Origin of the sequence: Georgenia sp. EYE_87 (genome assembly GCF_023148685.1) — a bacterium.
Taxonomy (GTDB): domain Bacteria; phylum Actinomycetota; class Actinomycetes; order Actinomycetales; family Actinomycetaceae; genus Georgenia.
On record NZ_JAHXNL010000002.1, the window covers coordinates 55806 to 170739 of the forward strand.

Here is a 114934-nt window from a genome sequence, read left to right on the forward strand (position 1 = left end):
GGCAGACGTCCAGATGCGCTCCTCCGGGACGGCGAAGCCGGAGGCGGCGAGGCGGGCGGAGAGGTCGCGCGGGGTGAAGATCGAGTTGTTGGTGAGCACCAGGTAGGGGCGCTCGAGCTCGGTGAGCCGCGCGATGAAGTCGGCGGCACCGGGCAGGGCGACCCCCTCGTGGACGAGCACCCCGTCCATGTCCGTCAGCCAGTTCTCGATCTGCCCGCTCATCGCATCTCCCGGTCCGCTCGGCCCGGGCGTCGCGCCCGGGCCTTCACGGTTCGACCTTACCGAGGATGGCGGCGACGACCGCCGGGGCGGCGCCCAGGGCTCCGCAGACCGGTGGCGCCGAGGGTGAGGTATCCCATTCAGCCCGGCGGGCGGCTGGTCTCCGCGGCACCGTGCCGATTTCCACGCCGCGGGCCGGCCCCGCGCGCTACCGTTCACCGGACCGCCGAGGGAGGAAATCATGAGTGGTGCCGGAACGCCGGAGCCGACGGCGCAGGCCCCGTCCGGCAACGGGCAGGATTCGTCCGGCTACGGGGCGTACGTCCCCGGTCGCAGCGGCCGGCCCGAGGGGACCCCCGGCCCGGCCACGCCGTACGGACCCGCCGGGCACACCCTCCCGGGAGCGGCCCCCAGGTACGCGGCTCAGCAGCATCCCTACGGGTACGCCGGGCAGCAGTTTCCCGGCGCCGGGCCGTTCGCGGGCGCCGGCCGCGGGCAGCAGGTGACGCAGCTGCGGCGCGGACCGGACGGCACAGCCGTGCTGCGGCCGAGCCGGAGCCAGCTGTGGCGCTCGGCCGGTGCGATCTCGCCGGTGTTCCTGGTCGCGGCCGCGTTCTCGGTCCTCCGCCGTGGACTGCCCGGGCTCGCGATCGCGGGCGTCGTCCTGGCGGTGTGCGTGGTGCTCCTGGCCCTCCACCTGCGACGGTCACGGATCGTCGTGACACCGCTGCGCGTCGAACGCACGCGCCTCCTGGGCACGACGTCCTTTGCCCTCGCGGACGTCGGTCAGGTGCTGCTCTTCCCGTTCCGGCCGCCGGGCGGCGCGGACCGCGGCACCTACCTCACCACGCTGGTCCGCGACCGTGCCGGCCGCCGGCTCCTGATGATCCGCTCCGACATGTGGGACCCGCAGGACGTTGTCGCCCTCGCCGGCTCCCTCGGCGTGACCCCGGCCCGGACGGAGCGGGCCCTGTCGCCGCGTGAGGTCGAGGCCGCCTTCCCCGGCACGATCCCGTTCGCCCAGCGCCACCCCGTGCCGGCCGCCTTCCTCCTCACGGTCGCCATCGTGATCGTGGCCGGCGCCGCCGTCGTCCTGATGAACCTGTGACCGGCGCGAGCGCCGACGACGGGGGCGAGGTCGGCGTCGGGCCATGGCCGGGCGGCCCCGCGGCGTGGCCCGACGACCCGCGGTACGACCCCGAGCTCCTGCGCGACGGCGACCGCCGCAACGTGGTGGACCGCTACCGGTACTGGACCGTCGAGGCGATCGTCGCGGACATCGACACGCGACGGCACCCCTTGCACGTCGCGGTCGAGAACTTCGCGCACGACATGAACATCGGCTCCGTGGTGCGCACGGCCAACGCCTTCGCCGTCGCCGAGGTGCACATCGTCGGGCGGCGCCGCTGGAACCGTCGCGGCGCCATGGTCACCGACCGGTACCAGCACCTGCGCCACCACGGCGACGTCGCCTCCCTGCTCGCCTGGGCCGCCGAGCGCGGGCTGCCGGTGCTCGGCATCGACAACGTCCCCGGCTCCGTCCCGATCGAGGGGCGCGCGCTGCCCCGCGAGGCGCTCATGGTGTTCGGGTCGGAGTCCACGGGCCTGTCCGCCGAGGCGCGGGCGGGCTGCGACGCGATCCTCCACATCAGCCAGCACGGCTCCACCCGCTCCATCAACGCCGGCGCGGCGGCCGCCGTCGCCATGCACGCCTGGATGCTCCAGCACGCCCGGCCCACCGACGAGGCCGGGAACCCGCTCTGAGTCCACGGTGTGAGGCCCCTCACCCGGGACGACGGGCTTAGGCAACGGCCCGGGGAGATGGAATGATCGAGCACGTACCGATTCGTCGAGCACAGGAGACCTGACGTGCCCATCGCAACCCCCGAGTCCTACGCCGAGATGATCGACCGCGCGAAGGCCGGCCGCTTCGCGTACCCCGCCATCAACGTCACCTCGTCGCAGACGATCACCGCGGCGCTGCGCGGCTTCGCCGAGGCCGAGAGCGACGGCATCCTCCAGGTCTCCGTCGGCGGCGGCGAGTACGCCTCCGGCTCCACCGTGAAGGACCGCGTCGCGGGCACCCGCGCGCTGGCGGCCTACGCCAAGGAGGTCGCGAACGGCTACGGCATCACCGTCGCGCTCCACACCGACCACTGCGTCAAGGAGAACCTCGACTCCTGGGTGAAGCCGCTGCTCGCCCTTGAGGCCGAGGAGGTCGCCGCCGGCCAGCTCCCCACCTTCCAGTCGCACATGTTCGACGGCTCCACCGTGCCGCTTGACGAGAACCTCGTCATCGCCGAGGAGCTCCTCGAACTCTCCCAGAAGGCCCGCACCATCCTCGAGATCGAGATCGGCGTCGTCGGCGGCGAGGAGGACGGTCACGAGGCCGAGATCAACGAGAAGCTCTACACCACCGCCGAGGACGGCCTCGCCACCGTGCGGGCCCTCGGCACCGGCGAGAAGGGCCGCTACCTCACCGCCCTGACCTTCGGCAACGTCCACGGCGTCTACAAGCCCGGCGCGGTCAAGCTGCGTCCGGAGCTGCTGGGCCAGATCCAGGAGGCCGTCGGCAAGGAGGTCGGCAAGGACAGCCCGTTCGACCTCGTCTTCCACGGCGGCTCGGGCTCGACCGCCGAGGAGATCGCCCTCGCGGTCGACAACGGCGTCATCAAGATGAACATCGACACCGACACCCAGTACGCCTTCACCCGCCCCGTCGTGGACCACATGTTCAAGAACTACGACGGCGTGCTGAAGATCGACGGCGAGGTCGGCAACAAGAAGCAGTACGACCCGCGCGCCTGGGGCAAGGCCGCCGAGGCCGGCATGGCCCAGCGCGTCGTCGAGGCGTGCCAGCAGCTGCGCTCGGCCGGCCAGAAGATGGCCTGACCGGCACCGCCCGAGCACGAGGGCCCGGCCTCCCCGAGGGGAGCCGGGCCCTTTCCTCGTGCTCGTGAGCAGGGGCTGTCGGGGACTCCGCCGCCTGACGACGGCGGGTGCAGGTCAGGCGGCGGGGTCGGGCTCCGGGGTCGACTCGGCCGGGAAGCCCGGGTCGGAGTCGAGGACGTCGACGACCTCGCCGATCCGGGTCACCTCGAGCAGGAACCGCACGACGTCGGGCGGCTGGATGAGCGTCAGGCGCCCGGGCGTGCGGTGGGCGAGGCGGGCCAGCATCGAGACCCCGGAGGAGTCCATGAACGTCACGTGCCGTGCGTCGATCTCCACCGGCAGGCCGACGCGCTCCGCGTCGGTCACGGCCTCCGTCAGCTCGGCGCCGAGCGTCGCGTCGACCTCTCCCGAGAGGACGAGTCGCGTCCGTTCCCGTGAGACCATCACGTGGACCGACCCGGTCTCGGACGTCACCGGGGTGGTGCCGGCACCCTTCTCCGGGCGGGGTGGTTCCTGCGTCACCTCGTGCACCGCTCATCCTCTCGCCGCATGACGGTCAACATATGCGTCCCGCCGGTTCGCGGGGCATCGTAGGGAACGCTAGACGATCGGAGACGCTGATGGGCAATTCCGCCCCACCCACCGCGGGTGTCGGAGAGGACGACGCGCTCGTCCTGCCGGCCCCCGAGCCCACGGGCGACCTGCTGGCGGCCAACGCCGCCCTGACCGTGCTGCGCCAGCTCCCGGACGGTGTGATCGTGGTCGCCCAGCATGCGGACGGGGCGTGGCGGGTACTGATGGCGAACGACGCCGCCGTGGAGCTGTCGGGCATCAGCCGCACCCGCCTGCTCCAGGGGGGCTCGGAGCTGCTCCGGCTCACCGGCATCGACGAGAAGGGCGCCCGTGAGCTCGCCGAGGCGTTCGCCGGCGGGCGGGCGACGAGGGTGACGGCTCTGGTGGGCCGGACCGACGGCAGGCGGCTGTGGGCGGAGCTGGACCTGAGCCCGCTCGACGTGCCGGCCTCCGACTGGAAGCTGTGGGCCGCGGTCGTCCGGGACGTCTCCGCCCAGGTCGAGAATGCCAAGCTCGAGCAGGTCCGCCTCGACATCGAGCGCCGGGCACGCCTGGCCCTGAGCATCGTCGCCCGCGTCTCCGACCTCCTCCAGGAGCCCGACTCCGCCGACGTGCTGCGCGCCATCGCCGACCTCGTGACCCGCCAGGTGGTGGCGTGGAGCGGGTTCTTCGTGCTCGGTCGCGAGCTCGAGGAGGTCGACGCGATCGTCGACCACCCCGACGTCCGCCGTCGCCGCGTCTCCGCCGAGGATCTCGCCCAGGACCCGGTGCTCGACCTGCTCGAGGGCACCACGATGCGCACGGTGCGTCTCGAGCCCGGCGAGACCGGGGTGGAAGGCACCGTCACCGCCGAGCTGCTGGAGCGGCTGCGCCCCCGGCTGGACGAGATGGCCAGCGCCGAGGGCAGCGTCCTGGTGCTGCCGGTTCTCGGGCGTCAGCGCACGCTGGCCCTGTTCGTCGCCCTCCCGCACCGCGGGCCGACGGCGGCGCGGATCTCCGGCGTGCCGGACCTCGGGGTGGGCGAGGAGGCGATCGCGATCCTGCCCGACGAGGTCGGGACCGTGCTGGAGCTCGTGGCGCGCCGGGTCGGCATGGCCATGGACAACGCACAGCTGTACGTGCGCGAGCACACGCTCGCCGAGACGCTGCAGCGCTCGATGCTGCCCGAGCAGGCGGACGTACCGGGCCTGGACGTGTGGACGTACTACGCGCCCAACGTCGAGCACGCCCAGGTGGGCGGTGACTGGTACGACGTGGTGCACCTCGACGAGGAGACCGTCGCGGTGGTCATCGGCGACGTGGTGGGTCACGACGTGGAGGCGGCCGCCGCGATGGGTCAGCTCCGCTCCGTCGTGCGCGCCTACGCCCAGGAGCTCGTGGACCCGGGCACCGTGCTGGGCCGGGTGGACAGCCTGGTCACGGGCATGCGCATCCCACGCACCGCCTCCCTGGTCTACGCCACTCTGTCGCGGCGGGGCGAGGACGCCTGGGACCTGGCCTACTCCAGGGCGGGCCACCTGCCCGCACTGCTGGTCCGCGGCGAGGAGGTCACCACGCTCGACGGCGCGGGCGGACCGCTCATCGGCTTCGGCGGCACCGGCCGGGCCACCGCCCGGGCGGAGGTCCTGCCGGGCGACGTGCTCGTGTTCTACACCGACGGTCTGGTCGAGCGCCGCGACCGCGGCATGCGCGAGGGGCTCGAGGCGCTGGTCGAGCTCTCCTCCGCCGTGCAGGCCCCCGACGCCGCCGGTGTCGGCGAGGAGCTCCTCCAGCTCGCCGACGCCCCCGAGGACGACGTCGCCGTCGTCGTCATCCGCGTCCCGGGCGGCCAGGACGAGAGCCACGACGGCGCGGCCCCCCGCCGTCGTCGCTGGCAGCTCCCGGCCGACGCCGCCTCGATCGGCCGCGCCCGCCACGCGGTGCGCCGGGCGTGCGAGGCATGGGGCATCACCGACATCGGGGCGGCAGAGCTCGTCATCTCCGAGCTCATGGCCAACGCCGTCATGCACGGCTGGGGCCGGATCGGCCTGCGGCTGCAGGCCACCGGCGACGGTCTGCGCATGGAGGTCGAGGACGCCAACCCCGCGCCGCCGGTGACCCGGGAGCACCACGCCTCCAGGGTCGGAGGGTTCGGCATGCACATCGTCGACCGGCTGGCGGACTGGGGGTGGCGGCCCGCCGGTGGCGGGAAGGTGGTGTGGGCGCGACTGCGCACGGAGCCCGCCAAGGCCGAGAGCGGCAAGGAGGCAGAGATCGCCCTCAGCGAGCCCGGCAGGGAGGAGGCTGCCGGCAAGGACCCGGCGGGGGACTGACCCGGCGGGGACCCAGCCAGGGGACCGACCGCCCGGGACTGATCCAGCGGTGGGCTGACCGCCCGGGACCGACCCGCTGCGGATCGGCCCTCTCGGGCTCAGGCGGAGAGCTGGTTCCGCTCGACGTTGCACCGGTGCTGGTCGTCGATCCGGAACATGTCCAGCGCCCCGCACACCTCGAGCACGAACAGCTCGCGCTCGCTCGCCCCGCGCAGCACCGTCGCCCCGCCGCGGCGGGCGGACGCGTCGGCCAGCGCCATGAGGAAGGCCGCACCGGTGGAGTCCATGAAGGTCACCCGGCAGAGGTCCAGCACGAGGAGCTGACGGCGGAGGCCGCTGACCCGGGCGGTGACCTCGGGGAACCGCTCCCGCTCCGCGAGGTCGAGGTCTCCCTCGATCGTCACGGCCGCCGAGGTTGCGGATGCCGAGATCTCGATCATGCGTGTCTTCCTCCGGGGGTGCCGCGGCGCTTCGGACGGGCGGCTTCGGACGTGATCGACGGTAACCCGCGACGTCCGGGAGTGCACCTCGGCGTCACAATCCAGACATATCGGGACACCGGGCGGCGGGCACGGGCCGACGCTGGCGCGGACGGCGGCGCGCGCGGGCGCCGTCGCGGACGGAAAGGCCGGGCGCGCGGGGGCGCTGTAGCCTCTTGGGGGCGCCGACCGGCGTCGGGAGCAGCGAGAGGATTCAGCGAGATGCCAGCCGTGGTGGTCGTCGGGGCGCAGTGGGGCGACGAGGGCAAGGGCAAGGCGACCGACCAGCTCAGCTCACGCGTCGACTACGTCGTGAAGTTCAACGGCGGCAACAACGCCGGTCACACGGTGGTGGTCGGGGACGAGAAGTACGCGCTGCACCTGCTGCCCTCCGGGATCCTGTCACCCGGGTGCGTGCCCGTGATCGGCAACGGCGTCGTCGTCGACCTCGAGGTCCTCTTCCAGGAGATCGACGGCCTCGAGGCTCGCGGGGTGGACACCTCCAAGCTGCTCGTCTCCGCCAACGCGCACATCATCCCGTCCTACAACCGCACGCTCGACAAGGTCACCGAGCGCTTCCTCGGCAAGCGGCAGATCGGCACCACCGGCCGCGGGATCGGCCCGACCTACGCGGACAAGATGAGCCGCGTGGGCCTGCGCATCCAGGACCTCTTCGACGCCTCGATCCTGCGCCAGAAGGTCGAGGGCGCCCTGGCGCAGAAGAACCAGCTGCTCGTGAAGGTCTTCAACCGCCGCGCCGTCGACGTCGACGAGATCACGGAGGAGCTGCTCTCCTACGCCGAGCGCGTGCGCCCGATGGTCGCCGACTCGTCCCTCGTGCTCAACCGCGCCCTCGACCAGGGGCAGACCATCGTCTTCGAGGCCGGCCAGGCCACCATGCTCGACGTCGACCACGGCACCTACCCGTTCGTCACCTCGTCCTCCGCGACGGCGGCCGGCGCCTGCACTGGCTCCGGCATCGGCCCCACGCGCATCGACCGGGTGGTCGGCGTGCTCAAGGCCTACACCACCCGCGTGGGCGAGGGGCCGTTCCCCACGGAGCTGCACGACGACATGGGCGAGCGGCTGCGCTCGGTGGGTGGGGAGTACGGCACCACGACCGGCCGGCCGCGCCGCACGGGCTGGTACGACGCCGTCGTCGCCCGCTACGCCTCCCGCGTCAACGGGCTCACCGACCTGGTCATGACGAAGCTCGACGTCCTCACCGGCCTCGAGCGGATCCCGGTCTGCGTGGCCTACGACGTCGACGGTGTCCGCCACGACGAGATGCCGGCGGACCAGTCCTCGTTCCACCACGCGGTGCCGATCTACGAGGAGCTCGAGGGCTGGACCGAGGACATCAGCGGCGCCCGTGCCTTCGAGGACCTGCCGCCGAGCGCCCAGCGCTACGTGCTCGCGATCGAGGAGATGAGCGGGTGCCGCATCTCCTCGGTCGGCGTCGGGCCCGACCGGGACGCCACCATCGTCCGTCACGACCTGCTCGACTGATTTGTCGCCTGTCTGCGCACGGTGAGGCGCCGCCCGGCTGACTGCCTGGCGGCGCCCTGTCGGTGATGCGGGGCGGGCTGCCCGGCGTCGCGTCGTCGGCGATGCCGCGCGGGCTGCGGGAACGGGGCAGCGAGGTGCCTCGGTCCCGTGGCGGGCGACGGTGCCCGTCGCCGCGATCAGCCGGTGACGCCGTCGCCGTCCGGGAACTCGTCGTGCAGCTCCACGACCTCGCTCAGGTGCGTGAGCTCGAGCAGGAACCGCACCGACTCGGACGCGCCGATCACCCGGACGGGCTCGTTGAGCCGCTGCGTCAGGCGGGCGAGGACGGCGAGCACGGACGAGTCCATGAAGGTCACGTTCCGGACGTCGACGTCGAGGGGCCCGTTCAGGCGGGTGATCTCGGTGGTGCACGTCGCCAGCTCGTCGTTCATGCTCGCGTCGACCTCGCCGGCGAGGACCAGACGGGTGCGCTCGCCCGCGGTGAGGACGGCGGCGGAGCCGGACCAGGCGTGCTGCTCCTCGCCGGGCGCGAGGACGACGGTCGGCTCGAGCGACATGCCGTCCGGCGGTGTCAGGCCACGGGGCACCGCCTCGGCGAACGACGTCGCCCTCGGTGCGCGGGCGGCCGAGGACGCACGGTCAGAACCGACGCTGGGGGTTCGGTCGTCCATGGGTCACTCCCGGAGGATTCACACCGAGTGGCTCGATGTCGCGCGGTGGTCGCACTGTTTACAGTGTAAGGGCTTGGATGTGCCCGGCGGAACGGGGTAAACGTCACTGCTGCGCGGTGGGCGGTGCCCGGCCACCGGCCGGGCACCGGGAACGGGAACGCCACTGCCTGCGCGCGGGACGGGCCCGGCGATCGGCTGGGCCGGCACCGGCCACCGGGCGGGGGCCGGGGGCGCCGCCTAGACTGGCGGCCCGGGCACGCTCCCAACAGAGACGACATCACCCATGACGGACACGGCGGCCACCGACCAGGGCTTCCGGCCACGGCTGAGCCGCGAACGCATCGTCCTCGAGGCGTTGCGGGTGGTCGACGACGAGGGCCTGCAGGCGCTGAGCATGCGCCGCCTGGGATCGCTGCTCGGGGTCGAGGCGATGTCTCTGTACCGCTACGTGGACGGCCGGGAGGACCTCCTCGAGGCGATGGTCGAGCACCTCACCGACGGCCTGCACCTCACGCCGGAGACGCCGGTGTCGGCAGAGGACGGCTGGCAGGCCTACCTGCAGTGGCTCGCGCACGAGGTTCGCCGCGTCGCGCACGCCCACCCACAGATCTTCCCGCTCATCGCCACCCGGCACCCGGCCGCGCCCTGGCTGCGTCCGCCCTTGCGCAGCCTGGACGTGGTGGAGGACTTCCTCGCAGTCCTCACCCGGCAGGGCTTCGGCGACGAGGCGGCCGCGGCGGCGTACCGGGCGTTCTCCAGCTTCCTCGTCGGTCATCTCCTGCTCGAGGCGAGCCAGCTCGGAGGCACGACCGTGCCCGACGAGCCGCTCGACGAGGGGGACCCGAATGCCGGCAGCTCCGGCCTGGCGCTCGCGGAGTACCCGACCATCAGGCGGCTCGAGCCGGAACTGTCGCAGGACCGCTCCGACGAGGAGTTCGAGAGCGCGCTCGAGGAGCTGCTGGACCGGATCGCCCGCACGGAGCGCAGCTGACCTCTCATTCCGCCGTCGGCGCGTGGCGCTCCAGGAAGTCGTAGAGCTCGACGTCGTCCACCCCGGGGAACGTCCCGGCGGGCAGGGGGCTCAGCACGTGGGCGTGCATGGCGGCGCTGGGCCACGACCTGTCCTGCCAGCGCGCGGCCACGGACTCCGCAGGGCGCCGGCAGCACGACTCGTCCGGGCACGAGGAGGCCGCCCGGCGGGTCGTCTCCCGGCCCCGGAACCACTTCGCGTGCGCGAAGGGCACGCCGAGGGTGATGGAGAACTCGCTGTCCCGCCCCGTCCCGGTCTGCGTGCTGCACCAGTAGGTGCCGGCGGGGGTGTCGGTGTACTGGAAGTACTCCGTGGACCGGTTGCGCCGCGCGAACGCCGAGCGGGCGGCCCATCGCCGGCACAGGGGCTGGCCCTCGATCGCGCCCGTGGCGTCGGCCGGCAGGGGAACTCCGTCGTTGGCGTAGCCGCGGTACATGGCGCCGTCGTCGTTGGCCCGGATGAAGTGGGTCGGGATGCCCATCAGCGCGGTGGCGAGGTTCGTGAAGCGCTGCGCCGCCGAGTGGTGGGTGATGCCGAACGCGTCGCGGAAGTCCTCCATCGCCAGATCCTTCTCCGCCTTCTTGGCCTCGAGGAAGGTCTGGGCCGCGAACCGCGGGACGAGGCAGCAGGCGGTGAAGTAGGCGATCTGCTGGCGCTGACGCAGGAAGTCGCCGTACGAGGCGGGACGCTGGTGGCCGAAGAGCCGGTGGGCCATCGCCTGGAGCGCGAGTGAGCGCAGGCCGTACCCGCCGGGGATCGACGCGGGCGGCAGGTAGATCCGTCCGTTCTCCAGGTCGGTGACGGTGCGGGTGGAGTGCGGCAGGTCGTCGACGTGGATGATCGTGAACCCGAGCCGCTCCGCCATCTGCGCGACCATGTGGTGGGTCAGCGCCCCGCCGGTGTACCCGACCGCGCGGACCTGCTCCTCCGCGAGGGTCTCGATCTCGGGCACGTAGTTGTCGTGCTCCTGCATCTCCAGGCGTAGCTCGGTGTTGATCCGTCGCGCCTCCTCAGGCGTCGCGATCGTCGCCCGCGCCCGGCGTTCGAGCTCCCCGTGCAGCGCCACCAGGGACTCCAGCGCGTCAAGCGGCAGGCGACGGCCCGGGCGCACCGAGGGCACGCCGAGAGAGGCGAAGAGCGGGCTCCGCTGGGCCTGCTCGAGGGCGATCTCCAGCGCGGCCCGGCGGTCGGGTGGCGGGGCCGGGGTCAGCAGGTCGCCGGCCGTGGTGCCGAGAGTGTCGGCGATCGCGGTCAGGAGGGAGAGCCGGGGCTCCCGCCGCCCGTTCTCCACCAGCGACAGCTGGCTGGTGGTGGAGCCGACGGCGGCCGCGAGCTCGCGCAACGTCAGGCCGCGGGCAGTGCGGGCGTGACGGATGCGGCGGCCGAGAACGAGCGGATCGGCTGCTGGTCTGGTTGTCTGGTCAGAGTTCTCGAGCGGCATGGGTTGACGGTAGCGAAACTTTCGCACTTTTTATATCGGTCGTGGCTTGAGAGGAGTACTCCGGTGGGCGCAGAGTGGAAACAGGGCGTGGAGCAGCGCCCGCAGGACACCTCGGAGGACAGCAGGATGACGATGACGGACACCGCGCGCGACGCCACTGTGGAGATCGACGGTCTGGAGATCAGGGACCCTGGCCTGTACGGCTGGGTCCAGGAGATCGCCGCACTCACCAAGCCGGACCGCATCTACGTCTGCGACGGGTCGCAGGAGGAGTACGACCGCGTCGCCGCCGAGCTCGTCGAGGCCGGCACGTTCATCAAGCTGAACGAGGAGAAGCGGCCGAACAGCTACCTCGCCCGCTCCGAGCCCTCCGACGTCGCGCGCGTGGAGTCCCGCACGTTCATCTGCTCGGAGAAGGAGATCGACGCCGGCCCGACGAACAACTGGGCCGAGCCGGGCGCCATGCGCGCAGAGCTGCGCGGGGTCTTCGACGGCTCCATGCGCGGCCGCACCATGTACGTCGTGCCGTTCTCGATGGGCCCGGTGGGCGGTCCGATCTCCCGCGTCGGAGTGGAGCTGACCGACTCCCCGTACGTCGTCGTCTCCATGCGCATCATGACTCGCATGGGCGCCGACGCCCTCGCCCAGATCGACCGCGGCGCCGACTGGGTGCCGGCCGTGCACTCGGTGGGCTACCCCCTCGTCGACGCCGAGGGCAACGCCCGCGACGACGTCGCCTGGCCGTGCAACGACGAGAAGTACATCGTGCACTTCCCCGAGACCCGTGAGATCTGGTCCTACGGCTCGGGCTACGGCGGCAACGCCCTGCTCGGCAAGAAGTGCTACGCCCTGCGCATCGCCTCCGTCCTGGGGCGGGACGAGGGCTGGATGGCCGAGCACATGCTGATCCTGAAGCTGACCGGCCCGGACGAGCGGGTCTACCACCTCGCCGCAGCGTTCCCCTCCGCCTGCGGCAAGACGAACCTCGCCATGCTCCGCCCGACCATCCCGGGCTGGAAGGTCGAGACCATCGGCGACGACATCGCGTGGATGCGTCCCGGCCCCGACGGACGCCTCTACGCGATCAACCCCGAGGCGGGCTTCTTCGGCGTGGCCCCGGGGACCGGCGAGTCCACCAACCCGACGGCGATCGCGGCCCTGGGCCACGACGTCATCTTCACCAACGTCGCCCTCACCGACGACGGCGACGTCTGGTGGGAGGGCCTGACCGACGAGGTGCCCGACCACCTCGTCGACTGGCGCGGCAACGACTGGACGCCGGCGAGCGAGAGCCCGGCCGCCCACCCGAACTCCCGGTTCACCGTCGGGGCTGACCAGGCGCCCTCCATCGCCCCGGAGTGGGAGGAGCTCGGCGGGGTGCCGATCGACGTCATCCTCTTCGGCGGGCGCCGCGCGTCGAACGTTCCGCTGGTCTCCGAGGCCTACGACTGGGAGCACGGCGTCTTCATCGGCGCCACGGTGTCCTCGGAGCAGACCGCCGCGGCCGAGGGCGCCGTCGGCTCGCTCCGGCGCGACCCGTTCGCGATGCTGCCGTTCTGCGGCTACAACATGGCCGACTACTGGGGACACTGGCTCGAGATGGGCGAGAAGCTCGGCGACAAGGCGCCGCGCATCTTCCAGGTGAACTGGTTCCGCAAGGGGTCCGACGGCTCGTACCTCTGGCCCGGGTTCGGCGAGAACTCGCGCGTGCTGGAGTGGGCGCTGCGCCGCGTCAACGGTGAGATCGAGGCCGTCGACGCCGCGACCGGCCGCCTGCCCCGTGCCGAGGACCTCAACCTCGACGGGCTCGACGTCACCGACACCCAGCTGCGGGAGCTGTTCGCCGTCGACCCGGAGAGCTGGTCCGCCGAGGCCGACCTCACCGAGGAGTACTTCGCCCAGTTCGGCTCGCGCCTGCCCGACGCGATGACCGACCAGCTCGCCGCGCTGCGCGAGCGACTGCGGAAGTAGGCGCTGACGGGCGTGCCCCGGGTGTGAGGACCCGAGTGCGCAACGAGATCGAGGAAATGGTCGCTGTCCGCGCCATTTCCTCGATCTCGTTCGTGGGCGGCGTCGGCCGGGAGTCCCGAAGTTCCGCCGCCGCACCGAAGCCTGGCCGCCGCGCCGACCGGTGCGCCGAAGCGGGACCGCCGCACCGAAGCCCGGCCGCCGCGCCGACCCGCGGGCCGAAGTCTGACCGTTGCGGTCGAGGTCTTCAGCTCAACCCTCTTACCTCGGGCCCGAACGTCAGACATCGAGGCGTCCAGCCCGGGCAGCGGGTGCCGGAGGTGTGAAGGCGGAGGCGCGGCGACGACGTCGGCGCCGGCCCCGCCGGTTCGTGGGGCCGGGGCCCGTCGGTCAGCGCCGGGTGAGCCGCAGCGTCCAGGACTCCGGGCCGCTCTCCAGGTAGCGCACGTCGAACGCGCCGGGCTCGCGCTGCTCGATCTGGGCCAGCAGCGGCTTGGGGTCGTGCGGGGCGACGAGGTCGAGCGCGAAGCCCGGGGCGATGGCGCCGAGGGCGCCGAAGACGGTGGCGTGACGGATCGCGTGCGGCACGGCGCGCACGTCCAGCGCCGGGACGGAGTCGTCGTGCCCGCACCCGCAGGCGCAGCCGCCGGTCGCGCTCTCGTTCTTGCTGCTGATCGTGACGTCCTCGACGGCCATGGTGGTGCCCTTCGTTCGGTGGGGTGCTCCACCACGAGAATAGTCGAGGACAATTCCGTGAAAAACCTCCGGGCGAGCCGCTGCGGAGAAGGGCCGCACGGCGCCGAGTCGGGCCTTGCCTTTCAGCCTCGGTCGCCCGGCGGGTCTCGGTCGCCCGGCGGGACTTTGTCGCAGCTGGTTCGGCAGGGTGTCGGCCCGAGTCGCCCGGCGGGGCGCCGGGCCTCCGCTGCCCGGCGGGTGGTCGGGGCGCAGGGAGCGGCCCGCAGATGGTTACCCTCGTGCGCGTGAGGATCCTGCTGATCGGCTCCGGCGCGCGCGAGCACGCCCTGGCCCGCGCCCTGACCCTGGACCCCGCGACCGAGCTGGTGGTGGCCCCGGGCAACCCGGGCACTGCGCAGCTGGGGCGCACGCTGCCGCTCGACGTCCTCGACGGCGCGGCGGTCGCGGCCGCGGCCCGCGACATGGGCGCCGACCTCGTCGTCGTCGGGCCGGAGGCGCCGCTCGTCGCCGGCGTGGTGGACGCCGTGCGCGACGCCGGGATCCCCTGCTTCGGGCCCACCCGTGCGGCGGCGCGGCTCGAGGGGTCGAAGGCCTTCGCGAAGGAGGTCATGGCCGCGGCCGAGGTGCCGACGGCGCTGGCCCACGTCTGCACGACGATCGAGGAGGTCGCCGCCGCGGTGGACGCCTTCGGGCCGCCCTACGTCATCAAGGACGACGGCCTGGCTGCCGGCAAGGGCGTCGTCGTCACCGACGACCGTGACGCCGCCCTCGCCCACGCCCGCGCATGTCTCACCAAGGACGGCGGCGACCCGGTCACGGACGGCGCCCCGGCCGTCGTCGTCGAGGAGTTCCTCGACGGCCCCGAGATCTCGCTCTTCTGCCTGTCCGACGGGACCGACGTGCTTCCGCTCGAGCCGGCGCAGGACTTCAAGCGACTGGCTGACGGCGACGCAGGACCCAACACCGGCGGGATGGGCGCGTACTCACCGCTGCCGTGGGCGCCCCAGGACCTGACGGAGCAGGTGCTCGAGCGCGTGGCCCGCCCCGTCGTGCACGAGATGGCGCGGCTGGGCACGCCGTTCACCGGAGTGCTCTACTGCGGGCTCGCGCTCACGTCGCGCGGGCTGCGCGTCATCGAGTTCAACGCCCGGTTCGGCGACCCCGAGACCCAGGTGGTCCTGGCCCGGCTCGCGTCCCCGCTCGGCGAGCTCCTGCACGCCGCCGCCACCGGCCGGCTCGGCGAGGTCGAGCCGCCGCGGTGGAGCCCGGACGCCGCGGTCACCGTGGTCGTCGCGGCCCACGGCTACCCCGGGCAGGTCCGCAAGGGCGACTCCGTCTCCGGCATCGACGCGGCCGAGGAGCTCCCCGGCGTCCACGTGCTACACGCCGGCACCGCGCTGGACGGCGTGGGGAACCTGGTCAGCTCGGGCGGCCGCGTGCTGAGCGTCGTGGGCGTGGGGGCCGACCTCGCCGCCGCCCGCGCCGCGGCGTACGCGGGTGTGGGGCGCATCGACCTGCCGGGCTCCCAGCACCGCACGGACATCGCCGCGGGTCGCTGACGCCCGCGACGGGGGCGGCCGGCCACCCGCGAGGCTGACCCGACACCACGACGGCGGCCGGCCACCCGCGAGGCTGACCCGACACCACGACGGCGGCCGGCCACCCGCGAGGGTGAGCGGCCGCCGTCGTGCGCCGGCGCTACGGCCCAGGCGGTGGAGCTGGTGTCAGGACTGCTTCTCCTCCGAGCGGTCCCCGGACCACAGGGTGTGGAAGACGCCCTCGGCGTCCACGCGCTGGTAGGTGTGCGCGCCGAAGAAGTCGCGCTGGCCCTGGATGAGCGCGGCGGGCAGGCGCTCGGCCCGGATCCCGTCGTAGTAGCTCAGGGACGAGGCGAACACCGGCGTCGGGACGCCGTTGAGCGCGGCCTGAGAGACGATGCGCCGCCAGGCGGCGACGCCCTTGTCCATCACGTCGGTGAAGAACTCGTCGGCGAGCAGCAGCGGCAGGTCCGGCGTGCGCTCGTAGGCCTCGGTGATCCGGTTGAGGAAGCGGGCGCGGATGATGCAGCCGCCGCGCCAGATGCGGGCCATCGCGCCGCGGTCGATGCCCCAGCCGTTCTCCTCGCTCGCCGCGGTGATCTGGTCGAACCCCTGCGAGTAGGCCACCACCTTCGAGGCGTAGAGGGCCTGACGCACGTCCTCGACGAAGGCGTCGCGGTCCGTGACGTCCCAGCTGCCGGCGTGGGCGGGCAGGACGCCCCGGGCGGCCTCGCGCTGCGGGACGGAGCCCGAGAGAGCGCGTGCGAACGTGGCCTCGGCGATGCCCGTGACCGGGACGCCCAGGTCGAGGGCGTTCTGCACGGTCCAGCGGCCGGTGCCCTTCTGCTCGGCGCGGTCGAGCACGATGTCGACGAAGGCCTTGCCGGTCTGCGGGTCCGTGTGCTTGAGCACGTCGGCGGAGATCTCGATGAGGAAGGACTCGAGGTCGCCCTTGTTCCACTCGGCGAAGATCTCGCCGATCTCCGCGGCGGAGGCGCCCAGTCCCTGCCGGAGCAGGTCGTACGCCTCGGCGATGAGCTGCATGTCCGCGTACTCGATGCCGTTGTGGACCATCTTGACGAAGTGGCCGGCGCCGTCGGGCCCGACGTACGTGCAGCACGGCACGCCGTCGACCTTCGCGGAGATGTCCTCGAGCATGGGGCCGAGGCGGTCGTAGGACTCCTTGGTGCCGCCGGGCATGATGGACGGCCCGTTCAAGGCGCCCTCCTCGCCGCCGGAGACACCGGAGCCGACGAAGTGCAGTCCCCGCTCGCGCAGCGCGTTCTCGCGCCGGATGGTGTCCGGGAAGTGCGCGTTGCCGGCGTCGACGATGATGTCGCCCGGCTCCATGTGCTCGGCGAGCTGGTCGATGACGGCGTCGGTACCCGGGCCGGCCTTGACCATGATGACTGCGACCCGCGGCTTCGAGAGGGACGCGACGAAGTCCTCGACCGACTCCGAGGGGACGAACACCCCGTCGTCGCCGTGCTCGGTGACGAGCTTCTCGGTCTTGGCGTAGGAGCGGTTGTGGACGGCCACCTTGTAACCGTGGCGGGCGAAGTTACGAGCCAGGTTCGAGCCCATGACCGCCAGGCCGGTCACGCCGATGTCGGCGGTGCCGACGGGCTTCTCGCTTGCCATGCTTTCTTCCTCCAGTAGCCGGGGGGCGCGGTTCTGTGACGCCTGGAACGGTACGCGCTCGTGCCCGGCTGTGGCTTCCCCGTGCCACCAGTTGCCGCGCCTACGCCGGCCCGGCGTGCACCACGAACGGTGGCTCCACCAGCCGGTCCTGCGGGTCCAGGGACGTCATCAGGTGCGGCGTGCCGTCCGGGAGGAGGGCGGCGATCGGCGTGAGCCGTGCCTCGGCGCCGTCGATGTCGACCAGCACCAGGTGCGCCTGCGCGGCCCACGCGGTGGTGCCGGCGCCCTCGAAGTCGCCGGGCACCCCCTCGCGGAGCTGCCCGCCTGCCCCGGAGATCACGTACGTACGGCCGTCCCTCTCGCTCACCTGGAAGTTGTGCTCGTGGCCGGCCAGCACCAGCCGCACGCCGGCGGCGTCGAAATACGGAAGCAGGTCGCGGCGCATCTCCTCGTCGTTCGAGTGGGACGGTCCGGCGCAGTACACCGGGTGGTGCGAGAACGGCACCACCCACCGCCGGCGTTCGCCAGCGAAGGCGTTGCGGAGGAACTCCGCGTGGCTGGCCGCCTGGAAGAACCGGTGCACGTCCGGGTCGTCGCTGTCGAGCGAGGTGTCCAGGCACACCAGCTCGAGGTCCCGGCCGTACCGCAGCCGGTAGAACAGGCCCGGCCCCACGGACGACCGGCCGGGCTCGTCGTCCCGGAACCGCTCGTGCACGTGGAAGTTGTCCTCCATCTGCCGGCGGTCGTCGCTGCTCTCCGTGTCGGCGGTGTCGTGGTTGCCGATCGCAGGGAAGACGGGGACCCGCGCGATCGCGTAGCGGTAGGGCTGGAAGAAGCTGGAGTACCACTCGTCGTCCTCCCCGCCGCCCTCCTCGTCAACCTGCCCCTGCTCACCGCGGTAGATGTTGTCGCCGAGCGAGACGACGAAGCGGACGTCGTGGCTCTCGACGAGCCGGTCGAGGACCTCCGCCACCCGCCGCTGCCGGCGGCTGGACTCGGAGTCCGAGCGGATGCCGACCCCGAAGTCGCCGATGGCGGCGAAGCGGACCGGCGGCGTCTCCGCGTCCGGGTGCGGCCAGGTGCGGAAGCGCAGGTCGTAGCGGCGGCCGGCCGGTGCGAGGTCGTAACCGCCGCGGCTGCTGGGCACCCAGTCCCGGCGCTCGCCGGCGGCCCACTCCCGCCCGTCGACCTCGACGCGGTAGCGGTACTCGGTGTCAGGCGCCAGGCCCGTCAGCCACACCCACGTCCGGTCCGCCGTCGAGGCCTCGGCGACGACGGCGCCGCCGGCCAGCACCTGGACCGTGGCAGCCCCGAACGGCTCCGCGCCGCTGCCGATCGAGCTGCGCCGCCCCACCAGCGCGGGAAGCTCCTCGTCGTCGGCGATCCGCCAGCGGCCGCCCTCCGGGCGGCGGAAGGTGAAGCCGCCCCAGGCGACGAGCACGCGGTCGTGGGACAGGTCGACCAGGTGGACGAACTCCTCGACGTGCAGCTCCTCGGCCATGGCGCACATCATGTACCGCCCGGTGGGACGGCACTCACCGACCGGCCGCGGCTCCTGCCAGGATGGGCGCCATGAGCACCCACGACGGCTCGGCCCCCTACCTCGCGGGCTGGACGCACACCTACTCCGGCAAGGTTCGTGACCTCTACGTGCCCGCGGACGCCACGGCCGCCGCGGACGGCGACGTCGTCCTCGTCGTGGCCTCCGACCGCATCAGCGCCTACGACCACGTGCTCCCCACGACCATCCCCGACAAGGGAAAGATCCTCACGGCCATGAGCCTGTGGTGGTTCGACCAGCTCGCCGACATCGTCCCCAACCACGTGGTGTCCACCGACGTCCCGGCCGAGGTGGCCGGCCGGGCGATGGTCTGCCGCCAGCTGCGCATGTACCCGATCGAGTGCGTGGTCCGCGGCTACCTCACCGGATCGGGGCTCCAGGAGTACCGCGCGACCTCCGCCGTCGCCGGCCAGCCGCTGCCCCCGGGTCTGCGCGACGGAGACCGCCTGCCCGAGCCGCTGTTCACGCCGGCGGCGAAGGCCGAGGTGGGCGAGCACGACGAGAACATCACGTTCGAGGAGATGGCCTCCCGGGTGGGCGCCGGCCTCGCCGCCCAGCTGCGGGACCGCACGCTGGCGGTCTACGCGAGGGCGACTTCGATCGCGGCCGAGCGCGGCATCATCCTCGCCGACACCAAGCTCGAGTTCGGCGCCTCGCCGCTGCCGGGGGAGCCGGCCGTGGTCCTCGGCGACGAGGTCCTCACGCCGGACTCGTCCCGGTTCTGGCCCGCGGACGACTGGGAGCCGGGCCGCGCCCAGGTCAGCTTCGACAAGCAGTTCGTGCGCGACTGGCTGACCTCGCCCGAGTCGGGCTGGGACCGGCAGGCGGACGCCCCGCCGCCCCCGCTGCCCGACGAGGTGGTCCGGCGCACCCGGGAGCGGTACGTCGAGGCATACGAGCAGCTCACGGGGAGCTCCTTCGACGCCTGAGCACGGCCCGTCCGGGGGCGCCGCCGACGCGCCGACGACGGCGACACACCGGCGGAACGTTGAGCAACCTACGAAACCGTAGGTTCTGGGTGTCGCACTCACGGCATCCGTGCCACACTGACGAACGGTGGCCACGTCAGGTCGCCAGTACGGCCCCCGGTCGTGCCCCCTCCAGAACCCAGGTGGCGGCCATGAGCCAGACCCTTGACCACTCCTCGCCCACTCCCGGACCGGCGCTGCACCCGGCCGGCGAGCGCCCGGACGGCGACGGCCCCCGCCGTCGCCCCGGCGCCGCCCGCGAGCGGCAGCTCAGCGACTTCACGGCGCTGACCGCGATCGTCCAGCAGGCCGGCCTGATGCGCCGCCGCTACGGCTACTACTGGTCCAAGCTCATCGGACTCACCGTCGCCGGGCTGGCCCTGGCGGCAGTGTTCGTCTGGGTCGGGGACACCTGGTGGCAGATGGTCACCGCCGTCGTCCTCGCGCTCCTGATGACCCAGATCGCCTTCCTCGGCCACGACGCCGCTCACCGGCAGATCTTCGTGTCCGGGAAGTGGAACGAGTGGGTATCCCTCATCGTCATCAACCTCTTCGCCGGCATGGGGCACGGTTGGTGGAACCGCAAGCACAACAAGCACCACGCGGCTCCCAACAAGCTCGACGCCGACCCCGACATCGCGCCGGGCGTCCTCGCGTTCACCCCGCAGGCCGCGCAGGCCCGGACCAACCGGGTGACCCGTTGGCTGGCCAACAAGCAGGGGTACTTCTTCTACCCGCTGCTGTTGCTGGAGGGCGTCAACCTCCATGTCCAGGGCGTCAAGCGCGTGGTCTCCCGCGGGGAGGTCAAGCGCCGCTGGGTGGAGCTGTCCTTCATCACCGTGCGCCTGGTCAGCTACTTCGCGCTGGTCTTCCTGGTGCTCTCCCCGGGCAAGGCGGCCGCGTTCATCGGCATCCAGCTGGCCGTGTTCGGTCTGTACATGGGCCTGTCCTTCGCGCCGAACCACATCGGCATGCCGATCGTCCCGCCTGACGTCAAGATCGACTTCCTGCGCCGCCAGGTGCTGATGAGCCGCAACGTCACCGGCGGCCGCTGGGTCGACACCTTCATGGGCGGCCTCAACTTCCAGGTGGAGCACCACCTCTTCCCCTCCATGGCGCGCCCGCACCTGCGCGAGGTGGCCCCCATCGTCCGCGAGTACTGCGAGAAGCTCGGGGTCCGCTACACCGAGACGTCCATCGGGCAGTCGTACGTGGCCGTCACGAAGTACATCAACAACGTCGGCCGCGCGGGCCTCGACGTCTGGGCCTGCCCGCTGGCCACGCAGTACCGCGTCTGACCGACAGAGGCGGGCGGCCTCGCCGCCGCCCGCCTGGCCCGCCGCCCGCCTGGCCGCCGCCGGATCTCCGCGCTGACGGCGCCGCCGGCCGAGTCGCGGCCGCCTCTGAGGTCAGTGCCCTCCGCGGTAGCGTCGGACAGGTGAGGACCGACGACGCAGGCCCGCCCTGGCTGGTCGTGATCGACCCCCAGCACATCTTCGCCGAGCCGCCGAGCCCCTGGGCCGCCCCGGACTTCGACGCGATCCTCGACCCGGTCCGCCGGCTCGCCGCGGCGCACGCGGGCCGGGTGGTGGTCACCCGGATCGTCGCCCCCGCACGACCCGCCGGCTCGTGGGTGCCCTACTACCGGCTCTGGCCCTTCGCCCTCGTCCCCGACGACGACCCGCTCTACGAGGTGGTGCCCGCGCTGCGTGACCTGCCGGCCGCCGTCGTGACCGAACCGACCTTCGGCAAGTGGACCGCCGCCCTGCGCGCGGTCACCGGCCCCACGCCCCGCCTGCTGCTCGCCGGCGCCGCGACCGACTGCTGCGTGCTCTCGACCGCCCTCGCGGCGGCCGACGGCGGCGCCGAGGTCGAGGTGGTGACGGACGCCTGCGCCGGGTCGAGCGCGGAGAACCACCGCCGGGCGCTGGGGGCGATGTCGCTCTACGCCCCGCAGATCCGGCTCACCACGACCGACGAGGTGCTGGCATGACCCCGGCCCCCGCGTCGCGGGCCGGCGGTCCCGGGGCGCCGGTGCGCGTGCTCCTCGACGTCGACCCCGGCCACGACGACGCCCTCGCCATCCTGGTCGCCGCTGGCCTGCCCGGGCTCGAGATCGCCGCGATCACCACGGTCGGCGGCAACCAGACGCTGGAGAAGGTCACACGCAACGCGCTCGCCGTCGCCACCGTCGCCGGCCTCGAGACCGTCGTGGCCGCCGGCTGCGACCGGCCGCTGGTGACCGGCGCCGTGCTGACGGACCCCGAGACCCACGGGGCCAGCGGCCTCGACGGGCCTGAGCTGCCCGAGCCGACGGTGCGGCTCGACCCCCGGCACGGCGTCGACGTGATCGTCGAGACGGTCATGGCGGCCGAGCCCGGCACGGTGACCCTGGTGCCCACGGGGCCGCTGACCAACATCGCCACCGCGCTGCGGCGCCAGCCGGCCATCGCGGACCGCGTGGCGGAGGTGGTGCTCATGGGTGGCGGGTACAGCAAGGGCAACGTCACGCCGGCCGCCGAGTTCAACATCTACACCGACCCCGAGGCCGCGCACATCGTGTTCTCGGCCCCGTGGCGCGTGACCATGGTCGGCCTCGACCTGACCCACCAGGCGCTCGCCACCCCCGACGTCCACCAGCGGTTCCGGGCCATGGGCACGAGGGCCGGACGGTTCGTCGTCGACATGCTCGACTTCTTCGGGCCCGCGTACCGCGCCAAGCAGGGCTTCGACTCCCCGCCCGTCCACGACGTCTGCGCCCTGGTGCGGGCCGTCGCCCCCGACATCGTCACGGTCCGGCCCGGCCACGTCGACGTCGAGCTGCACGGGCAGCACACCCGGGGCATGACGGTGACCGACCTGCGCGGGCGCGAGGGCCGTGATCTCGACCACCTCGTGGCCACCGAGCTCGACGTTCCCCGGTTCTGGGACCTCGTCACCGGCGCGGTCGCCCGCCTGCCCTGACGCCGGAGAGCGGCGTCGCCGGGACGGGGACAGGGCCGCGTGCTCACGCCCGGGCGGCGGACGCCCCCGGCGGGACGGCACGCGCAGCGGCTACCCTGGCATCGCCGTCGTCCACCCCAAGGAGTTCAGACATGGGACGCATCGTCGTCGAGGTCATGCCCAAGCCGGAGATCCTCGACCCCCAGGGCAAGGCCGTGGCCGGGGCGTTGCCCCGTCTCGGCCTCGACCAGTTCACCGGGGTGCGCCAGGGCAAGCGCTTCGAGCTGAGCGTCGAGGGCGAGGTCACCGACGAGCTGCTCGCCGCGGCCCGGCAGGCGGCCGAGACCGCCCTGTCGAACCCGATCATCGAGGACGTCGTGGGCGTCTACGACGCGGACGGGGCGCGCTGATGGCCGCCGCCGGCGCCCGGATCGGCGTCGTCACCTTCCCCGGCACGCTCGACGACCGCGACGCGGCCCGCGCGGTGCGCCTCGCAGGAGCCGAGCCGGTCTCGCTCTGGCACGCGGACGCGGACCTGCGCGGGGTCGACGCGGTCATCCTCCCCGGCGGGTTCTCCTACGGCGACTACCTGCGCTGCGGGGCCATCGCCCGCTTCGCACCCGTGATGACCGAGGTGGTCGAGGCGGCCCGCGGCGGCCTGCCGGTGCTCGGCATCTGCAACGGGTTCCAGATCCTGTGCGAGGCGCACCTGCTGCCCGGCGCGCTGATCCGCAACGACCATCAGCGCTTCATCTGCCGCGACCAGCAGCTGCGCGTGGTCAACGCCTCCACGGCGTGGACCTCCGACCTCGAGGCCGGCCAGGTCATCACCGTCCCGCTCAAGAACGGCGAGGGCGGCTTCGTCGCCGACGACGCCACCCTCGACCGGCTCGAGGGCGAGGGGCAGGTCGTCTTCCGCTACGAGGGGTCCAACCCCAACGGCTCCCTGCGGGACATCGCCGGCGTGAGCAACGAGCGCGGCAACGTCGTCGGCCTCATGCCGCACCCGGAGCACGCCGTGGAGCCGGGCTTCGGTCCCGACATGGGTGGTGCACCCCGCGCGGGGACCGACGGCCTCAAGCTGTTCACCTCGGTGATCGGGTCCCTCGTCAACGCCTGACCGGGAGCTCCTGCCCGCGGGCCGCCGGGCCGGTCAGGCGGACCGCTGACCGGAGTTCGTGGCGACGGGCGGCCGGTCGAGCACCTCCGCCAGCGGCGTCGCGCCCAGCCCGTGCGCCGCGGCGACCGGTGCGCACACGACCGCGCCGTCGTGGGTGTTCAGCCCCCTGGCGAGCGCCGCGTCGGCGCGCATCGCCTCGCGCCACCCCCGGCCCGCGAGCTCGAGGGCGTAGGGCACCGTGACGTTGGTCAGGGCGTAGGTCGACGTGTGCGGCACGGCGCCCGGCATGTTGGCGACGCAGTAGTACACGACGTCGTGCACCCGGTACGTGGGGTCGCTGTGCGTGGTCGGCCGCGCCCCCTCGAAGCACCCGCCCTGGTCGATGGCGATGTCGACGACCACGGCCCCCGGCTTCATCCGGCTCACCTGCTCGTCCGTGACCAGCTTCGGCGCCCGCGCCCCGCGGACGAGGACGGCCCCGATGACGAGGTCGGCGTCCGCGATCGCCCGGTCGATCTCGTAGGCGTTCGACGCGACGGTCTGGCAGTGGCCCTGGTAGATGGCGTCGGCGTGGCGGAGCTTGGCCAGGTCCTTGTCCAGGAGCAGCACCTCGGCCTGCATGCCCAGCGCGATCGCGGCCGCGTTCATCCCCGCGACCCCGGCGCCGATCACGACGACCTTCGCGGCGTAGACGCCCGAGACGCCGCCCAGGAGCACCCCGCGGCCGCCCTCCGAGCTGAGCAGGGTGTGGGCGCCCACCATGGGCGCCAGCCGGCCGGCCACCTCGCTCATGGGTGCGAGCAGCGGCAGGGTGCCGTCGGGCAGCTCGACCGTCTCGTAGGCGATCGCCGTGACCTTCCGGGTGAGCAGCTCTTCCGTCAGGCGCCGGTCCGCGGCCAGGTGGAGGAACGTGAAGAGGGTCTGCCCCTCCCTCATGCGGTGGTACTCCTCCGGCACCGGCTCCTTGACCTTCAGGACCAGGTCCGCGGCCGCCCACGTCTCGTCCGGGCCCGGCAGAACCGTGGCGCCCGCGGCGGAGTAGTCGTCGTCGGTGATCGCGGACCCCGTGCCGGCACCCGTCTCGACGTAGACGTCGTGCCCCGCCCGGACCAGCTGGTCGACGCCCGAGGGGGTGATGGCGACGCGCAGCTCGGTGTTCTTGACCTCGCGGGGAACGGAGATCCGCATGGTGGCCACGTCCTTGTGGTGGTGGGCAGCGACCCCGAGGTCGCCCTGCGCACGGCAGTCTACGGTCGCCAACCGTCCTTCGTCGGCCGCATCTGCGTGCAAGAATTCCCGCAGACGGGCGTCTCGGCCCCGAGAAGGAGCAACGATGACCGACCTCGACGAGTCCCTCAGCGGTGACTGGGTCTTCGACCCCAGCCACACCCGGATCGGCTTCTCCGCGCGGCACGCGATGGTGACCAAGGTGCGCGGCGCGTTCAACGACGTCGACGGCCGCATCCACGTCGAGCCGGGGCCGCCCTCGAAGTCGTCCGTCGTGGTGACCGTGAAGGCCGCCAGCGTCGACACCCGCAACGCCCAGCGTGACGAGCACCTGCGCAGCCCGGACTTCTTCGACGTCGAGCGGTTCCCGGACATCGTCTTCCGCAGCACTACGATCGACGAGGTCGAGGACAACGCCTACATGGTCGTCGGGGACCTGACGATCCGCGACGTGACCAAGCAGGTCGCCATCCCGCTGGAGGCCACGGGGGTCCACCGCGACGCCGACGGCAGGCTGCGAGCGGGCTTCGAGGGCACCCGGCGAGTCAACCGGCGGGACTGGGGCCTGGAGTGGCAGGTCGCGCTCGACACCGGCGGCGTGCTCGTCTCCGAGAAGATCAACCTCGAGTTCGAGATCTCCGCCGTGAAGGTCGAGGACTGAACCCGAGCACCGCGGCCGCGGCAGGCAGGGTCACAGCGACAGCTCGGTGAGCTGCCCGTCGGCCAGCTCCCAGCGGCGCGTCGCGCGCACCCCGGCGAGCATGCGCCGGTCGTGGGTCACGAGCAGGACGGTGCCGGGGAAGGACTCGATCGCCTGCTCCAGCTGGAGGATCGCGGGCAGGTCGAGGTGGTTCGTCGGCTCGTCGAGCACGAGCAGGTTCGTGCCGCGCGCCTGCAGCAGCGCCAGCGCCGCCCGCGTCCGCTCGCCGGGGGAGAGGGACGCTGCCGGACGTACGGCGTGCTCGCCCCCGAGCCCGAACTTCGCGAGCAGCGTGCGCACGTCCGCCTCGCTCCAGTCCGGCAGCAGCCGGCCGAAGGTCGCCGCCACCGGTGCCGGCTCGTCGAACATCGCTCGCGCCTGGTCGACCTCGCCGACGGCGACCCCGGCTCCCAGCGCCGCGCGCCCCTCGTCGGGCGCGAGCCGTTCCAGCAGCAGCGCGAGCAGCGTGGACTTGCCCGAGCCGTTGGCACCGGTGACCACCACCCGGTCCCCGTAGCCGACCTGCGTGGTGACCGGCCCCAGAGTGAAGCCGCCGCGGCGCACGACGGCGCCGTCGAGCACCGCCACCACCGCGCCCGAGCGGGGCGCCGAGGCGATCGACATCTGCAGCTCCCACTCCTTGCGCGGCTCCTCGACCTGGTCCTTCTCGAGGCGCTCGATGGCCCGCCGGGACTGGCTGACCTTGGCGGCCTGCTTCTCCGAGACGGCCACGGCGTGGGCCTTGATGTGCTTGTCCGGCTCCCGGGCGGCCTTCTTGCGGGCGTTGCGCACGCCCTTCTCGACCCAGGACTTCTGGGTCTGCACGCGGTCCTTGAGGCCCGCGACCTTGCCCGCGTACTCCTCGTAGGCCTCCCGGGCGCGCTGCCGGGCGAGCTCGCGCTCGGCGAGGTAGGCGTCGTACCCGCCGTCGTAGACGCTGACCTGCTGCTGGGCGAGGTCGAGCTCGATGATCCCGGTGACCGTGCGGGCGAGGAACTCCCGGTCGTGGCTGACGACGACGAGCGGCGCGCGGGTCCCGGCCACGAACCGCTCGAGCCGGTCCAGCCCGGCGAGATCGAGGTCGTTGGTCGGCTCGTCGAGCAGGAGCACGTCGTACCGGGAGAGCACGAGCGCGGCCAGCCCGACGCGGGCGGCCTCCCCGCCCGAGAGCGAGGTGGTCGCTGCGTCGAGCGGGACGCGGAGCCCGACGTCCGCGGCCGCGGCCGCCGCCCGGTCGTCCAGGTCGGCGCCGCCGAGGGCCAGCCACCGCTCGAGGGCGACGGCGTAGGCGTCGGCCACCGCGGCGTCGTCGTGCCGCTCGGCCATCGCCGCCGCGGCGCGGTCCAGCTCCGCCGTCGCCGCGGCGACCCCGGTGCGGCGGTGCAGCAGCTCGAGCACGGTCTCCCCGGGGCGGCGTTCGGGCTCCTGCGCGAGGTACCCGATCGTCGCGTGCGGGGGCGCGAGCGTGGCGCTGCCCCCGACCTCGGCCCGCGAGGGCAGACCGGCGAGCGCGGTGAGCAGGGTGGACTTGCCGGCGCCGTTCGCGCCGACGAGCCCCCACACGTCACCGGGGACGATGGTCACGGTGAGGTCGGAGAAGAGCCGGCGCACCCCGTGGGACGCGCCGAACCCCGAGACGTGGAGGGAGGCCGGCATGGAGCGAGCGTACGTTCCTGCCGGGCCTCGCCGTTCCCCCGGCGCCGCGCGCTACAGGTGGCGGTCGGCGTAGACCCGGAGCGCGTCACGCACGAACGCCGCGCCCTCGGGACCGCCGTAGTTCGCGCCGAAGCGCGGGTCGGCGACGTACATCTCCCCGAGCCCGACGACGTACTCCTTCGCCGGTGCGCCGGAACCGCCGCGTGGCGTGCCCGGGATGCCGGCGAGCCACTCGACGTGGCGCCGTGCGAGGGCCTGCGCCTCGTCGCCGTCGGCCGCCGGACCACGGACGGCGGCGGCCGTCCAGTCGGCGCCCAGCCTCGCGGCCCGGTCCTGCCACGCCGTGCGCTCGTCCGCGCTCAGCCCCCGCCACCAGCGGTCGCCCGCCGCGTACGCGTCCGTGCCCCAGCGCTCCTCGACCTCGGCCTTGTACCGGGTGTGGTCGAAACCGTCGAACATCTCCTCCGCCATGAGCGGCTCACCTCTCTCCTTCTTCTCGATGGTTCCCCGGACGGAGGCGATCTGGCGCTCCACCCGGTCCCGCTGCTGCTCGAGCAGCGCCAGGTGGGTGCGCAGGGCGTCGACGACGCCCTGCCCGCCGGCGAGCACCTCGGCGATGGCGGGCAGGCCGAGCCCGAGCTCGCGCAGCAGGAGGATCCGCTGCAGCCGCACGAGCGCGTCCTCGTCGTAGTACCGCAGACCGCCGTGACCGGTCCGGGAGGGCTCCAGCAGCCCGATCTGCCCGTAGTGGCGCAGCGTGCGGCTGGTCGTGCCGGTGATCCTGGTGATCTGGTGGATCGACCACTCCACGGTCTCCTCCGTCCGTCGCGGGCAGGACCAGCGTGGCAGTTGACGCAGCGTCAAGCGCAAGCCCCCGTGGAGCCGCTCTTTCCAGCCGGCCGTCAGCGGCGCCGGCCTACCGCACGGCTGTCGGCTCGGGTGCCGGCACGCTACCGCTCGGCGGCGATCCGCAGGAGGCGCCGGGCGACCAGCACCGCGAAGACGGCCCACGGCACCAACGACGCCAGTGCGAACACCAGCCCGACGACGCCGACGTTCGACGGCACGGCCATGAGGGCGGCCGCCACCAGGCCCCAGACCGCGGTGGCACGGGTGAACACCGCGCTGCGGTACATCAGCACGGCCAGGACGAGCAGCGTGACGAGGTTGAAGAGGTAGTAGACGTCGAACGCGGTGCCCATCCACGTGGCGACCATGCCGTCGCCCGTGGCGAGGAGGGCCACCCGCTCGGCCGGGCCGGCGCTCGGGTAGGCCTGCGCGAGGGACAGCATCTCCACCGGGCGCGGGGAGGCCATGTACGCCGCCATGCCGAGCGTGCCGAACGCCAGCGCCACGACGACGGCCGACCTGCTCACCCGCCACAGCGCGACGGCGAGCGCCAGGTAGATCAGGAAGGCGAGGAGGTTGCTCACGATGTACAGCGCGTCGAGCGAGAGCAGCCCCAGGACGGGGGCGTCGACGAGCAGCTCGAAGAAGCCCAGGGTCGTCTCGGGCGGCGGCCACAGCACGTAGATGACGATCTGCACCACGATCAGGGCCACGCTCGCCAGCGCCGCCCAGGCGCCGGTGACGACGAGGCCGTGCCACTGCCTGACGTCGTCCTGGACGATCCGCTTGTCGACGACGGCGGTCATGGCTCCTCCGTCCGCTCCCGCGCGGCGCTTCCTCGCTCTGGAGATCATCGTCACGCGAGCCGGGCAGCCGCTCCCAGGTACCAAGGTCCCGGAGCGGGCTCCGTCCACAGGTGTATCGGCGCAGGTGTGCGTATGTGCACAAGCCTGTGGGTAATGCCGGTGGAAAACATCCGGTGACACCACGGCTAAACGGCGCCGACCGCGCCGTGAACGCAGCGCGCACGGCGCGGCCGGTTCGGACCGGGGGCCTCGGCCGCCGGGCCTCGAGGTCAGCGGGCGACGACGGTGCCCGTGAGGTGGACGGCTCCCGAGCGGGGACTCCACACCGCGAAGGTCGTGCCCGTGCCCGTGCCCGTGCCCGTGCCCGTGCCGGTGCCGGTGCCCGTGTCCGTGCCGGTGCCCGTGCCCGTGCGCGCGTCGTCGGGCGAGACCGCGAACGCGACGGTGGCCGGGAGGAGCACCGGCTTGGCGAAGTCCACCGACCAGGTGTAAGGCGCCCGGCGCAGCGCGGGCGGCGTGGCGGCCAGCGCCCGCGCGGCCGTGTACATCCCGTGCGCGATCGGCCGGGGGAAGCCGAAGAGCCGGGCCCCCAGGCGCGAGACGTGTATGGGGTTGCGGTCCCCGGACACCTCCGCGTAGCGCACGCCGGCGTCGGCACCGAGGCGCCAGACCGCCGTCGGGACCGCCGGCGCCTCGGGGCGGTCGGTGCGCTCGGGGGCGGGCGCCACCGCCAGCCCGCGCGGCGGACGTCCCTTGGCCAGGTAGGTCGACACGCCTCGCCACGCTGGCCGCCCGGACGCGTCGGTCACCTCGACCACGAGGTCGACCGTCGTCCCTCGCGCGTGCTCGCGAGCGTCCTGCGCCCACGCGCGGACCGTGAGGGTGTCGTCGAGGGTGAGCTGCCGGTGGCTGTCCACCCGGTTGGCGACGTGGACCAGGCCCAGCACCGCGAGCGGGAAGTCCTCGCGCACCATCACCGCCATCGCCAGCGGGAAGGCGAGCACATGGACGTACCCGGCCGGCAGCGCGTCCGTGCCGGGCTCGCCCACGAGGTGCTGGTACTCGGACAGCGCGGCCGGGTCGCCCCGGACCCCGTCGACCCGCAGGACCACCGGCGGCAGCCCCTGCGCGACCGGCCGCGCGAGCACCGTCGTGCGCAGGCGACCCAGCGCCTTCGCGTAGAGCCGCCGGAGGGACGGCATCGCGCGCAGGACCTCCTCACGGTAGCCGGCCGGCGGACCGCCGGCGGGCGGCTCCGCGGACGCGTGCCCGGACGGAGCCGCGCGCCCCAGGTCGTCGGCCGGCTCGCCGCGCGCCCCGTCGACGCCGGCCTGGCGGACGATCGGTGCCCCCTTGCGCAGGCCAGTCATCACTGACCCACCAGCATCTGGCCGCACACGCGCAGGGTCTGGCCGTTGATGCCGCCCGCCTGCGGGGAGGCGAGGAAAGCGATCGCCTCGGCGACGTCCACGGGCTTCCCGCCCTGCTGCAGCGAGCTGCCCCAGCGGGCGATCTGCCGCGTGACCGGCGGAATGGTCGCCGTCATGTCGGTCTCGATGAAGCCGGGCGCCACGGCGTTGACGGTGCCCCCGACCCGGCCGACGGGCCCGGCGAGCGCCCGGGTCATACCGACGATGCCGGCCTTGGCGGCGGCGTAGTTGGTCTGGCCGCGGTTGCCCGCGAGGGCCGGGGCCGACGCGAGCGAGACGATCCGCGGGGCTGTCCCGGCCCCGCCCAGGACGCCCGGCTCGGCGAACGTCTCGTTCATCCGCAGCGGGGCAGCGATGTTGACGGCGAGCAGGTCGTCGAAGCGGTCCGCCGTCATGTTGACGAGCAGCTTGTCCCGCAGGATCCCGGCGTTGTGGACCACGACGTCGAGGTGCCCGTAGCGGGTGCGCGCCACGGCGAGGATGCGCTCGGCGGCGTCGTCGGCGGTGATGTCCAGCTGCAGGGCCACGCCGGCCACCTCGTTCATGACCGCGCTGAGAGCGTCCCCGGCGGCCGGGACGTCCACGCCGACGACGTGGGCGCCGTCGCGGGCCAGCACCCGCGCGACGGCCGCCCCGATGCCGCGGGCGGCGCCCGTGACGACGGCGACCGCCCCGTCCAGCGGGCGCGCCCAGTCGGCGGGCTCGCTGCCTCCGTCGGTGCCGACCTGCAGGAGCTGGCCGTCGACGAACGCCGAGCGGGCGGAGAGCAGGAACCGCAGCCCCCCGCGCACGGACGGCGCCCCGACGCCCACGCCGTCGGCCAGGACGAGGCCGTTGGCGGTGGCGCCCGCCCGGAGCTCCTTGGCCACGGACCGGAGGAAGCCGTCCACGCCCAGCCGCGCGGCGGCGAGCGCGGGCGGCATCTCGTCGGCGACGGCGACCGGAGTCGCGACGGCGGCCGGTGCAGCGCGGGAGAGGGTGACGACGCGGCCGCCCGGGGCGAGGCCGCGCAGCACCGAGGCGAGCTCGAGGGCCGGTGCCGAGAGGTCGGTCGGGTGCGTGACGCCGGTGAGCACGAGGACCACGGCGCCCCACCGCTCGTGGTCGCTCAGGCGCGGGGCGCGCCGCACGTCCAGGTCCCACGCGAGCAGGTCCTGGGCGACGGTGTCCGCCTCGGCGGCGGCGTGGGTGTCAGAGAGGACCAGGACCGGTCCGGGCGTCAGGGGACGGTCCACGGAGGAGGCGTCGGTCCGCCGCAGGCGCGCCGGCCGCGGCAGGCCGAGCTTCTTGGCGACCGTGGCGGGCAGCCCGCCGTTGACCAGCTCGAGGTAGGTGTCGCTCACGCTGCCTCCAGGATCATCGTGACGGCCTGGCCGCCCGCCGCGCAGACGGAGATGAGGCCGCGGGCCTTCTGCCCTGGCCGGACCTCGGACTCGCCGCGCTCGCAGAGCAGCTTGGCCAGCGTGCCGGCGATGCGGCCGCCGGTGGCGGCGAACGGGTGGCCCGCGGCGAGCGAGGAGCCCGTCACGTTGAGGCGGGCGCGGTCCACGCTGCCGAAGGCGCCGTCCAGGCCGAGCCGGCTGCGGCAGAAGTCCTCGTCCTCGAGGGCGGCCAGCGTCGCGAGCACCGTGGCCGCGAAGGCCTCGTGGATCTCGACGAGGTCGAAGTCGGCCAGTGTCATGCCGTTGCGCCCCAGGAGCGTGGGAATCGCGTAGGCGCCGGCCATGAGCAGGCCCTCCTGGCCGCCGACGAAGTCGGTCGCCGCCACCTGGGCGTCGACGACGTGCGCGAGGACCGGCAGCCCGCGCTCGGCGGCCCACTCGTCCGAGGCGAGGAGCACCGCGGACGCGCCGTCGGACAGCGGGGTGGAGTTCCCCGCGGTCATCGAGGGTGCCGGGCCGCCGGGGGCGGCGTTCTTGCCGAAGACGGGCTTGAGCTTGGCGAGCTTCTCGAGGGAGGTGTCGGCGCGCAGCGACTCGTCGCGGGTCAGGCGCCGGTACGGCGTCAGGAGGTCCTCGAAGAAGCCGCGCTCGTAGGCGGCGGCGAGGTTCTGGTGGGAGGCGAGCGCCAGCGCGTCCTGATCCTCCCGGGTGATGCCCCAGCGCGCGGTGGTCAGCGCCTGGTGCTCGCCCATGCTCAGCCCGGTGCGCGGCTCGGCCACGTCGGGCGCCACGGGCGCGAGGTCGCGCGGGCGCAGCGAGGCGAACGCCCTGACCCGGTCCGGCAGGGTCTTGGCCCGGCTCGCCGTGAGCAGCGCCTTGCGCAGCCGCTCGGAGACGACGATCGGCGCGTCCGACGTCGAGTCCACCCCGCCGCCCACGCCGACCTGGGCCTGGCCGAGCGCGATCTTGTTGGCGACGCCGATGATCGCCTCGAGGCCGGTGCCGCAGGCCCGCTGGACGTCGTAGGCGGGGGTGCGGGGGTCGAGGGAGGAGCCCAGGACGCTCTCGCGCGTGAGGTTGAAGTCCCGCGAGTGCTTCAGCACCGCCCCGGCCGCGACCTCGTCGAGCCGCTCGCCGGCCAGGCCGAACCGCGCCACGAGGCCCTCGAGCGCGGCGGTGAGCATGTCCTTGTTGGAGGCGCCCGCGTAGGCGCTGCCGGCCCGGGCGAACGGGATCCTGTTGGACCCGATGATCGCGGCCCGGGTGCCGGGGGTGATGGGGGTGGAGGTCACGTCGTCGTCCTCTTCCTGCTGGGCGGAAGGATGTCTGCCGGCCCGTCCGGGACCAAGGTCTCTGGGCGGATCGGTCATTGCGATACTCAGAGTACCTGATACCGTCGGTATCGTGATGTCAGTCACCTCTCCCGGCGAAATGCCCGACGTCGACGCCGCCCCGGACGGCCGTGCCACGCGGTGGGCGGACCACCGTGCCGCGCGCCGTGACGAGCTCGTCCGCGCCGCCCGGCGCGCGGTGCACCATCGCGGGCCCGACCTGTCGATGGACGACATCGCCACCGAGATCGGCACCTCGAAGTCGATCCTCTACCGGTACTTCGCCGACAAGACCGGCCTTCAGGTGGCGGTCGGGCAGGCGGTGCTCGGCCGCATGCGCGACGCGCTCGAGGAGGCCGCGGCGCAGGCCGGCGGACCGCGGGAGCGGATCTCCGCCATGGTCGGCGTCTACCTCGAGATGGTCGACGCCTCCCCGCACGTGTACGCCTTCGTCACCCGGCCGGAGGCCACCGCGGGCGAGGTGCGCGGCTTCGTCGCCGAGGTCGCCGACCTCGTCACCGAGGCCGTCCTGCCCGCCCTCCGGGGCGACGGTCCCCACGGCGGCACCGAGGTGGAGGAGTCGACCCTGGTCGCGGCCCGTCTCTGGGCGGCCGGCGTGGTGGGCCTGGTCCGCGGCGCGGTCGACCTCTGGCTCGGGAACCGCCTGGCCCAGACCGACGCCCCCGACGTGGGGCGCGTGCCCCGCCAGGCGCTCGCCATGCACCTGTCCGACTGGCTCTGGGACGGCGCCGTCGGCGTCCTGCGCAGGGCCCGGCAGAGCCGGGGCGGCTGACCCCGCGACCCGGCCGCCCACCCGCACCCGCCCGACCACCACGAACTGAGCACGACGACGTGAGACGGAGACCCCGATGACCACGACCTCGCCCGCCCGCCGACCCGGCCCCGTCACCCCAGCGGCGCCGACGACGCCGCTGCCGCCCAGTCCGGGCGCCGCCCGCACCCCCGAGGAGCGGCTCGACGTCAACGCGCTCGGCCGCCTGCTCGACGGGCGCTGGTGGGAGCTGCGCCGTCGGGCCCGCGACCTCGCCCTCGACCCCGAGCTGCAGAAGATCGAGGGACTGCCGACGGCGGAGCACCGAGAGCGCGTGCTCCGCCAGCTCCACCGGCTCGTCGAGACGGGCGAGGTGCTGCGCGCCTTCCCGACCGAGCTCGGCGGTCAGGACGACCCGGGCGGGAACATCGCGGGCTTCGAGGAGCTCGCGGTGGCGGACCCGTCTCTGCAGATCAAGGGCGGGGTCCAGTGGGGGCTCTTCGGCTCCGCCGTGCTGCACCTCGGCAGCGAGGAGCACCACCGCCGCTTCCTGCCCGGGATCATGGACCTGTCCGTGCCCGGCTGCTTCGCGATGACGGAGATCGGCCACGGCTCGGACGTCTCCTCGATCGCCACCACGGCCACGTACGACGCGCAGACCGAGGAGTTCGTGATCCACACGCCGATCACGGCCGCGCGCAAGGAGTACATCGGCAACGCGGCCCTGCACGGGCGCGCCGCCGTCGTCTTCGCCCAGCTGGTCACCCGCGGCGTCAACCACGGCGTGCACGCCTTCTACGTCCCGCTGCGCGAGGACGACGGCGAGGGCGGGCTGCGCTTCCTGCCCGGCGTGGCGGGGGAGGACGACGGCCACAAGGGCGGGCTCAACGGCGTGGACAACGGCCGCCTGTGGTTCGAGCACGTGCGGGTGCCGCGGACCAACCTGCTCAACCGGTACGGCGACGTCGCCCCGGACGGCACCTACTCCTCCCCGATCGAGAGCCCCGGCCGGCGGTTCTTCACCATGCTCGGCACGCTCGTCCAGGGCCGGGTGTCGCTGTCCGGCGCCGCCGTCGGCGTCTCGAAGATGGCGCTCGCGATCGCAATCCGCTACGGCGACGAGCGCCGCCAGTTCACCGGCGCCGACGAGCACGCCGAGGTGGTGCTGCTCGACTACCAGCAGCACCAGCGCCGACTCCTGCCGCTGCTCGCACGGACCTACGCCGCCACCTTCGCCCAGGCCGAGCTCCTCGAGCGCTTCCACGGCATCTTCGCCGGGCACCACGACACCGACGAGGACCGGCAGGACCTCGAGACGCTCGCGGCGGCCGCCAAGCCGCTGACCACCTGGCTCGCGCTCGAGACGCTCCAGGAGGCGCGCGAGGCCTGCGGCGGAGCGGGGTTCATGGCCGAGAACCGCCTCGTGGGCCTGCGCCAGGACATGGACGTCTACGTCACGTTCGAGGGCGACAACAACGTGCTGCTCCAGCTCGTCGGCAAGCGGCTGCTCACCGACTACGGCAAGGAGCTGGCGAAGGTCGACATCGCCGGCGCGGCCCGGTACGTCGCCGCCCGCGCCGCGGACATGACGCTGCACCGCACGCCGCTGCGCCGGGCCGCGCAGTCCATCAGGGACACCGGCTCCCGGGCCCGCTCGGCCGGGCACCTGCGCGCGGCCGACACCCAGCGCGAGCTGCTCGAGGACCGTGTCGAGGCGATGGTCGAGGAGATCGCCGGCGCGCTGCGGCCGGCCCGCAAGGCCTCGCCCGTGGAGGCGGCGGCCCTGTTCAACGCACACCAGCACGAGCTCATCGAGGCCGCGCGCGCCCACGCCGAGCTGCTGCAGTGGGAGGCCTTCACCGCCGCCCTGCCGCGCGTGCGCGACGAGCGGACCCGCGAGGTGCTCACCACCCTGCGCGACCTGTTCGGCCTCACGCTCATCGAGAAGAACCTCGCCTGGTACCTGATGAACGGGCGCATCTCGGCGCAGCGGGCCAGGACGGTCACGAGCTACGTCGACCGGCTGCTGGTGCGGCTGCGCCCGCACGCGGTGGACCTCGTGGACGCCTTCGGGTACTCAGCCGGGCACCTGCGCGCGACCATCGCGACCGGTGTGGAGAAGGAGCGGCAGGACGAGGCCCGGGAGTACTTCCGGCGGCGCCGCGCGGTCGGGCAGGAGCCCATCAACGAGAAGGTCCTGCACGCCTCGCAGCAGCGAGCGGGGCTCGCGGAGGCGTCCTCGGCGGACTGAGGTCCCAGCGGGCCTGCCGTCTGACGTCGGTGTTCTGTGCGCCGTCGGTCTGCCGTCCGCTGTCGGTGCTCCGCGTGCCGTCGGACCCGTCGCGCGCCGTCGGACCGGCCGCGCGCCCTCGGACCCCCACTGCCGCTGACCATGAAGTGCTCCTGAGCAGGTGAAGTCGGCTCAGGACGACTTCATCTGCGCAAGACGACTTAGCAGTCGATCGTCGGGCGGCGGACGTGCCGGGCGGCGGACGTGCCGGGCGGCGGACGTGCCGGGCGGCGGACGTGCCGGGCGGCGGACGTGCCGGGCGGCGGACGTGCCGGGCGGCGGACGTGCCGGGCGGCGGACGTGCCGGGCGGCGGTCGTGCCGGGCCGCGCGGGAGGATGGGCGCATGGAACCGGCGGTGGTCGACGTGTGGCTGCTTCCGCGGCCCACGGCGCTGCCGCCGCTCACCTGGCTCGATGACGCCGAACGGCGCCGGGCAGCCGCGCTCCCGCCCGATCGGGCGGTCGAGTTCGTCGCGGCACGCCGGCTGCTGCGGGCCGTGCTCGGTCGGCGGTTCCATGCGCCGCCCGGCCAGGTGCGCCTCATCGCTAGGTGCTCCCGGTGCGGCGGCCCGCACGGGCAGGTCCGAGTGGTGCCGGGCCCGAAGGCGGAGGGCAGGCCCGGACCGGACCTGGCGGCCGCAGGCGTGGTGCTTCAGTGCCATGTCAGCATCAGCAGGGCGGGGCCGCTGATCGCGGTGGCGACGGCGGAGCTGCCGGTCGGCGTCGACGTCGAGTCGGTGGACGCCGTCAGCGCCGCGCCGGTGGCCGACGTCGCGCTTTCCGCCGCTGAGCGGGATCGCCACTCGCTGCTGCCCCGGAAGGACAGGCCGACCGACCTCGCCCGGACGTGGGCGCGGAAGGAGGCCGTGCTCAAGGTGCTCGGCACAGGGCTCGAGCTCGACCCGTCGTCGTTCACCGTGACGTGCCCGGTCACCGCTGTGGACGCGCCCGGTGGTGCCCTGGCCGTCGCCGTCGCCGACCTGGCGCCAGGGAGTGGAGGCGACGCCGCGAGCCTCGGCGCCGGCCTGCCTCGGGAGAGCGCCGCTGACGGGGAAGTCGCCGGGGGTGACGTCCGTGAGGCGCCCGACGCGCGGGGGGCGGGGTACGCGTGGGACGCCGAGAACGTGGTGGGCGCGGTGGCGGTCGTCGGCGCGGCCCGGCCCTCGGTCCGTGTCCACGACGGCGGGGCCGTGCTCGCCCGGGCCAGCTGGACCGCGGCACGCACCCCGCGGACGTTGCCCCCTTGCACGTGAGCCCGCACCGGGAGTCGTTGGCCCCGGGTCGTGAGGCGCACCGAGGGTCGTCGGCCCCGGGGCTTGAGGCCGTGCCGGGGGTCGTCGGCCCCGGGTCGTGAGGCCGCACCGAGGGACGTTGGCCCCTGGCCCTGAGCCCGCACCGCACGCACCATGGTGCGGGGAGGTGGTGCCCATGGCCGGGCAGGTCGCGCGAGAGATCGCCCCGGGCGTCCACATGCTCACCCTCGGACGCGGCGTCGCGGCCTCGAACGCCTACCTCGTGCGCTCGGCCGACGGAACCTGCGTGCTGATCGACGCAGGGTGGCGCGGCAGCGCCCGGGCCATCGACGCGGCGGCCCGGCAGCTGCTCGGAACGGGCACGCGGCCGGCGGCGATCCTCCTCACCCACATCCACCCGGACCACTCCGGAGCGGCCGGGGCACTCGCCCGCGGGTGGGGGGTGCCGGTCTACGCCCACGCCGACGAGGTCGTGATGGCGGCGGGACGGTACCTGCCCGAGCGCTCGATGCCGCTCGACAGGTGGCTGGTGGTCCCGCTGATGAACCTGCTGCCCGCGCGGCGGCGCGCGGCCGTCGAGGCGGCCGGCGACATCACCGACGTCGTTCGCCCGCTGGACCCCTCCGGCGCCGTGCCGGGGCTGCCGGACTGGGAGTACGTCCCCACGCCCGGCCACACCCCGGGCCACGTCGCGTACCTGCGCCGGGCCGACGGCGTCCTGGTCTCTGGCGATGCGGTCCTCACCGTGGACCTGAACTCCCTGGTCGGGGCCGTCTCCGGCCGCCGGCGGCTCGCGGGCCCGCCCCGCGTGACCACGTGGGACCGTGCGGCGGCCCAGCGGTCTGTCGAGTCGGTCGCGGCCCTGAACCCCCGGGTGCTCGCACCGGGGCACGGACCCCCGCTCGCCCTCGGGACCGCCCGCGCCCTGCACGCGTTGGCCCGACGGCCATGGGCGGCGTCCCGGACGGTGCGCGGGACCGTCCGGCCGGCGCCCGGGCGAGGCGTCCCCGGACTGCTCCGGTCGCCCGGGGCGCTGCGGCCGGCCCGGCCGGAGGGGCGTTGCTGCTGACCTACAGGGCGGGCAGCTCGGCCGAGTCGAGCCAGCGCGTCAGCAGGGCGGCCGAGCGGGACGCGAGCGGCTCCCCGCCGGCGCGGGCGGCGTGCTCCTCCACCAGGTCCCGGAAGTCGTCGGTGTCCACGGCGCCGTAGCGGTGCCGCGCGGTCCAGTCCCGCACGAGGTCGAAGAAGACCTCGTCGCCGAGCACGGAGCGCAAGGCGTGCAGCGTGAGTGCGCCGCGCTTGTACACGCGGTCGTCGAAGATGTTCTCCGGGCCCGGGTCGGCCAGCACGAGGTCCTGCTCGAGCACGGCCAGCCGGGCGTGCCAGTTGCGGGCGAGGTCGGCGGCGCTGGCGTCGCCGGCGGCCTCGGACCACAACCACTCGGCGTAGCAGGCGAACCCCTCGTTGAGCCAGATGTGCTGCCAGGAGCTCACCGAGACGGAGTTGCCGAACCACTGGTGGGCCAGCTCGTGCGGGACGAGGCGCTCGCCGTCGTCGTCCGTGAGGTGGTTCGCCCCGAAGATGGAGACGCCCTGCGCCTCCACCGGGATCTCCAGGTCGTCGGCGGTGACCACGAGCGCGTAGCCCGCGAACGGGTACGGGCCGAACAGCCTCGTGAAGGTCCGCATGATCTTCCCGTGGTGCGCCAGCTGCCGCCGCGCGAGCTTCTTCAGCGACGGCGGCAGCACCGCGCGCTGCGGCACCGGGGAGGTTCCGAGCGACAGCTCCTCGTACGGGCCGATCTGCACCGTGGCCAGGTAGGCCGAGGTGGGGTGACGCTCCTCGTAGACCCACGTGGTCGTCGCGGCCCGGACCCGCCGGCCGGTCAGCTCGCCGTGGGCGAGCACGAAGTAGGGGGAGTCGACCGTGAGCGAGGTGCGGTAGGTCGCCTTGTCGGCCGGGTGGTCGTTGCACGGGAACCACGACGACGCGCCGGTGGGCTGGCTGGCGACCAGCGCGCCGTCCTCGAGCTCCTCCCAGCCGAGCGGGCCCCACGGGCTGGGCACCGGCCTGGGGTTGCCGGCGTAGCGGACGCTCACGTGCAGCTCCGACCCGGCGGCGGCGTCGTCGGCCAGCTTGATCACGAGCTTGCGGGCGCGGTGCCGGTACCGGCCGAGCCGGGCGCCGGTGACGGACACGTTCTCCACCGTGAAGCCGTTGAGGTCGAGGGAGATCTCGGAGAGCTGCTCGAGGGCGCGCAGCCGCAGGGTCGCGGTGCCGGCGAGCCGGTTCGCGGCCACCCGGTAGGTCAGGTCGAGGTCGTAGTGCTCGACCTGAAACGCGTCGCTGCCGTGCGCGGGCCGGTACGGGTCGCGCGCCCTCACGAGGCAGCCCCGCCGTCGGCGGAGACCACGCGCGCCGCGCTGGAACCAGCGCGCGCCCCGGCGGAACTGGCAGCTGCCGCGGCGGGCTCGCGCCACGGGGAGATCGGGTTGCCGACCCACCGGGTGCCGGCCGGCACGGCCTCCCCGCGCATGACGAGCGAGGACGGCCCGACGACGCTGTCCTCGCCGAGCGAGGCCGCGGGGAGGATCACCCCGTGCGGGCCGAGCGTGGCGCCCGCCCCGAGGGTGACGGTGTCCAGGCTCATGATGCGGTCGTGGAAGAGGTGCGTCTGGACCACGCAGCCCGGTCCGACGGAGGCGCCGTCGCCCAGCCGGACGAGATCGGCCTCGGGCAGCCAGTACGTCTGGCACCACACGCCGCGCCCGACGCGCGCCCCCATGCCCCGCAGCCACCACACCAGGGCGACGGTACCGGCGACGGCGTCGGCCAGCAGCGGGGCCGCGACGTACTCGGTGAAGGTGTCGGCGAGCTCGCCGCGCCACACGAACGAGCTCCACAGCGGGTGCTCGCCCGCCCGGATGCGACCGACGAGCAGCCACTTCGCCGCGATGGTGACGATCCCGGCGACGGCCCCGGTGACCAGCAGCACCACCCCGCCCAGCGCCGCCGCGGGGCCCCAGCCGAGCGCGAGCACGAGCGCCTGCAGGGCCAGGAACGTCCCCAGCGCGAGGGTGCCGAGCACGAGCACCGGCACCACCCGGCAGGCCTCGACGAACGCCCGCGCCCGGCGCAGCCGCGCCGGCGGGGAGTAGGTGCGCTCGCCGTCGTCCAGGGTGGCGGCCCGCGGCAGCAGGACGGGCGGGCTGCCGATGTAGCTCGACCCCGCCCGCACCTTGTGCGGGGCGGCGGAGAGGACGGCGACGAGGCCGTTCTTGGGCACGGTGCGGCCCGGTGCGGTCATGCCGGAGTTGCCGAGGAAGGCCCGGCGCCCGACCTTCGCGCGCGCCACCCGCAGCCACCCGCCGCCGAGCTCGTAGCCTCCGACCATGGTGTCGTCGGCGAGGAACGCCCCGTCCTTGATCCGCATCATCTTCGGGATCCCGACGACGGTGGAGGCCTCGACGTCCCGGCCCACCTCGGCACCGAGCAGGCGGAGCCAGGCAGGTGTGAGCACCGAGGAGTAGATCGGGAAGAGCACGGTGCGGGCCGAGTCCATGACGCGCTCGGTGCACCAGGCCTGCCAGCCGACGCGCGAGTGCACGGGGTGGTAGCCGTCGCGCAGCCCGAGGCCGAGCAGCCGGACCACCACGACGACCACCGCGGCGTACCCGCCGAACGCGAGCACCGTGGCCGCCAGCCCCGCGGCCAGCGCCGGCCCGACGGCGGAGCCGAAGGTCGGCGCCTCCCGCACGGCAAGGCCCACCACGACCATGGCGGCGGCGACGACGAGCACCGGCAGCGCGCCCGTCACGGCTCCGGCGACGCCGAAGGCGAAGGTCCAGCGCCCCGGCCGGGCGGGCCGCTCGACGGGCCACGGGTGGCGGGCCGCGTGCACGCGCCGGGCGGGCGAGCCGGCCCAGTAGGCGTCCGCGTCGGTGCGGCCGTGGACCGCGGAGCCCGCCGCCACGTCCGTGCCGGCACCGACCCGGGCGCCGGGGTGGAGGACGCTGCGCGCGCCGACCGTCGCGCCGGGGCCCACCGTGACGCGGCCGACGTGGAGGACGTCGCCGTCGACCCAGTGGCCGGTGAGGTCGACCTCCGGCTCGACGGCGCACCCGCGGCCGAGCGTGAGCATCCCGGTGACCGGCGGGGCGGCGTGCAGCTCGACCTCGCGGCCCACCTTCGCCCCCAGCGCCCGGGCGTACAGGCCGATGTACGGTGCGGTCGCGGGCGTCACGGCGCCGAAGCCGTCGGCGAACCGTTCGGCCGCCCACAGCCGCAGGTGCACGGCGCCCCCGCGGGGGTAGCTGCCCGGCTGCAGCCCGGCGAGCAGCACCCGGGCGACGAGGGCGCTGACGCCCGTCCGGCCCACCGGCGAGACGGTGAGCACCCAGCCCGCGAGCACCCACCACCAGCACACCGGGGCCGCCCACGGCACCTCCCACGCGGCCGCGAGGACGTTGTTGACCGCGGCCAGCGCCGTCAGCCAGCGCAGGGCGACGGCGGTGCGCAGCGGCACGAGGGCGAGCAGCTGCACGAGCTGGCTCCCGACCGGGACCGGCCGGACGATGCGCCCGGCGGCACCGGCCGCACCGGTTCGGGCCGCCGCGCCGGCGGCGCCGCCGGAGCCCACGCCGCCGGAGCCCACGCCGCCGGAGCTCACACCGCCGGAGCTCACACCGCCGGCGGCGCCCCCGCTGGAGCCCCCGCCGTCGGGGCCCGGGCCGTCCCCGCCGTCGTCGCCCGCCGCGCGCGCTCGAGCGACGTCCGGCCAGCGCTCGTCGAGGTAGGCGGCGAGCGCCCCGACGGTGGGGTGACCGTAGACCTGCGCGACGGTGACCTCGGGGTAGAGCGAGCGCACCGCCGAGACCAGCTGCGCCGCCGTCAGGGAGCTGCCGCCGCGGGCGAAGAAGTCGTCGTCGGCGTCGGTGGGGCGCACCCCGATGACCCGCTGCCACTGCTCGCCCACCCAGGCCGCGGTCCCCGTCAGCGTGGACTCCTGCTCCTGCAGGCCCGGCAGCGGCCAGGGCAGCGCGTCACGGTCGACCTTGCCGGAGGTCCGGGTGGGGATGTGGTCGACGACGGCAAGGAGCGGGACCATCGACTCCGGCAGCGCCTCGCGCAGGGCGTCCGCCAGCGCGGTGGTGTCGGCCCCGTCGGGGTCCGTGGGAACGACGTAGCCGACCAGGAGCGTGCTGCCCGACTCGGTGCGCCGGACCGCGGCCGCCGCCGCCGCCACCCCGTCGAGACCCAGCAGCGCCGCGTCGACCTCGCCGAGCTCGATGCGCCGCCCGTTGACCTTGACCTGGTCGTCGGCGCGCCCGACGAACAGCAGCCCCGCCTCGTCGCGCACCACGAGGTCGCCGGAGCGGTACGCGCGCTCCCAGCCGAGCGTGGCCATCGGCGCGAACTTCGTGGCGTCGAGCTCCGGGTCGAGGTACCGGGCCAGGCCCACGCCGCCGATGATGAGTTCGCCGGTGGCGCCCTCGGACACCTCCCGGCCGTCCGGGCCGACGACGGCGAGGTCCCAGCCGTCGATGGGCAGCCCGATCCGCACCGGCTCGCCGGGGAGGAGCTGGGCGCCGCACGCGATGACGGTCGCCTCGGTCGGCCCGTAGGTGTTCCACAGTTCCCGCCCCGGGCGCCACAGCCGGGCGGCGAGCTCGGGAGGGACGGCCTCGCCGCCGAAGATCAGCAGCCGCACCGAGTCGAGGGTCTCCACGGGCCACATGCCGGCCAGCGTCGGCACGGTCGAGACGACCGTGAGGTCCCGCTCCACCAGCCACGGGCCGAGATCGGTGCCGGAGCGGACGAGGGCACGCGGCGCGGGGACGAGGGTGGCGCCGGTGCGCCAGGCGAGCCACATCTCCTCGCAGGAGGCGTCGAACGCGACGGACAGGCCGGCGAGGACCCGGTCGTCGGGGCCGAGCGGGGCCTCCTGGAGGAAGAGCCGGTGCTCGGCGTCGACCAGGGCGGCGGCGCTGCGGTGGGAGACGGCCACGCCCTTGGGCCTGCCCGTGGAGCCGGAGGTGAAGATGACCCACGCGTCGTCGTCGAGACCGGGCCCGGGCGGCGACTGGGCCGGGAAGGGACCCTGCGGGTTCGCCGGGGTGCCGCCGGGGGCGGTGAGGACGCCGTCGTCGCCGACGACGAGGCGGACGCCCGCCTCGCCGAACACCAGGTCGGCGCGCTCGTCCGGGTCGTCGGCGTCGACCGGCACGTAGGCCGCGCCGGCGTGCAGGACGGCGAGGATCGACAGGTACAGGTCGACCGTGCCCGAGGTGACGCGCACGCCCACCCGGTCCCCGCGGCCCACCCCGGCGGCGGCGAGGCGCGCCGCCCGCGCGTGCACCGCCTGCGAGAGGGCGGCGTAGGTGAGCTCCTCGTCGCCGTCGTCCATCGCGATCGCGTCCGGGTGCGCCGCCACGGTGGCCGCGAAGACGTCCACCAGGGTCCTCGGGTCGGGAGCTCGGTCCGCCCGGCGCAGGGGGTTCACGGTGAGGGTCTCGTACGGCACAGCGGTCCTAGCGTCAGGGGGCTCCGGGCCGCCGCCGCGCGGTGTGCGCCGGGCGCGGCCCGGGGGGATCGTCTCACGCCGGTCGCGGCGGACCCGGGCCGCCGGGGCGCTGCCGGCACGGTTTGCGGCGAGCATCACGCGACGCGAGGCTCACCCCATGGCAACCACGCAGGAGACGGACGTCGTCGTGATCGGCGGCGGGGCCACCGGGGAGAACGTCGCCGACTACGCGCACCGCGGCGGGCTGGAGGTGGTGCTCGTCGAGTCAGGACTGGTGGGCGGGGAGTGCTCCTACTACGCCTGCATGCCCTCCAAGGCGCTGCTGCGCCCGGGGCAGGCGCTCGCCGCCGCCCGCCGCGTCGACGGGGCGGCGCAGGCGGTGACCGGCACCCTTGACGCCGCCGCGGTCCTACGCCGGCGGACCGCCTTCACGCACGGCTGGGACGACTCGAGCCAGGTGGAGTGGGCGGCCGGCGCCGGGCTGGAGCTGGTCCGGGGCGCCGGCCGGATCACGGGGGAACGGCAGGTCACGGTCGCCCTCGACGACGGCGGCGAGCGGGTCCTCACGGCTCGTCACGGCGTGGTCGTCGCCACCGGCTCGGAGCCGGCGACCCCGCCCGTGGAGGGACTCGCTGCCGCCCGGCACTGGACCACACGCGACGCGACGAGCGCCCGAGAGGTGCCCGGCCGGCTCATCGTGCTCGGCGCCGGCGTCGCCGGCTCGGAGCTGTCCCAGGCGTACGCGCGCCTCGGCGCCCAGGTCGTGCTGCTGGCCCGCAGCCGGGTCCTCGGCGCGTTCCCCGAGCCGGTCGCCGAGCTCGTCGGTGCGGGGCTGGCCGCCGCCGGCGTGAATGTCCGCAGCGGCGTGAGCGCGGTCTCCGTGGACCGGCCGGACGGGCCCGACGGGGAGGTGCGGGTCCGGCTCGACGACGGCTCCACCCTCGCCGCCGACGAGCTCCTCGTCGCCACCGGTCGCCGGCCGCGGACCGCCGGCCTGGGGCTGACCACCCTCGGGGTCGCCGACGGCGAGGCGCTCGAGGTCGACGACTCGGGCCGCGTCCTCGCCGTCGCCGGGGGCTGGCTCTACGCCGCCGGGGACGTCACGGGGCGTGCCCCGCTCACGCACCAGGGCAAGTACGCGGGCCGGGTGGTCGGCGACGCCCTCGCCGCCCGGGCCGCCGGCCACCTGCCAGGTCCGGCGGAGCCGTGGAGCCGCTACGCCGCGACGGCGGACCACGTGGCCGTCCCGCAGGTGGTCTTCACCGACCCCCAGGTGGCGCAGGTGGGGCTGCGGGCCGACCAGGCCCGCGACCGGGGCAGGCCTGTGCGCACCGTGCACCAGGACCTCGGCGAGGTGGCGGGGGCCTCCCTGCTCGCCGACGACTACGCCGGGTGGGCGGAGCTGGTTGTCGACGACGAGCGCGACGTGGTCCTCGGTGCCACGTTCGTGGGCCAGGGCGTGGCGGAGCTGCTCCACGCCGCCACGATCGCCGTCGTCGGCCAGGTCCCGCTCGCGCGGCTGTGGCACGCGGTGCCCGCCTACCCGACGACGAGCGAGGTCTGGCTGCGCCTGCTCGAGACGGACCGCGCCCGCTGACCGTCCCCTTGTCGGTGAGACGTCACTTCCTCGGTGAGATCTGACGGAGGAGTTGACGTCTCACCCGATGGGTGGGGGGCCGTCTCAGCGCCTCCTGGTGACGGAGGGGCCGCGGCGGTGACAGGCCGGCACCGCGGCGGGGATGCTCTGGTAGCTGCCGCGCCGCGGTACCGGGTGCGGGGACGACTCAGTCGTCGAGGGTGAAGCGGAGCACCTCGCCCACGTTCGCCATGGCGGACATGTTCGTCACGTACACGTGGTCGCCGTCGACGGCGACGCCGCCGGGCAGCGTGAGCTCGGTGGTGAGGACCTTTCGGTCGTCGGTGTCGTCGCCGTCGACCCAGTGCAGCGCGCCCTTCGGGTCGCCGGAGAGCAGACCGTTCGTGGAGATCTCGAGGACCAGCAGGTCGTCGTCGTCCGTGAACGCCAGGTCGATGACGTTGGTGAAGCCGTCGGCGAAGACCTCCGGGGCCTCCCCGCGCTCGAAGCGCCAGACCGTCGCGGTCCCCTTGACGAACGGGAAGCCGGTGAGCTGGCTGACGTAGTAGGCGTCGTCGGGGCCCTTGACCACCGTGGTGGGCACGGCGTCGGGGCTGATGCGACCCATCGGCGAGTCGACCGCGGCCTCCTTCGGGAAGACGAAGATGGTGGAGACGTCCCCGTCGCGGTCCACGTGCAGCAACGAGTTCCCGCCCGCGTCGGCCACCACGTGCCCGCGGCGGTCGGAGACGAGCGAGTTCGGGTTGGTGTCGAAGTCGTCCTTCTCCGGGTTCGCGGTCGCCTCGTACTCGCCGATGTCGGCGACCTCCGTCGCGGTGTCGCGCTTGAGGTCGAACTTGTGCACGGTGGCGAGCTTGCTCGCGAGGTCGCGGTAGGTGGCCGGCACCTGGTCGCGCACGGCCGGGTCCGCGCCGAGCCCGATGGTGGCGAAGAGGCGGTTCCGGTGGAAGTCGACGTCGGAGGGGCCGATGCCGCCGCTGCCGTCGGCCTTGGCCGCGACGGACGGGAGGCCCGTGACCTCGTCGGTGACGACCCGCAGCCGCCCGCTGCGGCCGTGCATGTGAAGCTCGGAGATCTTCCCCGTCGCGCCGAGGCAGACGTCGTCGCCCTCCGGGCCGGGGAAGCAAGGGGCGCTCGCGTCCGTGCCACGGCCCTCGCCGGCCTGGGCGACGAAGACGTTGCCGCCGCGGTCGACGGTGAGGCCCCGGGGGTTGTCGAGGTTCTTCACCAGGACGGTGCGGTCCTCGAGCGTGACCTCGTCGTCGTGGTCGTCGTCGCCGTCGCGGCCGTCCGCGACGCTCGGGCCGACGCCGACGAGGGGCACGATGAGCAGTGCAGCGGCGGCGCCGGGCAGCGCCAGTCGGGTGGGTCTCACGGGTGTGCACCTCCGACCGCGGGTCGACCCGGGCTGGCGCGCCGGGCGGGTCGGGAGGGAAAGGGAGGCGCGCGTCGTCGCGGCCTGCGGCGAATCGAGTATCCGAGCGCCGCCAGGACAGGGTCAAGAGGTGCCGCTCGAGCCCGGGCACCAGAGGGGGATTCGCCGGGAGGAAAGGGGGAGTCACCCAACGGAGTGCGCGAACCCCCAACGAGGCGCGCGCGAACCCCCATGGAGCGCGCGAACGCCCGGAGCGCGGTACCCCACGTGGCCCCGCTCACGTCCACGGTGGGCGCCTGCGGCGCGGACACCCGGCCGGCGTCTACCCTGCGCGGGTCCACGCCCCTCCGCCTGCTGGAGCCCGCATGTCTCCCCGCCCCGCCGCCGCGCCCACGACCACCCGACGGATCGCCGTCGTCGGATCCTCGGGCGGGAACCTCTACAGCCACGGCGGCGACGACCCGGTCGCCCTCGTCGAGCAGGTGCGGCGCCAGGCGGCCGCCGCCGGCATGGAGGTGACGGCGGTCCAGCTCGTCGCGGCCGACACCTCGATGGACGGCGCGGGCGAGGACACCCCGGCCCGCCTCTACACGCTCGTGGACGGCACCGTCACCGTCACAGCCACCGGCAGCCTCGCCGAGGTCAACGAGGCGGCCCGAGCCCTCGACGCCGAGGTCGCACGCACCGTCGCGGACGGCGGCCTCGACGCGCTGGTCCTCGTCAGCGCCGACCCCCAGGGTGTCAACGCCGCGGTCACCCGGGCCGCGGTCGAGGCCGGGGTCCCCGCCGCGGGGACCGGCGGCACCTCCATCGCCGCCGCGCAGGCGCTGGGGCTGCGCCTCGTCGCCGCGTCCGGCACGACCGGGTCGACGAGCACCACCCGGGCGGTCTCCTACGTGGCCGGCCTCGCCCGTCACTGGGGCGTGCGCTACCGCCCCGTGCTCGGCACGGCCGAGGCGTCCGACGACGGCGGCTCGCCCTGGCGGCGCATCTCGCTGCGCGGCATCATGGTCGGCTCCCTGCCCGCCTTCATCGCGCTGGCGCTCCTGCTCGCCGTCGGCAAGATCCCCGGACTGGACGCCCTGGGTCCCGTCTTCGACGCCCTGATCGCGGGCCTGCCGGTCGTCGTGGCCGCCGTGGCCGCCCGCCGGGTCTCCGGGCTGGGCGAGGTGGGGCTGGTCGCCGGTGCCGTCGCCGGCGTGCTGTCCACGGAGGGCGGCATCGTCGGCGGGCTCGTCGGCGGCATCCTGGCCGGTGTGGTCGTGGCGTACCTGCTGCGCTGGACGCTCGCGCACCGCTTCCCGGTCACGACGGCGAACATCGTGGCCGGCGGCGTCTCGGGCCTGGTCGGCGGGCTGGTCGTGTTCCTGCTGCTCGCCCCGGTCACCAACGCCGTCGGGGAGGGCGTCAAGGGCGGCATCGAGACGCTCGTGGCCCTCAACCCGCTGCTCGCCGGCGCGGTGGCCGGGCTGGTGATGTGGCCGGCCCTCATGGGCGGGGTGTACCACGCGGCGATCCTCCCGCTCGTGCTCCTGGAGATGGGGGAGAAGGGGCACAGCTTTTTCGGCGCCGTGGACATGGTGTCCCTGGTGATGGTCAGCCTCGGGATCACGCTCGCCAACGTCGTCCGCCCGCGCACCTCAGGAGAGCGGGCGCTCGCGGCGTCCGGGGCCGCGGTCAACTTCGGCTTCGGCACCTTCGTGGAGGCGTCCTACCCGTTCATCTTCGCGGACCGGAAGGTCTTCGCCGTCGCGCTCGGCTCGTCCGCGCTCGGCGGGCTCGTCGTGGGTGCCACCGGCGCGGAGGCCACCGCGTACCTGCCGGCCGTCGTCGCCCCGTTCGTGGCCACCGACACGGTCGGCATGGTGCTCTCGATGCTCGTCGGCTGCGTCGTGCCGTTCGTGTCCGTCCTCGCCCTCAACGAGCGGGCCCGGCGCGCGGAGCGCGCGCCCCGCACGGCGGCCCCCACGGCCGGGGCGACCGCGGCCTGACCGAGCGGCAGCTCCCGCGGCCTGCGGTTCAGCCGAGCAGGTCCGCCAGCAGGTCGCCCCAGTCGAGGAGGTGCCGGTCGGACAGGCCCTCGCGGCGCACCCGGTCGTGGGCCTCGGCACCGAGCTGCTCGGCGAAGGCGGGTTCGGCGAGGAGCCGCGAGACGTGCCGCATCAGCCCCTCCAGGTCGGTCGGTTCGGGCACGAGAAGGCCGTTCTCCTCGTGGACGATCTGGTCCTGGATGCCGCCGACCGCCGTCGCCACCACCGGGCGGCCCTTCCACAGCGCCTCGGCGACGCTGAGGCCGAAACCCTCGGCCAGGCTCTTCTGCACCACGACCGTGGCCCGGCGTTGCACGGCGTTGACCAGCAGCGCGTCGTCGGGGCGGCTCGTGGGCAGGCAGGCGAGATGGGTCCGGCGGCGCACCTCCTCGCCGAGGCCGCGCCAGATCTCCAGGCAGTCGCTCAGGACCTCCGCACCCTCGGCGTCGCGCTCGTCCACCTCGGCCCCGGCCAGCAGGAGGTGGACGTCCTCTGGCAGGTCCTCGAACGCCTCGTCGAAGGCCACGAGCACCCCGTTCATGTCCTTGAGCCGGTCCCAGCGGGAGAGCTGAAGGATCACCCGGGCCGCCGCGGGCACGGGCCCGCCGGCGAGCATGACGTCATCCGCCCCTGCGCCGGCCCGCCCGTCGTCCGCCTGGATCCCGCGGCTCCGGAGGAGCTCGTCGACCTCCTGGCGGTCGAGGTCACGGTTCTTGGGCGAGAGCGGGTCGACGGACGGTGAGATGACGCGGACCCCGTCCGGCGCCAGGAACCCGGGCCGGTACACCCCGCGCGTCAGCACCACCCGTTCGGCCTGGTCGAGGTAGGGCTCGACGAAGGCCCAGGCCCGTTCGGAGATGTCGCCGGGCACGTCCGCGCCCACGTGGCACCGCCACACCACGTGCACGCCGTGGCGCCGCAGCTCGGGGGCCAGGCCCGCGGTGGCCGGGTCGTGCAGGACGACGACGTCGCCCGGCCGGAGCTGGTCCGCCACCTCGGCGAGGTTCCGGTCGAGGCACCGCTCGTACGCGCCGCGCTCCTCGGGGCCGATCCCGTCGCCGTGGCGGGCGCGTCCGTGCAGCGCGTGGCCGAGCCGGGTAGACAGTGCGAAGAAGTCGGCGTCGCCGTCGAGGGTGAACCAGCCGACCCGCACCCGGGCGCCGGCGGCGTAGGGGAGCAGGCCGTGGAGCAGCTCGCCGACCCCGCCGGTGTCCGTGGCGGAGACGTTCCACACCGTGCGCTCGCCCAGGACCCGCCGGGCGCGTTGCGCTCCCGCCTCCAGGCGTCGCGCGGACACCTCGTCCAGGGCGGCGGCGAGCCTGGCGAGCGGGTTCGGAACGACGTCGACCGTCCTCATGCCCCGATCAAACTCCGCCCGGGCACGCGGCGAAAGCCCAACCGTGACCTGGCCGGGGGACGGCGCCCGGTCACCAGCGGTTGACGACGTCCTCGGCGAAGCCGACGAGGCCGTCGACGCTCCGGCGGGCGCCGCCGTCGTCCACCACCCAGCCGGACCACGTCCCGAAGGACTGGTGGGTCTGGGAGGAGATCACGCCCAGGCGCATGCTCGACACCCGCTCGTGGAACGGCTGGAGCCGGACCTGGACCCGCGGCCCGGTGACGAACCACGGGGCCGTCCGGTCGCTGACGTCGTACGCCCACGAGAGGTCCTCGCCGAGGTAGTGCACGCGGCCGTCGAGGGTGAGCGCGTTCTCCGTCGCCCCGGTGCCGTCGGTCCACTTGCCGCCGAGCTGGAGACCCGTCACGACGCCGTCGACGACGCCGGAGCCCGTGCCCCAGTTCCACGTCACGTGGTAGGGCCAGCGCCCGCGCCCGAAGTCCTGCACCGCCCAGGATGGGGCGTCGGCCTCGACCGTGATCTCGACGTCGTCGACCCAGAGCGTGCCGGAGACCGGCAGGGCGACGTCCTTGACCGTGTACTGGAACTGGCGCTCGTTCCAGGGGACCACGACGGCGAGGCACTCGTGCTCGGGCGGGGCGTCGACGGTGAGGTCGAACCGCACCCGCGGGGTGACGCCCCGGAGCCGGGCGCCGGGGCGCCCGCCGTCCCCGGCCACCGGGTCGAGGGCGACGGCGATCCGGCCCGCCCGGGCGCGGACCGGGCCGCCCCCGCAGGTGCTCGGCATGCGCACGTCACGCCCCAGCGGGGCGGTGGCCCAGCAGTCGACCTCCTCGCCGGTGGCGCGGTCGAGCACCCACACCTGGTGCACGCCCGCGTAGTTGAGGGACGAGACGTTCACGCTGACGAGGTGGCTGGGCGTGATGACGCACCAGTACTCCCAGCGTTTGGTGCGGCTCCACATCGTCGCCCGCCCCAGCGGGTCCCCGAGCATGCCGCGCTGGTCCGCCCGCACCCGCAGGTTGGCCCGGTGCAGGGGCCGCCGCGACCAGCCCACGGCCGCGGGGTTGAGCGCCCCGGACGGCAGGCACAGGTCGACCGGCGCGGTGATCTCGGGCAGCACCTGCCCAACGTAACCCGGGACCAGGTGCGGGTCGGGGGGATACGTTGGTCACATTTCGATGCCGGGCGGGATCGTTGCTGTCGGCGCCGGAGGGCGGCGAGCCCGTGCGCCGAACCCGGCCCGTGCACCGGGTCGCCGCTGCCGAGCAAGCGGTCCTGTGCCCAGCAATATGGTTCAAACACGGTTGCCCGGCACGGTTGCTCTTGCTCGGACCGACCAGCGAGGGTGCGCTCCCGCGTCCGGCCGGAAACCCACCGGTGCGGAGTGTTCCCCGTCTGGACGCCGGAGGGGCCGTGCGCGCGACGTAGGTAGCCTGTGCGGGCAGGAAGTGGGACGAGAAATCGCGGAGGAGACATGACTGACGTGGCCGAGCACCTGCCGGACACCGTCGAGCACGCCGCATCGACACCGGACGTCGCGCTGCCCTTCCGCGAGCTCGGGCTCAAGCCCGACGAGTACCGGCGCATCGTCGACCTTCTCGGCCGGCGCCCGACCGCGGCCGAGCTGGCGATGTACTCGGTGATGTGGTCGGAGCACTGCTCGTACAAGTCCTCCAAGACCCACCTGCGGCAGTTCGGCGAGAAGACCACCGAGGCCATGCGCGAGCACCTGCTCGTCGGCATCGGCGAGAACGCCGGCGTCGTCGACATCGGTCAGGGCTGGGCCGTGACGTTCAAGGTGGAGTCCCACAACCACCCCAGCTACGTCGAGCCGTACCAGGGTGCGGCGACCGGCGTCGGCGGCATCGTCCGCGACATCATCTCCATGGGCGCCCGCCCGGTCGCGGTCATGGACCAGCTGCGCTTCGGCGCCGTCGACCACCCGGACACGGCCCGCGTGGTGCACGGCGTGGTCGCCGGCGTCGGCGGCTACGGCAACTGCCTGGGTCTGCCGAACATCGGCGGCGAGCTCGACTTCGACCCGTCCTACCAGGGCAACCCGCTCGTCAACGCGCTGTGCCTCGGCGTGCTGCGCCACGAGGACATCCACCTCGCCAACGCCTCCGGCGCCGGCAACCAGGTGGTGCTCTTCGGCGCCCGCACGGGCGGCGACGGCATCGGCGGCGCCTCGATCCTCGCGTCGGAGACCTTCGAGGGCGGGATGCCGAGCAAGCGCCCCAGCGTGCAGGTGGGCGACCCCTTCATGGAGAAGGTCCTCATCGAGTGCTGCCTCGAGCTCTACGCGGCCGACGTGGTCGAGGGCATCCAGGACCTGGGGGCCGCCGGCATCTCCTGCGCCACCTCGGAGCTGGCCTCCAACGGCGACGGCGGCATGCACGTCGACCTCGAGAAGGTGCTGCTGCGCGATCCCACCCTGACCGCCGGCGAGATCCTCATGAGCGAGTCGCAGGAGCGGATGATGGCCGTCGTCGCCCCCGACAAGCTCGACCGGTTCCTCGAGATCACCGCGAAGTGGGACGTCGAGACCGCCGTGATCGGAGAGGTCACCGGCACCGGCCGGCTGACGATCGACCACCACGGCCACCGCATCGTCGACGTCGACCCGCGCACGGTCGCCCACGAGGGCCCGGTCTACGACCGCCCGTACGCCCGCCCCGCCTGGCAGGACGAGCTCAACGCCGACGCCGCCTCGGCCCGCCACCTGCCCCGGTCCTCCGACGGCTCGACGCTGCGCGAGCAGGTCCTGCAGCTCGTCTCCTCCCCGAACCTCGCCTCGAAGTCCTGGGTGACCGACCAGTACGACCGGTACGTGCAGGGCAACACCGCGCTGGCGCAGCCGGACGACGCCGGGGTGGTCCGCGTCGACGAGACCACCGGTCTCGGCGTCGCGCTGGCCACCGACGCCAACGGCCGCTTCACCAAGCTCGACCCGCGCACCGGCGCGAAGCAGGCGCTCGCGGAGGCGTACCGCAACGTCGCCACCGTCGGCGCCCGGCCGCTCGCCGTGACCGACTGCCTCAACTTCGGCTCGCCCGAGGACCCCGACTCGATGTGGCAGCTCGTCGAGGCGATCACCGGTCTGGCCGACGCCTGCCAGGAGCTTGGCGTCCCGGTGACCGGCGGCAACGTCTCGCTGTACAACGGCACGGGCGAGCCCGGACGGATCGACTCCTCCATCAACCCCACCCCCGTGGTTGGCGTCCTCGGCGTCCTCGACGACGTCTCCCGCGCCACGCCGTCGGGCTGGACCGAGGGAGGGCTTGCCGTCTACCTCCTCGGCACGACGGCGCTCGAGCTGGACGGCTCGGCCTGGGCGGACGTCGTGCACCAGCACCTCGGCGGCCTGCCGCCGCGGGTGGACCTCGACGCCGAGCGTGCGCTGGCCGAGGTGCTCGTCGCCGCCGCGGACGGCACCGCTCGCGCCGCGCACGACCTGTCCACCGGGGGCCTGGCCCAGACCCTCGTCGACGCCGTCACCCGCTTCGGCGTCGGCGCCGACCTGGACCTGTCCGAGGTGGCCGAGCGCGACGGCGTCGACCTGGCCACCCTGCTGTTCGCCGAGTCCGGGGCCCGGGCCGTCGTCGCCGTCGCCCCCGAGGACGCCGCACGCCTGGAGGCGCTCGCCGCCGACCACGGTGTCCCCGCGGCCCGGATCGGCACCACCGGCTCGGCCGCACTCGCGATCGCCGACGCCTTCACCCTGCCCGTGGACGAGCTCCGGCAGGCCTCGTCCGCAACCCTGCCCGCCTACTTCGGCTGACCGCCGGGCCCTCACGAGAGAGAGCACCATGCTGTCTGAGCTTCAGGATGTCTACGACCGGGTCATCCGCCGCAACCACGGCGAGCCGGAGTTCCACCAGGCCGTCCGCGAGGTCTTCGAGTCGCTCGACCCCGCCATCGAGAAGCACCCCGAGTACCGCGAGCACGCGATCATCAGCCGGATCGTGGAGCCCGAGCGCCAGATCATGTTCCGGGTGCCCTGGGTCGACGACTCCGGCAGCGTCCAGGTCAATCGCGGCTTCCGGGTGCAGTTCAACTCCGCGCTCGGGCCGTACAAGGGTGGGCTGCGCTTCCACCCGAGCGTGAACCTCGGGATCATCAAGTTCCTCGGCTTCGAGCAGATCTTCAAGAACTCGCTCACCGGCCGCGGCATCGGCGGCGGCAAGGGCGGCTCCGACTTCGACCCCCACGGGCGCAGCGACGGCGAGATCATGCGGTTCTGCCAGGCGTTCATGACCGAGCTGCACCGCCACATCGGTGAGCACACCGACGTCCCCGCCGGGGACATCGGCGTCGGCGGCCGCGAGATCGGCTACCTCTACGGCCAGTACAAGCGCCTGACCAACCGCGCCGAGATGGGCGTCCTCACCGGCAAGGGCGTGCCGTGGGGCGGCTCCCGCGGGCGTACCGAGGCCACCGGGTACGGCGTCGTCATCTTCGCCGACCGCATGCTGCAGACCGCCGGTCAGGCGATGGAGGGGCAGCGCGTCGTCGTCTCCGGGAGCGGCAACGTGGCGATCTACGCGGTCGAGAAGGCGCAGGAGCTCGGCGCCACCGTCGTGACGGTCTCGGACTCCTCCGGCTACGTCGTCGACGAGGCGGGCATCGACCTCGAGCTGCTCAAGCAGGTCAAGGAGGTCGAGCGCGGCCGCGTCTCCGACTACGTCGAGCGCCGCCCGGGCGCCCGCCTGGTGCAGGGCGGGCGCGTGTGGGACGTGCCGTGCACCGTGGCGCTCCCGTGCGCCACCCAGAACGAGCTCGACCACCACGGCGCCGAGGCCCTCGTGAAGAACGGGGTCGCCGTCGTCGCCGAGGGGGCGAACATGCCCTCCACCCCCGACGCGGTCGAGATCTTCCAGTCCTCGCACGTGCTGTTCGGGCCCGGCAAGGCCGCGAACGCCGGCGGTGTGGCGACCTCCGCGCTGGAGATGGCGCAGAACGCCTCTCGGGAGCCGCTGACCTTCTCCGAGGTGACCAGCAAGCTCGAGGGCATCATGGAGCGCATCCACTTCAAGTGCGCCACGACGGCGGAGGAGTACGGCCGCCCGGGCGACTACGTGCTCGGCGCCAACATCGCCGGCTTCCGGAAGGTCGCGGACGCGATGCTCGAGCAGGGCGTGGTCTGACGCCTCAGGCCTCGGGGTTCTCCTCGGGCTCGAACGTGTTCGGCTCACCGGCGCCGAGCCCGACGCCGGTCTCCGGGTTCGGGGCGCCACCCTCCTCGGTCCGCTGACCGCTGCTTCCGGGCTCCTCAGGCTCGTCGGTCATGCCCAGCGCCTCGTCCGGGTTCGGGGTGCTCATGCTGATCAGCCCTCCAGGTGGGGTTCGGACGTGATGAGTGTGTGCGCGGCCGGCGGGTGCGGCAACCGCACGTGGCACGGACGGTGCCTTGCCCTCTCCGGCCGCCCCGGCCGGGTCGGGCGGCGGCACGCGCACAAGTCCCCCGGGGGCGGGTGCGGGTGGCGGGCGCTAGAGTCCCGGACGGACCGGGACAAGAACGTCCCGGCCGAATTCAAGGGGGAATTCATGCGCCTTTCCTTACCGTCCCGCGCGGGCGTGACGCTGGCGGCCTCGGCCGCCCTGCTCGCCTCCACCGTGGCCCTCGCCCAGGCGGCCCCGGCCGCTGAGGAGCCGACGTCGACCTACGTCCCGATCGACGTGTCCGACGGTCGCCTCATGAGCTACGCCGTCAACCTCAGGACCGCCAACCCGGGCCAGACGCGCCTGGTCGAGCGGGCGGTCGAGGAGGCCGGTGGCGTGGTCGTGCAGTCCTGGCCGCAGATCGGCGTGGTCATCGCTCACTCGACCAGCGCGAGCTTCCTGGCCGAGCTGCCCGCCGGCCCCGGCTCCCCGATCGAGTCGGCCGGCCCGACCCGCACCGCCGAGGTGTCCGAGGGCACCCCGGGGGTCGAGCGGGAGACGGTGCCCGGCGACCGCGGCGCCGCTCCGTACAAACGCCAACCGCGGGTGCACGGCCTCGACGCCGGGGACGTCACCAGCGCCGAGGGCGCGACCGAGGTGCGCGAGGGCAATCTGTGGAACCTCGACATGATCGACGCCTACGCGGCGCACGAGATCAGCGAGGGCAGCGACGGCGTGCTGGTCGGCGTGCTCGACTCCGGCATCGACGCCGCCCACCCGGACCTGGCCGCGACGGTCGACGCGTCGACGTCGGTCGGCTGCACCGCCGCGGGGCAGCCGGACACCTCCCCGGAGGCGTGGGGCGTGACGACCAGCGGGCACGGGACGCACGTGGCCGGGACGATCGCGGCGGCGCGCAACGGCGCCGGTGTCGTCGGGGTGGCGCCCAACGTGCGGATGGCCTCCGTCAAGGTGGTCAACGACGACGGGTACATCTACCCCGAGTACGCCATCTGCGGCTTCGTCTGGGCGGCCGACCGGGGCATGGACGTGACCAACAACAGCTACTACATCGACCCGTTCGAGTTCTGGTGCGGCGACCAGCCGCTGCAGGCACCGGCGATGGAGGCCGTCCGCCGTGCGGTGGACTACGCCACTGGGCGTGGTGTGGTCCACGCGGCCGCCGCCGGCAACTCGGCGTACGACCTGGCGAACAAGACCACCAACGCCTCCAGCCCCAACGACGGCATCGCGATCGACCGCCAGATCAACGGCACGTGCAAGGACATGCCCACCGAGCTCGACGGCGTGGTGACGGTCTCGGCCCTCGGCCGGGACGGCAGCAAGGCCGGGTTCTCGAACTTCGGCACCGGTGTCATCGACGTGTCGGCACCGGGCGCCGGTATCACCTCCACCTTCCCGGGCGCCCGCTACGCGACCGCCAGCGGCACCTCGATGGCGTCCCCGCACGTGGCCGGGGTGCTCGCGCTGCTGAAGTCGACGCACCCGGGTGCGACCCCGGCGGAGCTCATCGCCCTGCTCGAGGCGCAGGCCGACGACACCGCCTGCCCGGCAGGCGTGGCGCTGTGCGTCGGGACCGCGGAGGACAACGGTTTCTACGGCGAGGGCATCGTCAACGCCCTCGACGCGGTCACCTCCGGCATCAGGGAGTGACCGAGGGGCAGCTGCACGAACCGCCCGGACCGCACGGGGCGGGCGGATGAGGGGGCGGCGCGGGGAGACCCGCGCCGCCCTCTCGCGTGCTCGCACGCGCCGATCCTCGCCGGCGCCCAGTCAGGCGTCCGTCCTCGCCCGCCGTCGGTCCGTCGCGCCCGCTGTCGGCCCTGATCGCCCGCAGCCGGCCCTCCTCGCCCGCCGCCGGCCCTCCTCGCCCGGCGTCGGCTATCCCGCCCGACGACCGGGCGCGCCGGTGCGCGCGGCGGCGCCGCGTGAGCGACGATGGCCACGATGAGACTCGAGATCACGGTGCAGGACGTCGACGGCGTGCGCGCCGCGCAGGCCGGGGGAGCGGACCGCGCCGAGCTGTGCCAGGCGCTCGCGCTCGGCGGGCTGACCCCCAGCTCCGGCACGGCGCAGCTGGCGGCACTGGTCGGCCCGGAGGTCCACGTCCTGATCAGACCCCGCGAGGGTGGGTTCGCGTACACGGCCACCGAGGTCTCGGTCATGGTGCGCGACGTCGAGGCGCTCCTCGACGCCGGGGCCGCCGGCGTCGTCGTCGGCGCCCTGACGGCGGACGGCGACGCGCTGGACCGGCACGCGATGAAGGCCCTCGTCCGCGCCGCGGAGGGGCACCCGGTGACGGTGCACCGGTGCGTCGACGTCCTGCTCGGGGTCTACCGGCGCGACCCCGCCGCGCTGGTCGACGAGCTCGCCGGGCTCGGTGTGAGCCGCATGCTCACCTCCGGCGGGGCGCCGCGCGCGCTCGAGGGCCTCCCCGTGCTCGCGGCGCTCGCCGAGGCGGCCGAGGGCACGATCGAGATCACCGCCGGGGGCGGCGTCCGGCCCGAGCACGTCCCGGCCCTCGCCGGGGGCGGCGTCGGCGCGATCCACCTGTCGGCGCGGGCCCTCGCCACGGATGCCGGGCCCGCGGGCCCCGGCGGCGGACCGGACGGCTACGCGACCACGGACCCGCACCTGGTGGCGGCCGCGCGCTCCGCCGTCGACGCCCTCGGTCAGCCGCAGGCGCGCCCCGCCGGCAGTGCGGACGAGACACGCGGGTCCGGTGCAGGACGGCGGCCGTCCTAGGCTGGGCACATGCTCTTCGCCTTCTCCGTCGCCCCCACGACCGCCGACACCCCCGACGGCTCGGTGAGCGCCGCCGTCGCGGAGGCGGTGCGGATCGTGCGCGAGTCGGGGCTGCCGAACGAGACCACGGCCATGTTCACCACGCTCGAGGGCGAGTGGGACGAGTGCATGGACGTCATCAGGCGCGCCACCGAGGCCGTCGCGGCCACGAGCCCGCGGGTGAGCCTTGTGATCAAGGCCGACATCAGGCCCGGCTACACCGGCCAGCTCACCGAGAAGGTCAGGCGGGTGGAGGACCGGCTGCGCTGACGGGACCGTGACGCCGGCGCAGCGCGTCGAGGAGCGCCACGACGAACGCCACGGCCAGCAGCCCGAGGGTCACGCGCAGCCCCACGCTGAGCGCCGGCCCGTACCCGCCCGCGAGGCCGCCGCGGCTGCGCCCCAGGGTCGCGAAGAAGACCGAGGCGATGACGGCGACCCCGACCGCAGCGCCGATGCGCTGCGTCGTCTGCAGGACCCCGCCCGCGGTGCCGCCCTGGGCCACCGGGACCTCGGCGAGCGTGAGCGTCTGGTTGGGGGAGATCACGACGCCGTTGCCCAGCCCCGCGAGAGCCAGCCAGCCTGCCATCGCCACCGCGGCGCCGTTGCCCTCCGTGGAGCCGACCGTCACGTCGACCCCCACGATCCCGGCCGCCATCACGCCGATGCCGGCCACCACCGTCCAGCGGCCGAACCGCTGCACCAGGTAGCCGCTGCGCGCCGCCGAGACCGCCCCCACCAGGGCGAACGGGGTCTGCACGACGCCGGCCAGCAGGGGAGTGAGCCCCAGCCCGGTCTGCAGGTAGAGCGTGCCGACCAGGAAGATGCCGGTGAACCCGGCGAAGTAGGCCGTGCCGACGACGGCGCCGAGGCTGAACGACGGGGTGCGCACGAGCGACGACGGGACCACCGGGGACCGACCTGCGCGCTCGGTCCACCGCTCCCACAGCACCAGGAGCCCCACGATCGCGAGCCCGACGAGGACGAGCCACCACGGGCTGGCGTCCGGTCCCTCGGCGGCGACGATGAACGGCAGCATCACGCAGACCACGCTCGCGGCGATGAGGACGAGCCCGACGACGTCGACACCCATCCCGCCCGACCGCTGCCGCTCCGCCCGGGGCAGGTAGCGCAGCGCCAGCGGGACGAGCACGGCGCCGATGGGGACGTTGACCAGGAAGACCGACCGCCAACCCTCCGCCTCGCCGAAGAGTGCGATCAGCGTCCCGCCGAGCAGCGGGCCGGTGGCGGTGGAGATGCCGATGGCCGCGCCGTAGAAGCCGAAAGCCCGGCCCCGTTCGTGCCCCTGGAAGAGGTGCTGGATGAGGCCGATCACCTGGGGGTTGAGGACGCCGGCGCTGAGTCCCTGCAGCAGGCGCATGACCGCCAGCATCTCGGCCGAGGTCGCGAGGCCGCACGCGGCGGAGAAGGCGACGAAGCCCAACAGCCCCGCGACGAAGGCGCCCCGACGGCCCAGCACGTCCCCGAGCCTCCCGGCTGGGATGAGCGCCAGCCCGAACGCGAGCGTGTAGCCCGCCACGATCCACTGCAGCTCGCTCGGGCCGGCGCCGAGGGAGGCCTCGATCGACGGCAGCGCGACGTTGACGATCGAGACGTCCAGCAGCGTCATGAACCCCGCGCCGAGGCAGACGGCGAAGGCGCGCCACCGGGCTCGGTCGGCGTCGGGCCCGGACGTGCCCGGTCGCGAGGTCACCGGGACAGGTGTAGCAGCCGTCGATCGGGGCGGGAAGTTTGTGGCGCTTTGCCGGGGAATCGGACGTCATTTGCGGGCGTCGTCCGTGAACGTCCCGTGAACAGAGTCATTTGACGTCCGAAACCACGGAGTTCGCGGACTTCGGTGCACTATGGTCTGGGTCACACAATCCATCTCTCACGTTCGGGGTCCACAACATGACTCGTACGAGTGCGCCTTCGCGCGCGCGTGGTTTGACCCGGCCGGCAGCGACCGTAGGTGTCGCATCGCTCGCCGTTCTCGGCATCACCGCCGTCCCCGCCGCCGCTGACGTCGACCCGGACAGCGGCAACGTCATCGTCGACGTCCTGGCGTTCAACGACTTCCACGGCCGGATCGAGGCGAACCAGCAGTCCGCAGGTGCGGCAGTGCTCGCCGGGGCCGTCGACCAGCTCCGTGGGGAGAACGAGGACACCGTCCTGGTCTCCGCGGGCGACAACATCGGGGCCTCCACGTTCACGTCGTTCGTCCAGGACGACGAGCCCACCCTCGAGGCGCTCAACGGAATGGGCCTGTTCGCCTCCGCCGTCGGCAACCATGAGTTCGACCAGGGCGCGGACGACCTCACCGGGCGCGTGAGCGACCTGGCGGACTTCCCCTACCTGGTCGCCAACGTCGAGGGTGACCTGCCGAACATCGACGAGTACGCGATCTACACCGCTCAGGAAGGCACGGAGGAGGAGGTGACGATCGGCTTCGTCGGCGTCGTCACCCCCGAGGTGCCGTCCCTCGTCACGCCCGCGGGCATCGAGGGCCTCACGTTCGGCAGCATGCTGGAGAACGCCAACCGGGTTGCCCGGCAGCTCTCGGACGGCGACGAGACCAACGGCGAGGCCGACGTCGTCGTCGTCCTCGCCCACGACGGCGCCGCGACCGCCGACCTCTCGGCCGCCACCGGATCCACTGACTTCGGTGCGCTCGTCAACGGCGCGAGCGACGACATCGACGCGATCGTCTCCGGGCACACGCACGTGCTGTACGACCACGACGTGGACGGCATGGCCGTCACGCAGGCGAGCCAGTACGGCGAGTACCTCACCAAGCTCTCCCTCACCGTGGACCCCGAGAGCGGCGACGTGGCTTCGACCGAGGTCGCGCAGCTCGACCTCGTGGACTCCGTCCGGAACGCCGACGGAACGACCACCTACACGCCCAACTACGACGCCGACCCGGACATCGAGGCTCTCGTCCAGAAGGCCAAGGAGGTGGCCGAGGTCGAGGGCGCCGTCGAGCTCGGGACGATCGAGGCCGACCTCAACCGGGCGCAGCAGGCGAACGGTGACGAGAACCGCGGCGGCGAGTCCACGCTCGGCAACTTCGTGGCCGACGTGCACCTCTGGGCCACCCAGGAGCTCGGCGCGGAGATCGCCTTCATGAACCCCGGCGGTCTCCGGAAGGACCTCACCTACGGCGACGACGGCGTCGTCACCTACAAGGAGGCCGCGGAGGTGCAGCCCTTCGCGAACACCCTGGTCACGAAGGATCTCACCGGCGAGCAGATCTACCAGGTGCTCGAGGAGCAGTGGCAGCCCGCCGGCGCCTCCCGGCCGTTCCTCAAGCTCGGCGTCTCGGCGGGCTTCGAGTACCTCTACGACCCCACGGCCCCGGCCGGTGAGCGGATCCTCGGCGCGACGCTGAACGACGAGCCGATCGTCTGGGACGCCACCTACAAGGTGGTCATGAACTCGTTCCTGGCGTCCGGCGGCGACAACTTCACCACCTTCGCCGAGGGTACGAACTCGGCCGACTCCGGCCGCGTGGACCTGCAGGCCACCGTCGACTACTTCGCCGCCCAGGAGGGAACCCCGGTGACGCCGGACCTCGCGCAGCGGGCGGTCGGCATCACCGTCAGTGGCGACGTGGTACCCGGCGCGAGGGTCACCTTCGGCCTGTCCTCCCTCGACTTCAGCACCACCGAGGAGGACGCGACCGAGGTCCAGCTCTTCATGGGTGACCAGCTGCTCGGCACGGCGCCGATCGACGGGACCGTCGTGGACACCACCGACGAGGTGGGTCGCGCGACCATCCAGGCGACGATCCCGTCGGCCCCGGGCGTGTACGAGCTCGCGGTCGTCACCGACGTCGGCACGGATGTCGCCTTCCCCATCGAGCTCGAGGGAGGTACCGGTGACCCCGGCCAGCAGTTCGGGTTCTTCCTGAACGACTCGTGGACGACGAAGGCGAACCACACGTTCATGTACGGCCGGTTCTCCGACGAGGTCCTGATCGGTGACTGGGACGGCGACGGGACGGACTCGATCACCGTGCGCCGCGGGAACGTGTTCTACGTGTCCAACGAACCGCGTGGCGGCGAGGCCGAGCACGTGTTCGTCTACGGGCGTCCCGGGGACACGGTGCTGGTCGGTGACTGGGACGGCGACGGCGTCGACACCCTGGCGGTGCGTCGCGGCGCGGCGTACCACGTCAAGAACGACCTGGCGGGCGGTCCTGCGGACAAGGTCGTGGTCTACGGCCGCGCCGGGGACCAGGTCGTGGTCGGTGACTGGGACGCTGACGGTGCGGACACCTTCGCGGTGCGCCGCGGTGCGGAGTACTTCGTGAAGAACTCCATCGCCGCCGGCAACGCCGACCAGGTGGTCGTCTACGGCAAGCCCGGCGACGTGACCCTGGCGGGTGACTGGGACGGCGACGGGGACGACACGTTCGCGGTGCGGCGTGGTGCGACGTACTACGTCAAGAACACCATCGCACCCGGAAATGCCGACATCGTGCTCGTCTACGGACGTGCGAACGACGAGGTCTACGTCGGCGACTGGAACGGTGACGGCACCGACACCCTCGGGGTCCGCCGCCTGCCCTGATCTACCGCACGGGGTGACGAGATCCGTCACCCCTTCCGGCGAGGCCCGCACCCCGATCGGGGGGCGGGCCTCGCCCACGTCAGGGGGACGAGCGCCGACCTCCTCGGCGTTACGGTGGATGCGTGCCCCCTCGCCGACGAATCGATCCCTCCGAAGGCATGAGTGCCCTCACCGTCTGGATGCGGGCGCAGGACGACAACAGTGCCCACCTGGCGGCAGGTGTGGTCCGGACCGCCGTGCGCTTCACCCTCGAGGAGCTTGCCGTCAGCTCGCCCGGAAACTCCGTCGAGGTGCGCGTCCCGCCCGCCGGCGCCGTCCAGGCCATCGCCGGGCCGCGGCACACCCGCGGCACCCCCCCGAACGTCGTCGAGACGGACCCCGTGACGTGGCTCGCCCTGGCCACCGGACGACTGGCGTGGGACGACGCCGTCGCCACGGGCAAGGTGGCCGCGTCCGGGACCCGGGCCGATCTCAGCCCGGTTCTCCCGCTCATCACGCGGGCAGGTAGGTTCACGTCGTGACCGGCTCACCCCTCGACGACCCCCGCCCCGCCCGCACGCCCGACTCCGCCGCCGAGCGGCCGGCCGCGGAGCCCGTTCCCGCGGCCGCATCCGCCGACCCCGCGCCGGTGGGCACCGCGCCGGCTGTTCCTGGCGTGTCCGCTCCACCCGAGCCCGAGCCCGAGCCCGAGCCCGAGCCCCAGCCCGAGCCCGAGCCCGGTCCCGAGCCCGAGCCCGGTCCCGAACCTCGGCCCGAGCGCAATCCCGAGAACGGGCCGCCCGAGCCCGAGCCGGGGGTCCGCGTCGCTGACGTCGTCGACCGGAGGACGGTCCGCCAGGCCCCCAGGTTCGGCCGGTTCATCCTGGCCGGCGTGGCGCTTGGCGCCGTCCTCGCGCTTCTCCTCGCGTTCCTGACCCCGCCGAGCCAGTACGCACGGTCGGATCTTTTCTGGATCCTGTTTCTCGGGATCGGCTTCATCTGCGGGATCGCCGCTGCCGGGCTGGCGGTCGTGCTCGACCGCCGCTCGCTCGCGCGACGCGAGGCACGCACCGCTGCACGCCGGACGCCGCCAGCAGCCTGAACCAGTTCCGTCCGCGCGCCCCTTCGACCGGTCAGGGTCGGAAGGCCGTTCTCCTCGTGGGCGATGGAGTGGCCGATGGAGTGGCCGTCGCCCCAGGGGGCGACACGTGGAGGCCGATTGCCGCAGCAGGGCCTCCGATTCCGGCGTGCGACTTCGGCAGGGACTCCGGACCAGCGGGGTCGTGAAGCGCGACGAGCCGTGCACTCAGCCGCTGCGGCCGTCGGTGGCACGGCATAGGGTGCAGCCGTGCTCAGCCGATACCTCGCCCTCGACACCGCCGCGCCCGACGAGGTCCACGTCGCCCTCGAGCGGCTGCGGGCCGAGCTGGAGATCGAGCCGGAATTCCCGCCCGCGGCGCTGGCCGAGGCACAGGCTTCCGTCGACACCCCGCTGCCGCAGCGTGACGCCACCGGCATCCCGTTCGTGACGATCGACCCGCCCGGCTCCCGAGACCTCGACCAGGCTCTGCACATCGAGCGGGACGGCGAGGGCTTCCTCGTGCGTTACGCCATCGCCTCGCTCGCGACCTTCGTCCAGCCGGGCGGCGCACTCGACCAGGAGGTCCACCAGCGTGGCGTGACGGTCTACGGCCCCACCGGGTCCTTCCCGCTGCACCCGCCGACGCTGAGCGCCGGGGCGGCGAGCCTGCTCCCCGAGGAGGACCGGCCGGCGTGCCTCTGGGAACTGCGTCTCGACGGCTCCGGCGAGCTGCTCGAGACGCGGGTCGAGCGTGCGGTCGTGCGCTCGCGAGCTCAGCTCACCTACCAGCAGGTCCAGACCGCGGCCGACGGCGGACCAGCCCTCCCGGACGGGGTCCCGACGGACCTCCCCGAGCTGCTGCGGACTGTCGGCGACCTGCGTCAGAACCTCGAGCGGCAGCGCGGCGGCGTCTCGCTGGAGATCCCCGAGCAGCACATCGAGCGCAACGAGCACGGCTACGTGCTCGCCTTCCGAGCCACCCTGCCGGTGGAGGGGTGGAACGCGCAGATCTCCCTTCTCACGGGGATCGCGGCGGCCGGACTCATGCGCGAGGCGGGCGTCGGGATCCTCCGCACCCTGCCCGACCCGGATCCCCGCGACGTCCGACGCCTGCGCCGTGCCGGGGCCGCTCTCGGCGTCGACTGGCCCGAAGGCACCACCTACGGCGAGCTCCTGCGGACCCTCGACTCCGCCGTCCCGGCGCACGCGGCGTTCCTCAACGAGGCCACGATGCTCTTCCGGGGAGCGGGGTACCTCGCCCTGGGCGTCGGCGGCGTCGCGGACGGCGACCGGCCCACCACCCGCCATGCCGCCATCGCCGCGGAGTACGCCCACGTGACCGCCCCGCTGCGGCGGCTCGTCGACCGCTACGGCCTCGAGATCTGCCTCGCGCACTGCGCGGGCGAGCAGGTGCCCGCCTGGGTCATCGACGCCCTGCCCGGCCTCCCGTCGACCATGGGCCGGACCACCCAGCGCGCCAACGCCTACGAGCGCGGCGCCGTCGACGCGCTGGAGGCGCTCGTGCTGGAGGGCCGGGTCGGCGAGGTCTTCGAGGGCGTGATCGTCGAGAGCGACGACGGCGGCAAGATCGGCGGCACCGAGCGCGGCACGGTCGTGGTCGGCTCTCCGGCGGTCGAGGGGCGCGTCGAGGGGGCCGACCTGCCGGTGGGGGAGCGGATCGAGGTCCGTCTCGTCGAGGTCGACGTCCCGGAGCGGCTGGTGCGGTTCGAGCTGGCCTAGCGGCCGGCGTGGTCGCCGTCGCCGTCCGGCGTCCGGGACGGTTCGCCTGCCCCGCGGACGGCCGGTGGAGCAGGGGCCGCGGTGTGCGACCATGGGGCCGTGGCGCGCGGAGACGGACGGCTTTCCCATGACCTTCTCCCGGGCGAGAAGGGGCCGCAGGACGAGTGCGGCGTCTTCGGCGTCTGGGCCCCCGGTGAGGATGTCGCCAGGCTGACCTACTTCGGCATCTACGCGCTCCAGCACCGTGGCCAGGAGTCGGCGGGGATCGCCACCTCCAACGGCGAGCAGATCCTCGTGTACAAGGACATGGGCCTCGTCTCCCAGGTCTTCGACGACCAGGCGCTCGAGCCGCTGAAGGGCCACATCGCCGTCGGGCACACGCGTTACTCGACGACCGGCTCCTCGGAGTGGCAGAACGCCCAGCCGACCCTCGGCCCCACCGCCTCGGGCACGGTGGCGCTCGGCCACAACGGCAACCTCACGAACACCCGTGAGCTGATGGACCTCGTGCGCGAGCGCTTCGGCAAGGACCTGCGCGGCGAGCTGGGCCGCGGATCCTCCACCGACACCGCCGTCGTCACGGCGCTCCTCGGCGGCACCAGCGAGAACGGCGAGCGACTCGAGGACGTCGCCATGGACGTCCTGCCCCTGCTCGAGGGTGCCTTCTCCCTGGCCTTCATGGACGAGCACACCCTCTACGCGGCCCGCGACGCCCACGGCGTCCGGCCCCTCGTCCTCGGCCGGCTGGAGCGGGGCTGGGCCGTCGCCTCCGAGACCGCGGCCCTCGACATCGTCGGCGCCTCCTTCGTGCGCGAGGTCGAGCCCGGCGAGCTGCTGATCATCGACGCCGACGGGCTGCGCTCGCGCCGCTTCGCCGAGGCCACCCCGCACGGCTGCGTCTTCGAGTACGTCTACCTCGCCCGGCCGGACACCCGGATCGCCGGCGTGTCCGTCAACGCGGCGCGCTCGGAGATGGGCCGGGTCCTCGCCCGCGAGTGCGCCGTCGACGCCGACCTGGTCATCCCCACCCCCGAGTCGGGCACCCCCGCCGCGATCGGCTACGCCCAGGAGTCGGGCATCCCGTTCGCGCAGGGCCTGGTCAAGAACTCCTACGTGGGGCGCACCTTCATCCAGCCGACGGACACGATCCGCCAGCTCGGGATCCGGCTCAAGCTCAACCCGCTCCGTGAGGTCATCGCCGGCAAGCGGCTCGTGGTGGTGGACGACTCCATCGTCCGCGGGAACACCCAGCGCGCCCTCGTGCGGATGCTCCGCGAGGCCGGCGCCGCCGAGGTGCACGTGCGCATCTCCTCCCCGCCGGTGAAGTGGCCGTGCTTCTACGGCATCGACTTCGCCACGCGGGCCGAGCTCATCGCCAACGGCCTGAGCACCGAAGAGATCCGTGACAACCTCGGCGCCGACTCGCTCGGGTACATCTCCCTCGAGGGCATGGTCGCGGCCACGACGCGCCCGCGCGAACGTCTGTGCACGGCGTGCTTCACCGGCGAGTACCCGATCCGGATCCACGGCGGCGCCACCGTCTCCGGCGCGGACGCGCCGACCATCCCCGACGCCGGCGACTCCCCCGTGGCCGGACTCGAGACCCCCGGGGTGCCGGCCGAGCTCGCCCCGACCGACGCCGCCACCGCCTCGCAGCCAGGAGCCCTGCAGTGACCGAGACCCCGCACCAGCCGATCACCTACGCGGCCGCCGGCGTGGACACCGAGGCCGGTGACAAGGCGGTCGAGCTGATGAAGGAGGCCGTGCGCGGCACGCACACCTCCGCCGTCGTCGGCGGGGTCGGCGGGTTCGCCGGTCTGGTGGACGTCAGCGCGCTGAAGAGCTACCGGCGCCCGCTGCTGGCCACCTCGACCGACGGCGTCGGCACCAAGGTCGCCATCGCGCAGGCCATGGACATGCACGACACGATCGGCCACGACCTCGTCGGCATGGTGGTCGACGACATCGTGGTCGTCGGCGCGCGCCCGCTGCTGATGACGGACTACATCGCCACCGGCAAGGTCGTCCCCGAGCGCGTCGCGGACATCGTGCGCGGCATCGCCGAGGCCTGCGCGATCGTCGGCACGCCGCTGCTCGGCGGGGAGACCGCCGAGCACCCCGGCCTGCTCGGCGAGGACGAGTACGACGTCGCGGGCGCCGCCACCGGAGTGGTCGAGGCCGACGACGTCCTGGGCGCGGAGCGCGTCCGCCCCGGCGACGTCCTGATCGCCATGGCGGCCTCCGGCCTCCACTCCAACGGCTACTCGCTCGTGCGGCGGGTCATCGACGTCGCGGGCTGGGCCCTGGACCGGCACGTGCCCGAGCTGGGCCGCACCGTGGGGGAGGAGCTGCTCGAGCCGACCCGCCTGTACACGCCCGCCTGCCTCGACCTCGTCGGGGCGCCGGGGGTGGAGGTCCACGCGTTCAGCCACGTCACCGGCGGTGGCCTCGCCGCCAACCTCGCGCGCGTGCTGCCGAAGGGGCTCGTGGCCGACGTCGACCGCGCCAGCTGGGTGGTCCCGCCCGTCTTCGAGATGGTGCGGACCCTCGGCCAGGTGCCCTGGGGTGACCTGCAGGCGACCCTCAATCTCGGGGTGGGCATGGTCGCCGTCGTCCCGGCCGACTCGGCGGACGCCGCGGTCGCGGCGGTCAGGGCGCGCGGCATCGACGCCTGGCTGCTGGGACGGGTCGCCGAGGACGACGGCGAGCCCGGGGCCGACGGCGAGGTCGTCCGCGGGACGAAGGGTGTCGACGGCGGAGCCGTCCGCCTGGTCGGCACGTACCGGACGTCCTGAGCGCTTCGCTGTAGCGGCGTCGCCCGGCTGTCGGGGCGTTTCGACGGCGGCGGCGCGTCCTGGCCGGCGTCACCGGCCGAGCGCGCGTCGCTCCGCCGCACCGTCAGCGTGTGACGGCACGGCGGAGCGAGGTGCACCCGGCGGAAATGACACGGACCTCCCACCGGTCCCGGGACCGGTGCGACGGATCAGCGGGTCGAGCGGATGTCGCCCCAGTCGTCCGTGGCAGGAGGGATCTGGTCGTCGTAGTCGTCCCCGTCTACGTCGTCAGTCCGCGACGTGAGCTCTCGCTCGAGAGCCCGATAGTCGGTCTCGGGGCTGAAGTACTTCAGCTTGCGAGCGACCTTCGTCTGCTTGGCCTTTTGACGGCCGCGCCCCATGGCGTCGACCCCCTCCAATAGAACCGGGGCAGGCACCCTGCGGTGCGGCCCCGTGTATGTGGTCATCTGTGTCGTGGGGCCACGGTACATGGTCGAGGCACCCCACAGCCATTCCGTCAGGCGTCCGGCGCTGTGTGAAGAGTCTCCAGATGGAGGCACCATAAGCCGCTTACGTCCAGATTGTCGGGACCATCGGCCCGGGTTCCGGGCCCCGGAGGATGGAAGTCTTGCCTGAACGACGCCGCAGAGCGCGCCGCGCCGGTTTGCTGCATCTCGAGGAGGACTCATGGCGATGACGGAAGGGACCACCGAACAGCTGCTGACGCCGTCGGAGGTGGCGGCGAAGTTCCGCGTCGACCCCAAGACGGTCACCCGCTGGGCGAACGCCGGCAAGCTCTCGTCGATCCGGACGCTCGGCGGCCACCGCCGGTTCCGGCGCGAGGAGGTCGAGGAGCTGCTCGCGGCGAGCGGGATGCCCGCGCACGACGAGCACGACAGGCACGTGGCGGCGAGCTAGCGAGTGCCGCGCCGCTGACCGGCGCCATTGCGGCGCGGCCGGGGTCGACGACGACACATCAGACGGCTCGGCCGCCCGCACCTGAGGTGCGGGCGGCCGAGCCGCTACGTCGTGGCTACGGGTCGTCGTTGTCGGCGGCGCGTGCGGCGTCCCGGGAGGCCTGCGCCGTCCGCGCGCACGGCGCCGCGCGGCGTCAGCGCCGGCGCAGCTTGATGAGGATCGCGACCCCGGCGGCCGCGATCCCGGCGACGAGGACGCCGAGGGACCTCGGGTCCCCGGCCGCGACGTCGTCCTTGAACTCCTTGGCGCGGTCGCCGGCCTCCTTGGCCGCCGTCCGGGCACCTTCCTTGGCCGCCGTGACCTGAGCGCGCGGGTCAAGCCGGTCGCTCAGCTCGTTGACCGTGTTCGTCAGGTCCAGCCGGGTGCGGGCGAGGTCGGCCTCGATCTCGGCCTGCGAGCGCTTCCGCGCAGCGTCGTTCTGCGGCGTCGCTTCATAGCTCACTTCTGGATCCCTCTCTTCACGGCGTCCACGTCCTCCTTGAACCCTTCCTGGGGCTTCGGCTGGAACTCCTTGGAGGCGTCGATCTTCTTCTTGCCGACGAGCGCCGCGATGCCGGCGACGATCAGCAGCACCACACCGACGATCAGCGCGGACAGCCACGCGGGCAGCACGGTGGCAAGGCCGAGGATCGCGGCGGCCAGCAGCACCCCGAACGCGTAGAGGCCCAGGACGGCGGCGCCGCCGAGGAAGCCGGCGCCCGTGCCGAGCCGCTTGCCCTTCTCGGCGAGCTGGACCTGGGCCAGCTGCAGCTCGTCGCGCACCAGCGTCGAGAACTGCTCGGACAGCGAGGCCACGAGCTCGCCGATGGTGCGCCTCTCCGGGCCGGGGACCTTGGTCGTCTCGACGACCGGCGTCGTCGCGCTCTCGGCGGAATAGCTCACCGCGCTCGCCTCCTCACAGCGCCTCGGGCGCCTCGACTTGTACCGGGCAGCGCCCGGGATCGGCACCATGATCGCGGTCCTCACCCTGACGTGCACCTTCAGGCCCAAGAGTGCCACGTCCGGAAGCCGCCCGGGCGCAGGCGGAGGCGACAGCCGGCCGGGAACCGCATGGACGGTGAACGGCCGGTGAACGCCTGCGTGGCCCTTCCGCGTGTGGGAGTGTCCTGTGATGATGGGCACCGCCGGACGACGACGTCCGGCGGAAACTGCCGTCCGGTGATCCCGGGGCGGCGACGCGAGGATCTATCCAGGAGGTTCGCTGTGAGCTCGGCACCCCGTCGTACAAGAACCAGGAAGGCGGAGGTGGCGGCCGCGGCCGTCGGCGCCGTCGTGCTGGCCCCCCTGGTCGGCCTCGCGCCGGCGAGCGCCGCGCCGGACGGCAGCGGCGTCATCATCAACGAGTTCTACGGACGCGGCGGCAGTGCCAATGCCCCGTACACCCACAAGTTCGTCGAGCTGTACAACCCGACGGACCAGGCGATCTCCCTGTCCGGCATGTCGGTCCAGTACCGGAGCGCTGCGGGGCCGCGCGCATCCAGCAGCGCCAACCTCGCTGGTCAGATCGAGCCCGGCGGCTACTTCCTGGTCCAGCTGAACTCGAACGGCGCGACCGGTAGCCCCCTCCCCACGCCCGACCAGGTCGCCACGAACGTGTCCCCGAGCGGGACCACCGGCGTGGTGTTCCTGGCGGACACCACCGAGCTCCTCAGCATCCCCGCGGGAGATGTCAACGGCGGCCCCCTCGAGGACGTGGTGATCGACCTCCTCGGGTTCGGCGGCGCCAACGCGTACGAGGGTGCGGCCGCTGCGAACCAGGGCGCCAACGCCACCCCGCTGTCGTGGCAGCGCACGGCCTTCGTCGACACGGACAACAACCTCGCCGACTTCACGATGGCCCCGCCCACGCCGCAGAACAGCGCGCCCGGCGATCCGGAGGATCCGGTCGACACCTGCGGTGACCCTGACAACGCCGTTGCCCTCGTCTCGGACATCCAGGGGTCAGGCGCGACCTTCGACCCCGCCTGCTCGGGCGAGCAGACCGTGGAGGCGGTGGTCACCGCCGTGACGCCCGGCCTGTCCGGCTTCTACGTCCAGGAGGAGCTCGCGGACAGCGACGGCGACGACACCAGCTCCGAGGGCATCTTCGTCTTCTCCCGCTCGATCCCCGAGGGGGTCGAGGTCGGTCAGCTCGTCCGCGTGACCGGCACGGTGGGGGAGTACACGACCTCGGGGAGCTCGCAGACGCAGCTCACCGGTCCGAGCGTGGAGGTCGTCGGTGACGCGGAGGCGATCGCACCGACCGCCGTCACGTTCCCGGTCGACGCGCCGGAGACGCTCGAGCAGTACGAGGGCATGCTCGTCGAGCTGACCGACACCCTGGTCATCAGCGAGTACTTCAACTACGACCGCTTCGGCGAGGTCGTGCTGGCCAAGCCGCTCGAGGGGCAGGACCGGCTGCACACGCCGACCGCCGTCGTCGACCCCGGACCCGCGACCGTGGAACTCCTGGAGGAGTACGACCGGCGCGTCATCACGCTCGACGACGCCGTCAGCGCGCAGAACCCCGGCACGGTTCCGCACCCGGGCAACGGCGAGCCGTTCAGCGCGGAGAACACCTTCCGCGGCGGCGACACGGTCACCGGCGTGCAGGGCGTCATCGACAACACCCACGGCGTGTACCGGGTGCAGCCGACGGCGTACGGCGAGTACACCGCGGCGAACCCGCGGCCGGAGGAGGCGCCGGAGGTCGACGGCCGCGTCCGGGTCGCGAGCTTCAACGTGCTCAACTACTTCCTCACCCTCGACGAGGGCCCGGCGGTCTGCGGCCCCGAGCTGAACATGGACTGCCGCGGCGCGAACTCGGCCGAGGAGCTGGAGCGTCAGCGAGAGAAGACCGTGGACGCGATCGCCGAGCTGGACGCCCACGTGGTGGGCCTCATGGAGATGGAGAACACCCCCGGCGTGGAGCCGGCGGCGGACCTGGCGGCCGGGCTGAACGACCTGCTCGGCAAGGGGACGTACGACTTCATCGACACCGGCGTGGTGGGGACCGACGCGATCCGGCTCGGGTTCCTGTACCAGCCCAGGGAGGTGCAGCCCGTCGGTGACTTCGCCGTGCTGGACTCCTCGGTGGACCCGGCGTTCGACGACACCAAGAACCGCCCGATGCTCACCCAGACCTTCCGGGAGATCGGGACCGGAGAGGTGTTCACCGTGTCCGTCAACCACCTCAAGTCCAAGGGCTCGGCCTGCGCCGGGGACCCGGACACCGGCGACGGCCAGGGCAACTGCAACCTCACCCGCACGGCGGCCGCCGAGGCCATCGCCGACTTCCTCGCCGAGGACCCCACCGGCAGCGGCGACCCCGACCACCTGGTGATCGGCGACCTCAACTCCTACGACCACGAGGACCCGATCCGGGTGCTCGAGGCTGCCGGCTACACCGACCTGGTGAAGAAGTTCGGCGGCGAGGAGGCCTACGGGTACGTCTTCGACGGCATGGTCGGTTACCTCGACCACGCCGTGTCGAACGAGTCCCTCACCCCCCAGGTGACCGGCGCGGCCGAGTGGCACATTAACGCCGACGAGCCTGACATCCTCGACTACAACCTGGACTTCGGGCGGCCGGCGGACTACTGGACGGGTGACGCCTACCGCTCCTCCGACCACGACCCGGTCCTCGTGGGCCTGGACCTGTCCGGCAAGCCGGGCAGCCGCACGGACCACTCCTACGAGCGGGGGCGTCCTGCGCACGCCGGGCGCTGACCCGACCACCGGCCCGCGCTGACCGGTCCGGGCAGCAGTACCGTCAACGGTGAGGATCCGATGGCCTCAGGGCGTCGAATCCTCACCGTTGGCGTCTTCTCAGCCGTGCCTCTCGCTGTTGTCAGGGCTACTCGTGGGTGACGGCGTCCAGGACCGGCAGGTAGGCCGCCCGCGTCGCCGGCCACAGGGCCGCCAGCACGCCGACGACGCCGGAGAGCAGCACCATCCCGCTCAGCAGGTCCCAGGGCACCGCGAGCTCGGTGAGTCCCTGCTCCGCGAAGACGGAGGGCAGCGCGGACGCGAGCCCCACCCCGACCGCCACGCCGAGCAGCGTGCCGAACACGGCGGTGAGCACCGACTCGACGGTGATCGTTGCCGCGAGCTGGAGCCTGCCCAGCCCGACCGCGCGCATGAGGCCGATCTCGCGGGTCCGCTCGATGACCGCGAGAGCCAGCGTGTTGACGATGCCGAGCACCGCGATGATCACGCTCAGCCCGAGCAGCGCGTAGAGGATGACCATCGCCTGGTCGACCTGCTCGGCCAGCGCCCCGGTGAGCTCCTCGGCGTCCTGGACCGTCAGCACCACGAACGGCTCGACGACGGCGTCCAGCGCCGCGCGCAGATCCTCCACCTCGACGCCCGGCGCCGCATCGACCAGGACGGCCAGCACGGAGGTCTGCCCGTCGGGGACGGCGTCCGCGAAGGCGTCGGCGTCCATGATCACCGGGGCCGACAGCAACTGCGACGCGACGACCGCGCCGATCCGGGCCGCCCGCGGGCCGTCCGGCCCCGCGACGGTCACCTCCTCGCCCACCGACCAGCCCTCCTCGACGGCGGACGTCCGGCTCACGGCGACCTCGCCGTCGGCCAGCGGTTCCAGCGAGCCGGAGACCACCTCGACCTCGAGGGTCTGCCCGAACGCCTCGGCCGGCACGCCGATCACGCGGTAGGTGTCCTCCGTACCGTCGGGGGCGGTCACAGCGGTGCGGCCGACGGTGATCGTGTCCACCCGCCCGGCCTCGGAGAGCCCCTCGATCTGGGTGACGACGCCGGGCGGGACCGTGCGGGTGGCGGACTGGACCCAGAAGTCGGCCCGGGACTCCGACTCGACGATCGAGCTCGTGGAGGCCTGCGCCGACTCGGCGAGCACCGCGCAAGCGCCGACGAGCGCCATGCCGATCATCAGCGCGCCGGAGGTGTTGGCGGTGCGCCGCGGGTTGCGCATCACGTTCCCCCGGGCGAGCCGGCCGACGGGGCGGAGCAGGACGACGAAGGGCCAGGCGAGCACCCTGACGACCGCCCGCGCGATCACCGGTGAGACCGCGAGGGCGCCCAGGAGCACCGCCCCCGCGCCCAACCCCAGCCAGGTGCCCGCACGCTCGGTGCCCTCCTGGACCGAGTTGACGACCGCGGCGACGCCGCCGATCAGGAGCACGGCCCCGACGGCCGCGCGCAGGTGCAGCGACCGCTCGACGACGACCACGTCGTCGCGCATGGCCTCGACCGGCGGCGTGGTGGCCGCGCGGCGGGCGGGGATCGCGGCGGCGACCAGGGAGATGCCCGTCCCGAGCGCCACTGCCGCGGCGGCCTGGACGGGCGCGATCACCACCTGCCCGCCCAGCTCCATGTCCATCCGCGCGAGCCACGCCCGCACGACGGCGATGAGACCGATCCCGCCCGCGATGCCACCGGCGGACCCCACCAGGCCGACCACGGTGGCCTGCCCGAGCACCGTGACCATGACCTGGCCGGGCGAGGCGCCCACGGCGCGCAGCAGCGCGAACTCGCGCTGGCGCTGACGCACGGACATCGCGAACGTGTTGCTGATGATGAACGCCCCGACGAACAGGGAGATCAGCGCGAACACCAGCAGGAACGTGCCCAGGAAGCCGAGCAGCTGGTTGATCGCCTTGTTGGCCTCGTCCCGGACCTCCTCGCCGGTGACGACGGCGACGTCCTCGTGGTCCGCGACGGCCGCGGCGATCGCGTCCGCCACCGCGTCCCGGTCGGCGTCCTCCTCGAGGAAGACCGCGATGGAGGGCACCTCGCCGTTCGGGGCGAAGGACGACTCCCCGGTCGCCGCGTCGACCAGGACGAGGGTGGTGCCCACCATCGGATTGCCGTAGGTGACCTCGCCGACCACCGTCACCTCGGTCAGCGACCCGGCGCCGATCACTACCTGGGTGACGTCCCCGATGTCGAGACCGGACGTCTGCATCGCGGTCGTCTCCAGGGCGATCTCGCCCGCGTCCCGGGGCTCGCGGCCGCGCACCAGGGTGCCGGACGGGTCGTTCGCTCGCAGCGCGCTTCCCAGCGAGGGGGCCTGCCCGTTGACCACCGCCTGCCCGTCCGCGCCGATGAGCACCACCGTGCCGAGGAGGTCCGGCACAGCCTGGTCCACGCCGTCGACGGCGGCGACGTCGTCGACCAGGTCGAGCGGCACCGGCCTGCGCTGGGGGCCCAGGGTCTCGACCCGGGTGCCCTCGGACTCCTCCGGCGGCGGGGACGACGGCACCTCCGTCGGAGCACCGGTGGGGGAGTCACCCGGGGAGGTCGCCACCTCCGGCGGGACGCCGCCGGCGAGGTCGGCCGGTGTGCCCGTCGCGGCGTCGTCCGGTGTGCGCGTCGGGGCGGTGCCGTCCGGGGCGACAGGTGCGGACGGGGCTGCCGCCGCCGCCGGCTCCTCGGCCACCCCTGCGGCGGCTGTGGTGACGGGGCCGCGCAGGTACAGGTCCCCCTGGGTGGTCGAGGCGATGATCGAGCTGAAGGTGTCCGACAGCAGCGCGCGGAGCGAGAAGGTGCCCGTCACGAAGGCGATGCCCAGCGTCACGGCGAGCACGCTGAGGACGAAGCGCACCAGGTGCGCGCGGATCTCCCGCAGGGCGACCCGGATCATCGGCGGGCGGCGACAGGCATGCGGTCACCGAGGCCCTCGCGCGCAGCCCCGAGCTCGCGGAGCGCGTCGAGGATGGAGTCGGCGTCGGGCTCGCGGAGCTCGGCCTCCAGCCGACCGTCGGCGAGGAAGAGGGCCCGGTGGGCGTACGCGGCCGCCGTCGGCTCGTGGGTGACCATGACCACGGACTGGCCGAGCTCGTCCACGCTCGTGCGCAGGAACCCGAGCACCTCGGCGGCGGCGGTGGAGTCGAGGTTGCCCGTCGGCTCGTCGGCGAACACCACCGACGGGGCGGCGATCAGCGCCCGCGCGCACGCGACACGCTGCTGCTGGCCGCCCGAGAGCTCGGTGGGGCGGTGGTGGAGCCGGTCCGTCAGTTCGAGGGTGCGCACGATGGTGTCGAAGCGCTCGCGGTCGACCGGACGGCGGGCGATGTCGAGCGGGAGCGTGATGTTCTCGGCCGCGGTCAGGGTCGGGACGAGGTTGTAGGCCTGGAAGACGAACCCGATCCGGGTGCGGCGCAGCTTCGTGAGCTGCCGCTGGCCCATCCGCGAGATCTCCACGCCGTCGACCTCGATGGTGCCCTCGGTGGGCGAGTCCAGCCCGGCGAGGCAGTGCATGAGCGTCGACTTCCCGGACCCCGAGGGCCCCATGATCGCCGTCAGCTCACCGCGCGCGAGGTCGACGTCGACGCCGTCCAGCGCCCGCACGCGGGTGTTCCCGGCGCCGTAGACCTTGGTCAGGCACCGAGCCTGGACGATCGGGTCGTGGACCGGCGCGAAGTCCGCGGGGCCGACCAGGCCTGAGCCGGGTGCCGCCTCGTGCGTCGTGCTGTGCCTTCCCATGGCCCGATTGTGACTCACCTCGCGACGCGGGGCAGACCGGTGCGGTCGCTGAGGCGGGGACGACGAAGGCCCCGCACCCTGGGGTGCGGGGCCTTCTGCCGTGGCTCCGACCGGCGTCGATCCGGTGACCTTTCGATTTTCAGTCGAACGCTCTACCAACTGAGCTACAGAGCCCTGACACGAACGCCCGGCCATACGGCCGGGCGTCCGTACCGGCGACCCCGACGGGACTTGAACCCGCGACCTCCGCCGTGACAGGGCGGCGCGCTAACCAACTGCGCTACGGGGCCTCGTGAGAGGCGTGGAGCCTGGTACCTCTGTTCTGCATGTCCTGCTGGTGCTGCTCCTGCTGGTGGTGCGTACCCCCAACGGGATTCGAACCCGTGCTACCGCCGTGAAAGGGCGGGGTCCTAGGCCGCTAGACGATGGGGGCCCGTTACTGCTGTGGACAACCCGTGACGCCGGAGCGCCCCAAGACCTCGGACAGCATACGGTGAGAAAGGCCCGCGGAGCAAAATCGGATCCGTGTGCCGCTCGTCACGCCGGCAGCGCGCCGTAGAACCTCACCTGCCGCAGCCCCGGGTGTGCCGCCCGGCCGCCGGCCGGGGCACGATGGTGCGGTGGTGGACATGACGCGCGAGGCCTTCGAGGAGGCCGTCTCCGAGGCTCTCGACCTCATCCCGCAGGAGCTGGCGGACCGGATGGACAACGTGGTGGTGCTCGTCGAGGACGAGCCCACCGCCGAGCAGCTGGCGGGGGAGGAGGACCTGCTGGGCATCTACGAGGGCACACCGTTGACCGAGCGCGACTCCTGGTGGGCGGCCGGGTCGCTGCCGGACCGGATCACGATCTTCCGGGGCCCCACGCTGCGCATGTGCGAGAGCGAGGACGAGGTGGTCGAGGAGGTCGCCGTCACCGTCGTCCACGAGGTCGCGCACCACTTCGGCATCGACGACGACCGGCTGCACGAGCTCGGCTGGGCCTGAGAGGCCCGGCCGGACCGGGCGCCCGCGCGCCGTCGGGCGGACCGCCGCGCGTCCTCAGGCGGGAGCGTCGCGCGTCCTCAGACGGGAGCGTCGCCGTCGTCGTCCACGATCTCGCCGGTCGGACGGTCCGAGCCCGTCGACATCACCGTCCCCGTCGAGACCTCCACCAGCGCCTCGCCCTCGTGCCCCGCGGCGGTGGACTGGGTGCCGTCGATGCGGGGCAGGGTCACCCCGGAGTCGTCGTCGACGGGCGCCCGGAGCATGGTGAGCGTCGCCCACCCGCGCGCGAGGAGGTAGTGGTCCGTCCCCGGCTCGTCCTCGGCCTCCACGCCGGTGTACGTCAGCTGCACGTACCCGGTGCCCAGCTCCTTCACCCGCGCCTGCACGGCACCGAAGCTGGCCAGCGTCGCCGGGCGGATGCCCCGCAGGCGGTCGGGGGCGATGTCCGGCACGTTGACGTTGAGCACCCGCTCGTCCACCGGCTGGTCCAGCAGCCAGGCGAGGGCCTGGTCGGTGACGTAGCGGGCGGTCTCCCAGTGCTGCGGGTCGCCGGAGGCGATGGAGACCGCCATGCCGCGGATCCCGTGCGCGGACGCGGAGAGGGCGGCGCCGACGGTGCCCGAGTGGAGGGTCGCCCGGCCGGTGTTGGCGCCGAGGTTGATCCCGCTCATCACGACGTCGGGCTTGTCCCCGAAGGCCCCGAAGGCCGCGACGAACCCGATCAGGCCGGGCGCCGCCTTGACCCCGAACGCCCGCACCTCTGCGGGCAGCCCCGGCGGGCGCTTGTCCACGAACACCAGCTGCCCGTTCTCCTCCTGCGCGGTCAGAGCGGCGCTGGCACCGGAGTACTGCCGGTGCGGCGCCGCCACCACGACCTCGTGCCCGGCGTCGAGCGCCGCCTCGGCGAGGATCGTCAGTCCGGGCGACTCGATGCCGTCGTCGTTGGTCACTAGTACCCGCACGGTCAGTCCATCTCCTCGATGCTGATGCGCTCGGCGAAACGTTCGATCTGGTGGCGCCGCCCGGTCCCGAGACCGCGCCGCGTGACGTTGAGGGCGCCGGCCGCGGCGCCGAGGCGGACCGCGTCGGCCACGTCCAGGCCGCGGCCCAGCCCGACGGCGATCCCGGCGGTCATGGAGTCGCCCGCCCCGCGGTGGTCGAGCGGGGTGACGACGGGCCCCACGGCCCGGCTGGTGCCGTCGGGCGTGACGAGCAGCGCGGGCGCCTCCGCCCGCGAGACCACCATGGCACCCACGCCGTCGGCCACCAGCCGCTCGGCGGCCGCCCGCAACGAGTCGGTGTCGTCGTGCTCGGCGAGCCCGGCGGCGACGAGCTCCTCGTGGCTCATCTTCAGCACGTTGGGGCGCTCCCGGGCGGCGGCCCGCGCGGCTCCGGCGGACAGGTCTGCCACCACGGGCTTGCCCGCGGAACGCAGGTCGCGCACGATCCGGCCGAAGAACGTCGAGGGCACCACGCTCGCCGGCTCGGCGCCGGTGACGACGAGAACGTCGGACTCGAGGGCGTCGACCAGCACGGTGCCGTACAGGTCGTCGAGCTCGTGCCGGTTCAGGGCGGGCGGGGGCATGTGGGCGACCGTCTCGCGGTCCTCGCCGCGCAGGTCGAAGACGTACCCGCCGTTGCCGCCGCTGTACGTCACGGCGTGGATCGTGAGCTGGTCCGTGCTGAGCATCTGCGCGATGGCGAACCCGAGCTCGCCGCCGAAAGGGGCGCAGACGGTGACGTCGGCGCCGAGCGAGACCGCCATGCGCGCCACCCAGAGGCCCTGCCCGCCCGGGTGGAGGTGGATGTCCGCGTGGTCGGTAGGGCGCCCGGACTCCTCGTGCCCGCCCGCGATCTCCACGACGAGAAGCGGGGTGGGGGCGACGACGCAGATTCGTGGCCGGACCGGGGCGCCGCCCGTCACGACGTCGGGGACGGCGTTCGAGACCGGCCCGGCGTCGACGGGTGCCGGGTCGGCACCCTGCGGCAGAGCGCCGACGGCGGCGGTCACGTCCATGGCGCGAGCCTAGGTGGCACGGTGTCCGCGCGCGAGAGGTCGCCGTCGCCGTCGCGTCGGTGCGGCGGGGCCGTCCCCCGGGCTCTGCGCGGCCGGGGTCTGGCAGGAAGACGGCACCCGGTGCACCATGTGGGGATGACGAGCGAGTCGAGCACCCGGGCGCCCGGCCGGCCGGTCCGCATCATCGAGGGCCAGGCGGCCAGCGAGCGGGCGACGCGCGCCCTCGCGGCCTACTTCGCCGAGCTCGACGAGCGGATCGAGGGCGGCGTCGTGACAGAGCTGCTCCAGGTGCTCCCGCCGGAGGAGGTGACGCCGCCGCGCGGGGACTTCCTGCTGATGACCGAGCTCGGGACGGGCAACGTGCTGGGCTGCGGCGGGGTGCGCGTGCTCGGTGAGGGCACCGTCGAGCTGCGGCGCATGTGGCTCGTCCCCGACGTCCGCGGCCGGGGGCTCGGCCGCTTCCTCCTGCGGGCGCTGGAGAACCGGGCGCGCGCCCTGGGCGGCCGCCGCGTGGTGCTCAGCCTGAACAGCGCGCTCACCGAGGCGCTGGCGCTGTACGAGTCGGCCGGCTACACGCCGGTGGAGCCCTTCGAGGACAACCCGTACGTGGACCTCTACCTGGGCAAGGATCTGTAGCCGGTCCTCGCGTCGGGTGGGTCCTGAGGACACCGCTCGTCCGTCGCTGCCCCAGCTCGAGCCCCTACGGCCCGCGACCCGGCCGATTTAGGAACCGTCCAGGCGACGAACGTAGCCTTGGTCGGATGGACGAGAACGCGGTCGAGGACACGGTCGAGAACACGGTGGAGATCCTCGAGGTGGTCCTGTGGGTGGGCGGCGGCATCGTCGCCGGTCTGCTCGTGGCCATCCTCGTCGCCGCGATCACGCGCGTCGTCGCGCGCGGTCGACCGATCGCCGGCTTCATCCGCAACCGCTGCCGGCGTCCGTTCCAGCTCATGCTGGCCGTCCTGGGTGCCTGGATCGGCCTGGTGATCGCCTACCCCGTGGCGGAGGGCGCCGACGCCGGCGCACCGCTGTGGCGGCGGGTGGCGGAGCACGGGCTGCTGATGCTCGAGATCGCCGCCGTCACCTGGTTCGTGGTCGGTCTCGTCCGGGTCGCGGAGGACATGGTGCTCGGCCGGGTGGCCGACGGCGCCACCAGCGCCCGGGCGCGCCGCATCCAGACGCAGTCTCAGGTCCTGCGCCGGGTGGGGGTGGCCGTCGTCGCCATCCTCGGCATCTCGGCGATCCTGCTGACCTTCCCGGGCGCGCGGGCCGCGGGCGCCTCGATCCTCGCGTCGGCCGGCATCATCTCCGTCGTCGCCGGCCTGGCGGCCCAGACGACCCTCGGGAACGTCTTCGCAGGGCTCCAGCTGGCGTTCACCGACGCGATCCGGGTGGACGACATCGTCATCGTCCAGGGCGAGTTCGGCTACATCGAGGAGATCACCATGACCTACGTGGTGGTCCGCCTGTGGGACGACCGGCGCATGATCATGCCCTCCACCTACTTCACCGAGAACCCCTTCGAGAACTGGACCCGACATGCCCCCGCCCTGCTCGGCGGGGTAGAGCTGGACCTGGACTGGCGCGTCCCGGTGCCAGCCATGCGGGCCGAGTTGGAGCGGCTCCTCGCCGCCACCGACCTCTGGGACGGGCGCGTGGGCATCCTGCAGGTGCTTGACGCGACGAACGGCATGATCCGCATGCGCGCGCTCGTCTCCGGCAAGGACGCACCCACCCTCACGGACCTGAAGTACTACCTCCGCGAGGCCCTCGTCGACTGGGTGCAGACCAACGCGCCGTACGCGCTGCCCCGGAACCGGTACGAGCAGGACTTCGTGGAGATGCTGGACAACCGGGCCGAGCTGGACCACGGGGAGCTGGCGAGCGAGGTCGCCGAGATGGCCGCCCTCGACGGCGCCGGTCACCTCCCGCAGGACGACACGATGCTGGTCCCGCGCGTCGACGAGGACACCGACGTCCGCCGGAGCCGGGAGTCGACCGCCCGTCGCGCCCGCCGCCGGGCGGCCCGCGAGGACCGCCGTCGGGCCCGCGACCACGGCGGGCGTGTGCCGGTGGACAGGCGCCCGCGGCCCTCGGCGGACGCCACGCAGGTCATGGACCTCGCAGCCCTGGAGGCGGCCGTCACGGACGGCCGGGTCGCCGGGCCGGACGGCGCGGAGGAGCCCGAGCAGGTCCGGCCCACGCGCCGCACCTCCCTGCGTGACCGCACCGGCGTGGCGGTGACCTCGAACGGCGAGGGGACGACGGCGACCACCGCCGGGCACGAGTCGTCCCTGTTCACCGGCTCCCGGGAGGCGGAGGAGCGCGCCCAGGCGTTCAGCGGCCCCGGCGAGCAGGTCTACGTGGAGCGTGAGCAGACCGCCGAGCGGCGTGCCGCGGAGGAGGAGCGCCGGCTGGCGGACGAGCGCGGGGCCCAGCGGCGCCAGGGCGGGACGGTCGTCGACGGCTCCGAGGACCCGCCCACGCGGATCCTCGGCCGCGACGGCGCGCCGGACGACGGAGGCGACGAGGGCTGATGCCCGCACGGTCCCGGCGTCGTGCCGTGCCGCGCCGTGCCGTGCCGCGCCGCGGCGTGCACGCCCGGGCGGTCCTGGCGCACCATGGGGCCATGACAAAGATCGAGAAGACCGACGAGGAGTGGCGGGCCGAGCTCGACGCGTTCGAGTTCCAGGTGCTGCGCCGGGCCGCCACCGAGCGCCCCTTCACCGGCAAGCTCCTGTCCGAGGACCGCGAGGGGATCTACCGCTGCCGGGCCTGCGGCGCCGAGCTGTTCCGCTCGCACACCAAGTTCGAGGCGCACTGCGGGTGGCCGAGCTTCTACGCCCCGACCGACTCCGACGCCGTCGAGCTGGTCGAGGACCGCTCCCACGGCATGGTCCGGACCGAGGTCCGCTGCGCCAGCTGCGGCTCCCACCTCGGGCACGTCTTCGACGACGCCCCGCAGACCCCCACCGGTGAGCGGTTCTGCATGAACTCCGTCTCGCTCACCTTCGAGCCCGACGCCGAGGCGGGACAGGCCTGAGCGGCACCGCCGCGGTGCGGGTCCTCACCCTCAACCTCCAGCACGCCGCCCCCGCACGCACCCCCGCGGGCGTGGGCGGCCGGGCCGGCAGGGACACGCTGCGGCGCGCCGGTGACGAGCTCGCCGGCGTCGGGGCCGACGTCGTGCTGCTCCAGGAGGTCGACCGCGGGCTGCGCCGCTCCGGCGGCCTGGACCAGGCCGCCGTCCTGGCGGACCGTCTGGGCATGACCCACCGGTTCGCGGCGAGCCTGGCCGGCTCGGTCGGCGGCTCGCTGCTGCCCGCCCGCACCTCCACGCCCGGGAGCGGGTACGGCGTCGCCCTGCTGACGCGGCTGCCCGTCGTGACCTGGCACGTGATGCGGCTGCGCGGGGGCGGGCCCGGACGGCGCCGCGGGTTCCCGGCGTGGTCGCCCCGCGGCTGGTCCTGGGACGCCGGCCGCGTGCTGCTCGCCGCGGTCCTGCGCACCGAGGACGGCCCGCTGTCGGTGGGTGTCACGCACCTGTCGGTGCTGCCCGTCGTCGCCCGTCACCAGCTCGCCGTCGCGGCGCACGGCCTGCTGACGCTGCCCGGGCCCCACCTGCTCGGCGGCGACCTCAACCTCTCCCCGGGCGCCCTGGCGTCGTCGGAGGTGGTCCCCGGGCTGCTCGCCCCGCTCGCGACCGGCCGGACCTTCACCAACGCCCGGCCGCGCACCCAGATCGACCACCTCCTCGGCGCCGGCCTGGTCGCCGCCGGCCCGGCCCGGGTGCACCACCTCTCCGTCTCGGACCATGCGGGGCTCAGCGTGGACGTGCGCCGGGCACAGCGGCCGGCGGTGGGAGGATGAGGCCGCAGACGGCCGGCTGAGAGGGGGAGACGCGTGGCGGGCGTGCTCACCGGTTTCGTCACGCTGGCCGTCGTCGTCCTCCTCGGCTACCTCCTCGCCCGGTGGGAGGTGCTCGGAGCCGGCGCCGACGCGGTCCTGAGCCGGCTGACCTTCTTCGCCGCCACCCCGGCCCTGATGTTCCGCACCGTCAGCGAGGCGGAGGTGGCCGACGTCTTCTCCGCCGGCGCGCTCGTCAACGTGCTCACCACGGCCGTCCTCGTGCTCGTCTACACGCTCGTGGCCCGTGTCGTCCTGCGCAGGCGCGGTGCGGGCCTGACCCTCGGCGCCCTGAGCGCCAGCTACGTCAACGCGGGCAACCTCGGCATCCCGCTGCTGGTCTTCGCCGTCGGCAACGCGGCCGCCATCGCGCCGGTGCTCCTGTTCCAGCTCCTCGTCATGGTGCCGGTCAGCTTCGCGCTCCTGGACGCCCAGACCGGGCGTCGTGGGGTGTCGCTGACGCAGACGCTCTCCATGCCGGTGCGCAACCCCCTGGTCATCGGCGTCGCGCTCGGCCTGCTCGTCTCCCTCACCGGCGTCACGCTCCCCGAGGTGGTCGCGCTGCCGGTCGACCTCGTGGCGAACATGGCCATCCCGGTCATGCTGATCGCCTTCGGGCTCTCGCTCAGGGGGGCGCCGCTGCCCGGCCGGGGCGACGAGCGGGCGCCGCTGTGGACCGCGGTCGCCCTCAAGGCGCTCGGCGGGCCGGCGCTCGCCTACGTCCTCGGGGCGCACGTGTTCGACCTCGCCGGGGCCGACCTCCTCGGACCGGTCATCGTCGCCGCCCTCCCGACGGCGCAGAACGTGTTCGTCTACGCAATGCGCTACGGACGCGCGGTGCCGGTGGTCCGCGACGCCGTCCTGCTCACCACGCTCGGCTGCGTGCCGGTGGTGCTGGCGCTCGTGGCGGCGCTCGGATGAGGCCGGCCGGCCCCCGGGGCGTGGCGGCGGTGCCCGCGCCGGCGCTGTTCATGTTCTCCGCGCTCAGCCAGTACGTCGGCGCCGCGGTGGCCGTCGGGCTGTTCGCCCACATGCCCGCGACGACGGTGGCCTGGTGGCGCCTCGCCGTCTCCGCCGTCCTGCTCGTGGCCTGGCGGCTGCCGTGGCGAGCGCCCTGGACCCTGCGCACGCTCGCGGGCTCCGCGCTGTTCGGGGTGGTGCTGGGCGCGATGAACCTCCTGTTCTACGCCGCGATCGAGCACCTGCCGCTCGGCACCGCCGTCTCCCTGGAGTACCTCGGCCCGGTCGCCGTCGCGGCGCTGGGCGGGCGCGGGGCGCGCGTGCGGGTCGCCGTCGCGCTCGCGCTCCTCGGGGTGGTGTCCATCAGCGGGCTCGGGCTCGACTGGTCCGCCCCCGGCACGGTCGCCGGTGCGGCGTTCGCGGTCCTCGCCGGCGCCGCGTGGGCGGTCTACATCGTGCTGGGCAGGCGCATCGCCGCGGGGCGTGACGGACTGACCTCGCTCGCCGTCGGCACGGTCGTCGGCGCACTGTTCTACGCACCGGTCGCCGTCCCGACGGCGGGGGCCGCGCTGTCCGACGTCGCGCTGCTGGCCGCCGTGGTGGGCGTGGGCGTGCTCTCCTCGCTGATCCCCTACGCCATCGAGCAGGTGGCGCTGACCCGCCTGGCCGCGCACACCTTCGCCCTGCTGACGTCCCTGCTGCCGGCGACGTCACTGCTGGTCGGTCTCGTCGTCCTCGGGCAGGTGCCGACCGTCGGGGAGGCGGTGGGTCTGGTGCTCATCTCGGTCGCGGTGCTGCTCGCCCGGACCGACGCCCAGCGGGGCGGGACGGGCACCGCGCCGCCGGGCGGGGTCGAGGGGCCGTAGCGGTCCCGGCCGGGCGCCGGGACGGACACCGGCATGCGGGGCGGGGTGGTGGTGCTGCTCACCAACCGGGCCGTTCCGGACCGTCCCGTGCGATACTGACGACAGGTGGCGCCCAGCGGCGCCCCGACATCGCACTGCACGGCCACCGCGCCGGCGGGTCACCCCGCCGATGACGAGTGAGCGGAGATGCCTGCGGTGACCTTCAGCTGAGAGAAGTACGCCTCCGTGCCCCAGAACACCTCTGCGCCCGCGACCGCCTCGTTCGACGCCCTCGGCGTCCCCGGCGTCCTCGTGCGCTCGCTCACCACGCGCGGGATCGACGCGCCGTTCCCGATCCAGACCGCCACGCTGCCCGACACCCTCGCCGGCCGCGACGTGCTCGGCCGCGGCCGCACCGGCTCGGGCAAGACCCTCGCGTTCGCGCTGCCGCTCGTCGCGCGCCTGGCCGCGCTCGTGCCCTCCGGCGAGACGATCCCGGGCCGCACGCGCGCCGGGCGTCCCCGCGGCCTCGTGCTTGCGCCCACCCGTGAGCTCGCCAACCAGATCGCCGACACCATCACCCCGCTCGCCACGGCCGCCGGCCTGAGCGTGACCACCATCTTCGGCGGGGTCAGCCAGAACCCGCAGGTCGCGGCGCTGGGCCGCGGCGTCGACATCGTCGTCGCCTGCCCCGGCCGCCTCGAGGACCTGATGGGGCAGGGTCACATCCACCTCGACGCCGTCGCCGTCACCATCCTCGACGAGGCCGACCACATGGCCGACCTCGGCTTCCTGCCCGGCGTCACCCGCATCCTGCGCGCGACCACCCGGGGCACCCAGCGCCTGCTGTTCTCCGCGACCCTGGACAACGGCGTCGACAGGCTGGTCGCCCAGTTCCTGGACAACCCGCTGCACCACAGCGTCGACTCGGCCGAGTCGCCCGTCGCGGCCATGGAGCACCACGTGTTCATGGTGAGCTCCACCGACGCGAAGAACGAGCTGGTGCGCACGCTCGCGTCCGGCACGTCGCGCCGCCTCCTGTTCACCCGGACCAAGCACCAGGCCAAGAAGCTCGCCCGGCAGCTGACGTCGTCCGGCATCCCGGCCGTCGAGCTGCACGGCAACCTCTCCCAGAACGCCCGCGAGCGCGGGCTGGACGCCTTCTCCTCCGGCGACGTCAGGGTCATGGTCGCCACCGACATCGCCGCCCGCGGCATCCACGTCGACGACGTCGACCTCGTCGTCCACGTCGACCCGCCGGCCGAGCACAAGGCCTACCTGCACCGCTCGGGCCGCACGGCGCGCGCGGGCCACGGCGGCGACGTCGTCACCCTGGTGCTGCCCGAGCAGCGGGGCGACTTCCGTACCCTCGCCCGCGCGGCGAAGATCCGCGTCACGCCCGTGGACGTGACGGCCGACGACCCGCGCGTCGTCAACCTCGTCGGCGCCGTCGCCCCGGCGGTCGACCCGCAGCGTGCGCACCTCGCGGCCTCGCGCAAGCCGGCGCCGCAGCAGTCCGGTGGCGGAGCCCGCTCCTCGGCCGGCTCCCGTCGCCGTCGTGGCGGTTCCGGTGCGGCCCACTCCACCTCCACGCCCGGCAGCGGCGCGGCCCGTCCGGCGCGGACTGCCGCTCCCGCCGCCGGGGGAGCGTCGCCGTCCGGGCGCACCCGCACCACGGTCAACGGCCGGCCCGTCGGGTCCGCGTCGCCGGCCGGCGCGGGGCGGCCCGGCCGCTCCCGCCGCGCGACCGGCTCCCAGGGCGCCCCGCGGCGCACGGGCGGACGCTGACCTCCGGCACCGTGAACAACTTGTGACCCACCTGTGACCCGGTTCGGGATGCGGGCCCAGGTCAGCACTGTCACGCTTCCCTTGTCAGCAAGACTTCCGTGCCGCCACGCGCGGCCTTGAGAAAGCGAGGCTCACGATGAGCATCATCTGGATCATCATCACAGGAGCCGTCATCGGCGCTCTTGCGCGGCTGTTCATGAAGGGCGACCAGAACCTGGGCATCCTCTGGACCATCATTCTCGGAGCCGCCGGTGCCGCCGTCGGCTACCTGCTCACCGACGCCTTCGGATGGGCCGAGACGGGCGGCGGCGACTGGATCCGCTGGATCGTCTCGATCCTGCTCGCGATCCTGTTCATCTCGATCTACCTGGGCGCCACCCGCGGCCGTCGCACCGCGCGACGCTGACGCACGCCGCTCTCGGGACCGGTCGCACCATGGGTGCGGCCGGTCCCTTTCTCTGTCCAGTTCGCCCGTCCCGAGTCGGCGCGCTCCCTGGAGCGGCCCGGTGGAGCCGCCTGCGGCCGCGGCGGGCGGGCGGGACGTGGCGGGCGTCAGCGCGGCGCGGAGCCGTGCCGGAGGTCGGGTGCGGGCTCGTGCCGGGCGTCGGGAGCCGCCTCGTGCGGGACGTCGAGCGCCGGCTCGTCGGCCTCGGGCTCGAGCGGCAGGCGAAGCTCGAAGACGGTCCCGGCGGGACCGGTCTCGTCGGCGACCACCAGACTGCCGCCGTGCGCCTGCGCGATGGCCCGGCTGATGGCGAGCCCGAGACCCGTGCCGCCGTGGTCGCGACCGCGGGCCTCGTCGAGCCGGGTGAAACGGTCGAAGATCCGTTCGCGGTCGGCGGCCGGGATGCCCGCCCCGTCGTCCTGGACGGCGACGACGGCGTTCTGTCCTTCGCGACGCAGCGCGAGAGAGACGGTGCTACGAGCGTGGCGGCGGGCGTTGTCGGTGAGGTTCCGCAGGATGCGGGCGATCTGCGCCTCGTCGCCCAGAATGCGCAGGGCGGGCAGCTGCGAGACCTCCACCGCGAGCGGGGACGCCGTCCGGCGGAGCCACTGCGCCTCCGCGTGGACGACGTCGTCGAGGTCGATCTCCCGCGCGACGCGCGGCGCACGACCGTCGAGGCGCGCCAGGAGCAGCAGATCGTCGACCAGCCGCGCCATCCGCGTCTGCTCCGCCTGGAGCGCCGAGGCGGTCTCCTGCCACAGCGACGGGTCGTCGCGCGCCCTGGCCACCTCGAGCATCGCCTGCATGTTGGCCAGCGGACTGCGAAGCTCGTGCGAGGCGTCGGAGACGAAGTGCCGGCGACGCTCGGTGGAGGCCTCGATCCGCGCCAGCATCGAGTTCATCGTCTCCGCGAGCCGGTGGATCTCGTCGCGCGCCGGCGGCAGCGGGACCCGCTGCGAGAGGTCGCCCGCGCCGATGGTTGCCGCCTTGTGACGGATCTCCTCGACGGGCGCCAGCGCCCGGCCCACGCTCAGCCAGGTGACGAGCCCCGTCAGGGCGAGGACCGCGGGGAAGATCGCGACGATCAGCCGGCTCGCGTCCTCGACCGCCCGTTCGACGGCGACCAGGGACTGCGCGACCACCACCGTCCGCTCGGCCCCGGCGGGCATGGCGAACACGCGGTAGGGGCGGGCGAACGGCGCGCCCGGCGGGAGCGTCCGGGTCCGGACCGTGGGCTCGTCGGTCGGGCGGGCCATGGGAGCGGTCTCCACCAGGCCGTCACTCGCGGCGAGGACCCGGCCCTCCGAGTCGAGCACCTGCACGAAGCTCCCGCCGTACGGCAGGGCGGGCACGTGCGGGGCGCCCGTGGTGTCGTCCTGCAGGACGATGATGTCCAGGGCGCGGTCCTGGGCGGAGGCGTCCACGCCGTCCACGAGCTCGCGGCGCAGCAGCAGGACCACGGCCACACCCGCCAGGGCGAGGATGACGGCCACGACGGCGGTGGCGTCCAGGGTGGTCGTCGCTCGGACCCCCAGCCGGCCGCCTCTCATGCGCGCCTCCCGCTGAGGCGGTACCCCATTCCGCGGACGGTGCTGATGGTGACCCCGGGAGTCGGCTCGAGCTTGCGGCGCAGGCGCCCGATGTAGACCTCGACGACGTTCGGTCCGCCGTCGAACGCCTGGTCCCAGACGTGATCGAGGATCTCCTGCTTGCTCACCACCCGCTCGGCCCGGTGCGTGAGGTAGGTCAGCAGTGCCAGCTCCCTGGCGGTCAGGTGCAGCTCCGTCTCACCCGCCCAGGCCCGCTGCTGGGCCGGGTCGACGCGGAGCGGGCCGACGGCGAGCGGCGGGCCGTCACCGATGGAGGCGCGGCGGGTCAGAGCCCGGAGCCGGGCGGAGAGGACGACCGGGGAGAACGGCTTGGACATGAAGTCGTCCCCGCCGATGTCGAGCGCGTCCGCCTCGTCGTACTCACCGTTCTTCGCGGTCAGGAACAGCACCGGGGTCCGGTCGCCGCGCACGCGCATGCGCCGGCACACGTCGTAGCCCGACATGCCCGGGAGCATGATGTCGAGGACCACGGCGTCGAAGTCCTGCTCCCGCGTCTGCCACTCGCCGTCGATGCCGTCCTCCGCCAGGACCACGGTGAACCCCTCGGACTCGAGGGTCCGTCGGATCGCCGTCGCCAACGGCCGTTCGTCTTCCACCACCAGGATCCGCACCCCGTCTCCCCACGTCATCATGGGTCCGACGCCGCCAGGCTACGCGCGCGCAGGGGGCAGCCGGGAGTGCCGGCTGCCCCCTGCAGGGGTGCGGGGTGACCCCCACGCGCCGGAAGGGCGAACGTGGGGGGCCTCGGGTGCCGTCGCCGGGAGGACTCGCCGCCGAGCCCGGGTGACGGCGGGGGGAGGGGCGGAGCTACGTCGAGCTACGTCGCCCGGAAGCGACCTCTGCTACTTGCGGTGGTCCCAGTCGTGGTCGCGGTCGCGCTTCTTGTCGTCGTCCTTCTTGTCGTGGTCGCGGTCGTGGTCGCGCTTCTTGTCGTCGTCCTTCTTGTCGTCGTCCTTCTTGTCGTGGTCGCGGTCGTGGTCGCGCTTCTTGTCGTCGTCCTTCTTGTCGTGGTCGCGGTCGTGGTCGCGGTCACGGTGATCCCGGTCGCGGTGGTCGCGGTCGTAGTTCTTGTTGCGCACGACGCGGTCGCACTCGTCCTTGAACTCCTTGAGCACGCCCTTGAACGTGCGGCTCTTCTCGTGGTGACGCCCGTCGTCGTCGGTCCACCTCACGTGCCAGTAACCGTTCGCGCGGTAGAAGTTCACGTTCCAACAGACGTTGTAGTTGTCGTGGTAGCCGTGGGCAGGAACGATCGTGGGGGTGGCGGCGACGGCGGTGCCTGCGCCGCCCAGCACCGCGAGGCCGATGGCGGCCGAGGCGATGCCGGAGATGAGCTTGTGGGACATGGCAGTTCCCTCCAGTGGTTGCGTCATTGCAGCGCCCACTGTGCTGAGGGAAGCCTGAACGGAACCTGAACCCACCTGTCGGCCCGCTCAGGGAGGAAATCCCCGGGGGCGGCGGAGTGACCGTCGGTGGGCCCCGTGGGGATCGAACCCACAACCCGCGGATTAAAAGTCCGCTGCTCTGCCGATTGAGCTAGAGGCCCCGGGGGCGCGGCCCCGGCCGCCCGACGAGGGGGCGACGGAGGGACACGTTACCGGCAGACCCACCGCCGCCGGAGCCGCGGCGCCGCGTCCCGGACTGCACGGTGGCGCGCCACGCGGGTAGCGTCGGGGGACGAGCCGGCCGGTAGTCGCCGCCGGGACCACGCCCCGCGAGGGGGAGGGAGCAGGGTAATGAGCGAACGACGTTTCCGCAGGCCGGCGATGCTCGACCCGGCCCAGGCCGAGCTCATCGAGGGCGACGAGGACCCGGCACTCAGGTCCGAGGTAGCCCACACCTCCGCCCAGGCGCTCGTGCGCGGCGGGCGGGAGGGAGCCGAGGACGCCGAGCTCGTCCGGCGCCTCGTCCAGCTCGTCGACACCGAGGGGCTCGACGCCATCGCCGCGCTGTGGTCGCGGAGCCCGCACACCACCCTGCCAGGGACGCTCTGGCGCCTGTACCTCCTGCGCGAGTGGGTCCGCCGCGACCCCACGGCGGTCGCGGACCGTTATCGCCTCGGCCTCGAGCGCGCGGAGGTCGCCGGGGCCGTCGCCGGGGTGGCCGAGCCGCCGGGCCCCGACGAGGTCACCGACGTCTGCGACAAGGTCCTCTCCGGTCTCTACGACGGCGACCTCGCCGTCGCCCTGGAGCGGGCCGCCGCGTTCCTGCGCGTCCTGGCGACGGGCTCGGCCATGCACGCCGACTGGATCGAGGAGGACGACGACGATCTCGCCTTCCGCGTGACGCGTCGCGCCGGCGCGCTCCTCACGACGGCGGAGGAGTTCGAGGAGGCGGCGGGCCTCTGCCGGGCGGGCCGCCTCGACTGATCCTGTGCCGAAAGTCCTTGCCTCGCCACGCTGATAGGTGATACTGCCAGTACCGGCAACGACGGCGGGAGGCAGACATGACTGCGACCAGGCAGTCCGACGACGTACGCGCGTCCGGGACCCACAAGGTCAGCGAGCGCGAGGCACGACAGGTGGCCGAGGCCGCCAGGGAGAGCAGGTGGACGCAGCCCTCCTTCGCCAAGGAGCTCTACCTCGGGCGGTTCCGGCCCGATCTCATCACCCCCCATCCCCGGCCCGAGCCCGAGCTCGCGGTCCGCGGGGACGCCTACCTGGCGCGGCTCACGGAGTTCCTGCGGACGGTGGACGCCCGGGCGATCGAGCGCGACGCCCGGATCCCGGACGAGGTGGTCGCCGGGCTCGCGCGCATCGGCACGTTCGGGATCAAGATCCCCACCGAGTACGGCGGCCTGGGGCTGGGCCAGGTGCACTACAACCGGGCCCTCGTGCTCATCGGCACGGTCAACCCCGCCCTCGGTGCCCTGATCTCGGCGCACCAGTCGATCGGCGTGCCCGAGCCGGTCAAGCAGTTCGGCACGGCGGAGCAGAAGCGCGCCTACCTGCCGCGCTGCGCCGCCGGCGCCATCTCGGCCTTCCTGCTCACCGAGCCGGACGTCGGCTCCGACCCCGCGCGCCTGCACACCACCGCCACGCCCACGGATGACGGCGACTTCGTCCTCGACGGTGTGAAGCTGTGGTCCACCAACGGCGTGGTCGCCGAGCTCCTGGTGGTCATGGCACGGGTCCCCGCGTCCGAGGGGCACCGTGGCGGCATCACCGCGTTCGTTGTCGAGGCGGACTCGCCCGGCATCACCGTCGAGCGCCGCAACGCGTTCATGGGCCTGCGCGGCCTGGAGAACGGGGTCACCCGGTTCGACGGGGTGCGGGTGCCCGCCGCGAACGTCCTCGGGCGGGAGGGGCAGGGTCTGAAGATCGCCCTGACCACCCTCAACACCGGGCGGCTGTCGATCCCCGCGCTGTGCGTCGGCGCCTCGAAGTGGTCGCTGAAGATCGCCCGGGAGTGGGCCGGCGAGCGGGTCCAGTGGGGGAGGCCGGTCGGACGGCACGCCGCCGTCGCCCACAAGATCGCCTTCATGGCGACGGCGACGTACGCCCAGGAGGCCGTCGTCGAGCTCGCTGGGCACCTGGCGGACGCCGGCCGCACCGACATCCGGATCGAGGCGGCCCTCGCCAAGCTCTTCGCGTCCGAGCGGGCGTGGCAGGTGGCGGACGAGCTCGTCCAGATCCGTGGCGGCCGCGGCTACGAGACGGCCGACTCCCTCGCCGCCCGCGGCGAGCGGGCGGTCCCGGTGGAGCAGGTCCTGCGCGACCTGCGCATCAACCGCATCTTCGAGGGCTCGTCGGAGATCATGCACCTGCTCATCGCGCGCGAGGCGGTCGACGCCCACCTCGCCGTCGCGGGGGACATCATCGATCCCGATGTCGACCTCGCCGGCAAGGCGAGGGCGGCCGGCCGCGCCGGTGCCTTCTACGCGACGTGGCTGCCGCAGCTGCTCACCGGACCGGGGATGGTGCCGACCTCCTACGCGGAGTACGGACCCCTCGCCACCCACCTGCGGTTCGTCGAGCGCAGCTCGCGGAAGCTGGCCCGTGCCACCTTCTACGGCATGGCCCGCTGGCAGGGCGGGCTCGAGCAGCGTCAGGGCTTCCTCGGGCGTGTGGTCGACATCGGGGCGGAGCTCTTCGCGATGGCGGCGATGTGCGTCCGCGCCCAGATGCAGCTGGAGGACGACGACGCCGCCACCGGCCGGGCCGCCGTGCGGCTCGCCAACGCCGCGTGCCGTCGCTCGCGTCTGACGGTCGAGCGTCTCTTCGACGCGCTGTGGACGAACACCGACGACGCCGACGAGGTGCTGGCGAAGGAGGTGCTCGACGGCGAGCACCTCTGGGCCGAGGCGGGCATCGTCGACCTCTCCGAGGGGACCGGCCCGTGGATCGCCGACGCGACGCCGGGGCCCGCCCGCGCGGCTGACGTCTCCCGCCGCATGCTGCCCACCACCAGGGAGGCGAGCGTCCCGGGCAAGCCCTGACGCTCCTCCACCGGGAGCGCTCACCCCCGTGCGCCCCTGCCGGCGGTGAGCAAGAGGTTCTGTGCCGAGAAAGCGTGTTTCAACGTTCTTGCTCGGCACGGGACCTCTTGCTCGGCGGAGCGGGCCTCGGCAGGCGGACGCGGACGAGCACGGCGGGCTCGATCCGGACGCGCGAAGATGGAGCGCATGGCACACGGAGACGTTACGGTCATCGGCTCGGACCACCTGGAGCGAGCGACGGTCGAGCAGGTGCTCGCCCTCGCTGACGCGGTCGCGGCGGCCGACGGCGTGGCGGCGCTGTCGGAACAGACGCTGCTCGACCTCCGCAGCCCCGTCCGGCCGGTGCGCCACCTGCTCGTCGACGGCGCGACCGCGCAGGGCGGCGGGGCGCTCGCCGGGTACGCGCAGGTCGACGCCGCCGGGGCGAGCGCCGAGCTGGCGGTCCATCCGGACCACCGCCGCAGCGGCCTCGGTCGGGCCCTCCTGGACGCCGTCCGGGCGCACGCGCCGGGCGTGGCGGTCTGGGCGCACGGCGACCTGCCGGGGGCCCGCGCCCTGGCCGCCGCGGCCGGCCTGGAACGCGTGCGCGAGCTGCTCCAGATGGCCCTGGACCTGCCCGAGTGGCGGCGTACCGGGGGCGGGGCGGCAGACGGCGCCCCGGAGATCCGCACGTTCCGGACAGGCGCGGACGAGGAGGCCTGGGTGCGGCTCAACGCCCGCGCCTTCGCCGACCACCCCGAGCAGGGCCGCATGAGCGTCGCGGACCTGCGTGCGCGCGAGGCGGAGGACTGGTTCGACCCCACCCTGCTGTGGCTCGTGCCCGCGCCGGACGGCGTCGAGGTCCTCGCGTCCATGTGGGTCAAGGTCGTCCCGGGCGAGGACTCCGGGGAGATCTACGCGCTCGGGGTCGACCCCGCCGCGCAGGGCCGCGGCCTCGGCTCGGCGCTCACCGTCCGCGCGCTGGACGAGATGTCGCGGCGCGGGCTGCGGCGCGCCACGCTGTACGTCGAGGGTGACAACACCGCGGCCCGCCGCACGTACGAGAGGGAAGGGTTCCGGTGCGTCGTCACCGACGTCCAGTACCGATGAGACGGCTGGGGGCAGGCCGGCCCGCCGCGGTCACCCGCCGGACACCTTCCGGTGTCACCATTTCATCCATGAGCAACACCGAGGAGATCGACGTGGACGACGAGCAGAGCCGGGACGACGCCCTGGTGGGCCGGAGCTCGACCGACCACCGCTCGGACGGCACGGCCGGCCCCGTCGGCGACGCGGTGCCGACGGGCGCCCCCGTCAGCGCCCTCGCCGCTCAGCTGGCCGACGAGGAAGTGCTAGACGGCCTGGAGGACGACGACGACGAGCTGGCGCGCCTCGAGGACGACGACGAGGACGAGCTCGCCGCCCAGGCGCGTGCCATGGCGCGGGTGCTCTCCGGCGTCTCGGCCTCCTCGGCGTCGCTGACCCGCCAGGTCGAGGAGGCCGAGGCGGAGGCCGCGCAGGAGGACCTCCCACCGTGGGAGGCCGACCTGCCCGAGGGGCGCTTCGCTGACCGTGAGCTCAGCTGGCTCGCGTTCAACGAGCGGGTCCTGGAGCAGGCGGAGGACCAGGACGTGCCGATCCTGGAGCGCGCATGGTTCCTGGCGATCTTCGCCTCCAACCTCGACGAGTTCTACATGGTCCGGGTGGCCGGCCTGAAGCGCCGCATCGCCACCGGCATGGCCGTGACGGCGGCCTCCGGGCTCTCGCCCCGCCAGGTGCTCGACGCGCTCTCCCACCGGGCCAAGGAGCTCGCCGACCGCCACGCGCGGGTCTTCGCCGAGGACGTCCAGCCCAAGCTCGCCGACGAGGGCATCCAGCTTCTCCACTGGGACGAGCTCAGCGAGAGCGAGCAGGAGCGCCTGCACAAGTTCTTCCGCAAGCAGATCTTCCCGGTGCTCACCCCGCTGGCCGTGGACCCGGCGCACCCGTTCCCCTACATCTCCGGGCTCTCGCTCAACCTGGCCGTGCTGGTGCGCAACCCCAACACCGGCAAGGAGCACTTCGCGCGGGTGAAGGTCCCCCCGCTGCTGCCGCGCTTCATCGCCGTCGACTCCGAGGGACGGCCCTACCGGCCCGAGGACGTCCCGGCCGACGCCGGCGGGCGCACGTCGTTCGTCCCGCTCGAGGAGATCATCGCCCACCACCTCGACACCCTCTTCCCCGGCATGGAGATCGTCGAGCACCACACCTTCCGCGTCACCCGCAACGAGGACGTCGAGGTCGAGGAGGACGACGCCGAGAACCTTCTCAAGGCGCTGGAGAAGGAGCTCATGCGGCGCCGCTTCGGGCCCGCCGTGCGCCTGGAGGTGGCCGAGGGCATCAGCCCGCACGTCCTCGACCTGCTCAAGCGCGAGCTCGGCGTGGTCGACCAGGAGGTCTTCCACCTGGCCGCGCCGCTGGACCTGACGGGCCTGAACGTCATCCACGACCTCGACCGCCCGGCCCTGAAGTACCCGAAGTTCGTGCCGGTGACGGCCCAGGGGCTCGCGGAGGTCGAGTCGGCCAGCCCGACCGACTTCTTCGCCGCGATCCGCGAGCGGGACATCCTCCTGCACCACCCGTACGACTCGTTCTCGACGTCGGTGCAGCAGTTCATCTCCCAGGCGGCGGCCGACCCGCGGGTGCTCGCCATCAAGCAGACCCTGTACCGCACCTCCGGCGACTCGCCGATCGTGGACGCCCTCATCGACGCCGCCAGGGCCGGCAAGCAGGTCCTCGCGATCGTCGAGATCAAGGCGCGGTTCGACGAGGCCGCGAACATCACCTGGGCGCGCAAGCTCGAGCAGGCGGGCGTGCACGTGGTGTACGGCATCGTCGGGCTCAAGACCCACGCCAAGCTCTGCCTCGTGGTCCGGCAGGAGCAGGAGGGGCTGCGCCGCTACTGCCACGTCGGCACCGGCAACTACCACCCCAAGACGGCCCGCGGCTACGAGGACCTCGGGCTGCTGACCTGCGACCGGGACGTCGGCCAGGACCTCACCCGGCTGTTCAACCAGCTCTCCGGCTACGCCCCGCGCACCCGGTTCCACCGGCTCCTCGTCGCGCCGCGGTCCGTCCGCAGCGGTCTGATCGAGCGCATCGAGCGGGAGATCGTCAACCACCGCGAGGGCCGGCCCGCGTGGGTGAAGTTCAAGATGAACTCCATCGTCGACGAGAAGATCATCGACGCGCTGTACCGGGCCAGCCAGGCCGGGGTGCCGGTCGACATCGTGGTCCGAGGCATCTGCGCCCTGCGCGCCGGCGTGCCCGGGCTGAGCGAGAACATCCGCGTCCGGTCCATCCTGGGGCGCTTCCTCGAGCACGCCCGCATCTTCGCCTTCGGCAACGGCGGCGATCCCGAGGTCTGGATCGGCTCCGCGGACCTCATGCACCGCAACCTCGACCGCCGCGTCGAGGCGCTGATCCGCATCGCAGACCAGGGGCAGATCGACTTCCTCGTCGAGCTCCTCGAGACGTCCATGGCCGACTCCACCTCAACCTGGCACCTGGAGCGGGACGGCTGGCACCGCGTGAGCCACGGGGAGGACGGCGAGCGGCTCGAGGACCTCCAGGAGATGCTCATGGCGCGGGCACGGCGTCGCGTGGTGGCCTCCCGGTGACGAGCCGGCCCGAGGTCCAGGCCGCCGGCGCGCTCGTGTGGCGGGTGCGCAACCGCAAGCTCGAGGTGCTCCTCGTCCATCGCCCCCGGTACGACGACTGGGCGTGGCCGAAGGGCAAGGTCGAGCCGGGGGAGACCGTGGTCGAGTGCGCGGCCCGCGAGGTCGCGGAGGAGACCGGGGTGCATGCCGCGCTCGGGCAGCCGCTGCCCACGGTGCGCCACCGCCTGGAGGACGGCCGTACCAAGGTCACGCACTACTGGGCGGCGCAGGAGCTGTACGAGGACTCGCAGAGCCGCAACGGCCGCGGGGACGTCGCGCCGGCCAGGCTCACCGAGATCGACGGCGTCCGCTGGATCGACGCCGGCCAGGCGTCGAAGGTGCTCACCTACCCCCACGACCGCGACCCGCTGTGGGCCCTGCTCGACCAGTGGAAGGACGAGCGCCTGCGGACCTGGACCATGATCGTGGTCCGGCATGCGCGCGCCCGGAAGCGCTCGGCGTGGAAAGGCGGGGAGGCGACCCGCCCGCTCACCCCGGCGGGCCAGGTCCAGGCCGCCAACCTCGTGCCGCTGCTGACGGCCTACGGGGTGGAGGAGGTCATGACCTCCCCCTGGGAGCGCTGCGCCGCTACCGTGCGGCCGTACCTGGAGGCCACCGGCATCGGTGCCGAGCTGCGGCCCGAGCTGACCGAGGCAGCGCACGAGAAGAAGTCGAAGCCGGTCAAGGAGCTCGTCCGCCGGGAGCTGACCACGCGGGACGTGCCGGTCGCCATCTGCACCCACCGACCGGTGCTCCCCACCGTGGTGGCCCAGATCGCGGAGCGGTCCCCGCACCGCATCATGAAGCAGGTCCCGGAGTCGGACCCGTGGCTGCGCACGGCGGAGATCCTCGTGGTCCACGTGGCGAAGCGGCCCGGGCGCAGCGCCGTCGTCGCGGCCCTCGAGAAGCACCGCGCGCGGTCCTGACGGCCGGCGGCCCTCCGCCGGACGGCGCGTCGGCGTCCCGACGGCGGGCCGGACGTCCCGACGGCGGTCCGGACGTCCCGACGGCGGGCCAGAGGCGCGCTCCGGGCCGCGCACCATTCCGGTCGCACTGCCCCCGATGACCGTTGCCGAACTGTGACGGAACGAACAACGCATGTTCACCCACCGTTCACCGTCCGACCGCACCGCGGACACCCTGCCTGCCTACGGTCAGAGCTGGTCGGGCGCCCTGGTTCCGGCCCACCGAGACAGAGGATGGAATGACCGTGAAGCTTGCAGGTAGCCGCCGTATGGCGGGAGTTGCCGCAATCAGCGCTCTGGCGATCACCCTTGCGGCCTGCGGGGGCAGCGAGGCCGACGAGGCCACCGAGGCCGGCGGCGAGGACACCGCCGCCGAGCTCTCCGGTACGCTGCCCGGAGCCGGCGCGTCGTCGCAGGAGAACGCGATGAACGGCTGGCTGGCCGGTTTCACCGAGCAGTACCCCGACGTGCAGGCCTCCTACGACCCGGTCGGGTCCGGCACCGGCCGCGAGCAGTTCATCAACGGCGCCACCCTCTTCGGTGGCACCGACTCCAAGTTCGACGAGGAGGAGCTGGCCGCCGGCGCCGAGCGCTGCTACGGCGGCGAGGTCGTCGAGCTGCCGCTGTACATCTCCCCGATCGCCGTGGCCTACAACCTGCCCGGCGTCGAGGCGGAGAACCTCAACCTCGAGCCGGAGACCCTCGCCGCGATCTTCAACGGCGACATCACCAGGTGGAACGACCCGGCGATCGCCGAGTCGAACCCCGACGTCGAGCTGCCCGACCTGGACATCGTCCCGGTCAACCGCTCCGACGACTCCGGCACCACGGAGAACTTCACCGAGTACCTCGCCGCCGCCGCGGGCGACGCCTGGCCGCACGAGGCCAGCGAGACCTGGCCGATCTCCGGCACCCAGTCCGGCGCCCAGACCTCCGGCGTCGTCTCGACGCTCCAGGCCGCCGAGGGCACCATCGCCTACCTCGACGCCTCCCAGGTGCCCGAGGGCTTCGGAACCGTGGCCGTCGGCGTGGGTGAGGAGTTCGTGCCGTTCTCCCCCGAGGCCGCCGCGGCCGTCGTCGACGCCTCCCCGGCCGCCGAGGACGCCACCGACCTGCGCCTGACCATCGACCTGGCCCGCGACACCGAGGAGTCGGGCGCCTACCCGATCGTCCTGGTCTCCTACACGATGGCCTGCTCCGTCTACGAGACCGAGCAGGACGCCGAGAACGTCAAGGCCCTGCTGACCTACATCGCCTCCGAGGAGGGCCAGCAGCGCGCGGCCGACCCGACGGTCGCTGGCTCCGCCCCGATCTCCGAGGACCTGCGCACCAAGGTCACCGCCGCGATCGAGCAGATCTCCGTCGCCTGACGCTGAGCGCCACCGCCACGGGCGGGGTCGTCCCGCCGGGGGAACCCGGTACGGCACGGCCCCGCCCGTCGTCGTGCCCGCCCCGGAAATGGTCCCGGCCCCTCCGTCCGCCTAGAGTGTGGCGCGGCACAGCGGGCGGACGTCAGGAGGGAACCAGGTGCGGGCACCATCTCGGAGGGCCGGGATCGCGGTGACCGCGTCCATCCTCGCTCTCTCCCTCGCGGCCTGCGGCTCCGACGACGTCGGATCGGGCCTGTCGGGCTCCCTCCCCGGGGCGGGCGCCTCCTCCCAGGAGGTCGCCATGACCGCGTGGCTCGCCGGGATGAACGACGCCCACCCGGGGGTGCTCGTCTCGTACGACCCCGTCGGGTCGGGCACCGGGCGGGAGATGTTCCTCAACAGCGCCATCCTCTTCGCCGGCTCCGACGCCGCGATGAGCGAGGAGGAGCTCGAGAAGGGACGGGACCGGTGCTTCGGCGGCGAGGTCGTCGAGCTGCCGCTGTACATCTCCCCGATCGCGGTGGCCTACAACCTCCCCGGTCTGGGCGCCGAGCACCTCAACCTCACGCCGGAGACGCTGGCCGGGATCTTCAACGGCGACATCACCACGTGGGACGACCCGGCCATCGTGGAGACGAACCCCGACGTAGAGCTGCCCGGCACGGAGATCGTCCCGGTGAACCGGTCCGACGACTCGGGCACGACGGAGAACTTCACGGAGTACCTCGCCGAGGCGGCCGGTGAGGCCTGGCCGCACGAGCCCGGGGAGACCTGGCCGATCTCCGGGACCCAGTCCGGCACCCAGACGTCGGGCGTCGTCACCACGATGCAGGCGGCGGAGGGGACCATCGGCTACGTCGACGCCGCCCAGGTCCCCGACGACCTCGGGACCGTCGCGGTCGGTGTGGGTGAGGAGTTCGTGCCGTTCTCCCCGGAGGCCGCGGCCGCCGTCGTCGACGTCTCACCTCCGGCGGAGGACGCGACGGACCTACGGCTGACCATCGACCTGGCCCGCGACACCTCGGAGTCGGGCACCTACCCGATCGTCCTCATCTCCTACACGATCGCCTGCTCGCGCTACGAGTCGGAGCAGGACGCGGAGAACGTCCGGGCCCTGCTGAGCTACATCGCCTCCGAGGAGGGGCAGACGCGGACGGCCGACCCCTCCGTGGCCGGCTCCGCCCCGATCTCGGAGGACCTGCGCAGCAGGGTCACCGCCGCGATCGACCAGATCACGGTCGCCTGAGGCGGGTCCGGGACCGTGCGACATACCGGATCGCGGACGCCTGTGAGGGAGACGACAGGCGCAGTTCACCGTCCGTTCACCTTGCGCCTGCCTCATGGACACCGGCTCTGCCTAAGGTGCAGGGCGTCGGCTGTCGTGCCCCCGCAGTCACCTGCGTCCCCCAGCGCAGGCGCCGACCCGGTCCTTTCGTACCGCTGACCCCCGAACCGCTACCACCCGGAGGACCCGTGGCAACCGTCACCACTCCTGACGCCCCGCCCGGGCGCGCCCCAGCCCCACGGCTGGGCGACGCGCCGGGCCGCCTGGGGAACAAGGTCTTCGCCGGCGTCTCCACCGGCGCCGGCATCACCATCCTCATCATCCTGGCAGCGGTGGCGGGCTTCCTCGTCCTGCGGTCGTGGCCAGCGATCACGGCCTCGCAGGAGGACTACGACACCGTCGGGTTCATGCAGGGGAAGGGCCTGTGGGCCTACATCGCCCCGCTGATCTTCGGCACCCTGCTCTCCTCGGTGATCGCGCTGATCATCGCCGTGCCGCTGAGCATCGCCATCGCTCTGTTCATCTCGCACTACGCGCCGCGCCGCGCCGCACAGGGACTGGGGTACCTGGTCGACCTGCTCGCCGCGATCCCGTCCGTGGTCTACGGCATGTGGGGCATGTCCTGGCTCGTCCCCCAGCTCCAGCCCTTCTTCGAGTGGCTGTCCGGCACCCTGGGGTTCATCCCGCTGTTCGCCGACTTCCAGGCGCCGGCGAAGAACGTCATGTCCGCCGGCATCGTGCTGGCCGTGATGATCCTGCCGATCATCACGGCGACCATCCGGGAGGTCTTCCTGCAGACCCCGCGCCTGCACGAGGAGGCCTCCCTGGCGCTGGGATCCACGCGCTGGGAGATGATCCGGATGGCCGTCTTCCCGTTCGGCCGCTCAGGCATCATCAGCGCCTCGATGCTTGGCCTCGGCCGCGCGCTCGGCGAGACGATGGCCGTCCTGATGATCCTGTCGCCCGGGTTCCTCATCAACTTCTACCTGCTCAGGCCCGGCCAGCACCAGTCGATCGCCGCGAACATCGCGAACCAGTTCCCGGAGGCCTCGGGCCTGGGCGCTGACGTGCTCATCGCGACCGGGCTCGCCCTCTTCGCCATCACCTTCGGCGTGAACCTGCTCGCCCGCTGGATCATCGCGCGCCGCGCCGAGTTCTCGGGAGCGAACTGATGACCATCACCACCGCCCCCACTCTCCAGCGCGCCGGCCGCCTGCCGCGGTGGGCGCCCTGGGCGATCCTCGCCGGCGCCTTCGCCGTCGCGTTCCTGTTCCTCGGCGTGACCTCGGAGCCGACGATCGCGTCCGTGGCGCTCGTCGGGGGAATCCTTTTCGTCGGGGCCACCTGGGCCGCGTCGCGCGCCGTCGAGGGCCCGCGCCGGGCCAAGGACCGCCTGGCCACGTCCCTCGTCACCGGGGCGTTCATCCTGGCGATGATCCCTCTCGTCTCGCTGGTGTGGATCGTCCTCGCCGAGGGTGCGTCCCTGATGAGCTGGGACTTCCTCACCACGGACATGACCGGCATCTTCGGCGACATGCGGGAGGGCGGCGCCCTCCACGCGATCATCGGCACCCTGTGGGTGACCGGCATCGCCTCGCTGATCTCGATCCCGCTGGGCATCTTCACCGCGATCTACCTCGTCGAGTACGGCAAGGGCCGCCTCGCGCGGGCGATCACGATCCTGGTGGACGTGATGACCGGCATCCCGTCGATCGTCGCCGGCCTCTTCGCCTTCGCCTTCTTCACGATCATCGTCGGGCCGGCCTACCGCTCCGCGTTCATGGGTGCCATCGCCCTCGCCGTCCTCATGACCCCCGTGGTCGTGCGCTCGGTCGAGGAGATGCTCCGGCTCGTCCCCAACGAGCTGCGAGAGGCGTCCTACGCGCTCGGCGTGCCGAAGTGGCTCACCGTGGTCAAGGTCGTGCTGCGCACCGCCATCGCGGGCATCACCACCGGCGTGATGATCGCCATCGCCCGGGTCATCGGCGAGACGGCCCCGCTGCTGATGACCACCGGCATCATCGCGACCACCAACAACGACCCGTTCGAGGGCCGCATGGCTACGCTCCCCGTGTTCGCCTACCGCCAGTACGCCCAGGGCGGCGTCGGCGTCGAGCGCGCCTGGGCGGCCGCGCTCACCCTGGTGGCCATCGTCATGCTGCTCAACCTCGTGGCCCGCCTCGTGAGCCGGTACTTCTCGCCGAAGGGCATCTCGTGACCCGGTCCGTCGCGCGCCGCTCCGCGCGCCACCCCCGCCCCCTCCGCCCCGCCAGCGCGGGCCGCGCCGCCGGCCCCGGAAGGAACCCCCATGTCTAAGCGCATCGACGTCAAGGACCTCAACGTCTACTACGGGGACTTCCTCGCGGTCGAGGGCGTCAACATGACCATCGAGCCCCGGTCCGTCACCGCGCTGATCGGCCCCTCGGGCTGCGGCAAGTCGACCTTCCTGCGCACGCTCAACCGCATGCACGAGGTCATCCCCGGCGCCCGCGTCGAGGGCGAGGCCCTCATGGACGGCCAGAACCTCTACGCCTCGGACGTCGACCCGGTGCAGGTGCGCCGCCAGGTGGGCATGGTCTTCCAGCGGCCGAACCCGTTCCCCACCATGTCCATCGCGGACAACGTGCTCGCCGGCGTCAAGCTGAACAACAACCGCATCAAGAAGTCCGACGCGGAGGCGCTGGTCGAGGAGTCGCTCCGGGGTGCCAACCTGTGGAACGAGGTGAAGGACCGCCTCGACCGGCCCGGCTCGTCCCTCTCCGGCGGCCAGCAGCAGCGGCTGTGCATCGCCCGCGCGATCGCGGTCAAGCCGCAGGTGCTCCTCATGGACGAGCCGTGCTCGGCCCTCGACCCGATCTCGACGCTCGCCATCGAGGACCTCATGGCCGAGCTGAAGGACGAGTACACGATCGTCATCGTGACCCACAACATGCAGCAGGCGGCCCGCGTCTCCGACCGCACCGGCTTCTTCAACATCGCCGGCACCGGCAAGCCCGGGCACCTCATCGAGATGGACGACACCGAGAAGATGTTCTCCTCGCCGTCCGTGAAGGACACCGAGGACTACATCTCCGGCCGCTTCGGGTGAGCCGGCACCGCTGACGACGACGGGGGCCTGCGGGCCCCCTTCGTCGTCGGCGACGGCCGTTCCCGCGCTCGCCCCGTGCTGTGCTCGCCGGGTCCCGGGCGTGCTGTGCTCGCCGGGGCCCGCCCGTGCTGTGCTCGCCGGGTCCCGACCGTGCTGTGCTCGTCGGGGCCCGCCCGTGCGTGGCTCGCCCGGTCCCGCTCTCAGCGGGCCGCGCCCTTCAGCGACTCGCTGACCGGCGTCTCCGAGAGCAGGATGCACAGCGAGGTGCGGTCGTCCGCCCGGTCCCACCCCTCCTCGGTGGGCGAGAGGGTGGAGAAGTAGATCTCCGACTCCGCGTACGGCACGCCCACGAACTTCTCGAACCGCGCCGTGCACTCCTTCTCCGCGAACTCCTCGATGGCGGCGCGGCCGGGGTAGTCGCCGTCGGTGTGACCGACCGCCGCGAAGACCTCGGCGTCGTGGGGCTCGGTGCACTCCTTGGTGTCCACCTGGGTCACCTCGGTGCCCTCGAGCTCCGACTGGTCGAGGCAGTCGCCCACCTCGAGCGCGATGACCTCCGCGCCCCGGGAGCACCCGGCCGAGAGGAGCAGGACCGCCGCAGCCACGGCTGGAACGGTGCGGGCGCGCATGGTGCTCCTCGGTGTGGTCGTTTCGCGACGGTGCGCACCACCACGCTAGCGCCGGACCGCGGTGACGGGCACGCGGAACCAGGCCCGCCCGCGCGTCTGCGGTGCGCACGGCGGCCGTCCGCGCCCGGCGGTCAGCGCACGAACGGGCTGATCAGCAGGTAGAGGCCGGCGGCGACGGCGGCCGAGGCGGGGATCGTCAGCACCCAGGCGACAGCGATGTTCCCGGCTACGGCCCAGCGCACGGCGGAGAGCCGCCTCGTGGCGCCCACGCCCATGATCGCGGACGTGATGGTGTGGGTGGTCGAGACGGGGGCGTGGAAGACGAAGGCCGCGACGTAGAGCACGGCGGAGGAGACGGACTCGGCGACGAACCCCCGGGCGGGGTCGAGCTGGATGACGCGCCGGCCGAGGGTGTGCATGATGCGCCAGCCGCCGGCGTAGGTACCCAGCGAGATGGCGGCCGCGGCGGCGAGCTTGACCCACAGCGGGATCTCGCTGCCCTCGTGCAGGCCGCCCGCGACGAGCGCCAGCACGATCACCCCCATCGTCTTCTGCGCGTCCTGGAGCCCGTGGCCCAGGGCCATCGCGGCCGCGGAGATGGTCTGGGACAGCTGGAAGCCGCGCAGGGTCCGCCGGTACGGGAACGAACGGACCGTCCACAGCGTGAGCACCATCACCGCGTACGCCAGCACGAAGCCGACGAGCGGCGAGAGCACCATCGGCAGGGCGACCAGGAGGCCGATCACCTCCCAGTGCACCGTCGCGGCGGCGGCCAGACCGGCACCGAGCAGCCCGCCGATCAGGGCGTGGGACGACGACGAGGGCAGCCCGAGCCACCAGGTCAGCAGATTCCACGCGATGGCGCCGACGAGCGCGGCGAGGACGACGCCGAGGCCGTCGGTGCCCTGCGGTGTCGTGATGATGCCGGAGCCGATGGTCTCGGCCACCCCGGTCCCCAGCATGGCCCCGAGCAGGTTCATCACCGCCGCCAGGACCACGGCCGTGTGCGGGGTGAGCGCGCGGGTGGTGACCGAGGTGGCGATGGAGTTGGCGGCGTCGTGGAAGCCGTTCGTGAAGTCGAAGACCAGCGCGACCGTCACGACCACCACCACGAGGAGGAGGACGGGATCCACCGGGCTCAGGACTCCTTGAGCGCGATGGTCTCGACGCTGTTCGCGAGCCGCTCGAAGGAGTCTGCGGCCTCCTCGAGGGCGTCGAGGACGCCCTTGAGCTTGATGACCTTGATCGGGTCCGTCTCCTCGTCGAACAGCTCGGCGACGAGCCGCCGGTAGGCACGGTCCGCCACGTGCTCCAGCCGGTCCACCTCGACCCAGTACTCGCGCAGGTCGGTCGTCGAGCGCAGCCGCGGCATCGCCTGGGCCGTCAGCTCGGCGCAGCGGCGCAGCACCCCGACCAGCTCGCCCACGCCGGTCGGCAGGACTCCCACCTTGTAGAGCACCATGAGGTCCCCGGCCTCGTCGATCGCGTCCATGCAGTCGTCGATCCCGCTGGCCAGGGAGTACATGTCGTCACGGTCGAACGGGGTCACGAACGTCTTGTTGAGGCGGCTGAGGAACGCCCGGGCGCTCTCGTCGGCCTCGTGCTCGACCTCGTGCAGGCGCTCGGCCAGCCGGACGCGCTGGGTGCGGTCGGCGCTGAGCATGCGCGTGAGCAGCTCGGCGCCCTCGACGAGGTGCCCGGCGCTCGTGGTGAGCAGCGCGAAGAAGGCGCCGTCCTGGGGGGTGAGCCGCAATCTCAACGAGACTCCCTGACGTGGACGTGACCGGCGGGTGAACCGGCGGTGCCCAGGCTAAGCCAGGAAGGTCCCGCCCGAGGAACCACGCGTCGTCGCGTCGGCCGGGGGAGTGTGAGGACGCCGGGCCGGAGAGCGCCAGTCGGCGCGAAGGCCGCTCTTGGCGGCTTGTGTTGGAGCCCGGGGCTTTCGCGACCCGGCGTCAGGCCCCACTGTACGGCAGTGGTTCCGTGACCGCGCAAGCGCAGGGCTCACCCGGGGAGGCGGCGACGGCGGAGCCGCAGGTCACGGTCCCGGCCACGGCGTGGCGGCGGGCCAGGGGTGGGCGTGGCGCCCGGACCCGGGGTCGGCGTGGCGCCCCTCACGGCGCCGGCGTGGCGCCGTCGTCGCGCCCCTCACCGCCGTCACGCCCGCGCGGGTCGAAGCGGTACCCGACGTTGCGCACGGTGCCGATGAGCTGGTCGTGCTCGCTGCCCAGCTTCGCGCGCAGGCGCCGGACGTGGACGTCCACGGTCCGCGTACCGCCGAAGTAGTCGTAGCCCCACACCTCCTGGAGCAGCTGGGCCCGTGAGAGCACACGCCCGGGGTTCTGGACCAGGTGGCGGAGCAGCTCGAACTCCTTGTAGGTCAGGTCGAGGTGCCGGCCCCTGACCCGGGCCGTGTACGCCGAGGCGTCGATGACGAGGTCGCCGGCCTCGAGCCGGTCGGGGGAGCCGGAGGGCTCCGCGTCCGGGCGCGGGACCTCGGCGATCATGCGCAGGCGCGCCTCGACCTCCGCCGGCCCCGCGCTGGCCAGGACGACGTCGGCGGCGCCCCATGACCGGGAGACCGCGGTGAAGCCGCCCTCCGTGAGCACGAGGAGCACGGGCGGGGCCGCCATGGGGCCGCTCAGGCCGCGGCAGAGGGTCCGTGCCACGACCAGGTCCGACCGGGCGTCGAGGAGCACGGCGGCCGCGCCGTCGTCCTCGACGACGGAGGAGAGGGCCGGGGGAGCGACCCGGACGTGGTGCGTGAGCAGGGTGAGGGCGGGCAGCACGGCGGCGGCGCCGTCGGGTTCGGCGGTGAGCATCACGAGTTCCGCCACGGGGCCCCCTCCTCACGGGTGGCCACACTCTAGCGGGACGGTGGGGGTGCCCCGACGCGTGACCGTGTGCGGGAGACCGCCCGGTCCCGGAGCCCCCGGGCGGCCCCGGGCGGCCCCGGCGTACGGGGGCCAGCCCGTCCCATCTGCAACAATCGCCGGGTGACCTCCACCGCCCCGTGCCGACCGGGCGGCGGAGCAACCCCTCGGGACGGGGCCCTCCGATGATGGGCGCCTCCACCCGCGCGGTGTTCACGGCCCTCGGCGCCGCCACCGTGGCGCTCGCCGGGTACGCGTCCCTCGACGTGCTCACCGGCGTGGTCCTCGCGCTCGGTCTCGTCTTCGCCTCGGGGTGGCCTCGGCTGCTCTCGCTGCCCACCGCCCGCGGCGGCAGCCTGGTGATCGGCCTGACGGCGCTGGCCGCGGTCGCGGTGGTGAGGGTGAGCACCTTCGGTGACCTCGCCGTGGTCATGGGCCTGGCCGTCGTCGCTGCGTTCGTCCACCAGATGCTGCGGCGTGACGGCCGCCCGAGACTCGTCGAGTCGGTGGCGGGCGTGGTCTCGGGGACCGTCGTCGTCGTCTCGGCCGCCGGCTGGCTCGCCGTGGAGGAGGGCGTCGTCAGCGCCGAGCTGGTCGTCACGGCCGCGGCCGCGATCGCCGCCGCGGCCGCCGTGACGGCGGTGAACGCGGCCACCCGGCTCGTCGCCGCGCTCGCCACGGTGGTCGGCGGCGCGGTCGGGCTGCTCACCGGCTCCCTGCTCGGCGACGTCGGCCCGGTGCCAGGCCTGCTGGTGGGGCTCGCCGCCGGGATCCTCACGGCCGCCCTGCACATCCTCTTCGGCCGGTTCCCGGCCTCGCGGCGGGTCCGCCCCGCCCTCGCCGCCGCCCTGCTGCTGGTGCTCGCGTCCGGCGTGCCCGTCTTTCTCGTCAGCCGGCTCCTGGGCGGCTGACCCCCTCACGCCTCACGACGACTAGCCTGGCACCATGCCGTTCCAGCTCCCTGACGACCTCGCCCCGGAGTGCTACCCGCTCGCCTGGCTCCTCGGCTCGTGGCGCGGCTTCGGCCTGCTCGGCTACCCGGGCGTGCCGGAGACCCCTTTCGTGCAGGAGATCGTCTTCGACCACGACGGCGGGCCCTACCTGCGCTCGACGTCGACCATCCACCTCGCCGACCCCGAGGGGTCCGGCCCCATCGCCCGGGAGATGACCGGGCACGAGGGGGCGGCCGCACTGGTCCGCGGCCAGCTCTGGTCCACCGAGACCTCGTACTGGCGGCCGGTGCCGAACGGGCACCCCACGCCGGAGGAGGGGGACGGCACCGCCCGGACGAGCGCCGGTGCGCCGGTGCCCCCGCCGACCGAGCTCGAGGTGCTCGTCGCGGACCCCGCCGGCCAGATCAGCGTCTACGTGGGTTCCGTGCGCGGGCCGCGGATCGACCTGTCCACGGACGCGGTGGTGCGCACGGCCACCGCCGCCGAGATGACCGGGGCCACCCGCGTCTACGGGCTCGTCCAGCGGGACCTGATGTGGGCGATGGACCTCGCCGCCTTCGGCCACGAGCTCCAGTCCTACGCGTCCGGCCGGCTGAGCCGGGAGGAGTGAGATGACCGCCACCGAGGAGACCACCTACCGCAGCCCGCTGCTGGGCCGGCCTGGCGCCGTCGCCGACTCGGGGCCCGACGCGGGCGTCGCGCTGCACTACGGCGACCCGGTGCACGAGCAGCGCGCCCTCGCCCGCGGCGAGGCGCTGGTGGACCTCTCCCACCTCGGCGTCGTCACCGTCACCGGCCCGGACCGGATCAGCTGGCTGAACACGCTCAGCTCCCAGCTGCTGCTGGGCCTCGAGGCCGGGGCCTCCACCGAGCTGCTGCTCCTGGACGTCAACGGGCACGTCGAGCACGCCCCGGCGGTCCAGGACGACGGCGAGCGCACCTGGCTGATCACCGAGGCGGCGGACGCCGCGCCGCTCGCCGCCTTCCTCGACTCGATGCGGTTCATGCTCCGCGTGGAGGTCGGGCGGCGCGACGACGTCGCGGTCCTGGGCACCGCCGCCGGCGGCTGGACCGCACTCCCGGACCACCCGGCCCACCTGCTCACCTGGCAGGACCCCTGGCCCCGCACCGCCCCCGGCTCCACCGACTACGGGCCCCCGGACGCCGAGCACCCCGGCATCGAGATCCACCGCGCCCTCTCGCTCGTGCGGCGCGACGCGCTGGCCGCGGTGGCCGAGGACTTCTGCGCCCCGACGGCGGAGCCGGGCACCCGCCCGCGCCGCCTCGCCGGGACGTGGGCGTGGGAGGCGCTGCGGGTGGAGGCCTGGCGCCCCCGCCTGGGCCGCGAGGTGGACGAGCGCACCATCCCGCACGAGCTCGACTGGCTGCGCACCGGCGTCCACCTGAGCAAGGGCTGCTACCGCGGCCAGGAGACGGTCGCGCGCGTGGTCAACCTCGGCCGCCCGCCCCGCCGCCTGGTCATGCTGCACCTCGACGGCTCCGAGCACCTGCTGCCCGGCCCGGGCGACGAGGTGCGGCACGGCGAGAAGGTGGTGGGACGCCTGACCACCGTCGTCCGGCACGAGGAGCTCGGGCCCGTGGCGCTCGCCGTCGTCAAGCGCAGCGTGCCCGCCGACGCCCCCCTCACGGCCGGCGGGGTCGCGGCCGCCCAGGAGATCGTCGTCGGGACCGACGGGGTCACCGACGTGCGACCCGCCGAACGCCCGGGGGCCGGTCTCCGCCGTCGCGACCTGCGGCCATGACGGCCGGCCCGGCACGCCCGGGCGCGGACCGGTCCGACGAGGGGCGGGCGGACCGTGCGGGCGCGGACCGGTCGCGCCCCGCGGGACGGGGGGACGGCCCCGGCGCGGACCCGCCCGGCACCGAGGGGCGGCCGCACCGCTCGGCGGCCCAGCTCGTCGCCGCCGGGATCGGACGCACCATGGACCTGCGTCGCTGGCGCGTCGTGCTGCGCGTCCAGGCACGCCAGGGCCGCCGCCGCACCTCCGACGCGTTCGCCCCGATCCTCACCGCGGCGCTCGCCGCGGGCCTGGCCTACCTCGTCTCGGGCAGCCTCCTCGGGCACGAGCTGCCCATGTTCGCCCCGATCGCCGCCTGGGTGTGCCTGGGGTTCAGCCCCGACCGGCAGCTGCGCCGGGTCGCCGAGATGGGCGCCGGCGTCACGCTCGGCGTGGGCCTGGGCGAGCTGTTCGCCGCCCTGTTCGGCGCGGGGCCCGTGCAGATCTTCGCGGTGCTGCTCATCTCCGCCCTGACCGCCCGCTTCCTCGACCGCGGCCAGCTCTTCACCACCCAGGCGGGCGTGCAGTCGATCGTCATCGTCGCCATGCCGGCCAGCATGTTCGCCGACGGTGCCGTCGGCCGCTGGTCGGACGCGCTCGTCGGCGCCGCGCTCGCGCTCCTCGTCACCGCGCTGCTGCCCGGCGACGTGGTGCGCCGCCCCCGCCGCCTGGGCCAGGAGGTGCTGAGCGAGCTGGCCTCGATGCTCGCCACCCTCGGCCGGGGACTGCGCAGCGGCGATGCCCAGCTCGCCGCCGACGCCCTGGCCCAGGGCCGCGGCTCGCAGGGTGGGCTCGACGCGTGGGTCACCGCCGTGCGCAGCGCCAAGGAGGTCGTCCGGGTCAACCCGGCGCTGCGGGCGGAGCGCGCCACCATCGCCGAGCTCGGCCGGGTGAGCACCCTGGCGGACCGCGCCATGCGCAACGCCCGGGTGGTCTGCCGCCGTGCCGTGGTCGCCATCGAGGAGGACGGGCCGTCGCCGGACATCGCCGACGAGGTCGACGCCGTCGCCGCCGCGCTGAGCTCCCTCGCCGCCGCGATCGGTCACGGCGACCCGCCCGAGCACGCCCGCGCCACGCTGGTGCGGGTCTCCGCCACCCTCGTCCCGGTGCTGCACGCCGAGGAGGGCTGGCGCAAGCAGACGCTGGTGTCGCTCCTGCGTTCGCTGGTGGTCGACGCGCTGCAGATGACCGGCATGTCCCGCCGGCAGGCGATGGCCCAGCTCGCCGAGGGCTGAGCCGACGGCGGGGCGGCCGTCCGGTCAGCGATCCGGCGGGGTCACCCGAGGACGACGTCCTCGCCGACGACGGTCACGGGCACCGGCGGGAGCGGCTCGTTCGCCGGCCCGGTGACCACGCTGCCGTCGGTGAGGGCGAACGCCGACCCGTGGCACGGGCAGTCGATCTCCGTCCGTCCGATCTGCACGGCGCACCCCTCGTGGGTGCAGACCCCGCTGAATGCCCGGATCGTGCCGGCCTCCGGCTGCACGACCACCACCGACGCGCCCTCCACGTCCAGGACGACGCCGGAGCCGACCGGCACCTCGCCCACCCCGAGGAGCCGGGTGCCCGTGGCGGAGGGCGGGGGCGCGGCCGCCTCGCCGGGGTCGTCCCCGCCGCACGCCGCGAGCAGGGGGACGGTGAGCAGGCCGGTGCCGGCCAGGAGCACGCTGCGACGGGCCGGTCCGGCCCCGGAGGTGATGTCCACCCGCCCATCGTGCCCGCTCGTTACGCTGCGGTGGTGATCGCCAACGTGCAGGTGCTGCTCTTCCTCGCGCTCTCCCTCGTCCTGCTGGGCATCGAGCTGTGGGCGCTCGTGGACGCCGCGCGGCGGCCGGCGGGCGCCTTCACCTACGGGGGCAAGCGCACGAAGAAGTTCTGGGTCCTGCTCACGGGCATCGGCGCTCTTGTCGGGTTCATCGCGATCCCGCCGCCGCTGGGCCTGGGCATCCTCGGCACGTTCACGATGTTCATCGCGGTCGTCCCCGCCGGCGTCTACCTCGCCGACGTCCGGCCCGCCGTCAGCGGCTACGGGGGCGGGCGGCGCCGGCCTCCGGGCCAGGGCGGCCGCTGGTGAGGGCCGTCCTCCAGCGGGTCACCCGCGCGTCGGTGACCGTCGGCGACGAGGTCGTCGGTCGGATCGACCGCCCCGGGCTGCTCGCACTGGTCGGCGTCACCCACGACGACGGTGCCGAGCAGGTCGACCGGCTCGCCCGCAAGATCGCCGAGCTACGGATCCTGCGGGACGAGCGGTCGGTCGCGGACGACGACGCCCCCGTCCTCGTCGTCTCGCAGTTCACCCTCTACGCCGACGTGCGCAAGGGCCGGCGCCCCACCTGGAACCACGCGGCGGCGGGCGCGGTCGCCGAGCCGCTGGTCGACGCGGTGGCCGACGCGCTGCGCGACCGCGGCATCGAGGTCGCCACCGGCCGCTTCGGCGCCGACATGTCCGTCGAGCTGGTCAACGACGGCCCTGTCACGCTGCTCGTCGAGGTCTGATCGTCCGACCTGGACGCACCGGTGCGGGGCCCGCGGTCCGCACGGGGACGCATGGTCAACCGGTGCGGGCGGTCCCCGGCGGCCGGTCCGGACGTCCGTCCACACGTGCCCGGCGGGCCGCGCCGGTGGAGGGCGCCGGCCGGCCGCTCGGCGTCGCGAGAGGATGGGGACATGAGGATCGAGGCCGTCAGGGGCGACATCACCCGGCAGGACGTGGACGCCATCGTCAACGCCGCCAACTCCTCGCTGCTGGGCGGAGGCGGCGTTGACGGCGCGATCCACCGGGTCGCCGGGCCGGGGCTCCTCGAGGAGTGCATGGAGCTGCGCCGCACGGAGCTGCCCGACGGGCTGCCCGTGGGCGAGGCCGTGCCGACGGCCGGATACCGGCTGCCTGCGCGGTGGGTCATCCACACGGTGGGCCCCAACGCCCGCCGCGGCGAGACGGACCCCGCGCTGCTGGCGGCCTGCTTCACCAGCGCGCTCGTCGTCGCCACGGACGTCGCGGCCCCTACCGTCGCCTTCCCGGCAGTCAGCGCCGGGGCCTTCGGTTGGGACGTGGCCGAGGTGGCGCGCGTCGCGGTGGAGGCGGTCGGCGCTTTCGGGGCCCGGCAGGAGAACCGCGACGGCGCCGAGGTCTGCGGCCTCGAGGTCCGCGAGATCGGGGCCACCCGGATCGAGCTCGTGCGCTTCGTGCTCTTCGACGACCGGGCGCTGGAAGCGTTCAGCCGCGAGCTGGGCTGAGGCCTGCCGATCGTGCCGCGCGCGGCGGTTCCCGCGAGCCGGACCCACGCGTCACGCCGGTGGCGAACACGGGCAGTTCCGCGCCGTCCCCGCCGTTAGCCTTGACGAACGCTGCCCAGACCGGTTGCCGCCGGGTACTGGCCGAGGTAGCCGCCCGTGAGGAGTGCACATGTTTGAACGATTTACCGACCGTGCCCGACGCGTGGTCGTCCTCGCCCAGGAAGAGGCGCGGATGCTCAACCACAACTACATCGGCACCGAGCACATCCTCCTCGGCCTGATCCACGAGGGAGAGGGCGTTGCCGCGAAGGCCCTCGAGGCCCTCGACATCTCGCTCGAGGCGGTGCGTGCGCAGGTGACCGAGATCATCGGCGAGGGGCAGCAGTCCCCGTCCGGTCACATCCCGTTCACGCCGCGAGCCAAGAAGGTCCTCGAGCTGTCCCTGCGCGAGGCGCTGCAGCTCGGCCACAACTACATCGGGACCGAGCACATCCTGCTCGGGCTCATCCGCGAGGGCGAGGGCGTCGCCGCCCAGGTGCTGACCAAGCTCGGCGCGGACCTCAACCGTGTCCGCCAGCAGGTCATCCAGCTCCTGTCGGGCTACCAGGGGAAGGAGCCCGTGGCCTCCGGCGGTCCCGCCGAGGGCCAGCCCTCGGGCTCCGCCGTCCTCGACCAGTTCGGCCGCAACCTGACCCAGGCCGCCCGGGAGGGCAAGCTCGACCCGGTCATCGGCCGGAAGCTCGAGGTGGAGCGGGTCATGCAGGTGCTGTCCCGCCGCACCAAGAACAACCCGGTGCTGATCGGCGAGCCCGGCGTCGGCAAGACCGCCGTCGTCGAGGGCCTCGCCCAGGACATCGTCCGCGGCGACGTCCCGGAGACGCTGAAGGACAAGCAGCTCTACACGCTCGACCTCGGCTCCCTGGTGGCCGGGTCGCGCTACCGCGGTGACTTCGAGGAGCGCCTGAAGAAGGTGCTCAAGGAGATCCGCACCCGCGGCGACATCATCCTGTTCATCGACGAGATCCACACCCTCGTCGGCGCGGGTGCCGCCGAGGGCGCCATCGACGCGGCGTCGATCCTCAAGCCCATGCTGGCCCGCGGCGAGCTGCAGACCATCGGGGCCACGACCCTCGACGAGTACCGCAAGCACATCGA

98 protein-coding genes and 4 tRNA genes (2 of these 102 only partly in view) are annotated in these 114934 nt (G+C 73.6%); 61 read left to right on the forward strand and 41 right to left on the reverse strand.

The features are described from left to right. Positions 1-222: the start of an HAD-IIA family hydrolase gene (locus tag KZX45_RS03660; RefSeq protein ID WP_248256373.1), read on the reverse strand. The gene continues 552 nt to the left of window position 1, outside the view; 222 of the gene's 774 nt are visible here — the first part of the coding sequence; it begins with the start codon at positions 220-222; its stop codon lies off the left edge, out of view. 238 nt (positions 223-460) lie between these two features. Between KZX45_RS03660 and KZX45_RS03665 the strand changes: the two genes are divergently transcribed. The 3 genes from KZX45_RS03665 (at position 461) to fbaA (ending at position 3111) form a co-directional block, all read left to right on the forward strand. Then, positions 461-1327: a hypothetical protein gene (locus tag KZX45_RS03665; RefSeq protein WP_248256374.1), complete on the forward strand. Its 867-nt coding sequence runs from the start codon at positions 461-463 to the stop codon at positions 1325-1327. Continuing rightward, positions 1324-1983: a TrmH family RNA methyltransferase gene (locus KZX45_RS03670; RefSeq protein WP_248256375.1), complete on the forward strand. Its 660-nt coding sequence runs from the start codon at positions 1324-1326 to the stop codon at positions 1981-1983. Before KZX45_RS03665 ends, KZX45_RS03670 begins: the two co-directional genes overlap by 4 nt. Positions 1984-2088: 105 nt before the next feature. After that, entirely contained in the window at positions 2089-3111 is a 1023-nt protein-coding gene (fbaA, locus tag KZX45_RS03675; RefSeq protein ID WP_248256376.1) for a class II fructose-bisphosphate aldolase, read from the forward strand. Between the two features lie 114 nt (positions 3112-3225). Here fbaA and KZX45_RS03680 read toward each other — a convergent pair whose 3' ends face one another. Continuing rightward, positions 3226-3642: an STAS domain-containing protein gene (locus KZX45_RS03680; protein ID WP_248256377.1), complete on the reverse strand. Its 417-nt coding sequence runs from the start codon at positions 3640-3642 to the stop codon at positions 3226-3228. An 89-nt stretch (positions 3643-3731) separates the two neighbouring features. On the opposite strand from KZX45_RS03680, the gene KZX45_RS03685 reads away from it, so the two are divergent. Further along, a complete protein-coding gene (locus KZX45_RS03685; protein ID WP_248256378.1) occupies positions 3732-5996 on the forward strand; it encodes a SpoIIE family protein phosphatase in 2265 nt (754 codons plus the stop codon). Between the two features lie 98 nt (positions 5997-6094). Here the strand turns inward: KZX45_RS03685 and KZX45_RS03690 are convergent, their stop codons facing one another. Next, on the reverse strand, positions 6095-6436 hold the full coding sequence (locus KZX45_RS03690) for an STAS domain-containing protein (RefSeq protein ID WP_248256379.1): 342 nt from the start codon (positions 6434-6436) through the stop codon (positions 6095-6097). 261 nt (positions 6437-6697) lie between these two features. Here KZX45_RS03690 and KZX45_RS03695 point away from each other — a divergent pair, with 261 nt between their 5' ends. Next, complete coding sequence (locus KZX45_RS03695) at positions 6698-7984, forward strand: adenylosuccinate synthase (RefSeq protein ID WP_248256380.1); 1287 nt, start codon at positions 6698-6700, stop codon at positions 7982-7984. Between the two features lie 176 nt (positions 7985-8160). On the opposite strand, the gene KZX45_RS03700 is transcribed toward KZX45_RS03695, so the two are convergent. Next, complete coding sequence (locus KZX45_RS03700) at positions 8161-8655, reverse strand: STAS domain-containing protein (protein WP_248256381.1); 495 nt, start codon at positions 8653-8655, stop codon at positions 8161-8163. A 283-nt stretch (positions 8656-8938) separates the two neighbouring features. Here KZX45_RS03700 and KZX45_RS03705 point away from each other — a divergent pair, with 283 nt between their 5' ends. After that, the gene (locus KZX45_RS03705; protein WP_248256382.1) at positions 8939-9646 is read left to right on the forward strand and encodes a TetR/AcrR family transcriptional regulator; all 708 of its coding nucleotides are present in this window, start codon (positions 8939-8941) and stop codon (positions 9644-9646) included. 4 nt (positions 9647-9650) lie between these two features. Here the strand turns inward: KZX45_RS03705 and KZX45_RS03710 are convergent, their stop codons facing one another. Then, the gene (locus tag KZX45_RS03710; protein WP_248256383.1) at positions 9651-11126 is read right to left on the reverse strand and encodes a helix-turn-helix domain-containing protein; all 1476 of its coding nucleotides are present in this window, start codon (positions 11124-11126) and stop codon (positions 9651-9653) included. 132 nt (positions 11127-11258) lie between these two features. Here KZX45_RS03710 and KZX45_RS03715 point away from each other — a divergent pair, with 132 nt between their 5' ends. Then, the gene (locus KZX45_RS03715; RefSeq protein WP_248256740.1) at positions 11259-13097 is read left to right on the forward strand and encodes a phosphoenolpyruvate carboxykinase (GTP); all 1839 of its coding nucleotides are present in this window, start codon (positions 11259-11261) and stop codon (positions 13095-13097) included. 387 nt (positions 13098-13484) lie between these two features. Here KZX45_RS03715 and KZX45_RS03720 read toward each other — a convergent pair whose 3' ends face one another. Continuing rightward, positions 13485-13790, reverse strand: coding sequence for a DUF2249 domain-containing protein (locus KZX45_RS03720; RefSeq protein WP_248256384.1), 306 nt, complete (start codon positions 13788-13790; stop codon positions 13485-13487). Positions 13791-14074: 284 nt separating this feature from the next. On the opposite strand from KZX45_RS03720, the gene purD reads away from it, so the two are divergent. Continuing rightward, positions 14075-15349, forward strand: a complete 1275-nt coding sequence (purD, locus tag KZX45_RS03725; RefSeq protein WP_248256385.1) for a phosphoribosylamine--glycine ligase — start codon at positions 14075-14077, stop codon at positions 15347-15349. Positions 15350-15514: 165 nt separating this feature from the next. Here purD and gndA read toward each other — a convergent pair whose 3' ends face one another. Together gndA and KZX45_RS03735 are read right to left on the reverse strand one after the other, a co-directional pair. Continuing rightward, a complete protein-coding gene (gene gndA, locus KZX45_RS03730; RefSeq protein WP_248256386.1) occupies positions 15515-16969 on the reverse strand; it encodes an NADP-dependent phosphogluconate dehydrogenase in 1455 nt (484 codons plus the stop codon). Positions 16970-17069: 100 nt separating this feature from the next. Next, the gene (locus tag KZX45_RS03735; RefSeq protein WP_248256387.1) at positions 17070-18470 is read right to left on the reverse strand and encodes a metallophosphoesterase family protein; all 1401 of its coding nucleotides are present in this window, start codon (positions 18468-18470) and stop codon (positions 17070-17072) included. Positions 18471-18541: 71 nt separating this feature from the next. Here KZX45_RS03735 and KZX45_RS03740 point away from each other — a divergent pair, with 71 nt between their 5' ends. From KZX45_RS03740 to purQ, 6 genes are all read left to right on the forward strand, one after another. After that, positions 18542-19459 (forward strand): phosphoribosylaminoimidazolesuccinocarboxamide synthase, encoded by a 918-nt coding sequence (locus KZX45_RS03740; protein ID WP_248256388.1) that lies wholly within the window; start codon positions 18542-18544, stop codon positions 19457-19459. Positions 19460-19650: 191 nt separating this feature from the next. After that, complete coding sequence (locus tag KZX45_RS03745) at positions 19651-20796, forward strand: acyl-CoA desaturase (protein WP_248256389.1); 1146 nt, start codon at positions 19651-19653, stop codon at positions 20794-20796. Positions 20797-20936: 140 nt separating this feature from the next. Further along, complete coding sequence (locus KZX45_RS03750) at positions 20937-21491, forward strand: cysteine hydrolase (RefSeq protein ID WP_248256390.1); 555 nt, start codon at positions 20937-20939, stop codon at positions 21489-21491. Then, positions 21488-22462, forward strand: coding sequence for a nucleoside hydrolase (locus tag KZX45_RS03755; protein ID WP_248256391.1), 975 nt, complete (start codon positions 21488-21490; stop codon positions 22460-22462). The genes KZX45_RS03750 and KZX45_RS03755 overlap by 4 nt, the downstream gene beginning before the upstream one ends. Before the next feature lie 131 nt (positions 22463-22593). Beyond that, on the forward strand, positions 22594-22851 hold the full coding sequence (locus tag KZX45_RS03760; protein WP_098484166.1) for a phosphoribosylformylglycinamidine synthase subunit PurS: 258 nt from the start codon (positions 22594-22596) through the stop codon (positions 22849-22851). Then, the gene (gene purQ, locus KZX45_RS03765; protein ID WP_248256392.1) at positions 22851-23561 is read left to right on the forward strand and encodes a phosphoribosylformylglycinamidine synthase subunit PurQ; all 711 of its coding nucleotides are present in this window, start codon (positions 22851-22853) and stop codon (positions 23559-23561) included. Before KZX45_RS03760 ends, purQ begins: the two co-directional genes overlap by 1 nt. A gap of 33 nt (positions 23562-23594) precedes the next feature. Here the strand turns inward: purQ and ald are convergent, their stop codons facing one another. Beyond that, complete coding sequence (gene ald / locus KZX45_RS03770) at positions 23595-24749, reverse strand: alanine dehydrogenase (protein ID WP_248256741.1); 1155 nt, start codon at positions 24747-24749, stop codon at positions 23595-23597. A gap of 145 nt (positions 24750-24894) precedes the next feature. On the opposite strand from ald, the gene KZX45_RS03775 reads away from it, so the two are divergent. Then, positions 24895-25449, forward strand: coding sequence for a YceI family protein (locus tag KZX45_RS03775; protein ID WP_248256393.1), 555 nt, complete (start codon positions 24895-24897; stop codon positions 25447-25449). A gap of 30 nt (positions 25450-25479) precedes the next feature. On the opposite strand, the gene KZX45_RS03780 is transcribed toward KZX45_RS03775, so the two are convergent. The 6 genes from KZX45_RS03780 to KZX45_RS03805 form a co-directional block, all read right to left on the reverse strand. Next, a complete protein-coding gene (locus KZX45_RS03780; RefSeq protein ID WP_248256394.1) occupies positions 25480-27144 on the reverse strand; it encodes an ABC-F family ATP-binding cassette domain-containing protein in 1665 nt (554 codons plus the stop codon). 51 nt (positions 27145-27195) lie between these two features. Then, a complete protein-coding gene (locus KZX45_RS03785) occupies positions 27196-27954 on the reverse strand; it encodes a MerR family transcriptional regulator (RefSeq protein WP_248256395.1) in 759 nt (252 codons plus the stop codon). Positions 27955-28094: 140 nt separating this feature from the next. Continuing rightward, positions 28095-28799 carry a hypothetical protein gene (locus KZX45_RS03790; RefSeq protein ID WP_248256396.1) on the reverse strand — a complete coding sequence of 235 codons (705 nt, stop codon included), beginning with the start codon at positions 28797-28799 and terminating at the stop codon, positions 28095-28097. 269 nt (positions 28800-29068) lie between these two features. Continuing rightward, positions 29069-30169: a MaoC/PaaZ C-terminal domain-containing protein gene (locus KZX45_RS03795; protein ID WP_248256397.1), complete on the reverse strand. Its 1101-nt coding sequence runs from the start codon at positions 30167-30169 to the stop codon at positions 29069-29071. Continuing rightward, a complete protein-coding gene (locus tag KZX45_RS03800; RefSeq protein ID WP_248256398.1) occupies positions 30169-31572 on the reverse strand; it encodes a 3-oxoacyl-ACP reductase in 1404 nt (467 codons plus the stop codon). Before KZX45_RS03800 ends, KZX45_RS03795 begins: the two co-directional genes overlap by 1 nt. Continuing rightward, positions 31569-32981, reverse strand: a complete 1413-nt coding sequence (locus KZX45_RS03805) for an acetyl-CoA C-acetyltransferase (protein WP_374112535.1) — start codon at positions 32979-32981, stop codon at positions 31569-31571. Before KZX45_RS03805 ends, KZX45_RS03800 begins: the two co-directional genes overlap by 4 nt. Positions 32982-33018: 37 nt before the next feature. Between KZX45_RS03805 and KZX45_RS03810 the strand changes: the two genes are divergently transcribed. From KZX45_RS03810 to KZX45_RS03825, 4 genes are all read left to right on the forward strand, one after another. Next, complete coding sequence (locus KZX45_RS03810; RefSeq protein ID WP_248256400.1) at positions 33019-33735, forward strand: TetR/AcrR family transcriptional regulator; 717 nt, start codon at positions 33019-33021, stop codon at positions 33733-33735. Positions 33736-33811: 76 nt separating this feature from the next. After that, complete coding sequence (locus KZX45_RS03815; protein WP_248256401.1) at positions 33812-35965, forward strand: acyl-CoA dehydrogenase; 2154 nt, start codon at positions 33812-33814, stop codon at positions 35963-35965. A gap of 383 nt (positions 35966-36348) precedes the next feature. Continuing rightward, positions 36349-37257 (forward strand): 4'-phosphopantetheinyl transferase superfamily protein, encoded by a 909-nt coding sequence (locus KZX45_RS03820; RefSeq protein WP_248256402.1) that lies wholly within the window; start codon positions 36349-36351, stop codon positions 37255-37257. Positions 37258-37432: 175 nt separating this feature from the next. Continuing rightward, positions 37433-38326, forward strand: a complete 894-nt coding sequence (locus KZX45_RS03825) for an MBL fold metallo-hydrolase (protein WP_248256403.1) — start codon at positions 37433-37435, stop codon at positions 38324-38326. A gap of 1 nt (position 38327) precedes the next feature. Here the strand turns inward: KZX45_RS03825 and KZX45_RS03830 are convergent, their stop codons facing one another. Together KZX45_RS03830 and KZX45_RS03835 are read right to left on the reverse strand one after the other, a co-directional pair. Then, on the reverse strand, positions 38328-39641 hold the full coding sequence (locus tag KZX45_RS03830; protein ID WP_248256404.1) for a M1 family metallopeptidase: 1314 nt from the start codon (positions 39639-39641) through the stop codon (positions 38328-38330). Continuing rightward, complete coding sequence (locus tag KZX45_RS03835) at positions 39638-43780, reverse strand: Pls/PosA family non-ribosomal peptide synthetase (RefSeq protein ID WP_248256405.1); 4143 nt, start codon at positions 43778-43780, stop codon at positions 39638-39640. The genes KZX45_RS03830 and KZX45_RS03835 overlap by 4 nt, the downstream gene beginning before the upstream one ends. 157 nt (positions 43781-43937) lie before the next feature. Here KZX45_RS03835 and KZX45_RS03840 point away from each other — a divergent pair, with 157 nt between their 5' ends. Beyond that, a complete protein-coding gene (locus KZX45_RS03840) occupies positions 43938-45377 on the forward strand; it encodes an NAD(P)/FAD-dependent oxidoreductase (protein WP_248256406.1) in 1440 nt (479 codons plus the stop codon). A gap of 187 nt (positions 45378-45564) precedes the next feature. Here KZX45_RS03840 and KZX45_RS03845 read toward each other — a convergent pair whose 3' ends face one another. Continuing rightward, on the reverse strand, positions 45565-46752 hold the full coding sequence (locus KZX45_RS03845; RefSeq protein ID WP_248256407.1) for a ScyD/ScyE family protein: 1188 nt from the start codon (positions 46750-46752) through the stop codon (positions 45565-45567). Positions 46753-47117: 365 nt separating this feature from the next. Here KZX45_RS03845 and KZX45_RS03850 point away from each other — a divergent pair, with 365 nt between their 5' ends. Next, positions 47118-48743: a hypothetical protein gene (locus KZX45_RS03850; protein ID WP_248256408.1), complete on the forward strand. Its 1626-nt coding sequence runs from the start codon at positions 47118-47120 to the stop codon at positions 48741-48743. 28 nt (positions 48744-48771) lie between these two features. Here the strand turns inward: KZX45_RS03850 and KZX45_RS03855 are convergent, their stop codons facing one another. Both KZX45_RS03855 and KZX45_RS03860 read right to left on the reverse strand, forming a co-directional pair. Then, entirely contained in the window at positions 48772-50139 is a 1368-nt protein-coding gene (locus tag KZX45_RS03855) for a glycosyltransferase (protein ID WP_248256409.1), read from the reverse strand. A gap of 70 nt (positions 50140-50209) precedes the next feature. Next, positions 50210-51265, reverse strand: coding sequence for a DUF2804 domain-containing protein (locus KZX45_RS03860; RefSeq protein WP_248256410.1), 1056 nt, complete (start codon positions 51263-51265; stop codon positions 50210-50212). Positions 51266-51619: 354 nt separating this feature from the next. Here KZX45_RS03860 and purL point away from each other — a divergent pair, with 354 nt between their 5' ends. Together purL and gdhA are read left to right on the forward strand one after the other, a co-directional pair. After that, positions 51620-53926 (forward strand): phosphoribosylformylglycinamidine synthase subunit PurL, encoded by a 2307-nt coding sequence (gene purL, locus KZX45_RS03865; RefSeq protein ID WP_248256411.1) that lies wholly within the window; start codon positions 51620-51622, stop codon positions 53924-53926. 28 nt (positions 53927-53954) lie between these two features. Continuing rightward, positions 53955-55292 carry an NADP-specific glutamate dehydrogenase gene (gdhA, locus tag KZX45_RS03870; RefSeq protein WP_248256412.1) on the forward strand — a complete coding sequence of 446 codons (1338 nt, stop codon included), beginning with the start codon at positions 53955-53957 and terminating at the stop codon, positions 55290-55292. A gap of 4 nt (positions 55293-55296) precedes the next feature. Here gdhA and KZX45_RS03875 read toward each other — a convergent pair whose 3' ends face one another. Then, the gene (locus KZX45_RS03875; RefSeq protein WP_248256413.1) at positions 55297-55467 is read right to left on the reverse strand and encodes a hypothetical protein; all 171 of its coding nucleotides are present in this window, start codon (positions 55465-55467) and stop codon (positions 55297-55299) included. Positions 55468-55692: 225 nt separating this feature from the next. Between KZX45_RS03875 and KZX45_RS03880 the strand changes: the two genes are divergently transcribed. From KZX45_RS03880 to KZX45_RS03890, 3 genes are all read left to right on the forward strand, one after another. Beyond that, positions 55693-57201 carry a S8 family serine peptidase gene (locus KZX45_RS03880; RefSeq protein ID WP_248256414.1) on the forward strand — a complete coding sequence of 503 codons (1509 nt, stop codon included), beginning with the start codon at positions 55693-55695 and terminating at the stop codon, positions 57199-57201. 294 nt (positions 57202-57495) lie between these two features. After that, complete coding sequence (locus KZX45_RS03885) at positions 57496-58293, forward strand: copper homeostasis protein CutC (protein WP_248256415.1); 798 nt, start codon at positions 57496-57498, stop codon at positions 58291-58293. A gap of 9 nt (positions 58294-58302) precedes the next feature. Next, complete coding sequence (locus KZX45_RS03890) at positions 58303-58602, forward strand: thiamine-binding protein (protein WP_248256416.1); 300 nt, start codon at positions 58303-58305, stop codon at positions 58600-58602. Here KZX45_RS03890 and KZX45_RS03895 read toward each other — a convergent pair. Continuing rightward, positions 58574-60046 carry an MFS transporter gene (locus tag KZX45_RS03895; RefSeq protein WP_248256417.1) on the reverse strand — a complete coding sequence of 491 codons (1473 nt, stop codon included), beginning with the start codon at positions 60044-60046 and terminating at the stop codon, positions 58574-58576. The genes KZX45_RS03890 and KZX45_RS03895 overlap by 29 nt on opposite strands. 233 nt (positions 60047-60279) lie before the next feature. Here KZX45_RS03895 and KZX45_RS03900 point away from each other — a divergent pair, with 233 nt between their 5' ends. The 6 genes from KZX45_RS03900 to purM all read left to right on the forward strand — a co-directional run bounded on the left by KZX45_RS03900 (position 60280) and on the right by purM (position 68502). Then, complete coding sequence (locus KZX45_RS03900) at positions 60280-62907, forward strand: bifunctional UDP-sugar hydrolase/5'-nucleotidase (RefSeq protein WP_248256418.1); 2628 nt, start codon at positions 60280-60282, stop codon at positions 62905-62907. A 158-nt stretch (positions 62908-63065) separates the two neighbouring features. Then, the gene (locus KZX45_RS03905) at positions 63066-63428 is read left to right on the forward strand and encodes a sterol carrier family protein (protein ID WP_248256419.1); all 363 of its coding nucleotides are present in this window, start codon (positions 63066-63068) and stop codon (positions 63426-63428) included. Further along, positions 63425-63988: a hypothetical protein gene (locus KZX45_RS03910; RefSeq protein WP_248256420.1), complete on the forward strand. Its 564-nt coding sequence runs from the start codon at positions 63425-63427 to the stop codon at positions 63986-63988. Before KZX45_RS03905 ends, KZX45_RS03910 begins: the two co-directional genes overlap by 4 nt. 246 nt (positions 63989-64234) lie before the next feature. Continuing rightward, the gene (locus KZX45_RS03915; protein ID WP_248256421.1) at positions 64235-65707 is read left to right on the forward strand and encodes an RNB domain-containing ribonuclease; all 1473 of its coding nucleotides are present in this window, start codon (positions 64235-64237) and stop codon (positions 65705-65707) included. Between the two features lie 99 nt (positions 65708-65806). After that, positions 65807-67381 (forward strand): amidophosphoribosyltransferase, encoded by a 1575-nt coding sequence (gene purF, locus KZX45_RS03920; RefSeq protein WP_248256422.1) that lies wholly within the window; start codon positions 65807-65809, stop codon positions 67379-67381. Beyond that, positions 67378-68502: a phosphoribosylformylglycinamidine cyclo-ligase gene (gene purM / locus KZX45_RS03925; RefSeq protein WP_248256423.1), complete on the forward strand. Its 1125-nt coding sequence runs from the start codon at positions 67378-67380 to the stop codon at positions 68500-68502. Before purF ends, purM begins: the two co-directional genes overlap by 4 nt. A 188-nt stretch (positions 68503-68690) precedes the next feature. Here the strand turns inward: purM and KZX45_RS03930 are convergent, their stop codons facing one another. Continuing rightward, positions 68691-68948 (reverse strand): DUF3073 domain-containing protein, encoded by a 258-nt coding sequence (locus KZX45_RS03930; RefSeq protein WP_374112537.1) that lies wholly within the window; start codon positions 68946-68948, stop codon positions 68691-68693. A gap of 220 nt (positions 68949-69168) precedes the next feature. Between KZX45_RS03930 and KZX45_RS03935 the strand changes: the two genes are divergently transcribed. Continuing rightward, complete coding sequence (locus KZX45_RS03935; RefSeq protein WP_248256424.1) at positions 69169-69399, forward strand: BldC family transcriptional regulator; 231 nt, start codon at positions 69169-69171, stop codon at positions 69397-69399. A 193-nt stretch (positions 69400-69592) separates the two neighbouring features. Here KZX45_RS03935 and KZX45_RS03940 read toward each other — a convergent pair whose 3' ends face one another. After that, positions 69593-69901 carry a DUF3618 domain-containing protein gene (locus tag KZX45_RS03940; protein WP_248256425.1) on the reverse strand — a complete coding sequence of 103 codons (309 nt, stop codon included), beginning with the start codon at positions 69899-69901 and terminating at the stop codon, positions 69593-69595. Further along, positions 69898-70341 (reverse strand): phage holin family protein, encoded by a 444-nt coding sequence (locus KZX45_RS03945; protein ID WP_248256426.1) that lies wholly within the window; start codon positions 70339-70341, stop codon positions 69898-69900. The genes KZX45_RS03940 and KZX45_RS03945 overlap by 4 nt, the downstream gene beginning before the upstream one ends. Before the next feature lie 321 nt (positions 70342-70662). Between KZX45_RS03945 and KZX45_RS03950 the strand changes: the two genes are divergently transcribed. Continuing rightward, positions 70663-73167, forward strand: coding sequence for an ExeM/NucH family extracellular endonuclease (locus tag KZX45_RS03950; protein WP_248256427.1), 2505 nt, complete (start codon positions 70663-70665; stop codon positions 73165-73167). Positions 73168-73294: 127 nt separating this feature from the next. Here the strand turns inward: KZX45_RS03950 and KZX45_RS03955 are convergent, their stop codons facing one another. The 5 genes from KZX45_RS03955 to KZX45_RS03975 all read right to left on the reverse strand — a co-directional run bounded on the left by KZX45_RS03955 (position 73295) and on the right by KZX45_RS03975 (position 77338). Further along, complete coding sequence (locus tag KZX45_RS03955; protein WP_248256428.1) at positions 73295-76063, reverse strand: ABC transporter permease; 2769 nt, start codon at positions 76061-76063, stop codon at positions 73295-73297. Beyond that, positions 76060-76905, reverse strand: coding sequence for an ABC transporter ATP-binding protein (locus KZX45_RS03960; RefSeq protein WP_248256429.1), 846 nt, complete (start codon positions 76903-76905; stop codon positions 76060-76062). The genes KZX45_RS03955 and KZX45_RS03960 overlap by 4 nt, the downstream gene beginning before the upstream one ends. Positions 76906-77006: 101 nt before the next feature. Next, positions 77007-77079 (reverse strand) — tRNA-Phe (locus KZX45_RS03965). Between the two features lie 42 nt (positions 77080-77121). Beyond that, positions 77122-77195 (reverse strand) — tRNA-Asp (locus KZX45_RS03970). A gap of 70 nt (positions 77196-77265) precedes the next feature. After that, positions 77266-77338, reverse strand: a tRNA-Glu gene (locus tag KZX45_RS03975). A gap of 196 nt (positions 77339-77534) precedes the next feature. Here KZX45_RS03975 and KZX45_RS03980 point away from each other — a divergent pair. Then, positions 77535-77891, forward strand: a complete 357-nt coding sequence (locus KZX45_RS03980; protein ID WP_248256743.1) for a metallopeptidase family protein — start codon at positions 77535-77537, stop codon at positions 77889-77891. 77 nt (positions 77892-77968) lie between these two features. Here KZX45_RS03980 and surE read toward each other — a convergent pair whose 3' ends face one another. Together surE and KZX45_RS03990 are read right to left on the reverse strand one after the other, a co-directional pair. After that, positions 77969-78853: a 5'/3'-nucleotidase SurE gene (gene surE, locus KZX45_RS03985; protein WP_248256430.1), complete on the reverse strand. Its 885-nt coding sequence runs from the start codon at positions 78851-78853 to the stop codon at positions 77969-77971. A 2-nt stretch (positions 78854-78855) separates the two neighbouring features. Further along, a complete protein-coding gene (locus tag KZX45_RS03990; protein WP_248256431.1) occupies positions 78856-79908 on the reverse strand; it encodes a 1-phosphofructokinase family hexose kinase in 1053 nt (350 codons plus the stop codon). A gap of 135 nt (positions 79909-80043) precedes the next feature. Here KZX45_RS03990 and KZX45_RS03995 point away from each other — a divergent pair, with 135 nt between their 5' ends. The 8 genes from KZX45_RS03995 (at position 80044) to KZX45_RS04030 (ending at position 87816) form a co-directional block, all read left to right on the forward strand. After that, the gene (locus KZX45_RS03995) at positions 80044-80544 is read left to right on the forward strand and encodes a GNAT family N-acetyltransferase (protein ID WP_248256432.1); all 501 of its coding nucleotides are present in this window, start codon (positions 80044-80046) and stop codon (positions 80542-80544) included. Between the two features lie 125 nt (positions 80545-80669). Continuing rightward, complete coding sequence (locus KZX45_RS04000; RefSeq protein ID WP_248256433.1) at positions 80670-82448, forward strand: mechanosensitive ion channel family protein; 1779 nt, start codon at positions 80670-80672, stop codon at positions 82446-82448. 92 nt (positions 82449-82540) lie between these two features. Next, a complete protein-coding gene (gene msrB, locus KZX45_RS04005) occupies positions 82541-82954 on the forward strand; it encodes a peptide-methionine (R)-S-oxide reductase MsrB (RefSeq protein ID WP_248256434.1) in 414 nt (137 codons plus the stop codon). 14 nt (positions 82955-82968) lie between these two features. Next, positions 82969-83781: an endonuclease/exonuclease/phosphatase family protein gene (locus tag KZX45_RS04010; protein ID WP_248256435.1), complete on the forward strand. Its 813-nt coding sequence runs from the start codon at positions 82969-82971 to the stop codon at positions 83779-83781. 33 nt (positions 83782-83814) lie between these two features. Further along, positions 83815-84738: an AEC family transporter gene (locus KZX45_RS20185; protein ID WP_248256436.1), complete on the forward strand. Its 924-nt coding sequence runs from the start codon at positions 83815-83817 to the stop codon at positions 84736-84738. Continuing rightward, positions 84735-85643: a DMT family transporter gene (locus KZX45_RS04020; RefSeq protein WP_248256437.1), complete on the forward strand. Its 909-nt coding sequence runs from the start codon at positions 84735-84737 to the stop codon at positions 85641-85643. Before KZX45_RS20185 ends, KZX45_RS04020 begins: the two co-directional genes overlap by 4 nt. Positions 85644-85868: 225 nt before the next feature. Then, complete coding sequence (locus tag KZX45_RS04025; RefSeq protein ID WP_248256438.1) at positions 85869-87410, forward strand: DEAD/DEAH box helicase; 1542 nt, start codon at positions 85869-85871, stop codon at positions 87408-87410. 136 nt (positions 87411-87546) lie between these two features. Beyond that, a complete protein-coding gene (locus KZX45_RS04030) occupies positions 87547-87816 on the forward strand; it encodes a GlsB/YeaQ/YmgE family stress response membrane protein (RefSeq protein WP_248256439.1) in 270 nt (89 codons plus the stop codon). 146 nt (positions 87817-87962) lie between these two features. On the opposite strand, the gene KZX45_RS04035 is transcribed toward KZX45_RS04030, so the two are convergent. The 4 genes from KZX45_RS04035 to KZX45_RS04050 form a co-directional block, all read right to left on the reverse strand. Continuing rightward, a complete protein-coding gene (locus KZX45_RS04035; RefSeq protein ID WP_248256440.1) occupies positions 87963-89405 on the reverse strand; it encodes a cell wall metabolism sensor histidine kinase WalK in 1443 nt (480 codons plus the stop codon). Then, positions 89402-90076 carry a response regulator transcription factor gene (locus KZX45_RS04040; protein WP_248256744.1) on the reverse strand — a complete coding sequence of 225 codons (675 nt, stop codon included), beginning with the start codon at positions 90074-90076 and terminating at the stop codon, positions 89402-89404. Before KZX45_RS04040 ends, KZX45_RS04035 begins: the two co-directional genes overlap by 4 nt. A 231-nt stretch (positions 90077-90307) precedes the next feature. Further along, entirely contained in the window at positions 90308-90811 is a 504-nt protein-coding gene (locus KZX45_RS04045) for a hypothetical protein (protein WP_248256441.1), read from the reverse strand. A gap of 127 nt (positions 90812-90938) precedes the next feature. After that, a tRNA-Lys gene (locus tag KZX45_RS04050) sits at positions 90939-91011 on the reverse strand. A 190-nt stretch (positions 91012-91201) separates the two neighbouring features. Between KZX45_RS04050 and KZX45_RS04055 the strand changes: the two genes are divergently transcribed. From KZX45_RS04055 to pstB, 10 genes are all read left to right on the forward strand, one after another. Beyond that, positions 91202-91834 (forward strand): hypothetical protein, encoded by a 633-nt coding sequence (locus KZX45_RS04055; protein ID WP_248256442.1) that lies wholly within the window; start codon positions 91202-91204, stop codon positions 91832-91834. 77 nt (positions 91835-91911) lie between these two features. Next, on the forward strand, positions 91912-93903 hold the full coding sequence (locus tag KZX45_RS04060; protein WP_248256443.1) for an acyl-CoA dehydrogenase family protein: 1992 nt from the start codon (positions 91912-91914) through the stop codon (positions 93901-93903). Between the two features lie 186 nt (positions 93904-94089). Further along, positions 94090-94992, forward strand: a complete 903-nt coding sequence (gene mshD / locus KZX45_RS04065) for a mycothiol synthase (protein WP_248256444.1) — start codon at positions 94090-94092, stop codon at positions 94990-94992. Between the two features lie 326 nt (positions 94993-95318). Beyond that, positions 95319-97541: an RNA degradosome polyphosphate kinase gene (locus KZX45_RS04070; RefSeq protein WP_374112553.1), complete on the forward strand. Its 2223-nt coding sequence runs from the start codon at positions 95319-95321 to the stop codon at positions 97539-97541. Continuing rightward, a complete protein-coding gene (locus KZX45_RS04075; RefSeq protein ID WP_248256446.1) occupies positions 97538-98506 on the forward strand; it encodes an NUDIX hydrolase in 969 nt (322 codons plus the stop codon). The genes KZX45_RS04070 and KZX45_RS04075 overlap by 4 nt, the downstream gene beginning before the upstream one ends. A 278-nt stretch (positions 98507-98784) precedes the next feature. Next, positions 98785-99915 (forward strand): phosphate ABC transporter substrate-binding protein PstS, encoded by a 1131-nt coding sequence (pstS, locus tag KZX45_RS04080; protein ID WP_248256447.1) that lies wholly within the window; start codon positions 98785-98787, stop codon positions 99913-99915. A 190-nt stretch (positions 99916-100105) separates the two neighbouring features. Continuing rightward, positions 100106-101161: a phosphate ABC transporter substrate-binding protein PstS gene (pstS, locus tag KZX45_RS04085; RefSeq protein WP_248256448.1), complete on the forward strand. Its 1056-nt coding sequence runs from the start codon at positions 100106-100108 to the stop codon at positions 101159-101161. A 227-nt stretch (positions 101162-101388) separates the two neighbouring features. Next, complete coding sequence (pstC, locus tag KZX45_RS04090) at positions 101389-102372, forward strand: phosphate ABC transporter permease subunit PstC (protein ID WP_374112540.1); 984 nt, start codon at positions 101389-101391, stop codon at positions 102370-102372. Next, entirely contained in the window at positions 102372-103418 is a 1047-nt protein-coding gene (pstA, locus tag KZX45_RS04095; protein ID WP_248256449.1) for a phosphate ABC transporter permease PstA, read from the forward strand. The genes pstC and pstA overlap by 1 nt, the downstream gene beginning before the upstream one ends. A 90-nt stretch (positions 103419-103508) precedes the next feature. Further along, on the forward strand, positions 103509-104288 hold the full coding sequence (gene pstB / locus KZX45_RS04100) for a phosphate ABC transporter ATP-binding protein PstB (RefSeq protein ID WP_248256450.1): 780 nt from the start codon (positions 103509-103511) through the stop codon (positions 104286-104288). A gap of 200 nt (positions 104289-104488) precedes the next feature. On the opposite strand, the gene KZX45_RS04105 is transcribed toward pstB, so the two are convergent. The 4 genes from KZX45_RS04105 to KZX45_RS04120 all read right to left on the reverse strand — a co-directional run bounded on the left by KZX45_RS04105 (position 104489) and on the right by KZX45_RS04120 (position 107754). After that, a complete protein-coding gene (locus tag KZX45_RS04105; protein ID WP_248256451.1) occupies positions 104489-104893 on the reverse strand; it encodes a septum formation family protein in 405 nt (134 codons plus the stop codon). Positions 104894-105048: 155 nt separating this feature from the next. Continuing rightward, positions 105049-106050: an inorganic phosphate transporter gene (locus tag KZX45_RS04110; protein WP_248256452.1), complete on the reverse strand. Its 1002-nt coding sequence runs from the start codon at positions 106048-106050 to the stop codon at positions 105049-105051. A 5-nt stretch (positions 106051-106055) separates the two neighbouring features. Then, complete coding sequence (locus KZX45_RS04115) at positions 106056-106676, reverse strand: DUF47 domain-containing protein (RefSeq protein ID WP_248256453.1); 621 nt, start codon at positions 106674-106676, stop codon at positions 106056-106058. Positions 106677-107031: 355 nt separating this feature from the next. Further along, positions 107032-107754, reverse strand: a complete 723-nt coding sequence (locus tag KZX45_RS04120) for a response regulator transcription factor (RefSeq protein ID WP_248256454.1) — start codon at positions 107752-107754, stop codon at positions 107032-107034. A 221-nt stretch (positions 107755-107975) separates the two neighbouring features. On the opposite strand from KZX45_RS04120, the gene KZX45_RS04125 reads away from it, so the two are divergent. Genes KZX45_RS04125 through KZX45_RS04140 form a run of 4 tightly spaced genes read left to right on the forward strand, consistent with a single transcriptional unit; the run spans position 107976 to position 111777 of the window. Beyond that, entirely contained in the window at positions 107976-108701 is a 726-nt protein-coding gene (locus KZX45_RS04125) for a hypothetical protein (protein ID WP_248256455.1), read from the forward strand. Positions 108702-108735: 34 nt separating this feature from the next. After that, positions 108736-109353, forward strand: a complete 618-nt coding sequence (locus tag KZX45_RS04130; RefSeq protein WP_248256456.1) for an FABP family protein — start codon at positions 108736-108738, stop codon at positions 109351-109353. Between the two features lies 1 nt (position 109354). Further along, positions 109355-110506 carry a folate-binding protein YgfZ gene (locus tag KZX45_RS04135; protein WP_248256457.1) on the forward strand — a complete coding sequence of 384 codons (1152 nt, stop codon included), beginning with the start codon at positions 109355-109357 and terminating at the stop codon, positions 110504-110506. Then, positions 110503-111777: an aromatic acid exporter family protein gene (locus KZX45_RS04140; protein ID WP_248256458.1), complete on the forward strand. Its 1275-nt coding sequence runs from the start codon at positions 110503-110505 to the stop codon at positions 111775-111777. Before KZX45_RS04135 ends, KZX45_RS04140 begins: the two co-directional genes overlap by 4 nt. 41 nt (positions 111778-111818) lie before the next feature. Here the strand turns inward: KZX45_RS04140 and KZX45_RS04145 are convergent, their stop codons facing one another. Then, a complete protein-coding gene (locus KZX45_RS04145) occupies positions 111819-112247 on the reverse strand; it encodes a Rieske (2Fe-2S) protein (protein WP_248256459.1) in 429 nt (142 codons plus the stop codon). 33 nt (positions 112248-112280) lie between these two features. Between KZX45_RS04145 and KZX45_RS04150 the strand changes: the two genes are divergently transcribed. The 4 genes from KZX45_RS04150 to KZX45_RS04165 form a co-directional block, all read left to right on the forward strand. Then, positions 112281-112616 (forward strand): DUF2516 family protein, encoded by a 336-nt coding sequence (locus KZX45_RS04150; protein WP_248256460.1) that lies wholly within the window; start codon positions 112281-112283, stop codon positions 112614-112616. Further along, complete coding sequence (dtd, locus tag KZX45_RS04155) at positions 112613-113038, forward strand: D-aminoacyl-tRNA deacylase (RefSeq protein ID WP_248256461.1); 426 nt, start codon at positions 112613-112615, stop codon at positions 113036-113038. The genes KZX45_RS04150 and dtd overlap by 4 nt, the downstream gene beginning before the upstream one ends. Positions 113039-113209: 171 nt before the next feature. Beyond that, positions 113210-113779 carry an O-acetyl-ADP-ribose deacetylase gene (locus KZX45_RS04160; protein WP_248256462.1) on the forward strand — a complete coding sequence of 190 codons (570 nt, stop codon included), beginning with the start codon at positions 113210-113212 and terminating at the stop codon, positions 113777-113779. 169 nt (positions 113780-113948) lie between these two features. Then, positions 113949-114934: the 5' portion of an ATP-dependent Clp protease ATP-binding subunit gene (locus tag KZX45_RS04165; protein WP_248256463.1), read on the forward strand. Its footprint extends 1591 nt past the window's final position; 986 of the gene's 2577 nt are visible here — the first part of the coding sequence; its start codon is at positions 113949-113951; its stop codon lies beyond the right edge, outside the window.

What these genes read in the sequence shown, in the direction of transcription:
- KZX45_RS03980 (WP_248256743.1), top strand. Translation starts at nt 77,535, where the DNA reads ATGACGCGCGAGGCCTTCGAGGAGGCCGTCTCCGAGGCTCTCGACCTC.
- KZX45_RS03795 (WP_248256397.1), bottom strand. Translation starts at nt 30,169, where the DNA reads ATGACTGGCCTGCGCAAGGGGGCACCGATCGTCCGCCAGGCCGGCGTC.
- gndA (WP_248256386.1), bottom strand. Translation starts at nt 16,969, where the DNA reads ATGGCAAGCGAGAAGCCCGTCGGCACCGCCGACATCGGCGTGACCGGC.
- KZX45_RS03685 (WP_248256378.1), top strand. Translation starts at nt 3,732, where the DNA reads ATGGGCAATTCCGCCCCACCCACCGCGGGTGTCGGAGAGGACGACGCG.
- KZX45_RS03740 (WP_248256388.1), top strand. Translation starts at nt 18,542, where the DNA reads ATGAGCACCCACGACGGCTCGGCCCCCTACCTCGCGGGCTGGACGCAC.
- KZX45_RS03995 (WP_248256432.1), top strand. Translation starts at nt 80,044, where the DNA reads ATGACGAGCGAGTCGAGCACCCGGGCGCCCGGCCGGCCGGTCCGCATC.
- KZX45_RS03805 (WP_374112535.1), bottom strand. Translation starts at nt 32,981, where the DNA reads ATGACCGATCCGCCCAGAGACCTTGGTCCCGGACGGGCCGGCAGACAT.
- pstS (WP_248256447.1), top strand. Translation starts at nt 98,785, where the DNA reads ATGACCGTGAAGCTTGCAGGTAGCCGCCGTATGGCGGGAGTTGCCGCA.
- KZX45_RS03780 (WP_248256394.1), bottom strand. Translation starts at nt 27,144, where the DNA reads ATGCCGGCCTCCCTCCACGTCTCGGGGTTCGGCGCGTCCCACGGGGTG.
- KZX45_RS04055 (WP_248256442.1), top strand. Translation starts at nt 91,202, where the DNA reads ATGAGCGAACGACGTTTCCGCAGGCCGGCGATGCTCGACCCGGCCCAG.
- gdhA (WP_248256412.1), top strand. Translation starts at nt 53,955, where the DNA reads ATGCTGTCTGAGCTTCAGGATGTCTACGACCGGGTCATCCGCCGCAAC.
- msrB (WP_248256434.1), top strand. Translation starts at nt 82,541, where the DNA reads ATGACAAAGATCGAGAAGACCGACGAGGAGTGGCGGGCCGAGCTCGAC.
- pstA (WP_248256449.1), top strand. Translation starts at nt 102,372, where the DNA reads ATGACCATCACCACCGCCCCCACTCTCCAGCGCGCCGGCCGCCTGCCG.
- pstB (WP_248256450.1), top strand. Translation starts at nt 103,509, where the DNA reads ATGTCTAAGCGCATCGACGTCAAGGACCTCAACGTCTACTACGGGGAC.
- KZX45_RS03700 (WP_248256381.1), bottom strand. Translation starts at nt 8,655, where the DNA reads ATGGACGACCGAACCCCCAGCGTCGGTTCTGACCGTGCGTCCTCGGCC.
- purQ (WP_248256392.1), top strand. Translation starts at nt 22,851, where the DNA reads ATGGCCGCCGCCGGCGCCCGGATCGGCGTCGTCACCTTCCCCGGCACG.
- KZX45_RS04140 (WP_248256458.1), top strand. Translation starts at nt 110,503, where the DNA reads ATGACGGCCGGCCCGGCACGCCCGGGCGCGGACCGGTCCGACGAGGGG.
- KZX45_RS03990 (WP_248256431.1), bottom strand. Translation starts at nt 79,908, where the DNA reads ATGGACGTGACCGCCGCCGTCGGCGCTCTGCCGCAGGGTGCCGACCCG.
- KZX45_RS03855 (WP_248256409.1), bottom strand. Translation starts at nt 50,139, where the DNA reads ATGAGGACGGTCGACGTCGTTCCGAACCCGCTCGCCAGGCTCGCCGCC.
- KZX45_RS04000 (WP_248256433.1), top strand. Translation starts at nt 80,670, where the DNA reads ATGGACGAGAACGCGGTCGAGGACACGGTCGAGAACACGGTGGAGATC.
- KZX45_RS03710 (WP_248256383.1), bottom strand. Translation starts at nt 11,126, where the DNA reads ATGCCGCTCGAGAACTCTGACCAGACAACCAGACCAGCAGCCGATCCG.
- KZX45_RS04035 (WP_248256440.1), bottom strand. Translation starts at nt 89,405, where the DNA reads ATGAGAGGCGGCCGGCTGGGGGTCCGAGCGACGACCACCCTGGACGCC.
- KZX45_RS03695 (WP_248256380.1), top strand. Translation starts at nt 6,698, where the DNA reads ATGCCAGCCGTGGTGGTCGTCGGGGCGCAGTGGGGCGACGAGGGCAAG.
- KZX45_RS03760 (WP_098484166.1), top strand. Translation starts at nt 22,594, where the DNA reads ATGGGACGCATCGTCGTCGAGGTCATGCCCAAGCCGGAGATCCTCGAC.
- mshD (WP_248256444.1), top strand. Translation starts at nt 94,090, where the DNA reads ATGGCACACGGAGACGTTACGGTCATCGGCTCGGACCACCTGGAGCGA.
- KZX45_RS03665 (WP_248256374.1), top strand. Translation starts at nt 461, where the DNA reads ATGAGTGGTGCCGGAACGCCGGAGCCGACGGCGCAGGCCCCGTCCGGC.
- KZX45_RS04060 (WP_248256443.1), top strand. Translation starts at nt 91,912, where the DNA reads ATGACTGCGACCAGGCAGTCCGACGACGTACGCGCGTCCGGGACCCAC.
- KZX45_RS04020 (WP_248256437.1), top strand. Translation starts at nt 84,735, where the DNA reads ATGAGGCCGGCCGGCCCCCGGGGCGTGGCGGCGGTGCCCGCGCCGGCG.
- KZX45_RS03850 (WP_248256408.1), top strand. Translation starts at nt 47,118, where the DNA reads ATGTCTCCCCGCCCCGCCGCCGCGCCCACGACCACCCGACGGATCGCC.
- KZX45_RS04160 (WP_248256462.1), top strand. Translation starts at nt 113,210, where the DNA reads ATGAGGATCGAGGCCGTCAGGGGCGACATCACCCGGCAGGACGTGGAC.
- KZX45_RS03755 (WP_248256391.1), top strand. Translation starts at nt 21,488, where the DNA reads ATGACCCCGGCCCCCGCGTCGCGGGCCGGCGGTCCCGGGGCGCCGGTG.
- KZX45_RS03690 (WP_248256379.1), bottom strand. Translation starts at nt 6,436, where the DNA reads ATGATCGAGATCTCGGCATCCGCAACCTCGGCGGCCGTGACGATCGAG.
- KZX45_RS03890 (WP_248256416.1), top strand. Translation starts at nt 58,303, where the DNA reads ATGCTCTTCGCCTTCTCCGTCGCCCCCACGACCGCCGACACCCCCGAC.
- KZX45_RS03935 (WP_248256424.1), top strand. Translation starts at nt 69,169, where the DNA reads ATGGCGATGACGGAAGGGACCACCGAACAGCTGCTGACGCCGTCGGAG.
- KZX45_RS03885 (WP_248256415.1), top strand. Translation starts at nt 57,496, where the DNA reads ATGAGACTCGAGATCACGGTGCAGGACGTCGACGGCGTGCGCGCCGCG.
- KZX45_RS04070 (WP_374112553.1), top strand. Translation starts at nt 95,319, where the DNA reads ATGGCGCGGGTGCTCTCCGGCGTCTCGGCCTCCTCGGCGTCGCTGACC.
- KZX45_RS03825 (WP_248256403.1), top strand. Translation starts at nt 37,433, where the DNA reads ATGGCCGGGCAGGTCGCGCGAGAGATCGCCCCGGGCGTCCACATGCTC.
- purL (WP_248256411.1), top strand. Translation starts at nt 51,620, where the DNA reads ATGACTGACGTGGCCGAGCACCTGCCGGACACCGTCGAGCACGCCGCA.
- KZX45_RS03820 (WP_248256402.1), top strand. Translation starts at nt 36,349, where the DNA reads ATGGAACCGGCGGTGGTCGACGTGTGGCTGCTTCCGCGGCCCACGGCG.
- KZX45_RS03810 (WP_248256400.1), top strand. Translation starts at nt 33,019, where the DNA reads ATGTCAGTCACCTCTCCCGGCGAAATGCCCGACGTCGACGCCGCCCCG.
- KZX45_RS03955 (WP_248256428.1), bottom strand. Translation starts at nt 76,063, where the DNA reads ATGATCCGGGTCGCCCTGCGGGAGATCCGCGCGCACCTGGTGCGCTTC.
- KZX45_RS03960 (WP_248256429.1), bottom strand. Translation starts at nt 76,905, where the DNA reads ATGGGAAGGCACAGCACGACGCACGAGGCGGCACCCGGCTCAGGCCTG.
- KZX45_RS03705 (WP_248256382.1), top strand. Translation starts at nt 8,939, where the DNA reads ATGACGGACACGGCGGCCACCGACCAGGGCTTCCGGCCACGGCTGAGC.
- ald (WP_248256741.1), bottom strand. Translation starts at nt 24,749, where the DNA reads ATGCGGATCTCCGTTCCCCGCGAGGTCAAGAACACCGAGCTGCGCGTC.
- KZX45_RS03840 (WP_248256406.1), top strand. Translation starts at nt 43,938, where the DNA reads ATGGCAACCACGCAGGAGACGGACGTCGTCGTGATCGGCGGCGGGGCC.
- KZX45_RS04125 (WP_248256455.1), top strand. Translation starts at nt 107,976, where the DNA reads ATGATGGGCGCCTCCACCCGCGCGGTGTTCACGGCCCTCGGCGCCGCC.
- KZX45_RS04030 (WP_248256439.1), top strand. Translation starts at nt 87,547, where the DNA reads ATGAGCATCATCTGGATCATCATCACAGGAGCCGTCATCGGCGCTCTT.
- KZX45_RS03815 (WP_248256401.1), top strand. Translation starts at nt 33,812, where the DNA reads ATGACCACGACCTCGCCCGCCCGCCGACCCGGCCCCGTCACCCCAGCG.
- KZX45_RS03905 (WP_248256419.1), top strand. Translation starts at nt 63,066, where the DNA reads ATGAGTGCCCTCACCGTCTGGATGCGGGCGCAGGACGACAACAGTGCC.
- KZX45_RS03790 (WP_248256396.1), bottom strand. Translation starts at nt 28,799, where the DNA reads ATGACCGCCGTCGTCGACAAGCGGATCGTCCAGGACGACGTCAGGCAG.
- KZX45_RS04045 (WP_248256441.1), bottom strand. Translation starts at nt 90,811, where the DNA reads ATGTCCCACAAGCTCATCTCCGGCATCGCCTCGGCCGCCATCGGCCTC.
- KZX45_RS04135 (WP_248256457.1), top strand. Translation starts at nt 109,355, where the DNA reads ATGACCGCCACCGAGGAGACCACCTACCGCAGCCCGCTGCTGGGCCGG.
- KZX45_RS03875 (WP_248256413.1), bottom strand. Translation starts at nt 55,467, where the DNA reads ATGAGCACCCCGAACCCGGACGAGGCGCTGGGCATGACCGACGAGCCT.
- KZX45_RS03745 (WP_248256389.1), top strand. Translation starts at nt 19,651, where the DNA reads ATGAGCCAGACCCTTGACCACTCCTCGCCCACTCCCGGACCGGCGCTG.
- KZX45_RS03735 (WP_248256387.1), bottom strand. Translation starts at nt 18,470, where the DNA reads ATGGCCGAGGAGCTGCACGTCGAGGAGTTCGTCCACCTGGTCGACCTG.
- KZX45_RS03715 (WP_248256740.1), top strand. Translation starts at nt 11,259, where the DNA reads ATGACGGACACCGCGCGCGACGCCACTGTGGAGATCGACGGTCTGGAG.
- KZX45_RS03880 (WP_248256414.1), top strand. Translation starts at nt 55,693, where the DNA reads ATGCGCCTTTCCTTACCGTCCCGCGCGGGCGTGACGCTGGCGGCCTCG.
- KZX45_RS03720 (WP_248256384.1), bottom strand. Translation starts at nt 13,790, where the DNA reads ATGGCCGTCGAGGACGTCACGATCAGCAGCAAGAACGAGAGCGCGACC.
- KZX45_RS03775 (WP_248256393.1), top strand. Translation starts at nt 24,895, where the DNA reads ATGACCGACCTCGACGAGTCCCTCAGCGGTGACTGGGTCTTCGACCCC.
- KZX45_RS04130 (WP_248256456.1), top strand. Translation starts at nt 108,736, where the DNA reads ATGCCGTTCCAGCTCCCTGACGACCTCGCCCCGGAGTGCTACCCGCTC.
- KZX45_RS03930 (WP_374112537.1), bottom strand. Translation starts at nt 68,948, where the DNA reads ATGACCACATACACGGGGCCGCACCGCAGGGTGCCTGCCCCGGTTCTA.